This is a genomic window from Kitasatospora sp. NPDC056076 (genome assembly GCF_042266305.1).
In the GTDB taxonomy this organism is placed as follows: Bacteria; Actinomycetota; Actinomycetes; order Streptomycetales; family Streptomycetaceae; genus Kitasatospora.
Genome location: NZ_JBHJWG010000003.1, coordinates 113,240 through 223,483, shown reverse-complemented (window position 1 = coordinate 223,483; position 110,244 = coordinate 113,240). Strand labels below are relative to the sequence as shown.

The window sequence follows — 110,244 nt, the reverse complement described above, 5'->3', positions numbered from 1 at the left end:
GGGTGCGGGCCGAGGCGCCGTGGCGGCACGCGATCGTCGACGAGGCGTACCAGATGCGCTCGGACGCCCTGCTGGCGGTGGCCCGGCTGTTCGAGCGCGCGCTGTTCGTCGGCGACCCGGGCCAGCTGGACCCGTTCACCGTGGTCGGCACCGAGCAGTGGGCGGGCCTGTCCTACGACCCGTCCAGCAGCGCGGTGGTGACGATGCTGGCGCACAACCCGCAGATCGAGCCGCACCGGCTGCCGGTCTCCTGGCGGCTGCCGGCCAGCGCGGCGCCGCTGATCTCCCGGGCGTTCTACCCGTACACGCCGTTCCGCTCCGGCACCGGCCCGGACGACCGCGGGCTGACCCCGGCCGTCCGCCCGGACGGCTCGGCGCTGGACGCGGTGATCGACCGGGCGGCCGAACACGGCTGGGCGCTGCTGGAGCTGCCCGCCCGGCACACCGTGCGGACCGACCCGCAGGCGGTGGCGGCCGTCGCGGCGACCGTGCGGCGACTGCTGGAGCGCGGGCTGACCGCCCGCTCCGAGCAGGGCGAGGCGCCGCTCACCGCGGACCGGATCGCCGTCGGCACGGCGCACCGGGACCAGGCGGCGGCGGTCCGGGCGGCCCTGCTCAAGGTGGGCGTCCCGGTGGACGGCACGGTCGGGCCGGCCGTCACGGTGGACACCGCGAACCGGCTGCAGGGCCGGGAGTACGACGTCACCGTGGTGCTGCACCCGCTCTCCGGGCGCCCCGACGCGACCGCCTTCCACCTGGAGACCGGCCGGCTCTGCGTGCTCGCCTCCCGGCACCGGCACGCGTGCATCGTGGTCGCCCGGGCCAGGATCGCCGAACTGCTGGACGAGCACCCGTCGACCGAGCCGGTCCAGCTCGGGGTCCCGGTGGCCTTCCCGGACGGCTGGGAGGCAAGTTTTACCACACTGGAGCACTGGATGCAGTACCGCGTCAGACTGCACTGACCAGCCCTCAGGCGGAACCTCACACGGCCGTGATGCCGCCCCCTTCATGGAGAGGCCTGTCTTGCCCCGCTGCACCTCCATGCCCCACGCCGCAATGCCCGACCAAGATCCTTAGTCATTGACGTGCATAGTCACGTCTATGCATGGACGGCCCGACCTCGCCGCGTCTAGCGTGACTGTCAGTTCGTCAAACCGGCTTGAAACAAGGAGGCTTGACATGTCTGGACGTGAAGCGCTCACCCGCCTTACCGGCAGCGGCAGCGGCGAGTGCGGAGAGCAGGACTGCCCCAACGTCTACCGCACAGAGAAGGGCTCGTTCGTGGTCCAGGGCGACCTGTCGCACGTCTTCACCCCGCCCGCTGGCGAAGGCCTGGTCGAGATCCCCGAGAGCGTCCTGAGGGAGGCCTTCCGTGCTCTTGGCTGGTGACGCCTGGAATCAGTGCTTCGATTCCATGCAGTCGGAGGCATGGCGTCTCGAAACGCTTCCCACCTATACCATGCCGCAGGAATCCGAGAAGCTTGCCCGATTCCTGGCCGGAGCAAAGTCACCCGACGACTACAACTCCGGATGGATGGATAATCTGGAACAGTGGACGGCCGAGGGAAAGCGAGTCGGCCGCGTCCACATCATCACCCGCCCGCTTTCCGACTACCTCCGGTTCGAGTTCGAATACTACTACCGGCACCACGTGAAGGCCGGTGAGGATATTAGAATCCTCGACGTCACCGACAGGGAGAACCCTCTCCCGGCCGCACAGGACTTCTGGATGTTCGACAAGTCCAAGATCGTCCTTATGAACTACAGGGCGGATGGGACGCAGATCAGCCGCGAGCTTTCCGAGGGTGACCCTGCCCCCTTCATCGAATACCAGCGGGTAGCCACTGCGGAATCGATTCCGTTCCTGGAGTACGTCCGGTCGTGACGCTCCAACCTGAGCAGCTGGGCCAGTCCAAGCAGGAACTAGCTGCAGCACTAAAAGAATTGCGAAAGCGAGCCGGGCTCTCTGGGGCCCGGCTCGCTGCGCGATGCAACATGTCTCAATCCAAGATTTCCCGGATTGAGAATGGGAAAAGCCCAGCCAGCCTCGTTGACGTTGAACAGATCCTTCGGGCCCTGGAGGCTCCGCCGGAGGTGCTGACCAGGGTCACGGAGCTCGCACGCCTGGCGCACACCGAGTGGCAAGGCCTGCGGGCACTCCGACGGAAGGGACTCCACCACAAGCAGCAAGAACTTGCCAGCCTGGAATCCTCATCTACTGAGTTTAGATTCTTCCTACTGTCGATGATTACAGGACTTCTATCGACACCCGAATACATCAGGGCCAGCCTTGCGCACCTGGAAGGCGACCAAAGCAGGCTCATTGCACGAAAGCTCAGCCGCCAAGAAGTCCTCTACGACACCAGCAAGAAATTCACGTTCCTGCTGTCTGAAATGGCAGTCAGATGGCCCTTGATCGCGGCGCCGGCCATGGCAATGCAGCTAGATCGGCTCGCCTCTATTTCGAGACTACCCAACGTCCGAATCGGGGTGATCCCCCTGAAAGGCCTCATGCCGGTAGCGCCCATGGATACTTTTACCATCTACGACACATCCCTCGTCACTATCGAAACTACCAGCGGAGTACTGGCACTCAGGGACTCGAAAGACGTAGCAATACACCTGGAATCCTATTCCACGATGGAAAGCTACGCTCTCTTTGGCCAGGAGATGCGAAACCTGCTCGAACGATGGTCTGATGATTTCAGGAGCCCAGCCTAGGAATTTATGCAGCCACGCGCATAAACGTGGAATTGCCCGACACTTGCGCCTATCTTGGTAACTCAGCCAAGAAAGCGGAGAGCTACGGGAGAACTCCATGTCTGCTGCGGGCTTCACACAGTCGACCGACACGAGCCGTCCGCCGAAGCGGCGCCGTACCCACGCGGAGCTCATGGAGCGGATCGAGAACAACCCGATCCGGAAGGACCTGGCGACCGGACATCTGGTGGAACTGGTGGGGGCTCAGGACGGCAAGGCCTTGGTCCGGCCGCTGTTCGAGCCGGACGCCCCGCCCCGTCAGGTGCCCGTCGACCAGCTCACCACCGCGATCGGCTTGTGGGGTTGACGGTGGCGGAGCAATGGAAGCCGCAAGAGGGCCAGCAGGTCTACGAGCGCCGCAGCGGTGCCGCCGTGGAGATCATGCAGGTCCGCACGTACGGCTTGTACGTCCGGCCGTTGCGGGGCGGTGTCGAGCGGGTTGTTCAGCGCGCGGACCTGATTCCGCCGGACGACGCCCCGGGCGGTTTCTTTGATTGGCAGGCCTCGCGCGGGTGAGCGACTTCGGTGAGGCTCTGGCCGCTGAGCAGCAGGACGAGTACCGCGATGCGGGCCTGTGGCGTGATGGCCGTCCGTGCACGCGGTTTCTGTGGGCGTGGCGCGTCTCGGTGTCGGCTGTGGTCGTGCTCTTGGCCCTTTGGGTTGGTTGGTCCGTCGGGAAACCATGACGCCCCGCTTCATGAGGCGGGGGGCTAATGAAGGAACCGCCTCGGCCATGTAGGCCGGGGCGGTTTGCTTTGCTTCGAGCGTTCAGAGGAGTGCGAGGAACGGGTTCCCCGAGGCGACCGGTTCAGGCCGTGGAACGGGCATGGGAGCAGGGGCGGGAGGCACGGCCTTGGCCGGGCGGTAGGAGTCCATGCGGACGACCGCGGCCGGGCGTTCGTCACGCTGGGTTCGCGGCCGGCTGTGCGGAGAGTGACCGGTCTCGTCCTCGGTCAGGGTGTAGACCGTGGCGGGGCGGCCCAGGCCGGAGCGGTCGAGGGTGACCTTCACCCCGGGCAGAGCCTTGACCTCATCAGCCGAGGCACCGACGTACGGCAGCAGCTCGGAGGACTTCGCCTTGCCCCCGTGCAGCTCGATGCGGGCCCGGACCTTCTCAGCCAGCGTCGGCACCCGGCGGGCAGGCTTGACCGTCCCTGCCGCCGCACCGCCGGTGATGTTCACCGCGCAGCGGACGCTGTAGCGCACCAGGGAGAAGGCGGCGGACAGACAGGCGTGGTCGATCACCTCGGACTGTTCCGAGGCTGCCAGGCAGGCCGCTACCCGGATGGTTTGTTCGGCCGTCCGCTCGACGTACACGGCCTGAGCTTCGGGGAGGTTCTCGGAGATGATCCGGGCGTACCGGCGAATGGTCTTCCACAGAGGCCGGGCGTCCTCTCCGAGGCTGACCGTGCGCCTGTCACCGGCCGCCCAGTAGTAGGCCTGAGTCAGATCCCAGCCCTCCACCTCGGGCAGAGTCGCGCCGTCGTCATCCAGCATCGGAACGGACCCCAGGGCGAAGGGCATGATCCTGTTGTAGGACCCACCGGCCGCTTCCGTCGCCCCGATGTACTTGGACCAGTCGGACGGCGTGATGTGAGCATGGAAGACCACCGCCGGATCATCCACGGACTGAACCTCGGCCTTGGTCGTGTTCCGCAGCGGAGCCCCGTCCCAGGCGCTTCGGAGCTTGGCAGTGAACGAGGCATCCCGCCGCACCCGGCGGAGCACTTCGGACCACTCCTCTTCGAGCACCAGGGCCCGGACGTCACGCCCGGCCTCCGTCTCCTCCGTAGCCTCCACCTGCTCAGCAAGGTAGTTGACCAGGGACGCACCAGACGTGATGCCACTGGTGGTGTGCGTCTCCAGGAAGCGGCCGAGGGCGGGCTTCATGATGTGCTGCGCGGCCCGCAGAGCCGTGCCCTTCCCCTTGCCCGTGCCACCGACCAACGCACTCCAAACGAGGGCAGGACGGGCGTTGCCCCGGCTGGACACCTTCACTGTCTGGCCGATGGCCGCAGACCACATGCTCAGAGCGGCCACGTAGATGCCGACCGGATCGCACTCGACGTACGGGCTGACCTTGTCGACGGCCCGGCCAATGGGCCCGTACAGGGTGATGGTGCTCAACTTCTCTTCTCCTGAGACTGGTTGGGATCGGGTGGCCGGGCCGATCCCGGCCACCCCAGGTTCGTACGGTCGGTCAGGCCGCTTGGCGGGTAGCGCGCTGGTAGGCCTCGACCACGGAGACAGGTATGCGTCCCTTGGAGCGGACGGTCACCCCGTTGGCCGCAGCCCACTCACGGATGGCCTGGGCCGCCTTGGCCTTGTCATCCCGGACGGCCTGAGCGTCCTTCCTCACCGGCTCCGGCAGAGGGTCACCGCCCTTGAACTCGCCAGCGCATACGGCGTCTCGGAACGCTCCGGGCCTCCGAGCGTCGAAGCACGGGATGGAGAACTCGGCTGCGTCGTGCAGCTTCTTCGTCGCCCGCTCCGCGCCCTCACCGCAGATGATCAGCACGGTGTTGGCGTCGGCCCTGCCGACCACCTCATAGCCCATGCGGCGGACGGCCTCCCTGGCGTCCTCCCAGCTGTAGTTGGGGATCTCCCCACTCACCATCACCGTGGGACGGACCTCCGGCTCAGCCTCGGTCACGTCGTCCTCTTCGATGTCGTCCTGGTCGTCGTCCTCGGCCACCGGCACCGGCGGCTCAACAGCAACCGGCACAGCCTCAGGCTGACCAGGCGCACCAAGCGCATCCATCAGGTACCGAGTGAAGACAGCACCGTGCTCCAAGCACAGATCCCATGCGTGACCACCAATGGTCAGAGACTCAGTCGCCTCTGTCTCACTGCCGTCCTTGGCAATGTGGGCATCACAGAACGTCTTCTCTACGGGCACCAAGACAGTCGTACGCATGGGTTCTTTCGATCCTTAGCGGAGTGAGTTCGAGTGATTCAGCCGGAGCCTTGCTTCTTACGGCTGCCATTCCCGCCCACCGGCCCTACCGGCGAACAACTCGATCCTCTCACCCCAAACCCCAGAGAAGCCCCCACCTGCCATCACGGATGCATTTCTTCTAGGTAACTGAACGATAAATACAATGGGGGTAATATCTCATTCGCAAGAGAAAGGACCCGCCGGGGGCACCGTCCTCACCCTCTGTACGGGTTTGAATCTTTCCGCGGGGCTGGAGGCTGCCTAGGCCGTCCTGGCGGCCGGCGGGGCTTCGAGGGCTGCTCAGGGGCCATTTTTGGGCCTCCTGAGGCCCTTCTGGGGCCTCTCGGGGGTGAAGATGCCGCTCCGCGGCCTCGGGGAAGGCCTTGAATGAATGAAATGAGGCCTCTGGACGTGACGCCGGCCACTCTTCCGGCCAAACTGTCCCCTGCCAAGGCCTGCCGACACATACATCTATTTTGTAGGGGGGTTATATACCCCCTGTCCGAGCGAGTTTTCTCTGTCTTCTCTGACTCTCTGCTCTGGAGGCACAGATAGGCCCCCTCCCAAGGAGGGGGCATCAGCCCTTGAGGCCAATTCTGTCAGGCTTGCAAGAGCGAGAGGTGGCCTTGGCTACTCGACCCGCCACTTCCCATACAATCACATTCTCTATTCCCTACTCAAGTGGCCCCGTCGGGGTCAATTATGCTCCCCCACTTCCCCCGTTCGAGTGGACATCGAACTGATCCTCGGGAGCGGGTTGCCAGATCGATTCGGTTCGTATAGATACTTAGCCATCCGCCACCCGAGCCGCGGGTGGGACAAGAAACCGAGGCCGAACATGAACGATTACCTTGGTAAGATGATCGTCGACTACGTCCACGATAAAATGGGGATCGATGAAGCCCTCATCAACGTCGGCGAGTTCCTAAAGTACGCTCACGTCGATATTTTGGGCGATGCAACACTGTCTCCGCCCGTAATCATCCCGAACAAGGGAAGTCAGCAAATCTACTCGCAGGACTACACGAATGGCACCAGCGTAGAGCAGAGCCAGACCCTCAAGTTCTCTAAGAACCTCACCCGAACCGTGACCACGACAAAGACCAAGACCTTCGAGGTCAGCGAGGAGGTCTCAGTCGAGGTCGGGCTTGAAGGTATCGGAAAGATGGGTGGGAAGATTACCGTTAAGGCTGGCCAAACTAACACCGAAAGCGAGACCAACAGTGTCAGCGAAAGTTGGTCTGTAGACAACCCCATCAAGGTCCCGGCGCACAAGACTGTGCAGTGTGTGGTCTTCGTCGAGGAAGGAGAGCTGAGCGTCGACTTCGAGTGCCAGGGGATCATCTCTCTGAAATCTCCCGACGGCAAGCAAACTGCCCTCGGTCCGCTTCTCCAGTATGTTCTCGATAAGCACCCTGACCGGAAGGCCCTGTATGGTGTCGACCTCGGCGACGCCAGCGCACCGGACAGCCCGCGCTACCGCATGAGCGGTGACAAGTTGGTCGGACGCGCCAAGGGGAAGCTCACAGCTAAGGTCGGCGTGAACGTGAAGACCGTTACCAGCGAGCCGAAGAACGGCAAGGTACTCAAGACCTCATACATTGATGTACCGAGCCCTGCAGAAGATGATCTCAAGTACTTCTTGGCCAACGCGAAGCTGACCTCCTGAAATAGCTCGTTCCCTCGGCCTTGTTTGGGGTCAAGGGGAGCAAACATGCTTCATCCTCTTCGAGCTGGACCAGGCCCAGGCAGAGAGCCCGGAGGGCGAGGAGCCGGCCGTGCTCCTGGTGCACGCCGCGGGCCAGGACCCCGAGGCCCCCGAGGACCCGCTTCCGCGGACCCTCTGCGGTAGGGACACCGGGCCCATGGAGCACTCGCATTACCGGCCTGAGAGGCCCGGCGAGCCCTGGTACCCGTTCTACCTGCGGAACCGGCGCTGTCCGGCCTGTGAGGACGTCCTGAGTCGGCTCTGAGGCCTCAAAACAAAGAAGGCGGGCCCTCGCCAGGAAGGCGAGGGCCCGCAACGTGTGATGATCAGGACGTAGGCCAGTCGACAGTGGCCTTGAGGATGCCCTTGGTGGGCTTGCTCTCGTCGAACGTGTGGTCCGGCTTGACGGTATCGAGATTCGGGAGCCGGACGATCTTTCCGCCGTAGAAGTGTGCCGCGTCGATGTAGTCCGCGCGGTACTTCTCGCTCTGGCCGGACCGGAAGCCGCTCAGCTGGGATGCGAACGTGGCGAATCGCGAGTGCCCGGCGACGATGTCAGTTCCGGTGGGCATGGCCGTGGTGGAGAGCACCGTGAAGCCTGCCAGGCGGGCGACGACGCCGTTAGCGGTTACCCCGGCCTCACCGTAGGCCCCGGCGTTGGCGATGGCCGGGTGCTCGATCAGGTACCGCTTCACGCGGGGCGAGACGACCACGTATCGGCCCTCTGGGATGTCGTTGGTGTCCAGGGCCAGCATGAGGTCCAGAATGGCACTGTAGAGCGCCTGAGGGGCGTTTCCGGCCATCACCTTCACATTGGGCATGGGAGTGGCTCCAGCGGCAATTACGCGGGCCATGAAACTGTCTGCCTCACGGGCCAGGGCCCGAACCATCTCCTGGTTGATCGGAGAGTTCATCGCCCCGGCGACCTGCACCCGTTCGATCTGCTCCACGAGAAGTTGGATGTACTTCGCCTCAGTGATGTGAAGAAGCTGATCCACGGTTTCCGGCCGCTGGGCCGTCATGCCCTCAGGAAGCTTGTAATCCCCAACAGTCGGACGAGTAAGGCTGTTGATATGAACCGTGTCGCCACGCTTGCTGATGTTGCCTTCGTAGGACCGGTTGGTCACAAAGCGGGAAGCCCATACCAGCAGCGGGTCAAGCTGCGTGATGAGCGCGTTGTTCCATTCCTCGCTGACAAAGGTGTTGGAAAGCGAGTTCTGGTAGCTGTAGCTCAAATATTTCTCCTAGGTCTTATCGGTATCGCGCATCGAGCGAGCGGACGGAGAATCCCCGGATGGGGCCGCCCTGACGGCCGAGGCCGAGATTCTGCGCATAAGGCGGCTTGGCATCGGGCCGACTTCGGATGTACTCGCCGATCAAATCGCGGTCCACAGTCCCGTCCTCTCCAAGGAACTGGCCAAGAGGCATGAATTTGAGATCCTTGTCGGTGATCTCAATCTCGGCCCGTGCGGCCTGGGCTGTCATCTCGGCCATGACCAGCTGAGGCCCCAGTTCGACTAGAACCGCCTTGCGGGTGTCTGCGCGAATTTGCTCCGCGGCTTCCTCAGCCATGGTCGCGTGCTCGGTGCGGAGAATGTCCAGTTCCGCGCTGGCGGCGTGCCATCGCTTCTCGTTGGTCCGGGAGAGGGACTTCCACTTGTTGACTTCGCCCGTAAGGGCTGAAAGGCCCCCATCCTCTGGGGAATTGTCGCTCACAGCCGGGCTCGAATCGGCGCCGTCCAAAAGAACCTCCAAGGGTCAGCGCTGGCGGGCATCGAGTGAGGGCGTCGAGAAGAACCCGGCCGGGAACGGGTTCCGGTGGTACCCGGCGCCCTGTAGATCGGCGAACTCGGATTCCTTCTTCCGCCAAGGGCTCAGGAGTTCCTGAATAGCTTCCTGTGACGGCTGGCCATCGGTATCGAGCAGCTTGGACAGGTCCAGATAGTCAGCGAATCCGTCGTAGAGGGTGATGCCTTCCTTGACAGCCTGGGCCCTCAGCTCCGCCAGAGCGAGCTTGCCCGCGTACTCGCGGTGAATCTCCGCCCGAATGGCCTCGGCGGGATCGGCCGGCACAGGCTCCGGAGCCTGCTCCACGCCGCCTTCAAAAGAATCAATGTCAGTCATGGTCACTTCTCGTTCTTGGTGATCAGATTGGCTCCGGCAAGCTTGATCGCCTGCCGGGTGTTGATGTCCTTGGCCTGCTCCATGAGGGATTCAAGAGGAATCCGAAGGCAATGGGCAATCGCGACGAACATCGGAAGGCTTGGCGTTCGCTCGCCACGTTCCCACTGGTAAACCGCCTGGGCAGTAACCCCCAGGCGCTTGGCCAGATCTTTGACGGAGAGGCCCAGGCTCATCCGCCGGGCCTTCCCCTTCACGCAGTCATACATAGCTCTCCAACCAACGAGTGAGTACCAGGAGGATCAAATAAAAGAGGCCCCGGCCTCCAATAGGAGAAGGCCGGGGCCTCTGTCTGAACCGGGGTGCCAGACTCACCCCGGACTCAGCTCTAAAGATCTCAGTGAAGAAGACTTCTCTCACTAGAGTTGTAATCTCGGTTAAAACTTCTTCTCCACTAAGGACGTATGTGTCCCCTGGGCCTACTCTCGGACAGCAGCCCAGGAAGAGAGACCCAGATCACATACTCCAGGAAGGCCGCCCCTTGAAGGCGGCCCTACTGAGGTAGCTACTGGCCCTCGTTCACTCAGCCCAGGCAGCAGCGACCTCTATTAGAGAAGAGCCGTGATGCTCACCCTTGCGGTTGAGCGGCCGAGGGGTCCGTTTCGTTAAACCGCGGCTGCTCCCGGAGGCCCCGGGCCCAGTCGGCAAGACTGAACGCCGAACCACCCCGGCTGATGTTGTCCGCCTCGTTCTCGGCCCTCCGGGCGCCCTCTGGCGCCTCATGGAGCCAGTCGTTGGCCTCCCGGTCCCAGGGGATGTTGTGGCCGTGCGTAGCGCACTCCTCCCGCTTCCTGCGGAGGCCCATGCCAGCCACCGCGAGAGGTACCAGCAGGCATCGAGCCGAGGCGGACGGGGCGAGCAGCCCCGCGTCCTTAAGGGCCTTGAGGGCCTGCGAGTACCGACCCTTGCTATACGGCCGGCCGTCCTCCCGGGTCAGGATCAGTTGCAGCTCTCCAGAGCCCAGAGGGGCATGCCCACCCCGCTGCATGCGGTCCATGGCGAGCAAGAACAGCCGGAGGTCAAGGTGAAGACCAGGGGCACCGACCGCCGTGTTTCGACCCTCAGGCCGATAGAACTTGGCGAAGTGGTAACTCATCCATCTCCTAACTAACTCTTCGGGAAATACATCAGCCCCCGAGTCGCCTCGGGGGCTGATGCTATGAAGTTATGGGTGCGCGGTACTCACTGTCAGTTAGTCGCCGGTGATTCCTTTAGTGCCTTGATCTCCAGATCGAGAATCTCGCGGAAGATCTTTAGGGCAGCCAAATCCCAGCTTCGCTGATCACTCGGCTCGACAGTCGGCCCGCCCGCCTCGTTCGCTTTCAATGCGATGTCCTTCGGAGGAATGACATATACGGCGGCGCCGTGATCCCTCTTCCTCGGGTGGCCCCAGACAAAGATCCTGAACCCGCTTTGGTACAGGAAAGGACCACGCTCCTTCCAGCCGTCCATTCGAGCCCACTTGTCAGCATAGGTCTGTCCGGTTCCAAGAACCTCCCATCGACCAGGGACGAAAGGCTCCGCCCTAAGGGATTCGAGAGTAGCCGCGTGGCGCTCCATAGTCTTGGTGACGGTCTCTACGACGACCAGCGATGAAGCCAGGGCGATAGAGTTGGAGAGGTTCTCAATAGCCTCCTCCAGTTCCTTGATCTGCCTCCGGTTGTCCTTCCCTGGCACGTATATCCGCTCGGTTATTTCTTCTGCCCCAACCGTGGTCAGGAAGGCGTGTTCTGCGACGCTGTAGAGGGGACCCTGTGGCCATGAGACCGAGAAGGGGCAAGGCGTCCCGTTGGACCAAGAGGAGCAGCGGAAGTACTCATGTCGCTTCGGCTCACCGCTTGCCAGCGTGGTATTCGAGCTGTTCTCGTACATCTTCTTGCCGCAGGGGCAAAAGAAGACGCCTGCCGCCGGGGAAGCATTCGACTTGATTCCGGCCCGGAACTTGCCCAGCTCGGTGACCGTTGCCTGCAACTGGTCGAACTCCTCATCCGTGAGGATCGGATCGGCCCACCGCACCGGGATGCCGTCCCTAAGCAGAGGCTCGCCCTTGTGCATGGCGACGCCCTTGAGTACCGGCTTCTTGAGGAGTTTGCTCAGGGTTGAGGTAAGCCACTTCGACCCCTTGATCTCATGCTTCACACCGGCCTTGCCTTCGGCGGCGTTCACGCTCCGCTGATAGTCCTGGGAAGTCAGGACTCCACGGCCAGTCCAGTCAGCACACACGCGCCCCATGGTCCAGCCCTGTTCCACGATCCGCTCATATGCCTCCCGTACGAGCGGGCCGGTGACGGGATCGACGATGAGCTTGAAGCGCTGTCGACCGTTGTGCTCGGCAAGCACTGCGCGGTAGCCGAACGGCCACGTCCCTCCGCCCCACAGGGATTCGTCACGGTAGTACTGAGTCTGGTCACGGCGCTTCTGCACGATGGCTTCCCTGTACTCCTGAGCCTGGGTGGCCTTGATGTAAGCAATCATCCGGCCGTTGCCGGGCCTGATGTCCAGCGAGGGGTCATCCAAGCAAATGATGTCCTTCCCGCCCTGGTAGCACTTGTCCGCGAACAGCTCCCAGTGGGTCTGGTTCCGCGTGATGCGGTCAAGTGAGGTCACCATGATCGCGTCCCACTCGTACCAAAGCGGTTCACGCATCCACTTCCCGAGGTTGGGCCGGTCCTCCGGGCTGATGGCGCCGGAGACAAACGAGTCCTCCACCTCTCCGGCGGAGGCGTACTTGCCCGCCGTCATGGCAGCGCTCTGGGCCTCCGCCTGGCGGACCAGGGCAGAGCTGTCCTCGGAGTCCCGGCTGATGCGACGCATCCTCAGGACCCGCGCACCCGGGTTCGGCTGGTGTGGCATGTAGTTCCCTCCCTTGTCCTACAGCCCTCGACGCTACCTCCATGGTCAAGCTGTTTTCCGAGGGCTGGGAGGCCAACCACCAGGTCCTCCAGCACCTCGGCGGCCACCGGGTCCGGCTGAGGTAGCCGGTCGCGGACGGTCGTGGACGGTCAGTCCTCGGTCTCGCAGACCGCGAAGGCCACCACGGACCCGTGCGCGGCCTGGGCGCTCCAGCCGGTGGCGTCGGCGGTCGGCCCGCTGGCGCGCACCGGGCCTTCGGCATCGGGCTGGAGCCGGTAGCCGCCGCCGGTCAGGTGGGTGCCGTTCGGGCAGGTGGCCGTGGAGGTGCCGCCCGGACTGCTGGGCGGCCCGGTGACGACCTTCGCCGTCTCCGCCGCGGCGGCCGGGGCGGCGGGGACGAGGACGGCGGGGACGAGGACGGCGGCGGCCAGCAGGAGGCCGGTGGACAGTGCGCGCATGGGGTACTCCCGGTTCGGTGGACGGTGCTGCTCGACGGACGCCGCTCGGCGGGTGCTTCCCGGCCCGCCGGGCGGCCGCCGTACCCGGTACAACCGGTTCGCATGCGACCTGGAAGCGCGGCGCCCGGGTCACCGCCCCGGCGCGCGCCCGGGAATAGCGCCTGCACGCGCACCGTTCCGCTACCGGCCGCCGCCGCGAGACAATGGACGACGGCCACGACCGGGCGGCGCGGCCCGGAGCAGCCCGCCGCCCTCCCTCACCGAGACCCCGGAGGTGTCCGTCCATGCCCGACTCCCCCGCCGAGACGCCCGAGCCCACCAGGCGCCTGCGCCCCGCGCAGCTCCTGTTCGAGCCGCAGGCTGCCGAACCGGAGCCGGAACGATTCTTCGACCTGGAGTCGATCGACGACCCCGCCGAGCTGCTGCGCCGCTCCACCGAGCTGGCCCTGGCCTTCCGGGCCGCCGCCGAGCGGGCCACCGACTTCCAGGCCGTCGCCGCCGCGCAGCTGGCCGACCCGCGCCGGTTCGACGCGCTGTCGGACACCGAGGTCGCCGAGCGCGCGGACTGGACCCCGGACTACGCGGCCAAGATGATCGAGTACGGCCGAGGCCTGATCCAGCCGCGCCGCCACGAGGACTGACCCAGCCCCTCGAACCCCGCCCCTCGCATCCCACCCCTCGAACCCTGCCCCTCGCGTCCCGCCCCGGCCCCTTCCGCAGACCCTCCCCGGCCGCTGGCATATGCCAGCGGCGAAGGGTACGCGATCGCCCGTCGCCCTGTCCGGCGAACGGGGCTTTCCACCACGCCGGGGGCGCGCACGGCGCAGGCTGCTGGGCGTGGACATCTGGACGCACCAGTCGGTGGAGTACGTCACCGTGGCCGGGGAGGCCTGGCTGGCCTCCGCCAGCGAGTACCCGCGCAGCATGCGCGCCTTGTGGGAGGCCCGCCCGTGGGCACCCTCCGTGCTGCCCTGCGGGCGGGCCTTCGACGTGATCAGCATGCCGTCGCTGTTCGGCCGCCGGGTGCTGGACGAACTGTGGGCCTCCGGCCCCGGCTGCGGCCCGGTCGCGGCCTACCGCGGGCGCACCCTGCTGTTCGTCCGGCCCGGCACCGCGCCCCGGCTGCGCCGGCTGCTGGCCTGGGAGGAGTGGGCCCGGGACGTGCCGCCGCTGCTGTGCCACGGCAAGGGCGACGCGGTGACCGTCCCGCCGTTGCAGCGGATGGTGCACGGCCCGGACTCCCCCGGCCGGGGCACCGGCCGCTGGATCGTCGCCCCGGAGGAGCGGGAGCCCTGGCTGCCCGGGGCCTCGGTGGTGCTGTGGGCCTGTGTGCGGGCGGCGCGCGAGCCCGGTACCGGCGCCGTGGCCGAACCGGTCCTGGTGACCCGGGGGTGAACGGAGGGCGGCCGGTATTCGATTTTGGCTCGACCGCCGGCCGCTGCTACAGTTTTCTCTGTCAGCAGGCGCCGCTAGCTCAGTTGGTTAGAGCAGCTGACTCTTAATCAGCGGGTCCGGGGTTCGAGTCCCTGGCGGCGCACAGACAGCCGGAAGGCCCCTTGCGAGAGCAAGGGGCCTTCCGGCGTTTCCACCCCGTGAGCCTGGACGGGGAGAGCCGGGCCGCCCGCCGGAGCGGACGGCCCGGTCCCGGGCTCAGCGGCCGCGCAGCGCGCGGTAGCGGGCCACCAGCGCGGCGGTGGAGCTGTCCAGCTGCCCGCCGCCCTCGCCGGTGAGCAGCACCGGCTCGATCCGCTTGGCGAGCACCTTGCCCAGCTCGACGCCCCACTGGTCGAAGGAGTCGATGTTCCAGATCGCGCCCTGGACGAACACCTTGTGCTCGTACAGCGCGACCAGCTGGCCGAGCACCGACGGGGTCAGCTCGGCGGCCAGGATGGTGGTGGTCGGGTGGTTGCCCTTGAAGGTCTTGTGCGGGACGAGCTCGGCCGGCACGCCCTCGGCGGCGACCTCCTCCGGGGTCTTGCCGAAGGCCAGCGCCTGGGTCTGGGCGAAGAAGTTGGCCAGCAGCAGGTCGTGCTGGGCGGCCAGGCGGTCGGGCAGGTCGGCGACGGGGCGGGCGAAGCCGATGAAGTCGGCCGGGACCACCTTGGTGCCCTGGTGCAGCAGCTGGTAGTAGGCGTGCTGGCCGTTGGTGCCGGGGGTGCCCCAGACCACCGGGCCGGTCTGCCAGCCGACCGGGGTGCCGTCGCGGGTCACCGACTTGCCGTTGGACTCCATGTCCAGCTGCTGGAGGTAGGCGGTGAACTTGGACAGGTAGTGCGAGTACGGCAGCACCGCGTGCGCCTGGGCGTCGAAGAACGCGCCGTACCAGACGCCCAGCAGGCCGAGCAGCAACGGGACGTTCTGCTCCGGCGGGGCGGTGCGGAAGTGCTCGTCGACCAGGTGGAAGCCGTCCAGCATCTCGCGGAAGGCGTCCGGGCCGATGGCGATCATCAGCGAGAGGCCGATCGCCGAGTCGTAGGAGTAGCGGCCGCCGACCCAGTCCCAGAACTCGAACATGTTGGCCGTGTCGATGCCGAAGTCCTGCACGCCCTGGGCGTTGGTGGACAGCGCGACGAAGTGCTTGGCCACCGCCTCGGTGCCGGCGCCCAGGCCGTCGAGCAGCCAGCCGCGGGCGGAGATCGCGTTGGTGATGGTCTCGATGGTGGTGAAGGTCTTCGAGGCCACGATGAACAGCGTCTCGGCCGGGTCGAGGTCCCGGACCGCCTCGTGCAGGTCGGCGCCGTCCACGTTGGAGACGAAGCGGACCGCCAGGTCGCGCCTGCCGAAGGAGCGCAGCACCTCGTAGGCCATCGCCGGGCCGAGGTCGGAGCCGCCGATGCCGATGTTGACCACGGTGCGGATGGGCTTGCCGGTGTGGCCCTTCCACTCGCCGCTGCGGACCCGGTCGGCGAAGGCGGCCATCTTGTCCAGGACGGCGTGCACCGCGGGGACGACGTTCACGCCGTCCACCTCGACGACGGCGCCGCGCGGGGCGCGCAGCGCGGTGTGCAGGACGGCCCGCTGCTCGGTGATGTTGATCTTCTCGCCGCGGAACATGGCGTCCCGCAGCTCGGCGACGCCGGTGGCGGCGGCGAGCTCGCGCAGCAGCTCCAGCGTCTCGTCGGTGACCAGGTGCTTGGCGTAGTCCACGTGCAGGTCGCCGACCTGGAGCGTGTGGGTGCGGCCGCGCTCGGGGTCGGCGGCGAACAGCTCGCGCAGGTGGGTCTCGCCCAGCTCGGCCCGGTGCTTGGCCAGGGCGGCCCACTGCGGGGTGCGGTCGAGCGGGGTGCGGGCGTCGGCGCGGGTCTCCGACATCGGTGGGTCCTCGATTCATCTGGGTGCAGAAACCGGCAGGGCCAGGCGTGGGGCCGGTCGTCGTCGACCGGCTTCGCGAGGTTGCGGCGGTACGGGTGGTGCGCCGACTCCGTTGACGGCCTGCCCGGGTTCAGCCTATGCAACTCCGGCGGGGGTGGTGCACATTCCGGCCGGTCGGGGGCCGTGCCGCCGGGCGGCCGGACTGCCCGTCACTTCCGTTGCACCCGCCGCTCGCGGTGCGTTCACTTCCGCTCGGAGCGCAGGTCCAGTCCGCGCAGCACGTGGTCCACCAGCTCCGGGTCGGCGCCGAGTTCGCTGCGGGCGACCAGCATCTCGCGGCGGGAGGCGGCGATCATCTCCTGCTCGACCTCGGCGGCGGCCCGCCACTGGGCGATCCGCTGCTTCGCCTCGGCGGCCTCCTCCTCGGCGTAGTTCTCCGGGCAGAGCCGGGCCAGCCGGTCGTGCTGACGGTCCCGCAGCCGGTCGGCGACCTCGGCCGGCAGCCTGTCCTGCTCCTCCAGTTCGCCGAGCCGCTCCAGCCCGGCCTTGGCGGCGCGCCACCACAGCCGGCGCACGGCCTGTTCGTGCGCGTCCTGGTCGATGTCCAGCTGGAGCCGCTTGGCCAGCCAGGGCAGGGTCAGGCCCTGCACCAGCAGGGTGAACAGCACCACGCTGAACGCGATGAACACCAGTCGGCCGCGCTCCGGGAAGTCGGCGCCGGAGTGCAGGGTGAGCGGGATGGCCAGGGCCAGGGCGACGGTGGCCACCCCGCGCATGCCGGACCACCAGAGCACCACGCTCTCCCTCCAGCTGAACGGGGTGTCCTCCTCGTTGTTCTTGCGCAGCTTCTTCGACAGCCAGCCGGCCGGCAGCAGCCAGAGCAGCCGGACCGCCACCACGACCGCGATGACCACCGCGGCGTCGCCGAGGAAGCCGGTCCAGCCGCGGCCGGCCTCCTTGAGCACGGTGGCCAGCTCCAGGCCGATCAGGCCGAAGGCGACGCCGGTGATCAGGATCTCGACCACCTCCCAGAAGGCGTTGCCGACCAGCCGGTAGGCGACGGCGTCCGCGTCGGAGGCCCGCTCGGCGAGGTAGAGCGCGCAGATCACCACGGCGAGCACGCCGGAGCCGTGGATCTCCTCCGCGACGGTGTAGGCGGCGAAGGGCACCAGCAGGTTGAGCGCGACCTGCTGGGTCGGGTCGTCCAGGCGGTCGGCGAGCTTGGCGTTCACCCAGCCCAGCACCACGCCGACGACCACCGCGAGCACGGCGGACAGCACGAAGCGCAGCGCCGCGTGGCCGACCGAGAAGTCGCCGCTGACCACGGCCTCGATGGCGAGCGAGTAGACGACGATCGCGGTGACGTCGTTGAACAGGCCCTCGCTCTCCAGGATCGCCACCAGCCGGCGCGGCAGGCCGATGCTGCCGGCCACCGCGACGGCGGCCACCGGGTCGGGCGGGGAGACCAGCGCGCCGACCGCGATCGCGGCGGCGAGCGGCAGCGCGGGCAGCAGCCAGTGCACGGTGCCGGCCACCGCGACGGTGGTGACCACCACCAGGGCGACGGCCAGCAGCAGGATCGAGCGGGCGTTGGCCTTGAAGTAGCGGACGCTGGAGCGCCGGGCGACGGCGAAGATCAGCGGCGGCAGGACCAGCGGGAGGATCAGCTCGGGCTCGATCTTGACGTCCGGGATCTGCGGGACGATCGCCATGACGATGCCGAGCAGGGTCATCAGGACCGGTTGCGGCACGCCCGTCTTTCGGGCGAGTGGCATGGTCACCACGGAGGCGAGCAGCACCAGGAAGAACAGGGGCAGCTGGCCCACGGGGAGGTTCCTCTCGACGACGGTTCGGCGACGGTTCGGCGACGGACGGCTGAGCGCCGCCCAGGATAAATCTGACAATGCGCCCATTCGCGGGGACACGCCGAACGGACCCTTGACCTCAAGCGCACTTCACGTCCGAGGATCGGGACGTTCGAGCAGCGGATCGGCCAGTGCCGGCGAGAGGAGCACCCCATGAAGGCGGTCACCGTACCGAGGTCCGGCGGTCCCGAGGTCCTGCGGGTCACCGGGGTGGCGGACCCGGAACCCGGCCCGGGAGAGGTCCGGGTGCGGGTGTACGCCGCCGCGGTCCAGCCGGTGGACCTCGCGATCCGGGAGGGCTTCCGCCCGCCGGGGCTGGTGGCCGCGGAGCCGTTCGTCCTGGGCAACGAGTTCGCCGGGGTGGTGGACCGGCTCGGGCCGGGCGCCGGGCCGTGGCGGGTCGGCGACGAGGTGCTGGGCTTCCGGGTGCTGGGCTGCCAGGCCGAGCTGGTCACGGTGGACGCCGGCCAGTTGGTGGCCAAGCCCGCCGGGATGCCCTGGGAGCAGGCCGGCGCGCTCTCCGCCTCCGGGCAGACCGCGCACGTGGCGCTCGACCTGCTCGGGGTCGGCCCCGGGGAGACCGTGCTGGTGCACGGCGCCTCCGGCGGGGTGGGCACCGTCGCCGTCCAGCTCGCCCGCGCGCTGGGCGCCACCGTGGTCGGCACCGCGAGCGAGCGCAACCACGCCTACCTGCGCGGACTGGGCGCGATCCCGGTCGCGTACGGCGAGGGGCTGGTCGAGCGGGTCCGGGCGGTCGCGCCGCAGGGGGTGGACGCGGCCTTCGACGCGGCCGGGCGGGGCGCGCTGGCCGCCTCCGTCGAGCTGGTCGCCGACCGGGACCGGATCGGCACCGTGGTCGACTACCCGGAGGCCGAGCGGCTGGGCGTCCGGGGGCTGCGCGGGCCGCGCACCGCCGAGCGGCTGGCCGAGCTGGTCCGGCTGTGGGAGGCGGGCGGGCTGCGGCTGGAGATCGCCGAGACGCTGCCGCTGGAGAAGGCCGCCGAGGCGCACCGGCTGGTCGCCACCGGGCACGTCCGCGGCAAGGTGGTGCTGACCGCCTGAGGGCCTCCGGGCCGATTGTGTGTTTCGGCCGCTGACCAGGTAATGTTCTCCACGTCAGCAGGCGCCGCTAGCTCAGTTGGTTAGAGCAGCTGACTCTTAATCAGCGGGTCCGGGGTTCGAGTCCCTGGCGGCGCACAGACAGCCGAGAGGCCCCTTGCGAGAGCAAGGGGCCTCTCGGCGTTCCGGCGTACCCGCGCGCCCCGTGGCAGGAAAGGTGGGAAACCGGTCATTGCTGCCGTCGCGGGCCAGTGACAGGCTGGCCGCATGAGAGCGCGCAGCGTGGTCGTCGTCCTCTACGACGACGTGCAGAGCCTGGACGTGACCGGCCCCCTGGAGGTGTTCGCGGGGGCGGGCGCGGCCGCCGGGCAGCCGGGCGCCTACCGGGTGACCACCGCCTCCGCCGGCGGCCGGCCGGTGCGCAGCTCCAGCGGGCTGCGCCTGCTGCCGGACGCCGACCTCGCCGAGGTCGGGCCGGTGCACACGCTGCTGGTCCCCGGCGGGGTGGACTTCGAGCACCCGGACGGCGCGCTGGTGGCGCGGATCCGGGAGCTGGCCGACCGGGCCGAGCGGGTGGTGTCGGTGTGCACCGGGGCCTTCCTGCTCGCCGAGGCGGGACTGCTGTCCGGGCGCCGGGCGACCACCCACTGGGCGTACTGCGGGGAGCTGGCCCGCCGGTTCCCCGACGTGGCGGTCGACCCGGACCCGATCCACGTCCGGGACGGGCGCGTCGCCACCTCGGCCGGGGTCACCGCCGGGATCGACCTGGCGCTGGCCCTGGTCGAGGAGGACCACGGCCGGGACGCCGCGCTGCTGATCGCCCGTCACCTGGTGGTCTTCCTGCGCCGGCCGGGCAACCAGGCCCAGTTCAGCACCCAGCTGGCCGCCCAGGTGGCGGCCCGGCAGCCGCTGCGCGAGGTGCAGCAGTGGATCGCCGAGCACCCCGGGGCGGACCTCTCGGTGGAGGAGCTGGCCCGGCGGTCGGCGCTGTCGCCGCGGCACTTCGCCCGGGCCTTCGCCGCCGAGGTGGGGGTGACCCCGGGCCGGTACGTGGACGGGGTCCGGCTGGAGGCCGCCCGGCGGCTGCTGGAGGACACCGACGACGGCGTCGAGGCGATCGCGCGCTCCTGCGGCTACGGCACCCCGGAGGCGATGCGGCGCGCCTTCGTCCGGACCGTGGCCGCCCCGCCCGCCGAGTACCGCCGCCGCTTCCGTTCCCGGCCCGACGGTCCACCGGCCGGCGGTCCACAGCCCGATGGAGGTCACTGATGCGCATCGCGTTCCTGCTCTACGACGACTTCACCGCCCTGGACGCGGTCGGCCCGTACGAGGTGCTGTCCCGGATCCCCGGGGCCGAGGTGGTGTTCACCGCCGCGAAGCCCGGCCCGGTCCGCTCCGACATGACCCTGGCGCTGACCGCGGACGCCACCCTGGACGAGGTGGACTCCGCCGACGTGCTGCTGGTCCCCGGCGGGCCCGGGACGGAGGCGCAGCTGACGGACCCGGCGGTGCTCGACTGGGTGCGCCGGGTGGACGCGACCACCACCTGGACCACCTCGGTCTGCTCCGGCTCGCTGATCCTCGCCGCCGCCGGCCTGCTGGAGGGCCGCCGGGCCACCAGCCACTGGGGCGTGCTGGACGGCCTGACCCGGTTCGGGGCGGAGCCCACCGGCACCGAGCGGATCGTGGTCGACGGCAAGTACGCGACCGCGGCCGGGGTCTCGGCCGGGATCGACCTCGCGCTGCGGCTGACCGGCCTGATCGCCGGGGACGGGACCGCGCAGGCGATCCAGCTGCTCATCGAGTACGACCCGCAGCCGCCGTACGCCGCGGGCTCCCTCGCGAAGGCCTCCCCGGCGGTGGTGGAGGGGGCGAAGCGGCTGCTGACGGCCTGACGGCGCCGCGCGGGGTCCGCGCCCGACGGGTGCGGACCCCGCCTCCGGTCAGCGGCCGAAGTAGGCGTCGAAGTTCTTGGAGAACTCCCGGCCGCCGAACTGGTCCCAGTTGACCGACCAGGTCATCAGCCCGGCCAGCTTCGGCTGGGCGCCCGAACGCGGCACGTACGTGCCGCAGTTGGCCAGCTTGGTGAGGCAGTCCAGGGCCTTGTCCACCTCGGCCGGGGCGACGTAGCCGTTGCCCGCGTTGGTGGTGGCCGGCATGCCGATGGCGACCTTCGAGGCGGGCAGCGGCGGGAACACGTTGTTGGTGTTGCCCGCCACCGGGAAGCCGCTGAGCAGCAGGTCGGTCATCGCGACGTGGAAGTCGGCGCCGCCCATCGAGTGGTACTGGTTGTCCAGGCCCATGACGGAGCCGGAGTTGTAGTCCTGGACGTGCAGCAGGGTGAGGTCGTCGCGCAGCGCGTAGATCACCGGCAGGTACGCCCCGGCGCGCGGGTCCTGACCGCCCCAGGGGCCGGATCCGTAGTACTGGTAGCCGAGTTGGACGAAGAAGGTCTCCGGCGCCATGGTCAGCACGAAGCCCGGGCCGTACTTGGCCTTGAGGGTCTTGAGCGCCGAGATCAGGTTGACGACGACCGCGCTCTTCGGGTTCTTGAAGTCGGTGTCGCCGGTGTCGAGGGAGAGCGAGTGGCCCTCGAAGTCGATGTCCAGTCCGTCCAGGCCCCACCTGTCGATGATGGCCGAGACCGAGCTGACGAAGGTGTCCCGGGCGGCGGCGGTGGTCAGCTGGACCTGGCCGTTCTGGCCGCCGATCGAGATCAGCACCTTCTTGCCCTGGGCGCGCTTGGCGGCGATGGCGGCCTTGAAGTCGGCGTCGGACTCGACGGTCGGGCAGTCGGTGGCCGAGCAGCGGTTGAAGCGGATGTCGCCGGAGGTCGGGGAGGTGGGCTCGCCGAAGGAGAGGTCGATGATGTCCCAGGAGTTGGGGACGTCGGCCATCCGGGTGTAGCCCGCGCCGTTGGCGAAGCTGGCGTGCAGGTAGCCGACCAGGGTGTGGCTGCCGGCGGGGGTCCCGGTCGGGGTGCCGGTGGGCGTACCCGTCGGGGTCCCGGTCGGCGTGGGCGTGGGCGTGGGCGTCGGGGTCGGGGTCGGAGTCGGAGTGGGTGTCGGCGTCGGCGTCGGGCTGGGGGCGCCCGGGCCGTCCAGCGAGACGTCGTCCGCGTAGTAGGTGCCCTGTCCGTACCAGCCGTGGGTGTACACGGTGGCGGTGGTCTGGTTGGCACCGGTGGTGAAGCCGAGGCTGAGCTTCTGGTAGCCGCCGCCGGTGCCGGGCGTCCAGGTGCTGGGGCCGCCGCCGTCGACGCCCAGGTAGACGTAGGAGCCGTTGACCCAGGCACTGAGCGTGTACGTGGTGTTCGGTGCGACGGCGACGGTCTGGGCGCACTGGGCGGTGTCGCCCGCGGTGGCCGCGGCGGCGAGCGCGTGGCTGCCGCCGTGCACCGGGCTGGTGACGACGCTGCCGGAGTTGCCGGTGCAGCTCCAGGGGCCGAGCGAGCCGGATTCGAAGCCGCCGTTGACCAGGAACTCGCCGGCCGAGGCGGCGGGTGCCAGGCCGAGGGTGACGCCGACCAGGGTGGCCGCGGCGAGGGCGGAGGCGGTGCCGGCGGCGAGGCCGTTTCTCAGGGTTCTGCGCATGCGGGTGCTCCTGCGGTGGCACGGTCGTGGGGGACGTCCGAGGGCACGCCGGAGCACGCGCCAGTGGGGGGAACGGCCCGGCCTGGCACCCAAGTTGGACTAGACCACTGAAATGGATCCGGCAGTGCGCTGTCAATGGTCCAGACCGGTGCGGGAGGGTGGTCTCCGGTTGCCGCGGGTGACACCCCGTCGAAGGATGGAGGAGTGACCCCGCCCGGCTACCTCCGCCACCCCCACCTGCACGGCGGCCTGCTCACCTTCACCGCCGAGGACGACGTCTGGATCGCCCCGCTGGAGCCCGGGGCCGCCGCCACCGGCCGGGCCTGGCGGGTCGGCTGCGACCGCACCCGGGTCAGCCACCCCCGCTTCTCCCCCGACGGCACCACCCTCGCCTGGACCAGCTGGCTCGGCCTGACCCCCGAGGTGTGGACCGCCCCGGTCGAGGGCGGCGAGACCCGCCGGCTCAGCCACTGGGGCAGCCAGGACACCCGGGTGCGCGGCTGGCTGCCGGACGGCGAGGTGCTGGCCGTCACCTCCTTCCACGAGCCCTTCGGCCACTACACCTGGGCGCACGCCCTGCCGCCCGACGGCTCCCCCGGCCGCCGGATGCCCTGGGGCCCGGTCGGCGACGCCCAGCTCAGCCGGGACCGGACCGTCCTGCTCACCGGCGCCGCCCCGCACGAGCCCGCCGCCTGGAAGCGCTACCGCGGCGGCGCGACCGGCCGGCTCTGGGTGGACGGCGAGCCGATCCTCCCCGGGCACACCGGCCACCTCGCCTCCCCCATGCCGGTCGGCGACCGGATCGCCTTCCTCTCCGACCACGAGGGCATCGGCAACCTCTACTCCTGCCGCCCCGACGGCACCGACCTGCGCCGGCACTCCGACCACGCCTCCTACTACGCCCGCGAGGCCGCCACCGACGGCACCCGGATCGTCTACCAGCACGCCGGCGACCTCTGGCTGCTGGACGGCCTGGACGCCCCCGCCCCGCACCGGCTGCGGGTGCCGCTCGGCGGCGCCCGGGCCGGCCGCCGCCCGTACCAGGTCGGTGCGGCCTCCCAGGTCAAGGACCTCGCCTGCGACCGGACCGGCCGGGCCGGGGTGATCACCGTGCGCGGCAGCCAGTACTGGCTCACCCACAAGGACGGCCCGGCCCGGGCGCTCGCCGACACCCCCGGGGTGCGCACCCGACTGCCGGTGGTGCTCGGGCACACCGGCGAGGCGGCCTGGATCACCGACGCCGAGGGCGCCGACGCGATCGAGGTGATGCCGCTGCCGGGCCACCAGGAGACGGCGTCGCACCAGGAGACGACGGCCCACCGCCACCGGGTGCTCGCCGCCGGCCGGCTCGGCCGGGTCCTGGAGCTCACCGCCGCCCCCGACGGCTCCCGGCTCGCCGCCACCACCTCGGACGGCCGGCTGCTGCTGGTCTCCGCCGAGGACGGCGCGGTGCGCGAACTGGCCGCCTCCGAGCACGGGCCGGTCACCGGCGCCCGGTTCTCCCCCGACTCGCACTGGGTCGCCTGGTCCCAGCCGGCCGCCGGGCGCTCGCTGCGCCGGATCCGGCTCACCCGCACCGACGCCCCCGCCCCGACCACCGACGTCACCGACGGCCGGTTCGAGGACGAGCAGCCGGTGTTCACCCGGGACGGCCGCTACCTGGCCTTCCTGTCCTGGCGCGGCTTCGACCCCGTCCACGACGTGCACACCGGCGACCTCTCCTTCCCGGTCGGCTGCCGCCCGTACCTCGTCCCGCTCGCCGCCGACACCCCCTCCCCGTTCGCCGCGCCCGCCGAGGAGGCCGCCCCGCGCGGGGACGGCGACGGCACCGTCCGGGTCGACCCGGCGGGCATCGGCGAGCGGCTGCTCCAGTTCCCGGTGATCGCCTCCAAGTACTCGGCCACCGACGCGGTGCGCGGTGGCCTGGTCTGGCTGCGCTGGCCGATCTCCGGCACCCTCGGGCAGACCTTCGCCAACCCCGACGACACCTCCGGCCGCCCCTCCCTGGAGCACTTCGACCTGGCCCGGGGCACCCGCAGCACCCTGGTCGACAAGCTGGACGGCTACGCCGTCTCCGGGGACGGCGGCTCGATCGCGGTCTACTCGGCCGGGACGCTGCGGGTGATCCCGGTCGCCGCCCCCTCCGCCGGGACCGCCGTCGACCTGCGCCGGATCACCCACACCGTGCACCCGGCCGCCGAGTGGCGCCAGGCGTACCACGAGGCCGCCCGGATCGTCCGGGACCAGTTCTGGGACGAGCGGATGTCCGGCCTGGACTGGCCCGCGCTGGTCGCCCAGTACGAACCGCTGCTGGACCGCGTCTGCTCACCCGACGACTTCGCCGACCTGCTGCGCGAACTCCTCGGCGAGCTCGGCACCTCGCACGCCTACGTCACCCCCTCCCGGCGCGCCGAGGGCCCCGGCCTCGCCCAGCAGCCGCTCGGCCTGCTCGGCGCCAACGCCCACCGCGCCCCCGACGGCCGCTGGCTGGTCGACCGGGTGCTGCCCGGCGAGTCCTCCGACCCGCGCGCCCGCGCCCCGCTCGCCGCCCAGGGCGTCCGGGACGGCGACGAACTGCTGGAGGTCGGCGGCCGCCCGGTGGACCCGGTGCGCGGCCCGCTGCCGCTGCTGGCCGGCACCGGCGGCACCACCGTCGAACTCGCCCTGCGCAGCGGCCCGGACGGCCCGGTGCGGCGGATCACCGTCACCCCGCTGACCGACGAACGGGCCGTCCGCTACCAGGACTGGGTGGCCAAACGCCGTTCCCTGGTACGGGAGTTCAGCGACGGCCGGTGCGGCTACCTGCACATCCCGGACCTCGGCGGCTCCGGCTGGGCGCAGTTCAACCGGGACCTGCGGCGCGAACTGGACAAGCCCGCGCTGGTCCTCGACGTACGCGGCAACGCCGGCGGCAACGTCTCCGAACTCGTCCTGGAGAAGCTCACCCGGCACGTCCTCGCCTGGGACTTCAGCCGCGACCGCCAGCCCGTCCGCTGGCCCCGGCACGCCCTGCGCGGCCCCCTGGTGGCACTCGCGGACGAGGCCACCAGCTCGGACGGGGACGTGATCATCGCGGCGATCAAGCTGCTCGGCCTCGGCCCGGTGATCGGCAACCGGACCTGGGGCGGAGTGGTCGGGATGACCGGGCGGCACACCCTGGGCGACGGCACCCAGATCTCGGTGCCGAAGAACGCCTCCTGGTTCAGCGGCGGGCTCGGCTGGTCGGTGGAGAACCGGGGCGTCGAGCCGGACGTGCACGTGCTGCGCACCCCGCGGGACTGGGCGCGGGGGCGCCACCCGGAGCTGGTCACCGCCGTCCAACTGGCCCTGGACCTGCTGGAGGACGCCCCGGCCGCGGCGCCCCCGCCGGAGTCCACGCCCCGGCCCGACCTGCGGCGCCCGCCGCTGCCGCCGCGGGAGCGCTGACGGCGGCGGGCCCGTCCGGGCTCAGTCCCAGGGGTCGCCCTCGGCCGTCATGTTCTCGGCGGCGCGCCGGTCGGCCTCCTCCTGGGCGGCCGTCCGCTCCTGCGTCTGCCTGCTCCGTTCGACCTCGTCGCTGTACGCGTCGGCGGCCTCGTCGTGGGCGAGCGCGGCACGCTCGGCGGCCTCCGCGCCACCGGCCTCGTGGCCCCTGTGGAAGATCCTGTCGAGGATGCCCATGACTCCTCCTCCGAACGGATTACCGGGCTGTCCCCCACTCTCACACCGGGAGTCGGCGGTCGCACGTTGAGCCTTTGGTCCCGGCCCGACGCGCCCAAGGGCCGTAGCCGGGCCGCGCGGGACGGGCGGAGGGTGGCGGTGTGAGGAACTCGACCGAGGAACTGCACGACGGACCGCGCCGCCGGGTCGGCGCGCTGGCCGCGCTGGACGGACGGCTGCCCGGCCCCCACGACCTGCTGCTGATGCAGTGCCCGAGCTCGCTGCGCCCGCTGGCCGGCGGCGAGCTGCCGGACTGGGCCCGGGCCGTGCTGCGGGCGCACCCGTGGGTCACCGTCGGCCGGGCGCCCTCGCCGGCCGACGCCCCGGTGGACGTCCCGCGCCCGCGGCGCTGCACCCGGGGCCGGCAGGCCGCCCCCGAGCACTGGATCCCGGTCACCGTCCGCGGCCCGCGCCCCGGACAGCGACTGGACGCCCTCGCGCCCTGGGCCGCGGTGGCCCGGACCCTGCGGCCCGAGCAGCTGGTCGGCCGGCAGGGACTGCTGGACCCCGGGCGGGTCACCGGTCTCCCGGCGCTGGCCCTGCTGCCGGAGGTCGGCCGGCTGGTCGCGGACCACCGGCTGGCCTGGGGCCCGATCGGCGCGGTCGGCTACGAGCTGGGCACCGGCGTCCCGGTGGCCGGACCGCTCAGCCCGCTGCGGCTGGTGCTGCGCACCCCGCACCCGGTCAGCCGGCGGGACGCGCTGCAGCTGCGGCGGGCGCTGAGCAAGCTGCCGGTGCCGGTGCAGGCCGAGCTGGAGACCCGCTACGGCGCGGTGCACCTCGCCGAGTACGCGGCCGGGCCGCTCACCGTCACCCTGCTGACGCCGTCCGGGCCCCGGGAGGTCCACGATCCGTGGTTCCCCCGGGGCCCGTACGCGTGAACCGGGACGGTCAGCCGCTGACGCTGGGCGCGCCCGTCTCCAGGTGGCCGGTGAAGCGCTGCGACCAGCTGCTGTCGGCGTCCACCGTGACGGTGAAGTCGTACCAGCCGTTGTTGTAGGCGACCGCGTTGAAGAAGTCGCTGACGCTGCCGCCGGCCGGGACCCGGTACGTCCAGGGCCCGTCCGTGCGGTAGTTGGTGGAGGTGATGGTGAAGGTCATCGGGGCGGTGCCGGAGTTGGCCAGCTTGAAGTAGACGGCGAGCTTGCCGCTGCCCGGCTCGACCGCGTACGAGGCGGTGACGGCCGCGTTCTTGCCCGCCTTGGTGGCGTCGCCCTTGAAGCGGCGCAGGAAGCGGTTGGGGCCGACCACGGTGAGGTCGTACGGGCCGCCGCCGAAGTTGGTGCCGCAGTTGAAGAAGTCGCTGGTGCTGCCGCCCGGGGCGACGGTGTACTGCCAGGGCCCGCCGCTGCGGTAGGCGTTGGCGTAGGCCGCGAAGTGCGCGGAGTTCACGGCCGCGGTGCCCGTGTTCGCCATCGCGATCCAGACCTTCATCACCCCGCCCGAGCCGAACTCCAGGTGGTCCAGGTTGGCGTTGGGCTGGTACGGCAGGGCGCGGGCCGGGCGGGTGCCGGGCTCCTGGGCGGGCAGCGCGTTGTCGGCGGGTGAGGGGTTGGGCAGCGGGCCGCAGGTGGCCAGGCCGATGGTCTGCGAGGTGTCGGGCAGTGCGGGCAGGCCGTACACCGGGTTGGCGAAGTCGAAGACCGAGGTGAGGTCGCCGCAGACCTGGCGGCGCCAGGCGCTGATGTTGGGGCTGGTGGCGGGCGTGCCGAGGGCGGCGGTCCACACCTCCAGGAAGCGCAGCACCGAGGTGTGGTCGAAGGTCTCGGAGTTGACCCAGCCGCCGCGGGTCCACGGGGAGACGGCGATCAGCGGGACGCGGAAGCCGAGGCCGATGTTGGTGGAGTTGTAGAACTCCCCCGCGGTGCCCGCGGGCGCGGCCGGCGGCGGGACGTGGTCGAAGAAGCCGTCGTTCTCGTCGTAGTTGATCAGCAGGACGGTGGAGTTGAACACGTTGGGGTCCGCGTTCAGGGAGTCCATGACCAGGTGGACGAAGTGCGCGCCGTCCTCGGGCGTGGCGTAGGGGTGCTCGGAGGACTGCTGGTCGGCGACGATCCAGGAGACCTGCGGCAGGGTGCCGTTCAGCACGTCGGAGCGGATCGCGGCGGCGATGTCGTCCGGGGTCCGGCCGGTGACCTTGGGCACCGAGCCCATGCCCTTGACAGCCAGCGGGCTGCCGGCCGCGGCGCCGGTGAACTGGCTGAAGTAGGCGAGGGCGTTGTCGCCGAAGTTGTCGGCGGCGTTCTGGTAGACCTTCCAGCTGACGCCGGCGGCCTCCAGCGCCTCGGCGTAGGTCTGCCAGCGCAGGTTGGACTCGGAGCCGCCGTCGTAGGCGGGGCCGCCGGCGGTGCCGGCCGGGTCGATCGTCCCGCTCCAGTGGTAGGTGCGGTTGGGGCCGGTCGCGCTCAGCACCGAGCAGTGGTAGGCGTCGCAGATGGTCCAGTTGTCGGCCAGCGCGTAGTGGAACGGGATGTCGCCGCGCTGGAGGTGGCCGAGGGTGCGGACGGTGCCCTTGGCGGACACCCAGGAGTCCATCTTGCCGCCGTTCCAGGCCTTGTGCTGGTCGGACCAGGCGTGCGAGAGGTCGCCGTTGCACTGCGCCTGGGTCTCCGGGGAGCCGCTCGCGCCGGAGGGGTTGAAGGCCCACGGGTACTGGCGGGCGAACAGCCCGTTCGGCTGGTTGAAGACGCTGTAGCCGCCGGAGATCTGGATGGCGGCCCGGTCGGCGAAGCCTCGGACGCCCTTGAGGGTGCCGAAGTAGTGGTCGAAGCTGCGGTTCTCCTGCATCAGGATCACCACGTGCTGCACGTCGGTGATGGTGCCGGTGGTGCTGAGCGTGGTGCTGGAGGCGGCCGCGGCGTCCTCGGCCCCGGCGCCGGCGCCGGCCACCGCGAGGCCTGCCGCGGCGGCGCCGGACAGCGTGACGAACTTTCTACGACTCAACTCGGCCATCAGTCCGGTCCGTCCCTTCACTGGCGATGTTGTGTACACAACTCGGGGGCCATCGATCGCGGAGCAGTCTCCACCGCCACCGGAGCGGGCCACCAGATGCGCGCAGCAGGTTTGTCGGACTGTTCGCCCGTGGGTCACCGAGCGACGCCGGGCTGAACGCCAGGCTGATCGGTCGAGGAGGTTCCAGGAGTGCCGAGGAGGGCGTTCCCGGAGCGCCGGGGAGGGCGCGGGCGGCTCAGCGGTCCTTCACCTCGATCCCCAGCGCCTGGGCGAACTGCGGCGCCAGCTCCAGCAGTTGGGGCGAGCTGATGACCGCCCCGCGCAGCCCCTGGTGGCCGTCCACCAGTCCGAGCCGGGCGGCCCCGCGCAGGTCCACCTTGCTCAGCACGGCCCCGCGCAGCCGCACCTCCTCCAGCGTCGAGCCGGGGAAGGACACCCCGGTCAGCTTCGCCTCGCCGAAGTCCACGTCGCGCAGCAGGCAGTCCTCGAACACCACGTCCCGCAGCACGGCCGCACGCAGGTTGACCGCCTCCAGCTTGCAGCCGCGGAACACCACCCGGCGCAGCGCCGAGCCGTACCCGGCGATCCCGGCCAGCACGCCGCCGACGAAGGAGCTGTCCTGCCACTCGGTCTCGCTCAGGTCGCAGGCCACCCAGCGGCCGGCCTGCACCCAGACCTCGTTGAACCGGGCCTGGCGCAGCTTGACCCCGCTGAGCGCGACCCCGGTGAAGGCGCACTCCAGGAAGGCCGCCCCGGCACCCGACTCGTCGGTGCGCTGACCGCCGTCGAAGTGCGCGGTGTCGTACCGCTCGTCGCTGCGCAGCGGGCCGGTGTGCGGGCGCAGCAGCTCGGCGTACGGGAGGTCGGCGAGCTGCTCGGGGACGGAACGGGGCATGGCGGTGGCGCCTCTCGGATCGCGGGCGAACGGGTCTCGCCCGCATGCTCGCACGCGGCGCCGACAGTCCGGCCGCACCCGCCGCACCCGCCGCACCCGCCCGCAGCGACGCCCCGGCCCGGCCGCTGCGGACGCGGCCGGGCCGGGGCGCTCACGGGTACGGTCAGCCGCGGGCCCAGAGCGAGTTGACCCGGCTGCGCTCGGCGCTGTTCGGGTACGGGTTGGTGCAGGAGGTGCCGGGGCCGCCGCCCGACATCAGCTCGCTGCACGGGCCGGAGTAGTGGTCCGGCAGGCCGAGCACGTGCCCGGTCTCGTGCGCCGTCACCCGGACCGAGTTGTACTGCCGGTTCTGCTGGTAGTCGAGGAAGACGTAGCCGCGCCCGTGGCCGTCGGTGCTGGCGTAGGAGCCGCGGCTGTCGTTGCCCTCGTAGTAGCGGAAGTCGGCGTTGGAGCCGGCCTGCAGCCGGACGTTGCCGACCGAGCCGTTCCAGATCTGCGCGGCGTTGGCTATCTGGTTGCGGAAGGACGGCGCGGAGCTGGCGTCGTAGGTGACCACGACGGTGGCCAGGCCCGGGCTCGCGGCCTGCTTGGCCTTGGCGGAGGCCATCACGGCCTGGAAGAACGCCTGGTTGTCGGCCGCCTCCTGGGCCGAACCGGCGTACGTCGACGCGGTGTAGCCCTGGACGGCCGGGGCGGCCGGGGCGGCGGCGGCCGCGGTGGTGGGCAGCACGGCGAGGCCCGCCGCGAGGGCGAGGCCGAGGGTCGCGGACAGCACGGATCGCTTCATGTGGGGGCTCCTGAAGGGGTCCTGGAAGTGGGGGGTTCCGGTCCCGGGTGCCGCAGCCGGGTTGGGGGCCGGCTCGGGGGGCACCTGGCGACCGGGTGTCCCCAGAGCTTCGGGCAGCCCGGCGGCCCGGCGGATGATGTCAACCACCGATAGCCCGGTCCAATACCCCTGGCCCCCGCCGGATTCGGGCCGTCTTTTCCTCGTCTTGACCTAGCCATGCCCCTGGCATTCCGTTCCGGGGGCGGCTAGGCTCCGAGGCGGGGAAGTACCCATGCGGCGGGCCGCCCGTTTCCGGCCGGGCGGGCCGCCGCACCCGATTCACCTGCCGGGCAGGTCAGTTGGCCGCCGCCACGCCGTTCGCCCAGAGCGAGTCGACCTGCGCGCTCTCGTTGGCGTCGGGGTGCGCGTTGGTGCAGGACGTACCGGGGCCGTGGCCCGACATCAGTTCGCTGCACGGACCGGAGTAGTCGTCGGGCAGGCCGAGCACGTGCCCCGTCTCGTGGGCGACGATCCGGAGCGAGTAGTACTGCTGGGCCTGCTGGTGGTCGATGAAGATGTAGCCGTGCCCGTGTCCGTCGGTGCTGGCGTACGAGCCGTTCGGGTCGTCGCCCTCGTTGTACGAGAAGTCGCCGGTGCCGCCGCTCGCCTCCTGGAGCTGGACGTTGTGCACCGAGCTGTTCCAGATCTGCGCGGCGTTGGCGATGTCGCCGGCGAAGGAGGGGGCGTTGGAGGCGTCGTAGGTGACGGTGACGGTGGTCAGGCCGGGGTCGGCGGCCCGCTTGGCCTCGACGGAGGCCATCACGGCCCGGAAGAACGCCTGGTTGTTCGCGGCCTCCTCGGCCGAACCGGCGTACCTCGACGTGGTGTGGCCGTGGACGGCCGGGGCGGCGGGCGCGGCGACGGCGGTGGCGGGCAGGACCAGGGCGCCGGCGAGGGCCAGGCCCAGGGTCGCGGACAGCACGGATCGCTTCATGTGGGGGCTCCGGATTCCGGGGCGCGCCGGCCCGCCGGGGCCGGTGGGGGCCGGCCGTACGGTGGCGGCGCGCGGTGGGGGCCGTCCCGGCCGGGGCCGGGGCGGTGCGGTGTCCCCGAGCTTCGACCCGTCCGGGCCCGTCGCGGATGATGTCAACCGGCGATAGTCCGGCCGCATACCGGTGCCGCGTGCCGGGATCCGCCCTGCGGTCGGCCGCGCGGTCGGCCGTGCGGACCGTCGTGCGGTCCGTCGCTGCGCACTTGATTCTCTGTCATGTCCTTGGCGATGTGGCTCGGTGACGTCTATGCTCCCGTCGTGGAGCTCGACGTGAGACACCTCCGGGTGCTGTGCGCGATCGCCGACACCGGCAGCCTCCGCAAGGCCGCGCTCCAACTCGGCATGACCCAGCCCTCCCTCACCACCCAGCTGCACCGCATCGAACGGGCCATCGGCGGAACCCTGTTCACCCGCGAGCAGACCGGCAGCCGGCCCACCGCGCTCGGCCACTCGGTGCTGTCCCGGGCCCGGCCGGTGATCAGCGAGATGGCCGCCCTGGTCGCCGCCGCCCGGCAGGAGGCCCGCGACACCGCGGGGCCCGGCCGGCAGCGCCGGCTGCGGATCGGCAGCGTCGGCAGCCGGGCCGTCGCCGCCTGGCTGCGCCGGGTGCACGAGCGGCTGCCGGACACCGACACCACCATCCACGTCGACATCTCCGCCAGCGCGCTGCTGCGGATGGTCGCCTCCGACCAGCTGGACGTGGCCTTCGTGTACGAGAGCGAGGGCTTCCCGCTGCGGGTCCCGCCGGACGCCGAGCACCGGGTGCTGATGGCCCGCGAGCCGCAGTTCGTCGCGCTCGCCGCCGGGCACCCGGCCGCCGCCCGGCCGGTGGTCCACCTCGCCGACCTCGCCGAGGACACCTGGATGGTCGACCCGACCGCCGACCACGAGTACGCCGCGATGCGCCGGGTGTTCAGCGAGGCCGGGCTCAACCCCCGGGTGGTGCAGGTGCGGGACAACGCCACCGCCGCCGAGCTGGTCGCCTCCGGCGAGGCCGTCCGCCCCTGCCAGCCGACCTCGCTGCCCGGGCCCGGCACGGTGGTCCGCCCGGTGCACGGGGACCCGCTGGCCGTCCGGCTGCTGTTCACCTGGCGCCCCCGGGTGCTCAGCCAGCCCGCCCTGGACGCGCTCTACGGCGAACTGCGCGCCGCCTACCTGGACCTGGCCAAGGTCAACCCGGCCTACCTGGACTGGCTGGCCCGGCACGAGCCCTTCCTGCTGGAACGGGTCTAGACCTGCGCCCGCCGGTCCTCCCGGCCCTCCCGGCTGTGGACCAGCACCCCCACCGCGACCATCAGCGCGCACACCAGGCCCGCGGCCAGCACCCCGGAGCCGCCGAGCGCGGTGCAGGCCAGCACCAGCGCCGCCCCGAGCGGCGCGATCGACTGCGCGACCGGCCCGCGCTTGGTGTGCCGGGAGTGCAGGTACCAGACGGTCACCAGGTAGACCGCGGTCGGCACGGTGACCGTCGCGGTGGCGGCCGTCTCGGAGATCTCCGCCTTGTGCACGGCCGACTCCACCGCCACCTCCAGCCCGGTGCCGATCGCCGCCGCCGAGCCGAACACCAGGTAGTGCCCGTACCCCCACGCGAAAGCCTGCCGGTTGGAGCGCAGGTGGTCGTGGACCGGCCGGGCGAAGTAGATCCACCAGGCCGCGAAGCAGATCAGCAGCCCGCCGACCGCCACCGGCACCAGCCGGCCCAGCCCCTCGTGCTCGTCCACCGCCGACTGCACCGCCACCGTCGCGGCGGCCACCGTCTCGCCGAGCACGATCAGGGTGAACAGCCCGTACCGCTCGGCGATGTGGTGCGGGTGCCAGGTGGTCTGCGCCCGCAGCTCGGCGACCACCGGCACGGCGAGCTCGCACAGCACGCCGATCGGGATGACCACCGGCCGGGCGGCGTCCGGCAGCAGCAGCACCACCACCCAGCCGAGCTGGCACAGCGTGATCCCCGCCGCGTAGCGCAGCGCGACCCGGCGGGCCTCACCCTGTTCGCCGGACGCCGCGCGCAGCCACTGGGTGACCATCGCCAGGCGCATCACCACGTAGCCGGTGATCCCCAGTGTCAGGTCCTGGGTCTCGAACATCCTCGGCACCCCGGCGGCCAGGATCAGCACCCCGGCGATCTGCACCAGGGTGGTGACCCGGTACGGCACGTCGTCGCAGTCGTACGCGGAGGCGAACCAGGTGAAGTTCATCCAGGCCCACCAGATGGCGAAGAAGACCATCGTGTAGCCGCGCAGGCCCTCGCCGTAGTGCCCGGCGGCCAGGGAGTGGGCGAGTTCGCGACCGGCCTGGCCGACCGCGACCACGAAGCAGAGGTCGAAGAAGAGTTCCAGCGGGGTGGCGACCCGGTGCGGCTCGGCGCGGTCGCGCGGGACCATCCGGCGCACCGGGGGCGGGTCGACGTGCTGCGCTCGGGGTGCCTCGGCGGCGTGGTCACTGGCCATCGGTGCTGCTCCGGGGGTCGGGGCGGGGCGGGGGCGGCCCGGCTGGGCCCGCCGTCCCGCGCATCCTGGCAGTGGCCGGGGTCCGACGCACGCACCGGCGCGGGCGCGTGCGCCGGTGCGGCAACTCCGTTCGAACCCGGGCGCGATGCCCTCGTATGCCCCTTTTCTCCTTGCCGTCAGCGAGAGTTGACGCCCCGGTGCGCGAAGTGGGTGACAGCGCGGCGGGTTTCCGGGCGCGCCCCGCGCGCTGCGCCGCGACCGGCCCGGCGGCCCCGCTAGATTCGTCCCCGGTTGGAAGCGAGCACGGGCCCCTCGCGGGGCCCCACGACACGGGCGGCCTGCGGGCAACGCGGAAGGTCAAGGCCGGTGGCAGGACAGCGGGGGCGGCGTAGCCGGCCCACCCGTGTCCGCACCACCGGCCTCGTGATCACCGCGCTGCTCGCCAGCGCCTGCCGTGCGGTCGCCGTCGCCACCGCGACGGCCCGGGTCACTTCTCCCAGCCGACCTTGGTGTAGTCCTCCTGGGCGAGGCCGAAGGCCCCGTAGTTGGCGAGTCCCTTGCGGGTCGCCACCACGGCGGGCCGCTGGTAGAGCTCGACGGTGTGGCCGAGCTCCCAGATCTTCGCGTCAGCCTGGTTGTAGAGCTTCGCGGCCTCCGCCGGGTCGACCGTCCCGGCCGCCTTCTTCAACAGGTCGTCGATCTCCTGGCTGCCCAGGCGGGACGGGTTCTGGAAGGAGTTGTCGCCCACCGGCAGGCGGAAGTTGGCCAGGCTCTTGGAGTTCGGGAAGGAGTCGGTGTTGCGCCAGCTCGCGAGGTCGAACTTGCCCGGGGTCACGTACTTGGAGAAGAAGTCGTTGGCGGCCACCTTGTCCAGGTCGACCTTGACCCCGGCCGCCTGCCACATCGCCGCCGCCGCGGTGGCGAGGTCGAGCTGCGCCTGCACGGTGCCGTCGCTGAGCACCCAGTGCAGCTCCAGCGGCTTGCCGTCCTTGGTGCGCGGCTGACCGCTGCCGGCCTCCTTCCAGCCCGCGTCGTCCAGCTCCTTCTTGGCGGCGGCCAGGTCGAACCTGGCCCACTCGCCGGAGTTGTCCTGGTACCCGACCTGGTTGGGCATGATGATGTGGTTGCCGAGCGGCTTGAACTCGACCGGCACCCCGTTGTTGGCGATCTTGATCAGCGCCGAGCGGTCGAGCGCCTTGCCGAGCGCCTGGCGGACCTTCTGGTCCGCCAGCGCGCCGTTGCCGCCGAAGGAGATGTGCACCTCGTCCCACGGGCTGGCGGCCCGGATCACGGAGTCCTTGGCGTTCTTGAGCTGTCCGTACGCGGCGGCGGTGCTGGCCGCGGCGAGGTCGATCTCGTTGTTCAGGTAGGCCTGGATGCTCGCCGACTTGTCCATCACCCGGAAGGTGATCCGGTCCAGCTTGGGCCTGGTCCCCCACCAGGCCGGGTCCGGGACGAGGGTGAGGGTCTGCGCGGTCTTGTCGGCCGTCCCGATCTTGAACGCGCCCGCGGTGATCGGGATCTTCTCCACCCAGGCCTTGTTGAAGTCGTCCGGGGTCGAGATCGCCGCCGCCGGGATGAGCGGGCGGAACAGGCCCTGCCAGTCCGCGTACGGCTGGGCGAAGGTCACCTTCACCTCGGTCGGGTCGGCGCCCTGCTCGACCGCGGAGATCAGCTCGTAGCCGGACGGGTCGGCGATGTTGTACGCCGGGTCCTTGCCGTTGCTGGTCTGCCAGTCCGCCTTGAAGTCCAGGTAGCTGAGCGGCTTGCCGTCCGACCACTTGGCCTTGGGGTTCAGCTTGTAGGTGACCACCTGCGGCGAGGTCGAGGTGACCTTGGCGTCCACCAGGTAGTTCGCGTTCGGCTGGAAGGTGCCGGAGGCGTCGGTGCTGAACAGCGTCGGCTCCACGGCACGGATCAGGCTCACCGTGTCGGTGTACGAACCGCCGTCCACCTGGAGCGGGTTCCACTGGGCGATCCACTGGTCCAGCTGGAACCGCACCTCGCCGCCGTCCTTGACCTGGTCCAGCGGCTTGGCGTTGATGTCCTGGGAGTCCTGTCTCGGCGGCGCGCTCTTCGCCACGTCCGCGCCCGAACCGCCCCCGCCCGAGGTGCACGCGGTGGCCGCCAGCACGACGGCGACGGCGAGGGCGGTCGCCCGGCCGAGGCGACGGGCGGTGCTGGAAGCGTCCATGAGGGTCCCCCTGGGATCGGTGGCAGGCGTCGGGCGGGCGTCACGGGCCGGGTTCGTCCGGTTCGTGACACGAGTTGGGGCGTACGAGGCATGACCGGGCTTGAGCGTGGGCACTCAATCCGGCACCGAGCCAGAGGAACGTAACAGCGGATCAGATCCGCCACCAGGGGGAGGAGCGGACGCCTGATCAAAAAGTCACACAGGGACATCCCGCCGCAACATCGCAGCCGCACCCCGGTGCCAGACTGCGACCTGCGCGTTCCCCAACTCCCCCGCTCCCCTTGCCACCTGACGCCCTGACCGGGCTCCGACCGAAGGCCACCCCCGATGCCCACCAGACGCGTCGCCCCCGCCCCCGCCCCGGGCCGCCGCTGATGCTCCGCTACCTGTCGAAACGGCTGAGCTACTACGCGGCGCTGCTGCTCGCCGCCGTGTTCCTGGCCTACGCGATATCCGCCGGCGCCCTGCAACCGCGCACCTACTTCGACGCCAAGGTGCCGCGCCCGGCCGCCGAATCGGTCGAACGCCAGCTCACCGCGCTCAACCTGAACGACCACACCCCGGTCGTCGAACGCTTCGGCCACTGGGCCGGCGGCCTGCTCCACGGCGACCTCGGCCGGACCATCCACGACACCCCGGTCAACGACGACTTCGGCCGCCGGGTCTGGGTCTCGCTGCGCCTGCTGCTGATCGGCAGCCTGCTCGGCACCGTCCTCGGCGTCGCCGCCGGGGCCTGGAGCGCCGTGCGCCAGTACCGGATCTCCGACCGGGTGCTCACCGTGCTGTCCTTCGTCCTGCTCTCCACCCCGGTCTTCCTGGTCGCCCTCCTGCTCAAGAACGGCGCGATCGCCGCCAAGGACGCGGCCGGCCACGACGTCGTCCCGTTCACGGGCTACGAGACCCCCGGACTGGCCGGCGGCCTCGGCACCCACCTCGCCGACTGGGCCCTGCACCTGCTGCTGCCCACCGTCTCGCTCGCCCTCGGCGGCCTCGCCACCTACAGCCGCTACCAGCGCGGCACCATGCTCGACGTGCTCGGCTCCGACTACCTGCGCACCGCCGAGGCCAAGGGCCTCACCCGGCGCCGGGCCCTGCTCAAGCACGGACTGCGCACCGCCGTGATCCCCATGTCGACGATGTTCGCCTACAGCTTCCTGGGCATCTTCACCGGCGCGATCTTCACCGAGACCATCTTCGGCTGGCACGGCATGGGCGAGTGGCTGATCCAGTCGATCAACGAACAGGACGTCAACTCCGTAGTGGCGATCAACCTGTTCACCGCCGTCGTCGTGCTCGCCTCCGGCTTCCTCGCCGACACCCTGCACGCCGCCCTCGACCCGCGCGTGCGGTCCTGACCGGAGGAAGCCGAGATGACCGTCGCCGCCACCGCCGCCACCCCGACCCCCGACCCCGCGCACGGACCCGCGAACGCCTCCGCCCCCGCCGGCGCTCCCCGGGCCGGCGGACGGGGCCGGCTCGTCCTGGCCCGCCTGCTCGCCGCCCGCGGCGCCGTGGCCGGGGCCGTGCTGATCCTGCTGCTGTTCGTCCTCGCCTTCGGCGGGCCGTACCTGACGCCCTGGGACTACGCCGCCCCCGACTTCACCGCCCTGCACCAACCCCCTTCCGGCGCCCACTGGTTCGGCACCAACGGGGTCGGCCAGGACGTGTTCGCCCAGACCGTCCGCGGACTGCAGAAGTCACTGATCATCGGCCTGCTGGTGGCGCTCTTCTCCACCGCGCTGGCCTCCCTGGTCGGCGCCTGCGCCGGCTACTTCGGCGGCTGGACCGACCGGGCGCTGATGTTCCTGGTCGACCTCATGCTGGTCTTCCCCAGCTTCCTGATCATCACCGTGGTCTCGCCCCGGCTGCGCAGCAGCGGCTGGATCGCCTTCGTGCTGCTGCTCGCCCTGTTCAACTGGATGATCACCGCCCGGGTGGTCCGCTCGATGACCGTCTCCCTGCGCGAGCGCGAATTCGTCCGCGCCGCGCGGTTCATGGGCGTCCGGCCGCTGCGGATCATCACCCGGCACATCCTGCCGAACGTCGCCTCCTTCCTCATCGTCGACGCCACCATCGCGGTCGGCGGCGCGGTGATGAGCGAGACCGCGCTCTCCTACTTCGGCTTCGGCGTCCGGCCGCCGGACGTCTCGCTCGGCACCCTGCTCGCCGCCGGAACCGGCGAGGCCCCGGTGTTCCCCTGGATGTTCTACTTCGCGGCCGGACTGCTGGTGCTGTTCGTGCTCGCCGTCAACCTGGTCGGGGACGGGCTCCGCGACGCCCTCGACCCCACCGCCGGGGGCGCGCCGCGCCGTACCCGCCGCCTTCGGAGGAAGCAGAAGTGAGCACCGCGGAAGCAGAAGTGACCACCGCCGTCGAGACCCCGCTGCTCGCCGTCCGGGACCTGCGGGTGGACTTCGCCGGCCCGCACGGACCGGTGCCCGCCGTACGCGGGGTGGACCTCACCCTGCGCCGCGGCGAGACCCTCGGCATCGTCGGCGAGTCCGGCTCCGGGAAGTCCGTCACCGCGCTGTCCGTGCTCGGGCTGCTGCCGGGCACCGCCCGGATCGCGGGCTCGGTGCGGCTGGACGGCCGGGAACTGGTCGGCCTGCCCGGCAGGGAACTCGCCGCGATCCGCGGCCGCCGGGTCGCCATGGTGTTCCAGGACCCGCTGTCCGCCTTCACCCCGGTCTACCGGATCGGCGACCAGATCGCCGAGGCCGTCCGGATCCACCAGCCGGTCGACCGGGCCACCGCCCGCCGCCGGGCCGCCGAACTCCTCGACCTGGTCGGCATCCCGGCACCCGACCGGGCCCTGGACAGCTTCCCCCACGAGTTCTCCGGCGGCATGCGCCAGCGCGCCATGATCGCCATGGCCATCGCCAACCAGCCCGACATCCTGCTCGCCGACGAGCCCACCACCGCGCTGGACGTCACCATCCAGGCCCAGGTGCTCGACGTGCTGCGCACCGCCCGGCAGGAGACCGGCGCGGCGCTCGTCCTGGTCAGCCACGACCTCGGGGTGATCGCCGGGGCGGCCGACCGGGTCGCCGTGATGTACGCGGGCCGGGTGGTCGAGACCGCCGGGGTGGACGAGCTGTTCGCGGCGCCGCGCCACCCGTACACCCTCGGACTGATCGGCGCGCTGCCCCGGCTGGACGGGCGCGGCGGCCCGCTGGTGCCGATCCCCGGCGCCCCGGCGCCGATGGCCGAACTGCCGCCCGGCTGCCCGTTCGCCGCGCGCTGCCCGCTCGCGGAGGAGCGCTGCTCGACGGCCGAGCCCGAGCTGGTGGGCACCGAGGCCGGACCGGCGGGCCCGGACGGCCACCTGGCCGCGTGCGTGCGGTCGGCGGAGCTGGCCGAGCGGCGGCCCGCGCCGAGCGAGGTGTACCCCGTGCCGGAGCTGCCCCCGGGGCCCGCCGCCGGGGACCGCTCGGCCCGGCCGCAGGTGCTCTCGGTGACCGGGCTGGGCAAGACCTTCCCGCTGCTCAAGGGCACGGTGTTCAAGCGGAGGGTCGGCGAGGTCTACGCGGTGGACGGCGTCGACCTGGACCTGCGCCAGGGCGAGACCCTCGGCCTGGTCGGGGAATCCGGCTCGGGCAAGTCCACCACGCTGTTCGAGCTGCTGAGCCTGGGCGCCCCGGAGACCGGCCGGATCGAGCTGCTCGGCCACGACACCGCCCGGCTCACCCGGGCCGAGGCCCAGCGGCTGCGCTCCGAACTGCAGATCGTCTTCCAGGACCCGATGGCCAGCCTCGACCCCCGGATGCCGGTCGGCGACATCGTCGCCGAGCCGCTGCGCGCCCAGCACGCCCCGCGCGAGGAGACCGCCCGCCGGGTGCCCGAGCTGCTCCGCCAGGTCGGGCTCGACCCGGACCACGCGGTCCGCTACCCGCACCAGTTCTCCGGCGGGCAGCGCCAGCGGATCTCCATCGCCCGAGCCCTCGCCGTCCGGCCCAAACTGCTGGTGCTGGACGAACCGGTCTCCGCCCTGGACGTCTCGATCCAGGCCGGGGTGCTCAACCTGCTCCAGTCGCTCAAGGCCGAACTCGGGCTGTCCTACCTGTTCGTCTCGCACGACCTCTCGGTGATCCGGCACCTCGCCGACCGGGTCAGCGTGATGTACCTCGGCCGGACGGTCGAGCAGGGCCCGGTCACCAGCGTCTTCGAACGGCCCCGCCACCCGTACACCCGGGCGCTGCTCTCCGCCGTACCGCTGCCCGACCCCGCCGCCGAACGGGCCCGCGACCGCATCCTGCTGGCCGGCGACCCGCCCTCCCCCACCGAGCGCCGCACCGGCTGCCCGTTCCGCACCCGCTGCCCGCTCTACGCCGGGCTCGCGGACGCCACGGCCCGGGCGCGCTGCGAGCAGGAGCGGCCGGGCCTCGACGGCGACCGGGCGGGGGCCGGAGCGGGAGCCGGGGCGGAGAGCGACCACCGGGCCGCCTGTCATCACCCGGGGTGACGACGGAATCCTCACCTCCGGTGACCGGCCGCATACGATTCGGCAGAACGGCTTGCCGACGTGTACTGTCTTCCACGTCAGCAAGCGCCGCTAGCTCAGTTGGTTAGAGCAGCTGACTCTTAATCAGCGGGTCCGGGGTTCGAGTCCCTGGCGGCGCACAGACAGCCGGAAGGCCTTTCGCGAGAGCGAAGGGCCTTCCGGCGTTTCCAGGCGTTTCCGTGCTTCCGGCGCCGTCAGCGGGTGTCGAGGACGGCGGAGGCCACCGCGTCCGGACGGTCGAACATCACCAGGTGCCCGGCCGGCGCCGTGGTCCGGAAGTCCGCCCCGAGCAGCGTCGCGAGCCCCCGCTGGTCGGCCAGCCAGGACTCGGCCCGGCTGGTCCGGCAGCCGTCGTCGGCGGCCAGCACGGTGATCGGCAGGTCCTCGGGCAGCGGCCGGGCCCGGCGCAGCGCGTCCAGCTCGGCGGCCATGTCGAGGTAGCGCCCGTTCTCCCGGAGCAGCGCGCGCAGTGCCCGTCCGGTGCGGTAGCAGTGCCGGACCAGCGGCGGCGGGGCCAGGTCCTCCCGGCGGACGGTGGACAGCCGGGCGGTCACCCGGCGGGCGGTCGGGCCGAGCAGGTACGGGACGGCGAGGGCGGTCGCGGCACCCGCCACCGCCCGGGCCGCCAGGTCCCGTACGGCCGGTGCCGGGTACGGGCGGGCCGCCGCTTCGACGCTGCCGTCGACCAGGACCAGCCCGGCGGTCCGCTCGGGGTGCAGCCGGGCGAAGGCCTCCGCGTGGAAGCCCGCGAGCGAGTGGCCGACCACCGTGCAGGGCCCGCCCAGCCCGAGGCCGTCCAGCACCGCGCGGATCCGGTCGGCCTCGCCGGCCACCGTCGGGGCGGGCCGCCGCCCGGTGGCCGGTTCGGCGGCGCTGAGCCCGTAACCGGGCCGGTCGAAGCGGACCACGGTGCGGTACGGGGTGAGGAACGGGACGACGAGGTCCCAGTCGAACCAGCTGCTGCCGAGGCCGCCGGTGAGCAGGCAGAGCGGGCCGCTGCCCTCGGTACGGACGTGCAGCGGGACGCCGTCGACGCGCAGGAAGCGGGCGCGGACCGCGGGCGCGCTCACGTCGGTCTCCGGTCGGCGGCCTCCGGGGTGCCCGGCGTGTCCTGGGTGTCCTGGGCGCCCTGGTTGCCCTGGGCCTCCGGGGCGGGCAGCGCCTGCGGGTCGGACGAGCGGGCGACGGCCACGGCCAGGACGGCCAGCCAGAGCGCGACCAGCAGCACCTGCAACCGCTGCCCGGCACCGAGCGCCCAGGTGCCGCGACCGGCCTGGAAGGCGGCGATCGCGCCGAGGCTCCAGCCGGTGGCCAGCAGTTCGGCGCCGAGCAGCCAGGGCCCGAGCCGGCGCACCGCCGGCCAGCGGTGCCGTCGGCGGGCGAGGACGGTGAGCGCGACCAGTGCGGTGAGCGCGCCCAGCATGGCGAGGCTGCTGGTGACGGCGTGGGCGGTGTGGGTGGCGGGGACCAGTCCGGCGGTCTCCCGGGCCGCGCACATCTCGTCGCTGGTGGGGGCGCAGCTGAGCGGCAGCCGGGAGTCGGCGGCGGTGGCGGCGCCGAACAGGGCCAGGGCGGACCAGCCGACCAGCGCCCAGCGGTCCCGGCCGGGGGCCGAACGGTCCTGGCCGGGGGCCGCGGCGCGTCGACCGGGTGGCGCGGCGTTCCGGGCCTGCCCGGTGGCGAGGGCGGTGAGGGCGGCGGCGAGCACGCTGAGCCCGGCCGCGAGGTCGGTGGCCCGGAAGAGACCGCCGAGCGGCTGGTCCTCGGCGGCGAGTTCGCTGATGTACGCCTGCACCGGGTCGAGCCCGGTGCTGAGCACGACCTCCAGCACCCACGCGGTGTACGCCACCGCGCTGAGCAGCAGCAGGGCGGCGACCGCGGTCCGCGCGCGCCGGTCCGACGGCCGACGGCGCCGGGAGGGCGGCCGCGGGTGGGTTCGGGGGCGGGGGTGTCCGGGCGGAGGGCTGGGCACGTTTCCACCCTAACCGGGCAGGAACTCCGCCCCAACCGGGAGGAAACGGTCACCCCGGAGCCTGGCGGAACCGCCGCGGTGCGAGGCACCCCCGGGAACCGTGTATTGTTTTCCAGGTCAGCAGGCGCCGCTAGCTCAGTTGGTTAGAGCAGCTGACTCTTAATCAGCGGGTCCGGGGTTCGAGTCCCTGGCGGCGCACAGACAGTTGGGGAGCCTCTCGCAGCAGCGAGGGGCTCCCCGATTTTTTGGCCCTCGATGTCCGTTTTATGTGTGATGTCGGTCTCGATTGCCGTTCCGGTGGAGCCATGGGGCCCGCCCGGCTCGTCCAGGGCAGTAAACCGGAATCGGGACAAAGGTCCCTAACCGCCGATGTCCCCGTCCGTGCAGGCTGGCCCGGTCCGCCCGCAGGAAAGGCCGCGCCTTGTTCCGAAACGCCCAGAGCGGCCGGCCGCCGATCGGCCTCCCGCCGGTCAAGCGACTCAAGCGCTCCACCCCCACCCCCGGCGGCAAGAAGCCGCGCCGCCCCAAGCGCACCGGCTGGCGCCGGCTGATACCCACCTGGCGGATGACGCTGCTCGGCCTCGCTTCGGCGCTGCTGCTCGGCGTCGGCCTGTTCGCCCTGGGGGTCGCGCTGGTGAAGGTGCCCGACGCGCACGCCGCGGCGACCGCGCAGAGCAACACCTGGCTCTACTCCGACGGCTCGGTGATCACCCGCACCGGCCAGACCAACCGGCAGAACGTCGGCCTGGACAAGGTCTCCCCCGCCGCCCAGCACGCGGCGCTGGCCGCCGAGGACCGCAACTTCTACAACGAGGGCGCCGTCAACGTGCAGGGCCTGGTCCGGGCCGCCCTCAACACCGCCAAGGGCGAGGGCACCCAGGGCGGCTCCACCATCACCCAGCAGTACGTGAAGAACACGTACCTGGACCAGAAGCAGTCCGTCACCCGCAAGGTGAAGGAGCTCTTCATCGCCATCAAGGTGGACGCCACCGAGAGCAAGGACGACGTCCTCTCCGGCTACCTGAACACCTCGTACTACGGCCGCGGCGCCTACGGCATCCAGGCCGCCGCCCAGGCGTACTTCGGCATCGACGCCTCCGCACTCAGCCCGGCCCAGGGCGCCTACCTGGCCACCCTGCTGAACGCCCCGAGCGCCTACGACGTGGCCACCGCGACCCCGGCGGGCAAGCAGAACGCCGTCAACCGCTGGAACTACGTCATGGACGGCATGGTCAAGGAGGGCTGGCTCGGCGCCGACGAGCGGGCCAAGGACACCTTCCCGGACGTCAAGGACCCGCAGCCCAACCCGGGCCTGTCCGGCCAGTCCGGCTACCTGGTGAACGCGGCCACCCAGTACCTGACCTCGAACAACATCATCAGCGAGACCGAGCTGGCCAAGGGCGGCTACACGATCAAGCTGAGCATCGACCCGACCCGCCAGCAGGCCCTCCAGGACTCCGTCCAGGCGCAGCTGCACGACACCCTGAACCCGGACAAGCGGAAGAAGGACGCGGCCGCCCAGGCCGGCGCCGTCTCCGTCGACCCGAAGACCGGTGCGGTGGTCGCCCTGTACGGCGGCGTCGACTACGTGAAGCACTACGTGGACAACGCGACCCGGCGCGACTACCAGGCCGGTTCGACCTTCAAGGCGATCGCGCTGGCCGCCGCCTTCGAGAACAACGCCAAGACCCAGGACGGCCGGACCGTCACCCCGCGCACCGTCTACGACGGCACCAGCGGCCGTAAGGTCCGCGGCGGCAAGGGCACCCCGTACGCGCCGCCGAACGAGGGCGACGTCAGCTACGGCCAGATCACCCTGCAGCAGGCCATCGACAAGTCGGTGAACTCGGTGTTCGCCCAGCTCGCGCAGGACACCGGGCTGCAGAAGGTCAAGGACACCGGCATCGCGCTGGGCCTGCCCGCCGGCACCCCGGGCCTGGACCCGGTGCCCTCCATCCCGCTGGGTGCGGCCACCCCGAGCGTGCTCGACATGGCCGGCGTGTACGCCACCCTGGACAACGGCGGCAAGCAGATCACCCCGTGGCTGGTGCAGTCGGTGGACCGCGCCGGCGAGGCCGTGCAGCTGCCCGCGCACAAGACCACCCAGGCGATCAGCGCGGACACCGCCAACCAGGTCACCTCGATGCTCCAGGGCGTCGTGAGCGACCCGGGCGGCACCGGCTTCCGGGCCCAGGCGCTGGGCCGCCCGGTCGCGGGCAAGACCGGCACCACCGACGACCAGAAGTCCGTCTGGTTCGTCGGCTACACCCCCGAGCTGGTCACCTCGGTCGCGCTGTTCGGCCAGGACCCGGGCACCGGCGCCCAGGTCAGCCTGAGCGGCGTCGGCGGGATCAACGGCGCCGCGGGCGGCCAGTTCCCGGCCCAGATCTGGACCGCCTACATGAAGGCCGCGCTCAAGGGCCAGCCGGTCAGCGACTTCCCGACCCCGGCGGACGGCGGCGACTCCGGCGCCTCCGACCTGCCGACGTCCCCGAGCACGCCGAGCAGCACCCCCTCGACCGGCAGCGCCACGCCGACCACCGGCGCGGGCAGCCAGCAGGGCGACGGCTCGGGCACCGGCTCCACCGGCACCGGCTCGGGCGGCGACTCCGGTTCCGGCGGGACGGGCACCGGTCCGACCACCGCCCCCACCACCGCCCCGACCACCCAGCCCACCTCACGGCCCACCGGCCGACCGACGACCAAGCCGACGCCGACCACCAAGCCGACCACCGACCCCACCGGTCAGCCCACCACCCAGCCCACCGGCGAGGCGGGCGGGGGCACCGGTACGGGGACGGGATCCGGGGGCTGATCGCCGCCCCGCTCCGCCCGCGCCGCGCGCGCATCTCGGCCGGACCACCGACCTCGGGTCGGCGGTCCGGCCGAGGTGCGTCACCGCGCCTCTACGGACAGTTCAGACCAGGACCAAATGCCGAAATGGCGCCTTACCGCGACATCGGTACGACTGTCACAATGCGCCAGTGCACAGATCAACGGCCTCGCCCACCCTCCCTTCGGGCAGAACCCTCGGCCTCGGCCTCGCGCTGGTCTCCGCCTTCGCCTTCGGCGGCTCCGGCACCGCGGCCAAGCCACTGATCGAGGCCGGACTCTCCCCCCTGCACGTGGTGTGGCTCCGGGTCACCGGGGCGGCCGTAGCCCTCCTCCCGATCGCCTACCGGCACCGCGACGCCGTCCTGCGCCGCCCCGGCCTGCTGATCGGCTTCGGCCTGCTCGCCGTGGCCGGCGTCCAGGCCTGCTACTTCGCCGCGATCTCCCGCATCCCGGTCGGCGTCGCCCTGCTCATCGAGTACCTCGGGCCGCCGCTGCTGATCGGCTACGTCAAGTTCGTGCAGCGCAAGCCGATCAGCCGGGGCGCGGCCGTCGGCGCCGGCGTCGCGGTGGCCGGGCTGGCCTGCGTGGTGGAGGTCTGGAACGGCCTGGGCTTCGACGCGCTGGGCGTGCTGTTCGCCCTCGGCGCGGCCTGCTGCCAGGTCGGCTACTTCCTGCTCGCCGACGCCGGCCGCCGGGGCGACCGCCCGGTCGACCCGCTGGCCGTCAGCGCGTACGGGCTGCTGGTCGGCGCCGTCCTGCTCACCGTCCTCACCCGGCCCTGGCAGGCCGACTGGGGCCTGCTGGGCGGGTCCGTGGTGATGAACGGGCACAGCCTGCCCGCCCTGATCCCCGCCGCCTGGATGGTCCTGATCGCGACCGTGCTCGCCTACCTGACCGGCGTGGTCTCCGTCGGGTACCTCTCGCCGCCGATCGCGGGGGTGGTGGCCAACCTGGAGGCGGTGGTCGCCACCGTGCTGGCCTGGGTCCTGCTCGGCGAGCACCTGGGGCTGCCGCAGGTCGCGGGCGGTCTGCTGGTCCTGGCGGGCGCCTTCGTCGCGCAGACGAGCCGACCGGCGGTGGCGGAGACGGAGGAGCCGGTCGAGGCGGTGGAGCCGGTCGAGGCGGTCGAGGCGGTCGAGGCGGCGGCCGGGGTCAGCGGCCGGTCCAGCCGAACCAGTCGAGGTGACTGACCGGCCACACCACGGCCGACACCGGGCCCACCACGTTGCCCACCGGCACGGCGCCGCCGCCCGGCCCCTGCCGGTGCCAGCGCGAGTCCGCCGAGTCGCTGCGGTGGTCGCCCTCGACCCAGATGTAGCCCGAGGGCACCTTCACCGGGCCGAAGTCCAGCCCCGCACAGGAGTCGTCGCCGGGGTGGAGGTACGGCTCGTCGACCTTCCTGCCGTCCACGGTCAGCGTGGTGCCCGTGCACTGCACGGTCTGGCCGCCGGTCGCGATGACCCGCTTGACCAGGTAGTTGTCGTCCTTCGGCGGCACCAGCCCGACGAAGCTCAGCACCGAGCTCACGGTGTTGGTCAACGGGTTGGTGTCGACCGGCTGCGGCGGCAGCCAGTTCCCCGGGTCCTTGAACACCACCGGCTGCCCCGGCTCCGGCGTCCAACCGGTCAGCGGCGCGAGCTTGTTCACGCCGACCCGGTCACCGACCCGCAGGGTGTTCTCCATCGAACCGGACGGGATGGTGAAGACCTGGAACAGGCAGGTCTTGATCAGCAGGGCGACCAGCAGGCCGACCGCCGCCATCGCCGGTATCTCGATCCACCACGGCCGGGGACGGCGCCCCGCCCGGCGGGCCTTGCGGCCGCGCGACCCCCCGGCCCGGCGGCGGGCCTCGGCGCGCCCACCGGACGCGCCCGGAGCGGGCGGTCCGTCCTGGACGTCCCGGGCGGCTGGTACGGCGGATCCGCTGGGAGCTCCGCTCGGCGTTTCGGGCAGGTTCACCGCCATCGTCGCTGCTCCACCTCTCCGGCTGGGGAAACCTGCACGCTACGCCAACCGGGGAGCCGCACGAAATCCGGGACTTAGCCGCCTCCGACATCGCGGCGGCACCTCGGAACACGTCCGGAGCAGGTCCGGAGGAGACGTGCAGGAGGTCCGCAGCGACCGCTCGGCCGGGTTCAGGCGCGGGCGATGGCCTCGTGGTGCCTGATGACCTCGGCGATGATGAAGTTCAGGAACTTCTCCGCGAAGACCGGGTCGAGCTTGGCCCCGGCGGCCAGCTCCCGCAGCCGCTTGATCTGGTCCCGCTCCCGGGCCGGATCGGCCGGCGGCAGCTTGTGCTCGGCCTTGAGGCGGCCGACCCGCTGGGTCGCCTTGAAGCGCTCGGCCAGCATGTGGACCACCGCGGCATCGATGTTGTCGATGCTCTCGCGCAGGCTGGTCAGTTCGGCCCGCACCGCGTCGTCGATCCCCTCGGGCGCGCCGGCGGCGGGGGTCGTGGGCTGGTCCGTCATCGGGGCGGCTCCCGGTGTCTGGGGTGGTCACCCGACCGTACGGCGGCCGGGCTCGGACCCCGGCAAATCTAACAGGGCTCCCGCACCGGACCGGCACCGTCCGGGGAACCGTCCAGCATCCGGACGGCGGGAGGAGGCGCCGGCGGCCACCCGGCTCCACGGCGGGGCTTCCCCTAGTCTGGTGCGTGCATGACCGGACGTGACGACTCAGCAGTCCCTCAGCACTGGAGGAACCGATCGTGGCAACCACCCGCACCGCCCGCACGGCCTGGGAGGGCGACCTCCTGCACGGCAAGGGGCAGGTGACCTTCGCCTCCTCCGGGATCGGCGAGTACCCCGTCTCCTGGCCGGCCCGCGCCGAGGAGCCCAACGGCAAGACCAGCCCCGAGGAACTCATCGCGGCCGCCCACTCCGCCTGCTTCTCGATGGCCCTCTCCAACGGCCTCGCCAAGGCCGGCAACCCGCCCACCACGCTGGACACCCAGGCCGACGTCACCTTCCAGCCCGGCACCGGCATCACCGGGATCCACCTGACCGTCACCGGTGCGGTGCCCGGACTGGACGAGGCCGGCTTCGTGAAGGCCGCCGAGGACGCGAAGGCCAACTGCCCGGTCAGCCAGGCCCTGACCGGCACCACCATCACCCTCACCGCCAAGCTGGCCTGACCGCCGCCCCGGCCCGTCCGGGGCGCACTCCGACCCCGCACCCGGCGCGCAACCGGCGTCCGGGGGCGCGCCAGCGGCGCACGCGCTCCCGGTGCACCTCATGTGAGGTGTACCGGGGGCGTCCGAACGTTCCACCACGCATGATCACAAACGGGGCGAATCACCCTGCCGGCGGTCACGGCGCGTTGCCGTCGCGGCCTATGATCGGCCGCAGCGCCCTGTTCTCCACCCGGGTCCCCGCGCGACAGCGCCCCACGGCGGACGCCCCGCAGCGGACCGGCCCCGAGGCCCCGACAGAGTGCGGAGCCGGCCGCCGGGATCCCGACCGGCCAGGCAGACCATCGTCAAGCGTCAGCAGCGGACGGGAGCATGCCGTGCCGGGCCAGAACGAGGGGGCCGACGCACACCACCCAGGCGTGCGACACGAGGAATCGTCACACCACCGCTCGTCCCACCACCGCCTCCTCACCGCGCCGGTCCTCCAACCGGTGGGCCTCGATCAGGTGGGCCTCGAACCGGTGGGCCTCGCCGCACCGGTCGGCGCCTACCCGGAGGTGCGGCTCTGCCCCACCTGCTCGGCCCCGTTGGCCGACGGTGCGCACCCGGGCGGACCGGCCGGCACCGACCGGACGGGCGGCGGGACCGACCGACTGCTGGCGGCCCTCCGGGCCAGCGAGTCCCGCTTCCGGGCCGCCTTCTGCGATGCCGTCATCGGCATGGCCCTGATCGACCCCGAGGACCGGATCATCGAGGTCAACCCCGCCTTCGCCGCCCTGATCGGCCGTGGCGTCGGCGAGCTGGCCCGCATCCACCTGCACGAGATCATCGACCCGGAAGGCCTGCCGCACCGGCTCTTCGACGGGCTCGTCCACGGCGAGCGGGAACGGTTCCGCGTGGAGAAGCAGCTCCGGCACCGCGAGGGCCGCACGGTCTGGAGCAAGGTGACGGTCTCGCTGATCCGGGACCCCGCCGGGCAGCCGCTCTACACCCTGGCGCTGGTCGAGGACCTCACCGAGCAGCGCCGGCTCGGGGACCGCCTGGAGTACCAGGCCCTGCACGATCCACTGACCCGGCTGCCCAACCGGACCTCCTTCTTCGAGCGGCTCGACGCCGCCTGCCTGCCGGCCGCCGAGAGGTCCGGCCGAGCCGCGGAAACCGCGGTGGAAGTGCGCCGGGTGGGCGTCTGCTACCTGGACCTCGACGGCTTCGCGGCGATCAACGAGACCCTCGGCCACCACATCGGCGACCAGTTGCTGATCGCCGTCGCCACCCGGCTCCAGCGCGGACTCACCGGCCCCGCCCACGCCGCCCACGCCGCCGAGGCTGCCGACACCGCCGGGCAGGACGCCCACCTGGTGGCCCGGATGGGCGGCGACGAGTTCGCCGTCCTGGTCCCCGACAGCGACGGCAGCGAGCAGCTGACCGCCTTGGCCGGGCGGATCCTGGAGCTGCTGGAACGTCCCTTCGACGTCGCCGGGCACCGGCTGGTGATCACCGCCAGCGTCGGCGTCGTCGAACGGTCGGTGCACGAGACCACCCCGACCGACCTGGTCAAGGACGCCGACGCCACCCTCTACTGGTCCAAGGCCGACGGCCGCGCCCGCTGGACCCTCTACGACCCGGACCGCGGAGCCCACCAGCTGACCCGCCAGCTCCTCGCCACCGCGCTGCGGCCGGCCCTGGAGCGTGGCGAGTTCACCATCGAGTACCAGCCGCTGGTCGGCCTGGCCGACGGCACGGTGCGAGGCGCCGAGGCGCTCGTCCGCTGGCGCCACCCCCGCTACGGGACCCTCTCCCCCGACCGCTTCATCCCGCTCGCCGAGGAGTCCGGCGCCATCGTGCCGCTCGGCAAGTGGGTGCTGGAGGAGTCCTGCCGCCAGGCCCGGCAGTGGCTCACCGAGTTCCCGGACACCGAGACCTTCGTGAGCGTCAACCTGGCGGCCCGCCAGATCTGGGACTCCGACGTCGTCGCCGACGTCGCCCGCGCCCTCGAAAGCACCGGCCTGCCCGCCCGGCTGCTGCAACTGGAGATCACCGAGAGCGCCCTGCTCGGCCCCGGCGGCCGCCCGCTGCAGGCCCTGCAGGCGCTCGCCGACATGGGCGTGCGGATCGCGATCGACGACTTCGGCACCGGCTACTCCAACCTGGCCTACCTGTCCCGGCTGCCGGTGCACGTCCTGAAACTCGACGGAACGTTCATCGAGGGCTTCCGGGACCCGGCCCCGGCCGCGGTCCTGAGCGCAGCGGCGACGACGGCGGGCACGGCGGCGTCGACGGCCGACCGGTCGGCCGTCCCGGAGCTCCGGTCCCGGCGCAGCGACGCGGACGAGCAGATCGTCGGCGCCATGGTGCAGTTGGCCCACACCCTGGGGCTGACCGTCACCGCCGAGGGCATCGAGAGCGCCGCCCAGGCCGAGCGGCTCCGGCTCACCGGCTGCGACACCGCCCAGGGCTGGTACTTCGCCCGGCCGGGCGAGGCCGAACTCGTCGCGGCGATACTCCGTGAGGGCCGCCCCGCCCCGAGCGGCCGCTAGGCGGCGGGGCGGGGCGGGGCCGGAGCGGGGGTCCGCCGTCAGGCCGGTCCCGTCAGGCCGTAGGCCTCGGCGATCAGCCCGTAGGAGCGGAGCCGGGTCTCGTGGCCGTGGATGTGCGAGGTGACCATCAGCTCGTCCACGCCAGTCCGCTTGCGCAGGGCCTCCAGGCCGTCCGCGACCTGGCCCGGGTCGCCCAGCACCACGTTGTCCAGCCAGTTGTCGACGAAGTCCGCCTCGACCGGGCTGTACGGGTACTCCTCGGCCTCCTCCGGGGTGGGGATCGGGCCGGGGTTGCCGCGCCGCAGCCGGAGCATGCCGAGCGCCGCGGAACGGGCGAGGCGGCGGGCGGCGCTCTCGTCCTCGGCGGCGACGGCGCTCACGCCGATCAGCGCGTACGGCTCGTCGAGGACGGCGGACGGGCGGAAGGACGTCCGGTACAGGTCCAGGGCCGGAACGGTGTTGGCGCTGCTGAAGTGGTGGGCGAAGGCGAAGGGGAGGCCGAGGCGGCCCGCCAGCTGGGCGCTGAAACCGGAGGAACCGAGCAGCCACACCGGCGGGCGGCCCTCGCCCTTGGGCACGGCGGTCAGCCGCTCGTAGGGGTGACCGGAGGGGAAGTCCCCGTCGAGGAAGTGGGTCAGCTCGGAGAGCTGGAGCGGGAAGTCGTCCGCGCCCTCGGAGACGCCGCGGCGCAGCGCCCGGGCGGTGGCCTGGTCGGTGCCGGGGGCGCGGCCGAGGCCGAGGTCGATCCGGCCGGGGTGCAGGGCCTCCAGCAGGCCGAACTGTTCGGCGATGGCCAGCGGGGCGTGGTTGGGCAGCATGACACCGCCCGAACCGAGCCGCAGCGTGGTGGTGTTGGCCCCGAGGTGGGCGAGCAGGACGGCCGGGGTGGAGCTGGCCACTCCGGGCATGCCGTGGTGCTCGGCGACCCAGAAGCGGTGGTAGCCCCACTGCTCGGCGCGGCGGGCCAGTTCGGTGGTGGCGGCCAGGGCCTCGCTGGGTGTGTGGCCGACGCCGACGGTGGCCAGGTCGAGGATCGAGAGCGGAGCGGGAGCCGTGCCGCGGGCGGTGCCCCGGATCGCCTCGTCGGCCGCGGGCCCGGTTCCGTGCTCGTGCTGGTCCTCGGTGGTCATGCCGTCCGCCTCCTGGCTGTCGTGGTCCGGCTCTGCTCCGAGCCGGGCGTCATCGGCGACCGCGGGTCCCGGACGGCCCGGCGGTCGCTGCCGACCGGCGTCAACCACGGCCGGGGGCTCGCTGTTCCCGTACCGACCGTCGGATGTCGGCGTGGTCCGAGGGCGGTGCAGGGACGGCCCGGATGAGATTCGAATGAGATTCGAGCACGTCGGGGACCGTTCTCCGGGACGGGATCCGCAGGCCGTGGCCGTCCACTGTGACCTCCGGCGCACCGGGGTGCTTCATGGCATGAAAAGTCGAGGCGCTAGCGTTGGCCCCAGAGCCACCTGCTCCACCAGGGCGGCGTGGAGGGAGTAGGGCCTTGAACTTCGTGGCGGCGATCGGATCCTCGTGGATCTGCGCCCTTGCGCTCTTCGCCGTACTCGGCGACGCGCTGCTCCCCTTCATCCCGAGCGGCACGCTGGTCATCCTGGCCGTGCTCAAGACGGCTCAGATCAACGGCGCCCCGGTGCTGCTCGGCCTGGGCGTGGCGGTCGCCTCCTTCCTGGGGGACGTCCTCCTGCTCCACCTGGCCCGGCGCGGGGCCCCGCTGCTGCAGCGCCGGCTCGCCCGGCGCCCGAAACTGGCGGCCAGCGTGACCAGGGTCCAGCAGTCGCTGCTCGAACGCCCGCATGCCGGGGCGGCCGCGATGGTGGTGGTCGCACGGTTCGTGCCGGCCGGGCGGACCGTCCTGGACCTGGCCATCGGCCACTCCCCCGCCCACCCGCACCGCTTCCTGCACTGGTCGGCGCTGGCGGCACTGGTCTGGGCCGCGTACATCGTGACGCTGGGCTGGCTGAACAGCCACTGGTTCAACACCGCCTGGCTGAGCCTGGCGGTCTCCTGCGCGGCGGCCACCGCCGTCAGCACCGCGATCGCGCGGGTAGTGCGCCGCCACCGGCGGCTGGCCGTGCTCTGAGCCGTCCCCGGAACGACCGGTGGCGTCCGACGAGGTGCGGACGCGCCCGGGCCGGACCTAGCCGGGCCACGGCCGGGCCGCGGGGGCTGCCAGGAGCACAATTGTCCCGTACGGGCGAAGCCCCCGACGAGCGCTGACGAACTCTGACCGGTGTCGGCCGAGCGGCGGTACCGTACTCCCCTGACGGCACGCGATGCGAAGCGTCACAGGACCGCAACAGACGACGAATTCCTGCAGCCCGGCCGGGCGCCCCCGGCGTGTTCACTGTCGTCGGAGCCCGGCGACCTTGGAAGCCGCTGCGGCGACATGACATGCTAACGGCGGAATATTCATCAATTGCCCGATTTGACCGGTGCGGCCCGGACCGCCCTCACCACCGGCCGATCGGCACCCAGGGGAGACCATGACCAGCATCTCGCGCAGGACGGTGCTCAGTGCGACCGCCGCGACCGCGGCCCTCGGCGCGGTCTCGGCCTGTTCCAGCGGCGGATCCGGTTCGGGGCAGAACTCCAGCTCACCCTCCTCCGGCGGCAACGCCGACGCCGGCCAGAGCGGCACCACCGACCCGACCCAGGCGGTGGTGCCCAAGGGCGCCCCGATCGGCGACGGGTCCAACGCGGACACCGGTCCGCAGCCGAACCAGCCCAAGCCCGAGAAGCTCAAGCCGGGCGAGCGCCCGCCGCAGTTCGTGGTCTTCTCCTGGGACGGCGCGGGCGGCACCGACGACGGCCAGTTCCCCCGCTTCCTCAAGCTGGCGGAGCAGTACAAGGCCACCATGACCTTCTTCCTCTCCGGCATCTACGCCCTGCCCAAGGGCAAGTCGCAGCTGTACCACCCGCCGAAGCACGCGGTCGGCGCCTCCGACATCCCGTACCTGTCGGACGGCGCGGTCAAGAGCACCCTCAAGCTGATCAGCCAGGCCTGGCTCGCCGGCCACGAGATAGGCACCCACTTCAACGGGCACTTCTGCTCCAGCCGCCCGGACAAGAACGGGGTCAACATGTGGACCCCGGACGACTGGCAGAGCGAGATCGACCAGGCGGTCTCCTTCGTCACCCAGTGGCGGACCAACACCGGCTTCACCGACGTCGACCCGCTGCCCTTCGACTACAAGAAGGAGCTCATCGGCGGCCGCACCCCGTGCCTGGAGGGCCAGAAGGCGCTGCTGCCGACCATCGCGAAGCTGGGCTGGAAGTACGACGCGAGCTCCTCCGGCGGGCTGCAGATATGGCCGCAGAAGGTGCAGGACGGCAAGATCTGGGACTTCCCGCTCCAGTCCATACCCTTCCCCGGACACACCTTCCAGGTCCTGTCGATGGACTACAACATCCTGGCCAACCAGTCCAGCGGCAGCACCAAGGGCGACCCGTCCAAGTACAACGACTGGCGCACCCAGGCGACCAACTCCTACCTGGCCGGGTTCGACCGCGCCTACAACAGCAACCGCGCGCCGTTCTTCGTCGGCAACCACTTCGAGCAGTGGAACGGCGGCATCTACATGGACGCCGTCGAGGAGGCCCTCAAGTCGATCGCGGGCAAGCCCGACGTCCGCCTGGTCTCCTTCAAGCAGCTGGTCGAATGGCTGGAGGTGCAGGACCAGTCGACCCTGCGCAAGCTGCGCACCCTCAACGTCGGCCAGGCGCCGTCCGGCGGCTGGGAGAGCTTCCTCGGCGCAGCGGGCTGACGGGCCGGGCTTGGGGCGGGCCGGACCCGGGCGGCAGGACGTCCCTCCGGGCCTAGCCGGCCGCGGGGACGTCCGCGAGCAGCTTGCGGGCGATGAGCCCGGCCCCGGCCCCGCCCCAGAGGATCGAGTAGTGGTTGGTGTCCGGCACGGGCGAGGCCGGCACCCGTTCCCGGTCCAGCCCGGACAGTCCGATCCGCTGCCGGTCGTAGAGGCCCTGCGGCTCGTCGAGCAGGCCGCGTTCCGCCCAGAGCAGTTCGGCCGGGCAGGGCAGCCGGTGCACGGCCCCGGCCGCCTCACCGTCCAGCAGGACCTGGGCGCCGTCGGTCTGTACGGCCTCCAGGACGCAGGAGGAGCGCAGTTCGGGCTCGGCGCCGACCAGGTCGCGCTGGGTGTAGGCGTCGACGCCGTCGGACCAGCCGCCGCCGAAGGCCGGGTGGCGCTGCCAGAACTCCCGGTAGGCGGCGCGGTCCGGGAAGGTCATCGACAGCCGGGCCAACGCGGGGCCGAGCACCCCAGCCAGGGCGTCCTCCTCGCGGACGCCCTCGGGGAGCGGGAAGCTCAGCGCACCGTCCACCAGCAGGACCCGGCGGACGAGTCCGGGGTGCCGGACGGCGGCCAGGGCGGTGACCCAGGCGCCCATCGAGTGGCCGACCACCGTGACGGGTCCGGCACCGAGGCCGGTGATCAGCGCGGCCACGTCGTCGGCGTGCCGGGCCAGCCCGTACGGTCCGGCGACCGACCGGCTGGCGCCGCGCCCCCGCAGGTCGGGCGCGAGCAGGGTGACCCGCCCGGCGAGCCGGCGGGCGACCTCGTACCAGGCGAGGCCGTTGGCGGTGATCCCGTGCACCGCCACGACCGTCGGGGCCCCCGGCCGGTCGGCGGGCCACCGCAGGACGGCCAGGTCCCCGCCGGGTACGGGGACGGTCGACTCCTCGGGCTGCAAGGGGAACTGGCTCACGCGGGAGTACCTCCGGTGGGGCGGGCCGGGCGCCCGCAGGGTGGATGTCGGAACCGTAGGTGTGCGGTGGGACCGGCGACATGTGGCCGGGCGACGCAGCGACGCACCCCGCTGTGGCTCCGGTCGACATACCGCGGGCCCGCCGCCGTCCCCCGGTGGCCCGGCCCGGCCTCCGCACCCGGGCGGACCGCACCTGGGGCGACAACTCCCCTCGGCGGTCCGGCCGTTCGCATACCCGCTGTGGCACCGTCCACTCACCGTCGTGCCGAATTCCCCCGCATTAGCACCATCGCGAGCCACCGTGGCCGGGAATCGTGGCATCTTGACGCCTGAGCAGCGATCGTCGTGTGGAACTGTTGCGATCGGCGTTACGCTCCAGGAGAGTTGAGCAAGCCAAGGATCCCGTAACGCCCGGTGGGGAAGCTGGACGGTGCGCCGGGATCCCGCATTCGAAGCCGTCGTGCCGGCCCGCAACCGATCCGGTCGCACACACTCCACGTATCGGGTTCCCGGTACGGGATTCCCGGTATCGCGTTCTGCCCGGGCGGCTCCGGGGCGAGGCGAGCGCCGCCGAGCACAGCAAGCCGCAGAACTCCGGGGGGAGCACGTCATGACCGACCCGTCCACGCGACGGAGGGGCGCCGGAACGGCCCGCGAGGACCGATCGGGCCGAAGCCGCCGCCGGGGCGCGGGGCAGCTCGACGAGGCCGCGCTGCGCACCGAGCCGGTGCCCGAAGCGCCGTACGACTACGGCCATTTCAGCCGTCTGGCGGGCCCGGCCGTCGATCCGGACGAGGACCGGGAGCTCGGTGGCGGCGTGTACCGGCCGGAGCCGGACGGTGCGCGGGCGTCCGCAGCCGCGCAGCCGGGTACGGACGAGGGCGCGCGGCCGAACACCCCGTACCGGGTCCAGTACCGGAGCCTGCTGCGGCACGATCCGCACCGGTTACGGGCCGCCCTGCTGCTGGTGGCGGCCCCGCTGGTGGAGGTGGTCCTGCTGGTCTGGCTGCTGCTGCCGGAGCACTGGCCGGAACGCCCGGACGAGACCGATGTCCTGGTGCTGCTCGGGGACAAGGTGATGATCGGCATCATCGCGGTGGTCGAGCTGTTCCGGCTGGTCAACGTGGTGTCCAACACCCACGCCACCCTGGTGGCCCGGGACCCCATACCGGTGACGCCGGAGTCCGGCACCCGGGTCGCGTTCCTCACCACCTGCGTGCCCGGCAAGGAGCCGCCGGAGATGGTGCGGGCCACGCTGGTGGCGGCGCGCGACGTCCGGCACGAAGGACCGTACGACGTCTGGCTGTTGGACGAGGGAAACGATCCTGCAATGCGCGCCCTCTGCGCCGAGCTGGGCGTCCACCACTTCACCCGTTCCGGCCGGCCGCACTGGAACCGGCCGAAGGGGCGGTTCCGCGCCCGGTCGAAGCACGGCAACTACAACGCCTGGCTCCAGGCCCACGGCGACGACTACGACTTCTGGGTGTCCGTCGACACCGACCACGTGCCGCTGCCCGACTTCTGCGAGCGCATGCTCGGCTACTTCCGCGATCCGGACGTGGCATTCGTGGTCGGACCTCAGGTGTACGGGAACTACCGCAGCTCGGGTTCGGCCGTCACCAAATTCTCCGAGAGCCAGCAGTTCCTCTTCCACGCACTCATCCAGCGCGCCGGAAACCGTTACGGCGCACCGATGTTCGTCGGCACCAACAACGCCGTCCGAATCCACGCGCTCCGGTCGATCGGCGGGTTGTACGACTCCGTCACGGAGGACATGGCGACCGGTCTGGAGTTCCACCGCAACCGGAACCCGGAGACCGGGGAGAACTGGAAGTCCGTGTACACCCCGGACGTCCTCGCCGTCGGCGAGGGCCCGTCCTCCTGGACCGACTTCTTCTCCCAGCAACTGCGCTGGAGCCGCGGCACCTACGAGACCCTGCTCACCCAGTACTGGCGGGTGCTCTGGCGGCTGTCGCCCGGCCGACTGCTCAACTACACGCTGATGGTGGGCTTCTACCCGATGGCGGCGCTCACCTGGCTGCTCGGCGGGGTGTCCAGCGTGCTCTACCTGGGCTTCGGCGCCTCCGGCGTGCACGTCTCCTCGGAGCTCTGGATGATGCTCTACAGCGACGCCGCCGCGCTCCAGCTCCTGCTCTACACCTGGAACCGCAAGCACAACGTGAGCCCGCACGAGCCGGCCGGCTCCTCCGGGGTCGCGGGCATGGTGATGTCGGCGCTCTGCGGCCCGGTGTACGCGGCCTCGCTGCTCCAGACGCTGGTGCGCCGCCGCAGCGGCTTCGTGGTGACGCCCAAGGGCCGGGAGGCCAGCGCCGACCGGCTCGGCACCTTCCGCTACCACCTGTTCTGGGCGGTGGTGTTCGGCGGCGCCGTCGCCGCGTCCTTCCACACCGGCTACGACCACGTGGCGATGCGCACCTGGGCCTGCATCGCCCTGGGGCTGACCGTACTGCCGCTGCTGATCTCGGCGGGCGACGCCGTCCGCCGGCTGCGCACCCGTCCCACCGCCACCCTGACCGTGACCGGCGACCCGACGGCGGCCCCCAAGGTCCTGCTGGAGAAGCGCCGCCCGCGCCACGCCCTCGGCCGCACCGGACCGGCGGCAGCAGCAGCAGGGGCAGGGGCAGCGGCACCGGCGCCACCCCGGCCCGACGCGCTCGACAGCCCGACCCTCACCCTCCGAGCGCCCGCGCCCGACGCCCCGACGGTCACGCTCCGCCTCGTCCGGCCCGACGACCCGGCGCCCGACCACGTCGAGAACGCCGACCACGTCGAGAGCCCCGAGAGCGCCGAGAGCACACCCACCCGCTGAGCCGCCCCGCCCCCGTCCCGCCCGCCTCCTGAGGGGACCACCCACCGTGAAGATCCACAAGACCGGCCGCACCAAGCGCTTCGCCCTCGGCAGCACCGTCGCGCTGACCGTCGCCGGGATGAACGCCCCGGCCGTCCTCGGCTTCGCCGGCGACCAGTACCACCAGTACGTGATCAACCGCCCCGAGTACAAGGCGCAGTACGGCCACTGGCAGACCCTGTCGCTGCCCGCCGCGTTCCGGGTCAACGCCGTCCACGCCACCCTGCTGCGCACCGGCAAGGTGCTGATCGTGGCCGGTTCCGGCAACGACGAGAAGCAGTTCAACGCGGGCACCTTCAAGAGCCTGCTCTGGGATCCGGCGAAGAACAGCTACAAGCTGATACCCACCCCCGCCGACATGTTCTGCGGCGGCCACGCCTCCCTCCCGGACGGCCGGGTGCTGGTGGCCGGCGGCACCCAGCGGTACGAGAAGCTGGACGGCGCGGTGAAGAAGGCGGCCGGCGTGATGCGGGTGCGCAACGAGAGCCCGGAGCGCGACCGCACCTTCCCCAAGGGCACCGTGTTCGTCGCCCCGAACGGCCGGGAGTACGCCAGCACCGTCCAGGTGACCGTCCCCGCCGCGACCAAGACCGGCGCCGGGAAGCAGACCGTCGTCACGGCCGGCGAGCAGCACGTGTTCGTCGAGGCGGTCGGCGAGGGCCGGGACTACGTGAGCGACTCCCCCGCCCAGTACCGGATCAAGGGGCTGACCGGCGTCGACGCCCACAACCTGTACGGGCAGAGCGAGAAGCTGACCCTGGACAAGCAGGACTACCAGGGCATCCGCTCCGCCTTCGAGTTCAACCCGGACACCGAGCTCTACGAGCAGGTCACCGACATGGCGCACGCCCGCTGGTACCCGACCCTGACCGGGCTGGGCGACGGCCGGGTGGTCACCGTCTCCGGCCTGGACGACACCGGGCTGATCCTCAACGGCAACGACAACGAGGTCTACGACCCCAAGTCCAGGACCTGGGCCAAGGCCCCCGACCGCTACTTCCCGACCTACCCGTCGATCTTCCTGACCGCGAGCGGCAAGCTCTTCTACTCCGGTTCCAACGCGGGCTACGGCCCCGCCGACAAGGGCCGCGAGCCGGGCCTCTGGGACCTCTCGACCAACGGCTTCCGGCCCGTCCCCGGCCTGCGCGACCCGAACCTGACCGAGACCTCCGCCTCGGTGCTGCTGCCGCCCGCGCAGGCCCAGAAGGTCATGGTGCTGGGCGGCGGCGGGGTGGGAGAGTCCCCGCTGTCCACGGCCCGCACGGACATCGTCGACCTGTCCGCGCCCGAGCCCGCCTTCGTCCCGGGCCCGGACCTGCCGGCCGGCGGGACCCGCTACCTCAACAGCGTGGTCCTCCCGGACGACACCGTGTTCACCACCGGCGGCTCCAGCGGCTACCGCGGCCGGGGCGACAGCGACCTGCTCAAGGCCCAGGTGTACCACCCGGACTCCCGGACGTTCAGCACCGCCGCCGAGCCCACCGTCGGCCGCGACTACCACTCCGAGGCGCTGCTGCTGCCGGACGGCCGGGTCGCCGTCCTGGGCTCCAACCCGCTGTTCGCCGACAAGGCCGAGACCCAGCCCGGCGGCTTCGAGCAGCGCATCGAGATCTACACCCCGCCGTACCTGTACCACGGCGACCGCCCCGAGGTGACGGCCGCGCCCGCGGCGGCGAAGCTCGGCGGCACCGTCCGGATCGGCACCGCCCGGCCGGACGCGGTGACCACCGCCAAGCTGATCCGGCCCAGTTCGGTGACCCACGTGACCGACGTCGAGCAGCGCTCGGTCGCGCTGGACATCACCGGGCGCACCGCCGACGGGCTCTCGCTCACCCTCCCGGGCAACCCGAACCTGCTGCCGCCCGGCTGGTACATGCTGTTCCTGACGGACGCGGCCGGCACCCCGTCGGTCGCCCGCTGGGTCCAGGTCGGCGGCTGAGCGGACAGCCCGCGCCGGGCACCGCCGGACCGGGCCGGGCGCGCGGCTCCGCTCAGCGCGCCGCCTGCGCCAGCCCGAGCGCGTACGGCAGCCAGAACTCGCCCGCCCGGGGCTCGCCGCGGCCGCACTCGCCGTCCGACTCCCCCGGGTTCTTGATCCACAGGTAGGCGTCGACCCCGGGCCGCCCGGTCTCGGTGGTCGGCGCCTCGCCGAGGGCCCGGCCGGGCGGGTTGCACCAGGACTCGGCGCCCGCCGAGCCGTTGCCGCTGCGGCTGGTGTCGATGACGAAGTGCTTGCCGCCGAGGGCGGCGGAGAGCCGGTTGCCGTAGTCCGCGTTCCGGTCGGTCGGGTAGAAGTTGGCGACGTTGACGGCGAAGCCGTCCGCTGCCGCGATGCCGGACTTGCGCAGCGCCGCGGCCATCTCGTCCGGGTCCTGGGCCCAGCCCGGGTTGCCCGCGTCCAGGTAGACCCGGACGTTCGGACGCTTCTTCAACTCCTGCACGGCGAAGGCCAGCAGGCCGTACCGCTCGGCGGCCAGGTCGCCCTTGATCCCGCAGGTGTCCAGGGTGTGGGCGACGGCGTCCGGCTCCAGCACCACCCAGGCCTTGCGGTCGCCGAGGGCCCCGGCGACGCCGGTGATCCAGGAACGGTACGCGGCCGCGTCGGCGGCGCCGCCGGCCGAGTACTGGCCGCAGTCCCGATGCGGGATGTCGTACGCGACGAAGACGGCCGTCCGGCCCGCCTCGGTGGCCCGGCGGCTCACCTGGTCGGCGATCTCCCGGGCGCTCTGTTCACCGAGCCACTGGGAGGAGGGCTGGGCCGCGATCCGCAGCAGGGTGTCGGCCTCGGCCGCACGGCCCTGGCCGCGCAGCGCCGCGACCTGCTGGGCGGCGTTGGTGCGGTCGGAGACGTAGAAGGCCTGCCCGGGAAGCTGGTTGAGGCCCGTGGCGCCGGCCGCCGGAGTCCCGGCGGAGCCTCCGGGGGCCCCGGGCGCTCCGGATGCCCCGGACACCGCGGAGGCTCCGGGTCCGTTCACCCCGCCCCCGCTACCGCACCCGGCGACCGTCAGCAGCGCCAGACCCGCCGTCAGCCCGACCCACCGCATCGTTCCTGCCCGTCCCACCCCGCGCACGTACCGCCCCTCCGAGCCGACTCCCACCCCCGTCGAACCGGTCCGGCGACCGGTCGCCACCAGCTAAGCACACCCGGCCCCGGCCGACGGCCGCCACCGGTGAACGACAAGTGGCCGTGGGCGGACGGGAATCCGAACCCCGCCCGGCCACGGCCACCTACGGCACGATCGTGCGTCAGCCCTGCTTGAGGTCCGGCACCCGCCAGTCGATCGGCTCGCCGCCGAAGCCGTCCAGCGCCGAGTCGATCTGCGAGAACGGGCGGCTGCCGAAGAACAGCTTGGCGGACAGCGGCGACGGGTGCGCGCCCTGGACCACCACGTGCTTCTCGGTGTCGATCAGCGGCAGCTTCTTCTTGGCGTAGTTGCCCCACAGCACGAAGACCACCGGCTCCTCGCGCTCGCTCACCGCCTTGATCACCGCGTCGGTGAACTTCTCCCAGCCCTTCGCCTTGTGCGAGTTGGCCTCGTGGGCGCGGACCGTGAGCACCGCGTTGAGCAGCAGCACGCCCTGCTCGGCCCAGTGCATCAGGTAGCCGTTGTCGGGGGCCGGGATGCCGAGGTCGGCGTCCAGCTCCTTGAAGATGTTGCGCAGCGAGGGCGGCGTCTTCGTCCCGGGCAGCACCGAGAAGCTCATGCCGTGGGCCTGGCCGTTGTCGTGGTACGGGTCCTGGCCGAGGACCAGCACCCGGACCTTCTCGTACGGAGTGGCCTGCAGCGCGGCGAACTCCTGGCCGCTCGGCGGGAACACCTCGTGCTCCGCGCGCTGGGCCGCCACGAAGGCCGCCAGCTCCGCGAAGTACGGCTTCTCCGTCTCGGCACCGAGCACCGCGCGCCAGGACTCGGGCAGCTCCAGCCCGCCGCCCTCGCCGGCCTCGACCACGCCCGCCTCGACCGTGTCCGTCACGACATCTACCTCCCACACCGCGGCTGCTGCGCCGCCCGCCCTCTTACACCCCGAACGCTACACAGCCCCACCGACAACTCACTCCACGGGCGCCGGGGCGGACACCGTCGCAGCGGCCGAATCCGACGGAGAGGCCGAGGCCGCCCGCCCCACCCGCACGTGCTCCACCCCGTTGAGCGCCACCAGCAGCACGGCCAGCACCACCAGCACCACCAGGGCCGGCAGCCGCACCATCGCGGGCAGCAGCCCCAGCACCACCACCGCCGCGACGATCCGGGTGGTCGAGACCAGCCGGAACATCATCCAGCGGGTGTACCCGAAGGTCAGCAGGTACAGCCCGCAGCCGCCGTAGAGCAGCCCCACCGGTCCGGCGCCGAGCGCCCGCCACGGGTCCGCGACCGTCTCCGCGAAGCCGACCGCGACCCCGATCACCCCGGCCGCCAGGGCCAGGTGCCCGTACTGGAAGACCCGCCGGATCACGTCCCGCCGGGAGTCGGCGACCTCCACGGCGTGCCGCATCGCGTCCGCCGCGAACACGAAGTACTGCCACCACAGCCCGGCCGAGATGGTGAACGCGGCTGCCACGGCGGCCAGTTCGGCAGCGTCCAGCCGGGCTGCGGCGGCCGAGCCGCCGATCCCGACCACCGATTCGCCGAGCGCCACCAGCAGGAACAGCGCGAACCGCTCCGGCATGTGCGACGGGTGGTAGGCCACCTTGGCGAGCCGCCGCCGGAACACCAGCGGTGCGGCCAGGTCGCAGAGCGCGGCCGCCGCCCACAGCACCAGCCGCGGCCCGTCCGGCAGCAGCCCGCCGGCCAGCAGCAGCGGTCCGCTGACCAGCACGCCCGCCCCGTACGGACCGCGCCACACCCCCGGGACGCGCACCAGCAGGAGCAGCAGCACCACCCGGGCCAGCCAGTACGCGGCGCCCAGCAGCACGCCCCGGCCGCCGTACGCGCCCGGGACGGCGAGCGCCATGAACAGGCCGGCCAGTCCGACCAGCAGGATGCCCAGGCGGTCGCGCGGGTTGTCCACGTCGCGGATGTTGGCCTGCACGGTGGTGCCGACCCAGCACCAGTACACCGGCACGAACACCACCAGGGCCCGGACCAGACCGGTCAGGTCGTGCTGGTGGTGCAGTAGTCCGGAGACCTGGGTGATCGCGAAGACGAAGACCAGGTCGAAGTACAGCTCCGCCCAGGTGACCCGCTTCTCCGGCTCCTCCCCGGCCTCGAACTCCCCGGCCGTGCCCCCGGCCGTCGTTTCCCCCGCCGTGCTCATCCGCCCGGTCCTCCCCACGCGTACGGAACGAGCCCCGCCCCGGCGCTCGGCCGGGGCGGGGCTCGCGACTGCACCGCAGAGGTTAGACCAGCTCGACCAGGTCCGCGATCGACGTGACCACCCGGGTCGGCCGGTACGGGAAGCGCTCCACGTCGCTGGCGGAGGTCAGGCCGGTGAGCACCAGGATGGTCTCCATGCCGGCCTCCATGCCCGCGACGATGTCGGTGTCCATCCGGTCGCCGATCATCACGGCGGTCTCCGAGTGGGCGCCGGCGGTGTTGAGCGCCTCGCGCATCATCAGCGGGTTGGGCTTGCCGACGAAGTACGGGTCCACGCCGGTGGCCTTGGTGATCAGGGCCGCGACCGAGCCGGTGGCCGGCAGCACGCCCTCGGTGGAGGGGCCGGTCTCGTCCGGGTTGGTGCAGATGAACCGGGCGCCCGCGTTGATCAGGCGGATCGCCTTGGTCAGCGCCTCGAAGGAGTAGGTCCGGGTCTCGCCGAGCACGACGTAGTCCGGGTTGTTGTCGGTCAGCACGTACCCGGCCTGGTAGAGCGCCGTGGTGAGGCCGGCCTCGCCGATCACGTACGCGGTGCCGTTCGGGCGCTGGCTCTTGAGGAACTTGGCGGTGGCCAGGGCCGAGGTCCAGATGCACTCCTCCGGCACCTCCAGGCCCATCCCGGCCAGCCGGGCGCTCAGGTCGCGCGGGGTGTAGATGGAGTTGTTGGTGAGGACGAGGAAGGGCTTGCCGGACTCCCGCAGCCGGCGGAGGAACTCCTCCGCCCCGGGGATCGGCGTGCCCTCGTGGATGAGGACACCGTCCATGTCGGTCAGCCAGGACTCGATGGGCTTGCGGTCTGCCACGTGCGTGTCTCCCGGAATGTTGCAAGTCTTGCGGTGGGGCCCTGACGCGCCACAGCCTAATCCGCACGGATGGCCGGGGACAGAACGTCCCGTCCAACGGGACGCGACGGCCGACGGACGGGCAGCGGGAGCAGCAGGGAGCAGCGGGGAACCGGGAAACCGGGAAACCGGGAGCAAAGGGGCACCCCGTGATTGAGTGGGCCGTATGAACCCGCTGACCGCCCCCCGCCCCCTCCGCGTCGGCCTGATCGGCTACGGCCTGGCCGGCTCCGCCTTCCACGCCCCGCTCATCGCCACCACGCCCGGGCTGCGGCTGGACGCCGTGGTCACCGCCAACCCGGAGCGCCGGGAGCAGCTGCGCCGCGAGCACCCGGACGCCCGCGCCGTCGACACCCCCGAGCAGCTGCTCGCCGACCCGGACGCGCTGGACCTGGTGGTCGTCGCCTCGCCCAACCGCACCCACGCCCCGCTGGCCCGCGCCGCCCTGCGGGCCGGCCTGGCCACCGTGGTGGACAAGCCGCTGGCCGGCACCGCCGCGGAGGCGCTGGAGCTGTGCCGGCTGGCCGAGGAGCGGGGCGTCCTGCTGTCGGTGTTCCAGAACCGGCGCTGGGACGGCGACTTCCTCACCGCGAGCCGACTGGTGCGCGGCGGCGCGCTCGGCCGGGTGCACCGCTTCGAGTCCCGGTTCGAGCGGTTCCGCCCGAAGCCCAAGCCGGGCTGGCGCGAGCTCGCCGACCCGGCCGAGGTCGGCGGCACCCTGTACGACCTGGGCAGTCACCTGGTCGACCAGGCGCTCACCCTGTTCGGGCCGGTCGAGACGGTGTACGCGGAGATCGACGTGCGGCGGGACGGCGCGGTGGTGGACGACGACGCCTTCGTCGCCCTGACCCACGCCTGCGGCACCCGCTCGCACCTGTGGACCAGCGCCATCACCCCGCTGATCGGCCCCCGGCTGCGGGTGCTCGGCGACACCGCCGGGTACGTCAAGCACGGCATGGACCCGCAGGAGGCCGACCTGCGGTCGGGCCGCCGCCCGGACGGCACCCACCCGTGGGGCGCCGACCTGCCCGAGCACCACGGCACCCTGGGCAGCGACGGGTCCGAGATCTCCCTGCCCACCGACCCGGGCGACTACCCCGCCTTCTACGCCGGCATCGCCGCCGCCCTGGCCACCCCCGGCACCCCGCCCCCGGTCGACCCGCGCGACGCGGTGGCCACCCTCACCGTCCTGGAGGCCGCCCGCACCTCCGCGGCCACCGGCCGCACGATCCGGCTGGGTTGACCACCTCCCGGCGGCGGCGGGCGCAGCGGATGCGGCAGGCCGAGGCCGTGGCGGCCTCGGCCGCCCTCACACCCCGATGACCTCCACCGCCGAGCCCAGCCCCCGGAAGTCCGCCACGTTGCGGGTGTACAGCGGCAGCCCGTGGGCGGAGGCGACGGCGGCGATCATCAGGTCGATCCGGCGCGGGCGCGGCTGCCGTCCGGCGGCGATGGTCAGGGTGACGAGGGTCCCGTAGCGGGCGGCGGCGGCCGCGTCGAAGGGCAGCGGGTCGAAGTCGGCCATCGCCGCGCCGAGCACCTCCAGCCGGGCCGCCCGGCTGATCGGGTCGCGGGCCATCGAGACGCCCTGCTGGAGTTCGGCGAAGGTGATCGCGGTCAGCTCCGGCACGGCGGGCAGGTCCCCGGGGCTGAGCAGCGCCAGGTCGATGTACACACAGGTGTCGAGCACCCCGGCGGGCCGCCGCCGGGACGCCCTCCGGCGCTCAGCCACGCCGCCGCTCGAACGGGTCGTCGCCCTCGTCCCCGACGAGCTCCTCGGGCCCGAAGTACTCCTCGGCCTCCTTGCGCATCTCCTGGTAGTCCACCCGCGGCAACTTCACGTGCCGCGCCACCAGCTCCTCCGCCGTGAGCCGCCGCCGCCCGGACACCGGCCGCAGCTCCGCGACCTCGACCCCGTTCCTGGTGATGTGGAAGGTCTCACCGGCCTCCACCGCGTCCATCACCGCGGCGGAGTTGTTCCGGAACTCCCGCTGGGTAATCGTCCTCATGTCATCCACGGTAGCCCCGCGTAGCACCGACGGCTACACCCCGCGCGTCGAAGGCCCCACTCGTCGAAGACCCCGCGCAGCGAGAACTCCGGCAGGAACGGGCTAGGCCGGGAACCCCCGGGGGCCGTACGATCGTCGTGCTGAACGTCCTGAGCCGGGAAGACATCGAGAGGGGGCCCGCCGTGGAGTTCGTCGCGATGGTGCTGGGCCTGCTCCGGGTGTTGACCGGGCAGTTGGTGACCGAGGGCGGCGGGCTCGCGTCCGTCGCCGCCGTGGCGGCGATGGTCCTGGTGGCCGGGGCGGTCGCGGGGGCCCTCGCCGGGGCGCGGTTGTTGGGGGCACGGGCCCCGGCCGCGGTGCGCAGCGGGGTGCTGCGACGCCGGGCGTTCCGTACGGCGTTCCTTCCGCAGCGTGATCCGGACGCCCGGGGCAGGCGACGCCCCAGGGCGCCGGGAGCGGCCCCGGCGGCCGCGTAGTCCCGCAGTTCTCCCGTACGGTGCCCGCGTTTCCGCGGCTGCCCGTACCTTCTTCGCGGCCGTCCTCCGCCGATCACTCATGTTCTGAGACCCCGGAGGGCTCGCTTCACCATGTCCGTCCTGTCTGTTCTCGACCCGGCCGTCACCGTCGCCCACGCCGCGGTCGCCACGCTCGCCCACGCCCTGCCGACGGCACTGGCGATCGTCCTGTTCGTGCTCGCCGTGCGGCTCTGCCTGCACCCGCTGGCGCGGGCGGCGGCGCGCGGGGAGAAGGCCCGCTCCAAGCTGGCGCCGAAGGTCGCCGCGCTGAACGCGAAGCACAAGAAGAACCCGGAGAAGGCACGCGAGGCGCTCGCGGAGCTGTACCGGGAGGAGCAGGTCTCGCCGTTCGCGGGCTGCCTGCCGATGCTGGTGCAGATCCCGTTCTTCTCGGTGATGTACCGGCTCTTCACCACCCCGAACGACCTGCTGGACCACACCCTGTTCGGGGTGCCGCTGGGCCTGCACGTCGGGAACGCCCAGGGCGCCGGGCAGTTCGCGGTGTTCGGCCTGCTGTACGCCGGGCTGGCGGCGGTCGGGTACGTCAACTACCGCCGGGCCCGGCGCGCGGCGGCCGCGCAGACCACCCCGCAGCCGGGGGCGGCGCTGCTGCCGTACCTGTCCTTCGCGTCGGTGGTCTTCGCGATGCTGGTGCCGGTGGCCGCCGCGCTCTACCTGCTCACCACCAGCGTGTGGTCGGCCTCCGAGCGGGCCTGGCTGTACCGCGGCACGGGGCAGGTCCCGGCGACGGCGCTCGCGGCCTAGGGTCCGTCTTCAAACTCCCGTCGTCCGCCCGGAGGGCGGGCGGGGCGGCGTTGGGGTGCGTGCATCGCAAGGCGGAGGAGGGAGCCCAATGCAGCGCATTGGCGACCGACGACAACGCGGCGAGGCGCGTGCCCCGGCGGCGGCCCGCAGATGGGAGTTTGAAGACGGACCCTAGGTCTGGAGCCGGCGCGTTCGCTCAGAAGTGGCGCAGCAGCTCCGGGAAGGTCGCGAGCTGCAGCGTCGCCTCGTCCGGGCCGAGGTCCTCGTGCTCCAGCACCCAGGTGTGCTCGTGCGGGATGAAGACGGTGCGCAGGCCGGCCCGGCGGGCGGGGGCGATGTCGGACTTGGGCGAGTTGCCGATCATCCAGGTGCGGTCCGGGTCGAGGCCGAGCTCGGCGGTGAGCTGCCGGTAGGTGTCGACGGACTTCTCGGCCACGATGTGGATCCCGCCGAAGTGGTGGTCGATCGTGGAGGCCGTCACCTTGGCCTGCTGCTCCTCCTGGTCGCCCTTGGTGAGCAGGAGGAGCCGGTGGCGGCCGGCCAGGGTGGCGAGGGTGTCGGCGACGCCGGCGATCAGTTCGACCTCGCCGCGCCGGGTGAGCGGGGTGAGCAGCTCGTCGATCCGGGCGAGCTCGGCCGCGGTGGGGGTGCGGTCGCCGTTCAGCTGCCGCAGGCAGTCGGCGAGGCTCTGCCGGAAGACGGTGGCGCCGTAGCCGAGGGCGGCCACGTTGGCGGCCTCGATCCGGTCGAACAGGGCCCGGGCGCCGTCGCGGCCCTCCGGGGCGGCGGCCCAGTCCAGGAAGCCGTCGATGACGCGCTCGAAGAGGACGTTGTTCTCCCAGAGGGTGTCGTCGGCGTCGAAGATGAGGATCTGGTCGGTGTGCATCAGGGGTGGGGTCCTTGGGTGAGGGCGGCGTGGTTCAGCCGAGCAGGCGGGCGGCGCGGTCGAGGGTCTCGCGGAAGTTCTCCTCGGTGGTCCGCTGCCGGGCCTCCTCGATGCTCAGCCACTCCAGCGGGGAGGCCGGGTTCTCCGGGCGGGCGTCGTCCGGGCGGTCGGTGGCGAGCAGGAAGCGCAGGTCGGCGTGCTCGTGGGCGGGTTCGACGGGCGAGGCCGGGACGGGCACCACGGCGAGGTGGACGAGGGTGGCGTCGGGCCAGGGGGTGAGGTCGGTGAGGCCGGTCTCCTCCAGGCCCTCGCGCAGGGCGATGTCCAGCGGGAGGGTCTCCCCCGGGTCGCCGTGGCCGCCGACCTGGAGCCAGGCCTGCTGGCGGACGTGCCAGCGCAGCAGCACCCGGCGGGTGGGCGGGTGGACGATCAGCGCGGAGGCGGTGAAGTGCAGCGGGGTGCCGCGGTCCCAGACGTCGGCGGCATCGGCTGCGTCGGTGTCGGCGGCATCGGCAGCGTCGGTGTCGGCGGCGTCGGCAGCGGCGGCGGAGGCGGCGACCAGGGCGGTCGCCCTGGCGTGGTCGGCGGTCTCGACCGGGCCCTGCGGCCGGTGTCCGGCCAGGAGCCGGGCCAGGTCGGGGCTCTGCGGGGCAGGACCCTGCGGCTCGGGGCTCTGCGGGGCGGTGTCCGTGGTCACCATGGTGCTGGACTCTCCTCGTTCCGCCCGCGGGGCGCGTCCGCTCCGCCCCGCGCCGGAGCGCCGCTCACCGGACCGCGTCACGCCGGGCGGCGTCGCGCGGAACGGCGTCAACGGGCTTGCGGGGACGGGCGATCGGGCCCGGGGGCTCCGGTTCCGGTGAACCCGCGAAGCCTAGCCCGGGGGTGTTCGGGCGGCCCACCGGTTTTCCCGGACGCCGGGGGCGTACCGGCTGGTCAGGCGCCCCCTCCGGAGGCCGTAGCCTGTGGTGATCGTTTCGGGACAGGTGGAGGGATGTCGTCATGGTGGCTGCTCCGGCGCTCGCCGAGCTGCGCGAGGTGTGCCAGCCGCAGGCCAAGTTGCAGAGCCGCAACGGTGAGCACTGGGCGGGCCGGCTCTACATGCGGGCGCTCTCGCTGCGGACCACCCGTCAGCTGGTGCGCACCTCGGTCTCGCCGAACACCCTGACCTGGGTGATGGTGGTGTGCGGGGTCGGCGGCGGCGCGGCCCTGCTGATCCCGGGCCTGACCGGCGCGGTGCTCGCGGCGGTGCTGTTCCAGCTGTTCCTGCTGTTCGACTGCGTGGACGGCGAAGTGGCCCGCTGGAAGCGCCAGTTCAGCATGGCCGGGGTCTACGTGGACCGGCTGGGCGCCTACCTGGCGGACGCCGCGCTGATGATCGGCGCGGGTGTACGGGCGGCGCGCGGCGGCTCGGAGCTGTGGGTGTCGGCGGGCCTGGCGGCCGCGCTGGGCGTCGTCCTGCTCAAGGCCTCCACGGACCTGGTGGACGTGGCCCGGGCGCGCAGCGGGCAGGCGCCGGCGGACGAGGAGTCCACCCAGCCGCGTTCCCAGGGCATCGCGACGGCCCGCCGGCTCGCCTCGATCTTCAAGATCCACCGGGTGACGAACGGCATCGAGGCCTCACTGGTGCTGCTGGCAGCCGCCGCCGTGGACGCCGGACTGCACAACCTGGACGCCACCCGGTGGACGCTCGCCGGGATCACGGTGATCACCTGGGGGATGGTGGTGGCGCACCTGGCGTCGATCCTGTCGTCGTCGCGGCTGCGCTGAGACCACCCACCGGCGACCGCGGCGGGGCTGCGGCAGGGCTGAGACGCCCCTCCCCCAGCTGGGGGAGGGGTCCGGCGCAAGCCCGCCGCCGGGCGGACGCGGCACCACCGGCCCGCACCGGAGGGTGGGGCCATGACGACGCCGCAGCCGACCACCGCCCCCCGCACCACTGCCGCTCCCGACTCCACCGCTCCCGCCGCCGCGGCCGTTCCCGCCCCGCCGCGCTGGGCGGTCCGGGCCGCCCACGCGGCCGCGGTGACCGCGTTGCCGGCCGGGCTGTGGCGGCTCGGGCTGACCCTCGGATGGCAGGGCGGGTACACCGACGCGGGCTACCACGCGGTGGGTTTCACCGGTCGGGACGCGGTCTGGCCGCTCACCCTGAGCGTGCTCACCGAGGCGCTGGCGCTGCTCACCCTGGGCCTGGTCCGGCCGTGGGGCACGGTGCCGCCGCGCTGGGTCCCGCTCCTCGGCGGGCGGCCGGTGAACCCGCGCCGGGTCGTCCTGGCGGCCTCGCTGGGTGCGGCCGGGCTGACGGTGCTCTGGACGCCGTTCCTCGCCTGGTGGACGGTGTCGCACCCGGACATGACGCCGCGGGGGCACCTGCTGGTCGGCTTCCTCTACCTGCCCGCGGTCGCCTGGGGCCCGCTGCTGGCGGCGGTCACCGTCTCGTACCACCGCCGGCACCGCGCGGCCGCCGCCTGACTTCTAACCGTGCCAGGCCGGTTCGGCACCGGGCTCATCTCCGAGCCCATCTCCGAGCTCTTCTCCTGGCTGCTCTCCGGGCTGCTCTCCGAGCTCTTCTCCGGGCTCATTGCGGGCGAGCGCGGCCAGGACGGTGTCCAGCAGCCCGGGGAAGCGCCGTTCGAGGTCGACCGTCCGCAGCGCGGAGAACCGGCGGTTGGCCTCCTCGCGCTGGCTGATCACACCGGATTCGCGCAGCACCTTGAAGTGGTGGCTGAGCGTGGAGGGCACGACGTCCACCGGGAAGGTGCCGCAGGCCCGTTCGGGTTCGGCGCGCAGAACCCGGACGATGGTCATCCGGGTGGGGTCGGAGAGCGCGTGGAGGACGTCGTACAGGTCGATCTCCTCGACCGCGGGGTGGACGAGCGCCGGCCGGCGGCGGGTGCTGCGGGGCATCTTCCTACCTCCTCTGATCTGCGATGTTCGACAAACGCCGAAACGCGGTGGTACCACTGTGCCACGGCAATTTCGTCGTTCGTCGAACATCGTAGTCGAGGGGGACCGACATGCGCGCACTGGTGATGACCGCACCCGGTGGAGCCGAGAACTCCGAGATCCAGCAGATCGAGGCACCGCGACCCGGCCCCGGCCAGGTCGCGATCGACGTCGCCTGGGCCGGACTGAACTTCGTGGACGTGATGGCCCGCCGCGGCGACGGCGGCTACACCGCCGAGTGGCCGTACCTGCCGGGCAAGGAGGTCGCCGGTACGGTCCGGGCGCTCGGCGAAGGCGTCACCGGGCTCGCCGTCGGCGACCGGGTCGCGGCCGCACCCGTCGGCGGCGGACTCGCCGAGGTGGTGCTCGCCGACGCCGCCCTGACCCTCCCCGTCCCGGACGGGCTGGCGCTCAGCGCGGCCGCCGCCGCCCCGCTCGGCCTCGCCACCGCCGTCCTGCTGCTCACCGACGCGGGCCGGCTCACCGACGGGGACAACGTCCTGGTCCACTCGGCCGGCGGCGGGATCGGCAGCGCCGTCGCCCAGCTCGTCCCGCTGCTCGGCGGCGGGGGCGCCCTGATCGGCACGGTCGGCCGCCCGGAGAAGGCCGCAGCCGCCGTCGAACTCGGCTACCACCACGCCTTCGCCCGCGACGAGAAGCTCGCCGACGCCGTCCGCACCGCCACCGACGGCCGGGGCGTCGACCTCGTGCTCGACCCGCTCGGCACCGCCGCCCTGGACCTCGACCTCGCCGTCACCGCGCCGGGCGGCCGGATCGTCCTGTTCGGCAACGCGGGCGGCGGCGAGCTCGGCGACCTGCCGCCGCTCGGCCGGCTGATGGGCGGCAACCTCTCCGTCACCGGGTTCAGCCACCGCAGCTACGCCGCCACCGCACCCGAACGCCTCGCCCGGGCCATCCGCACCACCCTCGACCTCCAGGCGCACCGCGGCCTCACCGTGCCGCTCACGGAGCTCGCGGACCTGGAGGCCGTACCGGCCGCCCACGACGCGATGCAGGAGCGGCGGGCCACCGGCAAGTACGTGGTGCGGGTGGGTGGTTGACCGTTCGCACCGACCAGGCAGGTCGATCCGGCCGGGCCCGTCAGACCGTGAGCACCGCTCCCGGATCGGCGTGCCCGACCGGGCCGGCGAACCGGGACGCGGCGCGGGCCACCGCCTCCGCCTCGCACAGCAACAGGTCGCCGTCGGCGGCCAGTCCGGTGAGCGCGGCGCAGGGCGCGGGGTCGCCGGAGTGGACCAGCGAACGGCCGCCGGCCTCCGCCCGGAGCGCGAAGGCCGGCATGCCGGGCGGACCGTGGAGCGGGATCGGCGCGGCGAGCCGCACGTCCGCGGACAACGCGCCTTAGTAGGCGGTGAGTAGGTGTGTGTCGAGGCCGAGGAGCGGTGTTGGAGATGTTCACCGGGGGAGCAGCGCGGCTGCTGGTCAGGAACGACGACGAGACGCCGCTGGAGCTGACCGTGGAGCCGTGGGCCGACGCCTACCGGCTCGCGCCGGGACAGACCCGGGTCGTCATCACCCACTCCCCCACAGCGGACGGTTCGTGGTCCGGGACCCGGCGCGGTGACGAGCCCTTCCAGGTCGACCACCGCCGGGATTCCGTCACGGTGTGGGCCCACGGCCACTGCTTCCACCTCACCGACACGGCGGGCCAGGAGATCGACGCTGCCGACCGGGACTGCCCCGCCCGGGCCGCACGAGGGGAATAGGCCGGTCCGGTCGGGCAGTTGGGCCCGGCATGACCAAGGTTCTGGTGATCGGCGCGAACGGCAGTGTGGGCAGGCACGTGGTGGCCTCACTGGTCGAAGGCGGGCACGGGGTACGGGCGTTGGTGCGGAACCGGGCCACGGCCGCGCTGCCCGCCGGGGTGAAGGTCGTCGAGGGCGACCTGGCGGAGCCGGAGAGCCTGACGGCCGCGCTGGACGGCGGGGTGCACGGCGGGGTGGACGCCGTCTACCTGATGTGGCCCAGGATCCCGGTACAGCCGCGGGTGGTCGAGCTGATCGCCGAGCACGCCGAGCGCGTCGTCTACCTCTCGACGGACGTACCGGACCTCGCGGACGACGAACCGGCCGTGATCTTCCACCAGGAGATCGAGCGGCTGATCCGCCACTCCGGCACGGCCTGGACCTTCGTCCGCGCGATCGACTTCGCGGGCAACGCGCTCGGCTGGGCCGACCAGGTCCGCACCGGCGTGGTCCGCTGGCCGTACGGGCGGGCGCGCCGCTCGCTGGTCCACGAACGCGACATCGCGGACGTGGCCGTCCGGGCGCTCACCGAGGACGGGCACGACGGCAGGAAGTACCTGGTCACCGGCCCCGAGTCGCTCACCCACGCCGCGCTGGTGGGGATCATCGGCGAGGAGCTCGGCACCGAGGTCCGCTGGGAGGAGCTGGCGCCGGAGGTGGCCCGCGAGCAGCTGACGGCGGCCTGGGGCAACGCGGCCTTCGTGGAGTCCCGGCTGCGGGCCTGGGAGTCGTTCACCCGCGAACCGGAACGGGTGACGGACACGGTCGAGCAGGTGCTCGGCCGCCCGGCCCGCAGCTTCCGCTCCTGGGTCCGGGACCACGCGGACGACTTCCGCTGACGGCGGACGACAGGCGACAGGCAGACGGACAGGCGGACAGGCGGACAGGCGGACAGGCGGACAGGCGGACAGCGAACCTCAGCCCCGCTCGACCGCCAGCTCGATCTCCCGGTGCGTCGCGTCCCCCGGCACCGGCACGGAGACCCCGGAGCGGCGGAAGCCGGCCCGCAGGTACATCGCCTCGGCACGGGCGTTGTCCTCGTGGACGAACAGCCGGACCCGCTGGACCCGGGGCTCGGTGAGCGCCCAGGAGCAGTCCTGGGCGGCCCGGATCAACTCGTGTGCCAGGCCGGTGCCGCGCGCCTCGGGGCGGACGTAGACCCCGACGACGTGGGTCTGCGGGACGCTGACGACGTCGCCGCCGAGGGCGCCGTCCCCGCCGGGCCGCTCGACCAGGACGGTCATGCTGCCGAGCCAGCGGCCGTCCGCGGCCTCGGCGACGAGCTGGTGCACCGCGTCGCCCTCGGCGGCTCCGGCGGTGCGCTCCTGCCAGAACTCGTCCGGCTTGGCGGCGGCGTTCTCGTAGGTGTCCAGGAAGGCGATGCCCGCGACCGGGTCCTGCAGCGCGGCGAGGCGGAGCTCCTTGACCCGCTCCCACTCCTCGGCCCGTACCCGTCTGATCACTGTGCTCATCGCATGATCGTCAGCGGTGCGGCGCCTCCGCGCAACCCCCTTTCCACCTCCGTCCCGAGGAGCGCCCGGCTACCGTCGACCGGTCGTCCACCGGCCGCCGCTCCCTCCGCACCGCAGACCGCGGCCGGCGGCGGGATGACCGGGACGAGGATCACCCTGCTGGTGGCGTTCACCGAGCCGACCATGCCGGTGAGCACGATCTGGTACTTCATCGGGTTGTTGCGCGCGTTCCACAGCTGGGTGGCGTTGAACCAGGCGACCTCGCGGGCGGTGGACATGCTGAACGCGCTGACCGCGTGCTTGAGCTGCTCGGCGGGCGCGGTGGCGACCTTGACGAGCTGCAACTCGAACTCGGCCCGGATCTCGGCCTCCACGCTCGCGAGCAGGTCGTTGACCTTCTCGAAGTCCTCGTGCACCGGCGGGTTCTCAGGCGCGGTGCCGCGCTCCTGGCAGGTCTCGACGACGGCGAGGGCGAGGTCGTGGTTGATGTGGGCGTTCATCCCGGCCAGCGCGAACTGGATCGGCCAGATGACCCGGTTGCCGCGCACGTCGAACAGCGGCTGCCAGGAACCCTCGACCTGGCGTCCGGCCTTGGCGGCCTCGACGTTCTGGAGGTAGTGCCCGGCGAAGATGACGTCCATCCGCTCCAGGAAGGCGCCGTCCTTGAAGGTGCCCTCGGTGACGTGCTGCTTCACCAGCTTGGTGACTTTCAGGTACACCCGGTTGAAGCAGGCGACGCCGTCGTGCGGGTCGAGTTCGCGGTCGATCTGCTCCATGCGGGAGATCACTTCGTCGATGGTGGCCGGGAGTTGGGTGGTCATGGCGAGCCTTCCGTGCGACGGGTCGGTGCGGATGCCGAGCAGCTCCGAACGCCGAATGGTCACGGAGCGTGGCAGTGCAGCACGAAAGGTAGTGCACGGACGAAGGGAATCCCCGGAAGCCGCACCCACCTCGCCCCACGTCACACGACAGCAGGCAGCAGGCAGCGGGCGGCAGGCAACGACCCGGTCAGCCGGCCGTGCGCTCGGCGAGGGTGTGGGCGACGAGCGCGTTGGCGTGGCCGTGGCCGAGGCCGTGCTCACCCTTGAGCCAGGCGACGAGCTCCATGTGCTTGGTGAGCGGCGAGCTGCGGATCAGGCCCTGCCACTCCTCGACCGGGCGGCCGTACTTCTTCTCGATCGCGGGGAAGTAGCTGGCGGGGCCTTTGACGGGGGTGGTCATCGCGTGGGTGTCCTGTTCTCTACTCGGGTTGAACGTAGCTGTTCTGAGGTGACGTCACTGCTCCGACGCTAGCGGTCGGCACCGACAAGGGCGCCGGCCCGCAGGATCGCCGCAGTGAGGGCGAGGAGGCCGAGGCCTGCGCCGAGGGTGAAGGCGATGACGGTGGCGCCGGAGCCCGCGAAACCGGCCAGGACGCCGACCGGGACGATGCGGAGGGCGAGGGCCCAGCCGCGCTCGCCGCGCGCGGCGAAGTGCCGGGCCAGGGCGAGGAAGGCGAGGCAGAGCGCCAGGTAGCCGAGGGTGCCGCTGAGCAGGTGGACGGTGCCGTGGCCGCTCAGCCCACCGGGGCCGTCCGGCCTTCCGGCCGGGAAGCCCGCGCCGGGGTCGGCCTTGAAGACCCCGGCGAGGAGGAAGGAGGCCCCGAAGGCGGCGATCAGCCTCGGGGCCCAAGTACCGCCGGGGGTACCGCCGATGGTGCGGTGGAGGCCGACGGCGCCGGCGGCCAGGAGCAGGCCGGTGAGCAGGAAGCTCGCGACCTGGATCCAGCCGAGGTCGCCGAGGCCGAGCTGGCTGATGGCGTTGCGGGAGAAGTCGAAGCCCTGGCGGGTGAGGCCCTGGGCCACTCCGAGGCCGAGGAACAACGGGCCGGCCAGGGCGCCGCCGACCAGCAGGGCGCGTCGGCCGGTGAACGTGGTGGCAGAGGTGGAAGCGGTGTCGATCGCCTGCTGAGCCATGGAAGTCCCCCCAAGGACGTGAGGCCGCCAGAACTGGACTGTCCAGTACTGCGGAACTGGACGGTACGGTACCGGGAGAGGAACTGGACTGTCCAGTACTGTTCCGTCCAGAACGAGAAGCCGAGAAGGGGAGGGAGACGAGATTGGAAGCGAACGAGCCCGGCAACCGGTCGGCCCGCAAACACCAGGCGATCATGGAAGCCGCGACCACGGTCTTCATGGCCAAGGGCTACGCGGGCACGAGCATGGACGACATCGCCAAGCTCGCGGCCGTGTCGAAGCAGACGGTGTACAAGCACTTCGCCGACAAGGAGAAGCTGTTCGCCGAGATCGTGCTCGCCACGACCGACCGGATCGAGGCCATGATCGACCTGGTGTCCGACATCCCGGCCGACCCGGCCGCCCTGGAGGAGAACCTGGGCACCCTCGCCCGGCAGTTCCTCACCACCCTGACCCGGCCGCAGGTGCTCCAGCTGCGCCGGCTGATCATCGCCAACGCCGACAACTTCCCGGAGCTGGGCGCCACCTGGTACGAGCAGGGCTTCGAGCGGGTGCTCGCCACCCTCGCCGACACCTTCCGACGACTCGCCGACCAAGGCGTGCTCACGGTGGACGATGCGCTGCTCGCGGCGAACCACTTCTCGGGGCTGCTGCTCTGGATCCCGGTGAACAAGGCGATGTTCCATGGCAGCCCGCAGCACACGGACGCCGAGCTCGAGCGCTACGCCGAAGCCGGCGTCCGGGCGTTCCTCGCCGCCTACCGCTGAACCGCGCCGGACCGGGCTGAACCGCGCCGAACCGGGCTGAACCGCGCTGAGCCGCGCCGGACCGCGCCGGACCGGGCGCGCGAGTGATCCAGTTCACAGGGAGGGGGTGCATAGCGGACCGGGGGCCAGTGCCTTTCCACAGGTACAGGCGTTCGGAGATCGGAAAGGCGGTGCTGGATGAGGCATGCGCGAGCGGATGGTTTCGATGAGTTCGTCGCGGCCCGCTGGTCCGCGCTGTTCCACCTCGCGCGCCTGCTCACCGGCGGAGACCGGCACCGGGCCGAGGACCTGCTCCAGGAGGGGCTGCTCAAGTTGTGGTCCGCCTGGCCGAAGGTCGCCGCCCAGGCCCCCGAGGCGTACCTGCACCAGGTCCTGGTGCGCGCGGCGGCCCGCTCGGCCCGTCGGCGCTGGTGGGGCGAACGCCCCACCGAGGAGCTGCCCGAGACGGCCGGCAGCCAGGACCTGGCCGCCATCGTGGAGGAACGCACCCGGCTGGAGGCCGCGTTGGCCCTCCTGTCGGCCCGCCAGCGGGCCGCGGTCGTCCTGCGCTACTACCAGGACCTGCCCGAGGGGCAGGTCGCCGAGGTGATGGGCTGCCCGGTGGGCACCGCCCGCTCCCTGGCATCGCGCGGGGTGGCGAAACTGCGGGAGGCTCTGACCGAGGTCGGCGAGCCGGTGAGGTGACGGAGGAACCCATGGATGATTTCGAACAGGAGCTGGCACGCATGATGCGCGACACCCAGGAGAACACCCCCTTCGAGACCCGGCACCGCGAGCGCCTCCAGGCCGGCGTGCGGTCCCGCCGCCGCACCCGGGGGGCCCTCATGGCCGGTGGCTCCCTGCTGCTGATCGCGGGGGTCGGCGTGGGACTGCCCGCCGCCTTCGCCCAGGACCACGCCACCACGGCCCCGTCGTCCACCCCGACCGCCACCCCCACGCCCGCCCCGACGGGGACGCCGACGTCCACCCCGACGGCGACCCCCACGCCGCTCGGCAAGCCCGGGACTTCGACGGGAACCCCGACCGGGACCCCGGTCGCTCCGGGCGGCTCCTCGATTCCGACGGGGACACCCACGGCGCCGGGCGGCTCCCCCGTGACCCCGACGGCCACCCCGACCTACCTCCAGGGCCACTAGGGAAAGGTCGGCCCGGAACCACGGGTGCCCCGCCCTCCGCGGTGGAGGGCGGGACACCCGTAGCCCAGGCCCTAGAAGTTCGGCTTGAGGAAGCTGCCGAAGGTGTAGGAACCGACGTTCAGCCAGCGCGTCGCGTCCAGCACGGCGGGGGCCGCGGAGCTGTTCTTGAGCTGGATCTTCGAGTCCAGGAAGTAGTAGTCCATGCCCTGGGTCAGGCAGTCGGTCCAGACGTAGGTGCCGGCGGCGAGCTTGACGGTACTGCTCACCATCGGGGCCATGTCGACGAAGCCCCAACCGTAGGAGCCGGCCGCCAGGTTGAGGGTCCGGGACGTACAGATCGAACCCAGGTTGCCGGTGTCGTTGATGACCACGGTCTTCGTGTCGTACAGCGTGGCGCCGGTCGCGGAAGCGGACGTCGCGGTGCCGAGAACGCCCGCGGCGGCCACGGCCACGGCCGCGACGGCAATCTTCTTGGTGAACATGAGAAGTCTCCCCGTGTCGATGAAGGTGCTTTCGAACTCGCGTTGATCGCACTGGAGTTCGCGCGGTCGCAGACTCTTTCAACGGCATGATGGGACGTCAAGTCCCTTGTGCAGCAGGGGCGTCGATGCGCCACTTCGGTCGCAGGAGTGTTTACGGATCTTGCGCACGAGGGCGGAACGGGTGGGGGTGTGCGTAGGAAGTCGACCGGGCCGACTTCCTACGTACGGGCCGGAATCGGCTACTGAGAGCGGGCGCCACCGGACGGGGGTCGGACGTCGGTCGGTTTGCGCCAAAAGCGGGTGGAGCGGGTTTCGCAGAGCGCGCCGACGAGGGCGGCCAGGAGGTTGATGATCAGGAGCCCGAGCATCGGTGGGGGCCGCCGTCACGGCTGCGCTTGTACTCGCGGAGGAGCGCGAGGAGGTTGATCAGGGTGCTCGCCGGAACGTTGCCGAAGTTCACGAGCCGGCGACCGGCCAGGTTGCTCTCGCCCGGGCGGACGGAGGGCCAGAGGAGGCCGAACTCGCGTCCCTCCGTGCGGAGTTCGACGAGGAGTTCGGTGAGCTGGCGGCCGGTGAGGTGGAGCAGGGCCGGGTCGGCGGGGTGGATCGGGTGGTGGGCGCTCACGCGACACCGTCCAACTCGAACCAGGTGGTCTTGCCCAGCTTCCGGGGGTCGACACCCCAGCGGTGGGTGAGGCCCTCGACGATCCGGAGGCCCCGGCCGGACTCGGAGCAGGGGTCGAAGGGGCGCTGCTCGGGGAGGGCGGAGGAGCGGTCGGAGACCCCGACCCGGAGGGTGTTTCCGCGGAGGAGGATGACGACCGCCGGGGCGGGGGTGTTCGCGTGGCGCCAGGAGTTGACGATCAGTTCGACCATGGCGACCTGGGCGTCGGAGATGAGGTCCGGGGGCCAGTCCAGGCCGGTCAGGGCCTCGTGGAGGGCGTCGCGGGAGACCGCGAGGGAGGGGAAGGGGGAGTTGAGGAGGTTGCGCACAGGGATCTCCCAGAGGGGAACGGGTGAGATCGACGGATGCGTCGCCGTGAACGAGCCCACTGGACATGGGTGTTCTTCGGAGCCCGAGCGGCGTTACTGACGATCCGTTCGGTGATCGGTGCATCACAGACTGTAGGGCATCAGACGGTACATGTGCGACCACTTCCAGTACATGTACCCCTAAATGCGGCTGGACTCGCTGTAGCGCCCCGGTAGATGCTTGAGCACATGCCACCTATCCCCAGTGCACGCAAACAGCGGGTTGGCATCGAGCTGAGGAAGATGCGCGATGCCGCCGGTTCGACCACCACAGAGGCGGCCAAGGTCTTCGGCGTGGACCGCACGAAGATCACGCTCATCGAGCAGGGGGCCTACTCGATCACTCCCGAACGAGTGGTCGCCCTTGCGCACAAGTACGGAGAGCTCGACACCGAGTACATCGAGGCCCTCGCCACCATGGCCGGCGACAAGGGCAAGGGTTGGTGGGAGGAGTATCGCGGATCCGTTCCGCAAGGCTTTCTCGACATCTGCGAATTTGAGTACCACGCGAAGGGCATGTACTCGTACCAAATCTGCCACCCGCCGGGCCCGATGCAAACGGAGCGATACAGCCGTGCGATCTTCCAGGACGCACAAGTCCGCCTGACACCACGCATCGTCGAGACGCGGGTCGAGCAACGAATGCTGCGATCCGAGATGTTGATGGCGAAAGGCACGCATCCCTACACGGCGATCGTCCATGAGGCCGCGCTGCGCATGCAGTTCGGCGGCCGCGATGTGGCGCGGGAACAGCTGGACTGGATGTTGGAGTTGTCCCAGCTACCGCACATCACGCTACGAGTGGTCGGCTTTGCTGCCGGAGGCTTCAAGGGGCCCGGTCAAGCCATCTACTACGCGAACGGGGCCGTACCTCGGCTCGACACCGTCAGCTACGACTCGATGGAGGGTCCGGTCTTCCTCCACATGCCCGACCATCTGGAGGAATACCGCTCGATGGTTGAGCAGATGGCTGACAGGTCGCTTTCGGTCGAGGGCTCTCGCGATCTGATCGCGAAGATCAAGAAGGAGATATAACCGATGGAGAAGCACTCCTGGATCCGCCCCAGTGCATGCGCCAATGCGGGCAACTGCCCAGAGGTGGCCGTCACCCCCGACGCCGTCTACGTCCGCAGCAGCCTGCTCCCCGACGCCATAGCCCAGCTCACCCCAGCCGAGTGGCGCGACCTCGTCGCCGCCATCCGCAACGGAGAGTTCGACGCCTGACCCCCGACCCGACCGGCCGGCCCCGCCGACCAACTCCCGGACCACTCAACTCGATCCGTCCGTCTCCCGCGATGCGATCTCCAGCATCATGAACAGCCTGTGGGGCCCCGGTGGAAGAACTCGTTTGGCAGAAGCCCAGCGCATGCGGCGATGGCAACAACTGCCCGGAGGTGGCCGTCGCCTCCGACGCCGTCTACGTCCGCAGCAGTCTGCTCCCCGACGCCATCGCGCAACTCACTCCCACCGAGTGGCGCGACCTCGTCGCCGCCATCCGCAACGGGGAATTCGACACCTGATTCCGCGCAAAGGAGACACAGCCCATGGAGAACCGCCCCTGGACTCGCCCCGGTGGTTGCCCCGACGGCTCAAGCTGCCCGGAGGTGGCCGTCACCCCCGACGCCGTCTACGTCCGCAGCAGCCTCCTGCCGGACGCCGTCGCGCAACTCACCCCGACCGAGTGGCGCGACCTCGTCGCCGCCATCCGCGACGGGGAGTTCGACGCCTGATCCCGCACAGAGGAGACACAGCCCATGGAGAACCGCTCCTGGATTCGGCCCGCCGCATGCTCCAACGCGAGCAACTGCCCAGAGGTGACCGTCACTCCCGACGCCGTCTACGTCCGCAGCAGCCTGCTCCCCGACGCCATCGCCCAGCTCACCCCCGCTGAGTGGCGCGACCTCGTCGCCGCCATCCGCGACGGGGAGTTCGACGTCTGACCCCCGACCCGACCGGCCGGCCAGCCCCGTTTTGGATCATGCACTCTGAGCTGCTAACGTTCTTCTCGTCGCAAGGAACACAGTTCCTCGCCAGGCGTCAGTGGTACTACCAGAGTACGTCCTACTTTCAGTAGGAAGAGTCCGTGCAATCCGGGCCTGGCGCTCCACAGTCGGACGGCCCGGCACCTCTCACAGGTGCCGGGCCGTCCGCGTTCCCGGGCAACGACTGCCGCCCACTCCTCGATTCGGACCATGGGCGTTGAGCTGCTAATGTTCATCTCGTCGCGAGGGACATGAAACCTCGTCAGGCGTCAGTGGTACTACCAGAGTACGTCCTACTTTCAGTAGGAAGAGTCCGTGCAATCCGGGCCTGGCGCTCCACGGTCGAACGGCCCGGCACCTCTCACAGGTGCCGGGCCGTTCGCATTTCCGTCGGCGACTCAGGCCGCGCTGATGTCCCACAGCTGACGCGGGTTGCCGTCGTAGAACCCCTGGAACACGGGGTTGCCGGTCGGGGTGGACTCGATGACCTTCTGCGGGTCCTGCTGCAGGGCGATCACGTGCTTGTCACCCACCATGGGAAGCACCCACCACTGGGTCGGAATGTACTTGTTGCACGTCACCACGGCGATCGGGTCGCCGAGGTTCTCAGGCGCCTGGAGGCACTGGCCGACCCGCGCCTTGCTCTCGATCTGGAGACCACCCTGGCTGCCGAAGCGCAGGATCCAGGCCTGGTAGTCCGTGCCGTTGGGCGCCCATGAGAGGGCGACGTTGCCCCCGACGGCGTTGGCGTCCAGCGCGCCGCCCGTGTCCTCGTTGAAGAAGCGGACGTTCTCCGAGCCCTGACGGGCGGAGCTGGCCGAGGCGGGCGCGGCGACGGCCAGCGCCCCCATAGCGACCAGGGCGGCGGCAGCAACGGCGGTGGCCTTCTTGACGGTGAACAAGGAACTCTCCCTCTGCGGTGTATCCACGGAATCCCACGACCGGATGCCCGGTCACGACGGCGAGGCAATCAGCCGCCCCGAGGGCCCGCAAGGGCGGTTGATCCAAGTGGAGTCCGCATGCGCATCGAATTGCCCCGGACCGCCGCAGGCACACGGACCCGTTCGAGTCACCGGAGCTCACCCACGGCCGACCGGCCCGCGATCACCTGGGCACTTACTGCACGTTCCTCCGGTTTCTCATCATCCGGACGATCCACCCTCGACCGCCCGCCGCCCGTCGAGCAGACTGCTTGTCATGGACTTACACCGATTCGTGTTCCTCGACCCGGACGGCACAGCAGGCCGCTGGCTGTACGTGGTCGTCGCCGCCCCCACCGGAGTCCACTACCAGCAGCAGTACGGCGGCACCTCCTGCCATCAAGGCGAACTACAGGGCTTCCTGGTCCCGGTGACCGGCCCCGACGGCCTCACCGCACTCCGAACACTCTTCGAGCGGGACTTCCGCGGTGCCGGAACCCAGCACCGCCCCTGGTCCGGCAGCGAACTCGACCGGCTCCGGGACGCCCTGCGCGGCATCACCTACTGGGCCTGCGACGGGGACGCCGAGGAACCGCACGAACTGCGGCTCGACGAGGACCGGTTGACCGAGACCGACGAAGCCTGGGTGCCCGTGCTCACCCCGGACGGCCCCGGCGTCCTGGTCTGGCCCAACTCGGACTGAGGACGGGCCGGACCTGGGCCCGCCGGACTAGGACCGGCGCCCGATGGCACCCGCCCCCGGGATCCCTAGGCTCGCTGCTGCCCCCGTCCCTTCCCCCCGCCCGCCCAGGAGCCAGAACCGTGCCGGCCGACGCCACCGCCCACGTCCGCATCGCCCGCCCCTCCCGCGACCTCGCCGCCGCCGAGCACTTCTGGGCCGCCGGCCTCGGCCTGGACGTCCTGTACCGGCACACCACCGACGGCACCCCCGGCGAGCACTCGCTCCTCATGGTCGGCTGGCCCGGCGCCGCCTGGCACCTGGAACTCGTCCACGACCCCGCGGCCCCCGTCGAACCGCGGCCGACCGCCGACGACCTGCTGGTCGTCTACCTCGGCCGGCCGGTCGACGAGGAACTGATCGAGCGGCTCGAACAGCACGGCGGCAAGCGCGTCCCCGCGCACAACCCGTACTGGGACGCCTGGGGCGTCACCGTCCAGGACCCGGACGGCTACCTCCTGGTGCTCTCCACCCGCTCCTGGTCCAACGCGTAGCCACCGCACCGGCCCCGAAGTCGGGTCCTGACAGGCCGCCTCCGGGCTCGGCGCCCGACCGGGATTCGGGAGTGTCGTACCGGAGCGGCACAATCGGCGCATGCCCGAAACCTTCACCGACCTGGGAACTTTCACCGACCTGGGAACCGTCACCGCACCGTCCGGCCTGCTGGTGCTCGGCATGGCCGGCTGGATCGACTTCTGGCCGGAGACCGGCGCGCCCCTCGGCGAACGTGCCCGCGCGGCGACCGCCACCGCGAGCGGCGCCCACCTCCGGGACGGGGACTGCGAGGCCTTCGCCGTCCGGGCCGCCGCCGACCGGCCGCTGCGGGTCCGGGCCACCACCTCGCCGTCACCGTTCGACGAGGAACCGAGCATCGCCACCCTGGAGATCGAACTCGGCCTCCCCTGGCCCGCCGACGCCGACCCGGCCGTCCCGATCCCGCTCGGCGACCTGCCCGTCGACCGCTGCGGCACGGTGATCGGCGACGCCACCGCCCTGGAGGCGTGGACCGGACTGCACGGCGAATCCGTCGACGGCCTCGCCGACGTCACCTACTGGGGCCGCCACGAGGACGACGCCCACGCCCACTTCGGCGGTGAACGGATCTTCTGGCACGGCGTCGACGGCCCGCACGGCTGGCTCGACCTCCCGCTCGCCGAGGCCGCCGCCCGCACCGACGAACTCACCGCCTGGCGCGGCGGCCTCCCCGGCACCGGCGTCGCCGTCGGTCTCGACCCGCACACCGACCACTACCTGGCCGAGCGGGCCGGCTGGGACCACCCGCTGCGCGTCGGTGCGGTCGAGGTCGGCGGCTGCGCCGTACTCGGCATCGGCTGGGACCAGGGCGACCACGCGGTCCGGCACCACGGCGAACGCGGCTGGGGCCAGGTCTACCCGGTCACCCTCGAAGCCGCCCCGGACGGCGGCACGGTGCTGCGCTGGTCCATCCCGCCCTACGAGGAAGAAGACTGACGAGCGGCGGCCGTCAGGCGTCCTCGTCGCTGCCGAGCACGGCCGGCCCGAGGTCGGCCGGCAGGTGGGCGACGGCCAGGGCGACGGCCTCCGCCGCCGTCCCGGCCTCGGCGACCACGCCGCCGTGCGGGAACCGCCGTACCCGGTACGAGCGGCCGTCGTCCGCGGGAACGATCGCGATCACCGGTTCGGACGGGAAGCCGGTCCGGCCCGCGAGGAGCAGCCTCCCGTGGCTGACGGCCGGGGACAACTGCCGGAGCCTCGGCTCCGCACCGGCCGCTGCGACCAGCAGGCCGAACTCCGTGGACTCCGCTTCCCCCAGGGCCCGTTCCCTGACCCAGCGCCACTGCAGCCCGACCACGGCGGCAGCCCCGTGCTCATGGGCCTCGGCGAGCTCCGAGGAGGAGAGGAACGGGAACCGCCCGCGCAGCTCCGCGAGGCTCCGGCCGCTCCCCCAGGCCACGGCGGCCCGGACGACGTCCCGGAGTTCGGCCGTCCACCCCGTGATCAGCTCGGCGCCCAGGCTCCGGCCGGAGACGCCGAAGCTACGCCCCGCGGCGGACAGGTGGACCTGCAGCGGCCGGCGCACGGGCCCCGAGGGCACCGCGCCCGCCGGGGGCGCGATGCCCGCCGAGGCCGCGTCGCCCCAGGTCCCCGGCACCAGGGTGATGTCCACGGCCAGTTCGGCGGCGGCCGATTCCAGTGCGGCGGCGAGGCTCCCGGCTGCGGCCACGTCCGGGTAGAGATCAGGATTCACCCACCCAGTCTGACGATACGAGTTCCCTGGAGCCAGAAAACGTCCTGATCCGATCACTTCCGAACGAACCGTACGGAATCGGGTTTTCCGCTCTCGGACGCCGGGGTAGTGCGGAGACGTTCGCACTCCGACGATCCCCCGGGACCGGAACGGAGGCGAATCCTCGGAGTTCTCGGAATTCTCCCGGAAGGAATCCACATGAACAGGCTCGTCCGCAACGCCCTCGTCACCGTCGTCGCCGCCGGCGCTCTCACCGCCGCCGTCGCACCCGTCGCCATGGCCGCCGACCAGACCCGGACGGCCGGCACCGCCCAGGCCCGGCTCGCCAACCCGAAGACGGTCAAGGCCGCCGCCTACAACCAGGCCCGCAGCACCCTCGCCCAGGCGGGCAGCCAGACGGCCGCCAAGTCCCACCCGGCCCACGGCACCAAGGACGTCCCGGTCTCCTACGGCACCAGCCTGCTCGCCGCCGCCCGCGACGAGTTCCGCGCCGCCGACAAGAACCTCCCGGCCGGCCAGAAGAAGTCCGACATGTCGATCCCGCACTACAACGCCATCCACAGCGCGGCCGACACCATGGGCATCACCGTCTGGTGACGGACCCGGCCAGACCCCCGGCCAGACCCCCGGCAACTCCTCGGCACGGGCCCGGCTCTCCTACGGACGACGGAGACCCGGGCCCGCGCCGAGGAACGCCCGGCGCAGCGGCGCAGCGGTGACGAACACGAACAGCCCGAACAGCGTCATCGCCGGCAGCCCGACCACGCCCTGGAGGTAGGCGAGCGGACGGCGCAGGACGTCGTCCCAGTTCGCCCACCAGTTGGCCGTCAGGTCGGCCGCCATGACCCCCGCCCCGAGCCACACCCCCGCCGACCGCGCCCGGGCCACCAGCACGGCGGCCAAGGGGTCGAGCACCAGCAGCGCGTGGAACAGCACCTGGCTCGGCACCGGCCACCACGCGTAGGCGTGCAGCCCCCCGCTCCCGACCTGGTACGCGTGCACCGCCGCCCCCTCGGCGAACCCCGCCACCCACACCGCCGCCACCCACCACACCCAGCGCGGCCGTACTCCCCGTCCCCCACGGATCCCCTGCGTCACCACGCCAGCCTAGGCGGGCGGTTGATCGGCCTCGGGTTCAGGATCCGGCTCCGACCGGCCCCGGCTTGGGGAGCACCCGGGGCTCGCCCAGGCTGCCGTCGGGCAGGACCTCGAAGACGGTGAGGGAGGTGCGGCCGGTGACCGTGATCCGGTCCGGCCCGGACCAGTCGACGCGGATGAACTCGCCGTCCCGGGTGTCCCAGGTACCGATGCTCCAGTGGCGGGTGGACCAGCCCGTGCCGGCCTCCAACTCCACCTGGTAGACCGGGTCGATGGAGAAGCCGGAGACGTTGGTGACGCTCAGGATCCGGTCCGGGCGGCTCGGGCTGACGAAACGGTCCTCCCGGCCTCCGTCACCACTGAACACGTAGGACAGGAACAGCACCGGCACCCCGGCGACGACGAGCGGGGCCAGCAGGGCAGCGCAGCCGATCTGCGAGAACCAGGTGCGGAACTCCAGCTCGACCACCAGCGAGACCACGATCAGCACCACCGCCGACCCGATCAGCAGGACCGGCCGGTTGAGCCAGTGCTCGACCACCACCAACCCGCCCGAACGGGAGGCGTGCCAGCCCGGCAGGTACACCAGCAACGCCGCGAGTGCCAGAGCTCTGAGCACCCACGCGACCTGCTTGCGGCGCCTCGCCGTCATCCGTCCCCCCGGGCGGTCTTTTGCCGAGCTTTGCGCGGACTTTACTACAAGGGGCCGTTGTTGATCAGGGGTCGCCGTCAGCAGGGCGCCGCCGGCAGGTCACCGCTGGCAGGTCACCGTCAGCGGGGCGTCGCCGCCGGGCGGCCCGGGTCGCCGTCGGGGCCGAGGGTGAAGACCAGGACCTCGCGGGCCGTGGTCACCGTGATCCGGTCGGCGGTGGAGCACTCGACGGCCCGGAGGCGGTCGCGCCCGCCGTCCCAGCTGCCGATGGTCCAGTGGCGGGCGGACCAGCCGGTGCCGGTGAGCAGCTCGGCCCGGTAGGAGGTCGAGTCGATCGAGGAGGAGTCGCCGGTGACGGTCAACACCCGTTCCGGGTGGTCGGGGTGGACCTTGCGCTCGACGGACCGCGCACCGCCGTCGAGCAGCCGGGAGCTCACCGCGCCGACCGCCGACGCGGCGACGAGCGGTGCCAGGACGACCGCGACGGCGATCTGGACGAACCCGGCGCGGGCCCCGCTGCCGGAGCCGGTACGGGCCCCGATGCCGAGCACCGCGGAGACCACGAGCAGCACCACGGCCGCACCGAGCAGCAGCACCGGACGGTCGAGCAGGCGCTCGACCTCCACCAGGCCCCCCGAGCGGGAGGCGTACCGGCCCGCCGCGTAGGCCAGGAGCGCGGCCAGGGCGCCGGCCCGGAGCCCCCGGACGGCCCACCTGCGACGTACGGTCATCTCCCGCCCCCCTGCGCCGGTTTGCCGAACTTTGGCGCGGACTTTACTACAGGGGCCCGGCGGTGGAGCGGGGCCCGGAACGCCACGGCGGCCCGGGTGGCGGGTGTCCCCGCCTCCCGGACCGTCCGACGGCTACCGGCCGTACCCCCGTCACCGCCGGTAGAAGACGCTCCGCGACCAGAAGTAGCCGAGCAGCGTCAGCCCGGTGCACCAGGCGAGGGCGATCCAGCCGCTGTTGCCGATGCCGGTGCCCATCAGCAGACCGCGCAGGGTCTCGATGATCGGCGTGAAGGGCTGGTACTCGGCGAACCACCGCAGCACGGTCGGCATCGAGTCCGGCGGCACGATCGCGCTGCCGATGAAGGGCAGGAAGGTCAGCGGCAGCGGCGTGTTGCTCGCGCTCTCCGGCGTCTTGGAGACCAGCCCGATCCCCGCCGATATCCAGGTCAGCGTCAGGGTCACGAACAGCAGCAGGCCCGCGGCCGCCAGCCACTCCAGCGGCCCCGCGCTCGACCGGAACCCCATGGCGAAGGCCGCGCCGGTCACCACCACGAGCGCGACCACCGTCTGGATCACGCTCCCGACCACGTGCCCGGTCAGGAACGCCGAGCGCGAGATCGCCATCGTCCGGAACCGGTTGACGATCCCCTCGGTCATGTCGACGCAGACGCCGACCGCCGTGGCGACCGCCCCCGACGTCGCCGTCATCAGGACGATCCCCGGCGTCACGTAGTCGATGTAGCTCCCGCCCCCGATGCCGGCCCCCAACGCGCCCCCGAAGGCGTAGTTGAAGAGCAGCAGCATCATCACCGGCATCACCACGACGGAGAAGGTCATCGCCGGGTACCGCTGCGCGCGCTTGAGGTTGCGCCTCAGCATGGTCAGCGAGTCGCTGACCACGTACGTCGCCGTGCTCATCGTGCACCCTCTCCGGTGAGTTGCAGGAAGACGTCGTCCAGGTCGGCCGTCTCCACGACCAGCGACTCGGCCGGCACGGAGGCGTTGTCGAGCGCGTCCAGCACCGCCCGCACGGTGAGCACGGAGTTGTCCCCCGGGATGTCCAGCCGCAGGGCCTCCGCGTCGGCGGTGGCGTAGTCGAACAGCGCCGCGGCGGCGGCGAGTCGGTCGGCGTCCGAGAACTGGAGCCGGATCCGCCCGCCGGGGACGATCCGCTTCAACTCCTCGGCCGTGCCCTCGGCGACGATCCGGCCGTCGTCCAGGACGGCGATCCGGTCGGCGAGTTGGTCGGCCTCGTCCAGGTACTGGGTGGTGAGGAAGATCGTCACCCCGTGGTCGGCGACCAGGCCCCGGATGATCTCCCACATGGTGCGCCGACTGCGCGGGTCCAGCCCGGTGGTGGGCTCGTCCAGGAAGATCACCTCGGGGTCGCCGACCAGGGTCATCGCCAGGTCGAGCTTGCGCCGCATGCCGCCGGAGAAGGTGGCGACCGGCCGGCGCGCGGCTTCGTCGAGCTCGAAGCGCCGCAGCAGTCCCTCGGCCCGCCTCCGCCCCTCCCGACGGCGGAGGTGGTTGAGGTCGGCCATCAGCATCAGGTTCTCCTCGGCGGTGAGGAGGTTGTCCACCGCCGAGAACTGGCCGGTGACCCCGATCGCCTTCCGCACCCCGTCGGCCTGGCGGGCCACGTCGTGCCCGGCCACCCGGACCGTGCCGCCGTCGGCGGGGATCAGGGTGGAGAGGATCTCCACCGTGGTGGTCTTGCCCGCGCCGTTCGGCCCGAGCAGGGCGAAGACGCTGCCCGCCGGGATGGACAGGTCGACGCCCCTGAGCACCGCCTTGTCCCCGTAGTTCTTGGTCAGCCCGGTCACCGAGATCGCCGCGGTGCTCGCGACCGGGGCCGTCGCCGCGTTCGCCGTCGTCGCCGCCATCAGGCCCTCCGGATGAGGATGCTGCCGATCTGGGTGGTGCCGCGGACCTCGACCGTCTCCCGGGCCTCGCCCGGACCGGTGGCCGTGTCGAGGGCGTTGCGGACGGCACCGAACTTGCTGTGCACGTCGAGCCAGGCCGCCGTGCCCTCCGCGATGCCGACCTCGATGTCCCCGACGCCGACCTGGAGGCCGACCTTGCCCCGGACGACCTGGCCGACCCGGATGTGGCCGTTCGCGGTCTTGGCCTCGACGTCCCCCTCGGCGAGGCCGATGTGGATCCGGCCGTTGGAGGCGTTCGCCGCCAGCTCGCCGCGCACCTCGTCGATCTCGGTGTCGCCGTGGCTGTTCTTGACCGTCAGCCGGCCCCCGACGGAGCCGACCTCGATCCGGCCCGAGCCCGTCACCTCGGCGTCCCCGGTGACGGTGCCGACCCGGATGTCGCCGATGTCGGTCTTGAGCCGCGCGCCGGCGGCCCGGTCGAGCTGGATCCGGCCCATGGAGGTCTTGATCCGGCAGTCGCCGAGCGGGCCCTCGGTGACGAAGTCCGCCATCGGGGAGTCGGCGTGCACCTCGGAGCCGGCGGGCAGCTCGACGGTGAGGTCGATCGAGCCCTTCTTGCTGGAGAACACGGTGCGCTGCTTGGGGCCCTTGACGGTGAGCCGGCCGCCGGAGAAGTCGACCTGGGTCAGCTCGGCGGCCTTGACGTCCGCGTCCCTGGCGGCGCTGGTGGGCCGGACCTCGACGACGGTGTCGGTGCGCTTGCTGGCCCGGATCCACACCGAGCCGATCTCGAACTCAAGGGAGACGGAGATCTGTCCGTCGGTCTCGTACGTGGGCATGGCTGTGCCGTCCTCTTGACTCGTGTGAGTGTTCCCGCTGGTCGGAGCGGGGGTGACGTTGCAGGGGCGGTGGGTCTGGCGGGGCCGGCAGGACCGGCGGTGCTGCGGGGGCGCTAGTGGACCCAGCCGGTGAAGCCCTGGCCTCCGACGCCGCGGACGGCGCGGGACCCGAGCTCGGCGGCCGGGCGGGCGGCCCGGGCGCCGCCGTCGACCGCTCCGGCGACGGCCCGGACCAGCCAGGCGTTGAGCGAGAGGCCCTCTTGCCCGGCGGCCTCCTCCGCCCTGGCCTTGAGGTGGGCGGGCAGGCGCAGGTTGATCCGGGCGGTGCCGCTGTCGTCCGACTCCGGCATCACGGACGGGGGCACCGGCAGCGCGGGTGGCACTATCGGTGGCACCACGGGCGGCGCCACCGGTGGCACCACGGGCGGCAGCGCGCCCGACGCCGCGGGCGACAGCCCGCTCGGCATCGCGGGCGGCGCGTCGCCGTGGAAGCCGGCGGAACCGGGCGGCGCCGTCACCACGAACTCGGGGTCGAGGCCGCGCAGTCGCACGTCCACCGAGCCCGGGGCGAGGTCACGGGTGACTTCGCCCATGGCGGCGGAGAGGGCGTTGAGCAGGGTGAGCCGCACGGCCGACTCCAGCGGGAGCGTCAGCCGGTCGGCCAGCGCCCGCGCTTCGTCCCCACCGGTGGCGGCGGCCACCGCGAGCTCGTTCCGGAGGTTTTCGACGTACGGCGTGAGGTCCATGGCTAGAGCATGGCACAGCCGTGGTGCCATGTCGAGGCGTTTTTGGCACCACTTTGGCGCCACATCCGGTGCCACCTCCGGCCGCGCCCGGCGCCACCCTCGGCACCATGCCCGTCGCCACCTCCGGCGCCGCACCGGCGGCACCACGCGAACCGCCCCGCCGACGACGTCGACGGGGCGGTTGACCTGCGGGAACGTCAGCGCTGCTGCTGCCAGCCCGCCAGGTAGGAGTCGATCTCGCCGGCCAGCCGCGCCTTGCCCGCCTGCTCCAGGAAGGAGGCCTCGACCGCGTTGCGGGCCAGCGCCGCCACCCCGGTCTCGTCCAGCCCCAGCAGCCGCGCCGCCACCGCGTACTCGGTGTTGAGGTCGGTGCCGAACATCGGCGGGTCGTCGCTGTTGACGGTGACCAGCAGCCCGGCGTCCACCATCCGCTTGATCGGGTGGTCCTCGATCCGCTCCACCGCCCGGGTGGCGATGTTGGAGGTCGGGCAGACCTCCAGCGGGATGCGGTGCTCGCCCAGGTGGTCGACCAGCGCCGGGTCCTTCACCGCCTGGGTGCCGTGCCCGATGCGCTCGGCGCCGAGCTCGCGGAGGGCGTCCCAGACCGTCTCCGGCCCGGTGGTCTCACCGGCGTGCGGGACGGAGCGCAGCCCGGCCGCCCGGGCCCGGTCGAAGTACGGCTTGAACTGGGGCCGCGGCACGCCGATCTCCGGGCCGCCCAGGCCGAAGCTGACCAGGCCCTCGGGGGCCAGGTCGGTGGCCAGCCGGGCGGTGATCTCGGCGGCCTCCAGGCCGGCCTCGCCCGGGATGTCGAAGCACCAGCGCAGCACCACGCCGAGGTCCTTCTCGGCGCGCAGCCGGGCGTCCTCGATCGCCTCCATGAAGGCCACGTCGGGGATGCCGCGCTTGACCGAGGAGTACGGCGTGAGGGTCAGCTCGGCGTAGCGGATGTTCTGCCGGGCCATGTCCTCGGCCACGCCGTAGGTGAGCGCCCGGACGTCCTCGGCGTCGCGGACGAGGTCCACCACGCTCAGGTAGACGTCGATGAAGTGCGCGAAGTCGGTGAAGGTGAAGTACTCGGCGAGCGCCGCCGGGTCCGTCGGCACCTTGGACTGCCCGGCGTAGCGGGAGGCCAGGTCCGCGACGATCCGCGGCGAGGCCGAGCCGACGTGGTGGACGTGCAGTTCCGCCTTGGGCATCCCGGCGATGAACGCCTCGATGCTCCGGTCGCCCGGCCCGGTCCTGCTGGGGTTGGGGCCGATCCGACTTCCGTCCGGCTGGACCACGGTGGTTCCCTCTTCTCTGCTTCTACGCGCGTACCGACTGGTGCTGGCAAGGATAGGCCCGGTCCCGGGGTCACCCGCCGAGGGCCACCGCCACGGTGTGGATCAGCAGCCCGGCCAGGGCGCCCACCACCGTGCCGTTGATCCGGATGAACTGGAGGTCCCGCCCGACGTTGGCCTCGATCTTGCGCGAGGCCTCGTCGGCGTCCCAGCCCGCCACCGTCTCGGAGATCAGCGAGGTGATCTCGGTCCGGTAGGTGTCGACCAGGTACTGGGCGGCGTCCTGCAGCCAACCGTCGACCTTGGCCTGGAGCTTGGCGTCGGTGGCCAGGCGCTCGCCGAAGCGGCGCACGCCGTCGCGGATGCGCCGGCGCAGTTCGCTGTCCTCGTCCTCGGCCGCACCCATCACCAGGGTGCGCACGGCCGCCCAGGTGGAGTTGATCAGGTCCTGCACCTCGGGGCGGGCGAGCAGCTCGCCCTTGGCGCGCTCGACCCGGGCGATGGTCTCCGGGTCGTTCTGCAGCTCGGTGGCGAAGTCGGCGAGGAAGTTGTCGATCGCGCCGCGGGCCGGGTGCTCGGGGTCGTCCCGGATGTCGGTGACGAAGCGCAGCAGCTCCTTGTAGACCCGCTCGCCGACCTGGTGGTCGAGGAACTTCGGGGTCCAGCCCGGGGTCTTCTGGGTGACCTTGCGGACCACGTCCTCGTGGTTGTCGGTCAGCCAGCCGTGCGCCCGGACGGCGACCAGGTCCACCACCCCGTGGTGGCCGCCGTCCGCGACCACCTTGCCCAGCATCCGGCCCATCGGCTCGGCCACCGAGGTCGCGGCGGCCCGCCTGGTCACCGCCTCGGCGACCACCGCCCGCACGTCGTCGTCGCGCAGCACCGCGAGCAGCCCGCGCAGCGCCGCCGAGGCCTCCTTGGTGACCCGCTCGGCGCTCCCCGGTGCGGCCAGCCACTCCCCCAGCCGGCGGCCGACGCCGAGCGCGGCCAGCCGGCCGCGCACCACGTGGCCGGCCAGGAAGTTGTCGCCGACGAAGTCGCCGAGCGAGCGCCCGAAGGCGTCCTTCTTGGTCGGGATGATCGCGGTGTGCGGGATCGGCAGGCCGAAGGGGCGGCGGAACAGCGCCGTCACGGCGAACCAGTCGGCCAGCGCGCCGACCATGCCGGCCTCGGCGGCGGCCGCCACGTACCCGGCCCAGGGGCCGGCACCGGCCGCCTTCGCCCAGGTCGCCAGGGCGAAGACCAGGGTCGCGAAGGCCAGCAGGCCGGTCGCGATGGTCTTCATCCGGCGGACGCCGTGTCTCTTCTGCTCGTCGGCCGCGGTGAACCGGACCCCGGGGCCGGTCCCGCTGAAGGCTTCGTCACTCACCCCGCCAGTCTGCCCGCTGACCGGCGCGGACGGGGGCGTGCCCCGCGATCACACGCCCCCGGAACCGAAGCGCACCCGGACCGGGCCGCCTCCGACCCGCCGCACGCCCCGCCCAGCACGCCCCCGAACCGCTCACGCCCCGCCCCGTACGATCCGCCGCACCCGCACCCCCGGCAGCTTCCCCGGCCCCAGCTCCCGGCACTCCGGGTGGTCCGCCTGCAACACCGCCGCCACCACCGGCGCGTCGGTGCTCATCCCCGTCCCCCGTTCACCGAGTTGGCGAGCCGACGCCACACCGGGTGGCGCCGCAGCCCGCGCCGCAGCTGCTCCGGGACGACGCCGCGCCACAGCTGCTGGGCGAGGTTGAGCGGCGGGACGTCCACCGGCAGCGGCTCCTCGCCCAGCAGGAACAGCCCGTCGGGCAGGCCGAGCCGGGCGTCCCGGAACGCCGGGTACCCCGCGTAGCGCCGCCGGCCGACCGCCACCACCGGCGGGTCGCCGTGCGCGGCCTCGTAGCGGATCTGGTCGCGCAGCGCCCCCGGCCGTACGGCGGCGGCGAGTTCGAGCCGCAGCCGGGCGGTGACCGGCAGCCGGTCGTACACCGCGCGGGCGCCGAAGCACTCGATCATCCGGCCGACCTCGGCGCACACCCGCCGTTGCAGCCCGTCGTCCAGCAACAGGAAGCCGTCCTGGAGCAGCCGGGGCACGTCCCAGGCGAAGCTGCGCACCCGAATGGCATCCAACTCCTCCCCGGGATCCGCGAGTTCGGCGGCCACCTGCTGGAGGGCGGTGATCCCGCGCAGCCGGTCGAGCACCGAGGCCCGCTCGGTGGCGTTGCCCCGGTCCTCGCGCAGCACCAGGACGTAGTGGTCGTAGTCGGCGGGGACGGAGACCCGGACGGCCCGCAGGCAGGCCTCCAGGGTGAACGGCCGGTCCGAGAGGACCACGTCCGAGCCCCAGGCGTCGGCGGCCGCGACCAGCCGCTCCAGCGCCTCCTCGCCGAGCCGGTCGTCGGCGCCGAGGAAGAGCACGTACCGCCCCCGGGCCAGGTCCGCGCCGCGGTCGGTGGGGTCCGCCGGACCACCCGGGTCGGGCTGGTGGACCACCCGGAACACCCCGGGGTGCCGGGCCGCGTACTCGTCCAACAGCACCTCGCCGCCGTCCGTGGAGCCGTCGTCGACGACCACCACCTCCAGCCGCCCCGGCTCCAGGGACTGCCCGACCAGCGAGTCCAGGCACGCGGCGAGGTACGGCACGGTGTCGTGGACCGCGACCACCACGGTCACGTCGGGTACGGTCATCGGGCGGCGGGCCTCCGGGGCAGCGGCGGTTCGCCGGCGCGCTGACCGGCGGCGATGCACGGTCCAACTCGGCCGCCCGCCGGGGAGTCACCTGCCCTCCCCGGACGGGTGACGCGCACCGAACGCCCGCCCGAACCGTCAATCCCCGAACGGCCGCCGCCCCGGCCCGGGCCGCCCCGCCCTCAGCCGATCGCCACCTCCGCGTACATCCGCGCGATCACGTCCTCGATGGCCGGCTCCCGCACCGAGAGGTCCACCAGCGGGTACCGCGCCGCGACCGCCGCCACGATCGGCGCCGCGCTCTCCTGCGCCGGGAAGGCCAGCCACTGGCGCGGCCCCTCGACCTTCACCACCCGCGCCCCGGCCACCTCGATCGGCGGCCGGGCCTCGGCCAGGTCGACCACCAGGGTCCGCTCGCTGCGCCCGGCGGCGTGCAGCCCGTCCAGCCCGCCGTCGTGGACGACCCGGCCGTGGTCGATCACCATCACCCGGCCGCAGAGTTGCTCGATGTCGGTGAGGTCGTGGGTGGTGAGCAGCACGGTGGTGCCGCGGTCCCGGTTGACCTCGCGCAGGAACTCCCGCACCCGGCCCTTGCTGACCACGTCCAGGCCGATGGTCGGCTCGTCCAGGTAGAGCACCCGGGGGTCGTGCAGCAGGGCCGCCGCGAGGTCGCCGCGCATCCGCTGGCCGAGCGAGAGCTGCCGTACGGGGGTGTCCAACAGGCCGCCCAGGTCGAGGAGTTCGACGCAGCGGCCGAGGTTCTCGCGGTACCGCGGGTCGGGGATCCGGTAGATCCGGCGGGCGAGTTCGAAGGAGTCGCGCAGCGGGAGGTCCCACCACAGGGTGGTGCGCTGCCCGAAGACGACGCCGATCCGGCGGGCCAGCGTGACCCGTTCGCGGGCCGGGTCGACCCCGGCGACGCGCAGCCGGCCGGAGCTGGGGACGAGGATGCCGGTGAGCATCTTGATGGTGGTCGACTTCCCGGCGCCGTTGGGCCCGATGTAGCCGACGCACTCGCCGGCCTCGACGGTGAAGCTGAGGCCGTCGACCGCGCGCACCTCGCGCTTGACCCGGCTGAACCGGCCGGTGCGGGCCCGCACGGTGAAGGTGCGGTGGACGTCCTGGAGTTCGATCAGTGCCACGGGGGGTCCTTTCGGTACGGGGGTCAGCTGCCGGTGCCGCGGTAGGCGCGCAGTCCGGCCCGCCAGGCCAGCCCGGCGGCGGCGACGCAGAGCGCGGCGGCGACCGGGGAGGCGTACTGGAAGGCGGTGGGCAGCCCGAGCGGGTCGGGCCGGTCGAGGATGCGCAGGGTGGGCAGCCAGTTGACGAAGGCCAGCGGGACGCCGAAGACCACCCCGGCCACCAGTTCCTTGGCGAAGACCGTCGGCGGGTAGTGCAGCAGGGTCGCGCCGCCGTAGGTGAAGGAGTTCTGGATCTCCTTGGACTCGCCCCACCAGAACTGGACGGTGGCGCCGCCGACGTAGATCGCGCCGAAGATGACGCTGCCGCACACCAGCAGGACGGGCACCAGCAGCACCCGGTCCCAGGTCCAGTGCACGTCCAGGGCGGTCAGGGACCAGCCGAGCACGATCACGGCCTGGAGCGGGCGGCCGAGCCGGCGCAGGGTGAACCGCTCGGCGCACAGCTGGGAGAGCGCGGGCGCGGGGCGGACCAGCATGGTGTCCAGCGAACCGTTCATGATCCGTACGCCGAGGCCGTCGGCCGAGCCGACCAGCAGGTTGGCGATGCCGAGCGAGAAGGTCGCGGTGGCGTAGAGGAAGGCGATCTCCGGCAGGTGCCAGCCGCCGAGCTGGTCGGTGTGCCGGAACATGATCACCAGCACGACGAAGTCGAGCGAGTGGGTGACCAGGCTGGCCAGCAGGTTGAGCAGGAAGGAGGCCCGGTAGGCCATCATCGAGCGCATCCACATCCGGGCGCAGATCCACCAGGAGCGGACCGCCCAGGACGTCCGGGCGAGGAACGGCTCAGCCACCCTGCACCACCACCCGGCGGGTCGCCAGCCACTGCGCGCCCCGGCCCGCGGCCAGCAGCGCGGCCGCCCAGCCGAGCTGGAAGCCGAGCGCCCGGAGCAGCCCGGTGCCGCCCGCCCGCTCCAGGAAGACGTCGGTCGGCACCTTGACCAGGGCCGCCCAGGGCAGCACCCGGGCCAGGTCGCCGAGCCAGCCGGGGAAGAGCACGATCGGCAGCAGCATCCCGGAGAAGAACATCGAGACCACCAGGCTCACCGCGCGCACCCCCTCCGAGTCGTGCAGCCAGAAGCCGGTGATCGAGACCAGGAACCGCACGCCGAAGCTGACCAGCAGCGCGAGCAGCACCGAGAGCAGGAAGAACACCCAGGTCAGCGGCCGCTCGGGCATCCGGGTGTGGAACACCAGGGCGCCGAACAGCATCGGCACGGTGCCGCGGACCAGCGCCTGGAAGCCGGCCCGGCCGAGGTCGGTGGCCAGCCACCAGCCCTGGAAGTCGACCGGACGGTAGAGGTCGACGGCGATGTCCCCGCTGCGGAAGCGGTCCTGGATCTCGTCCTGGAAGCCCCCGCCCCAGACCGCGACGGTGACCAGCAGGCCCTGGCTGACCCAGATGTAGGTGACGGCCTGGCCCTGGTCGTAGCCGCCGAGGTTGGGGCGGGCCTGCCAGAGGGCGAGGAAGGAGGAGGCCAGGATGACCCCGAAGACGGTGTTGGTGAAGGTCCCGGCCAGGGTGGCGGCCCGGTAGGTGGAGTAGCGGCGGAAGGCGCCGCGGGCGACGGCGGCGTACAGCCCGAGGGCGGTGCCGGTATCGGGAGGCCTCGCCTCCGCGGTGGAAGCTCCGTGCATATTGTCTCCTTATCGACATTTGCAGGCGCAGACGGGCGCCGCGCGACGTCGGCGCACACCCCAGCGGCCCCGACCGACCGCCCCCGGGGGTACCGGGCCGGACGTGCGGAGCTGACGAAGTGGACGCGCTATGCGATTTGCACCTTTCACCGTACCGCCGGCCCCCACGGCCCGCACCCGGATTTCCGACGCACCCCGGGGCGCGCGCACCGCCACGCGCAACCACGCAGTTCAGACCCCCGCCGCCGCTGAACCCACGTCAAATAGCAGATAATCCCGCCATGACGTTGAGCACCCGCCGCCAGGCCAAACGGGCCGCCCGCCGCGAAGCCCGCCGCGCCCTCCCCCTCTGGCGCCGGCTCCTGCCCACCTGGCGGATCACCCTCGGCACCCTCACCGCGCTGCTGCTGCTCGCCGTCGGCGCCTTCGCCGTGCTCTACGTCATCGTCCCGGTGCCCGACCCCAACGCCCACGCCACCGCCCAGAACAACATCTACCTCTACGCCGACGGCACCACCGAGATCGCCCGCACCGGAGCCGTCAACCGCACCGACGTCACCATCGAGCAGATCCCCCTGCCGACCCAGCAGGCCGTCGTCTCCGCCGAGGACCGCACCTTCTACCAGAACCGCGGCATCGACCTGAGGGGCATGGCCCGGGCCGGCTGGAACACCCTGCTCGGCAAGGGCATGCAGGGCGGCTCCACCATCACCCAGCAGTACGTCAAGAACTACTACCTGACCCAGGACCAGACCTTCGAACGCAAGGGCCGCGAGCTCTTCATCGCCCTCAAGGTCGACCAGCAGCGCAGCAAGAACGAGATCCTCGCCGGCTACCTCAACAGCAGCTACTTCGGCCGCGGCGCCTACGGCATCCAGAGCGCCGCCCACGCCTACTACGGCGTCGACGTCTCCCAACTCACTCTCGGCCAGGGCGCCTACCTCGCCTCCCTGCTCCAGGCCCCCAGCCTCTACGACGTCCGGACCGCCACCCCCGCCAACCGCGAGAAGGCCCTCGCCCGCTGGAACTACGCCCTCGACGGCATGGTCCAACTCGGCTTCCTCACCAGCGCCGACCGCACCGCCACCACCTTCCCCGAACCCATCGACCCCCAGCCCGCCACCGGACTCGCCGGCCAGGCCGGCTACCTGGTCGGCGTCGCCGACGACTACCTCATCTCCTCCGGCACCATCGACGCCGCCACCCTCAAGGCCGGCGGCTGGCGGATCACCACCACCTTCGACAAGCCCCGCCAGGACGCCTTCGTCAAGGCCGTCCAGTCCGAACTCACCAGCGAACTCGACCCCAAGGCCCGCCCCGCCACCGACACCGACGTCCGGGTCGCCGGCGCCTCCGTCGAACCCGCCACCGGCCGCGTCATCGCCGTCTACGGCGGCCCCGACTACGCCAAGCAGCCCTTCAACGACGCCCTGCGCCAGGACAACCAGATCGGCTCCACCTTCAAACCGGTCGACCTCGCCGCCGGCCTGATCGCCCAGCACTCCGTCGACGGCCGCCCGATCACCACCGAGACCCGCTACGACGGCACCAGCGAACGCCCCGTCACCGGCGGCCCCACCCCGTACGCCCCGCCCAACGAGGACGACGTCGACTACGGCAACATCACCCTGCGCTACGCCATGGTCAAGTCCGTCAACTCCGTCTACGCCCAGGAGGGCGTCGACGCCGGACTCGGCCGCGTCCGGGACACCGCCGTCAAACTCGGCATCCCCGACAGCGTCCGCGGCATGGACCCGGCCAACACCTCGATGACCCTCGGCACCGCCACCCCCAGCGCCCTCGACCTGGCCGGCGCCTACGCCACCCTCGCCAACCACGGCCAGGCGCACACCCCCTGGTCCGTCCAGAAACTCGAACGGGTCAACCCCGGCGGCGCCATCGACGTCCCCAAGATGCCCGACCACAAGGCCACCGACGCCGTCGGCCGCACCGTCGCCGACTCCGTCACCGACGTCCTGCGCGACGTCGTCAGCCCCCGCGGCACCGGAGCCGCCGCCCTCGACCTGGGCCGCCCCGCCGCCGGCAAGACCGGCACCACCGACGCCAACCTCTCCGCCTGGTTCGCCGGCTACACCCCCGAACTCACCACCACCGTCGGCCTGTTCCGCGAGAACCCGAAGACCCACGCCAAGGAGCCGCTGGCCGGCACCGCGGGCCTCACCCGGGTCAACGGCGGCGCCTTCCCCACCCGGATCTGGACCGACTACATGACCGCCGCCCTGAACGGCACCCCCACCCAGCAGTTCGACCTGCAGACCGGCCGCGGCGACCAGGGGCCCGACACCTGGACCCCCACCGCCGTGCCCAGCACCAGCACCTCCCCCACCAGCACCCCCAGCACCGCCCCCACCGGCGCGCCCGCACCCACCGCCCCCAGCCACGCCCCCAGCGCCCCCGCCGCCACCGAGCAGCCCGGCCCCGACGCCCCCAGCCCGCAGAACCCCCAGCCCACCCCCAGCCAGGAACAGCCCACCCCCAGCACCCGGCCCACCCCGACCCGGCCCGCCCGCCCCAGCAACCCGCCCACCGCCACCACCGGGCCCACCGGAACGGCCACCGCCCCGGCCCAGTGAGCGACCGGGTGACGCCGCGCCCCGCCCCCCGCCAGGGCCCGTCCTCAACCTCCCGCTACGCCACCAACTCCCGCTCCAGCGGCGTACGGAAGCGCGGCGTCACCCGCACCTCCCCCAGCCACCCCGCCAACCGCCCCGCCTCCGCCGCGACCGCCCGCTCCGCCTCCGCCCCCACGTCCCGGAACAGCCGCCACACCACCTCACCGTCCGCCCGCTGCGCCCAGCCGCCGACCACCTCGCCGCACCACCACACCGTCGGCCCCGCGTTCCCCGCCCGGTCGAACAGCGCCGGCACGTCCTCCGGCCGCAGGTACCAGTCCCGCCCGCGCCACCCCATCACCGCCGGATCCAGCGCCGGCAACAGCGCCGCCCACGGCTCCGGGGCCGCCACCGGCCCCTCGTCCCCCGGCAGCACCACGGCCGCCGCACCGCCCGCCAGCGCAACCGCCCGCGCGTCCACGTCCGCCAGCGCCCGCCGGACGTCCCCCAGCGTCCAGCCCGTCCACCACTTCACGTCCTCGACCGCGGCCGGCCCGTACGCCGCCAGCCAGCGCCGCACCACCTCCGCCTTCGCCTCCCGCACCGGCACGTCCGGCCACTGCGGCACCAGCGCCCACGGATAGCTGCTGCTCAACCAGGACCCGCGCGGACGGCACCGGCGCACGTGCCCGTCCGAGGCCAGCAGCCGCAGCAGCCGACTGCCCACGCTCTGCTTCGCCTCGTACGCCTTGCCCGCCGACATCAGCATCGTCTCCCGCAACTGCGGGACGTCGTCGCCGAGTTCCTTGGTCGTCGCCTCGCCGCGCACGGCCAGCGCAGCCAGCACCGCACGCTCCGCCTCCGCCAGCCGGGCCTCGTCCCAGCCCTCGGCGTGGTCGCGCAGGTGCTTGAGCAGCCCCGCCCGCTCCTTCGCGGCGATCGCCCGCGCCGCACCCGAACTCACGTACGGGGCCAGGCCCTCCGTCACCGCGAAGATCGTCCGCCGCATCGACAGCAGCTTCACCAGCGAGACGTCCTCGTACAGCGCCCGGTCCACCTCCGCCACCGAGGGCTCCGCCAGTCGCGCGCACGCGGACAGGTACACCGTCGCCGCATCCGTGGCGTGCAGCCCGACCACCGCGTCCGCCACGTCCTCCACCCGCGCCGCCCGCACCGACGGCGCCAACAACTGCCGCCGCCCCAACCGGGCCCGCCGCTCCACCTCACCGATCACCGGGACGCTCATGCCCGGACCCTAGCGGCTGCCACCGACAGAACCGAGGTGCTCCGCCGCGGACCCGGCCAACTCCGCGAACTCCGCGAGCAACGGCGACGTCCGCCCCACCGCCCAGGCCACGCACACCCGGTGCGGCGCGAGGTCCGACACCGGCACGTGCACCACGTCCGCACGGGTGTAGAAGGCGGCCATCGACAACGGCAGCACCACCATCCCCTCCCCCGCCGCCACGTACTCCAGCTTCTCCTCCACCGTGTCCACCCGCGGCCGCGACCGCTCCGGCCGCCGCCCGGACACCCCCGGCAGGTCCCGCCACTCCGGCACGAAGTCCGGATCCTGCAGCAGCAGCTCGCCACCCAACTCGGCCATCACGACCGACACTTCACCCGCCAACCGATGACCCGCCGGCAACACCGCCACCCGCGGCTCGGCGAACAGCGGACGCAGCACCAGACCCTGCCGGTCCACCGGCAACCGCACGCAGGAGACGTCCACCCGGCCGTCCAGCACCATCCGCGCCTGATCGGCCCAGGAGCTCCGCACCACCTCCACCGCCAGCCCCGGATGCCGCCCGCGCAGCCCCCGCACCGCCGCCGTCACCGCCACCCCCGGCATGAACCCCACCACGAACCGCGCCGGCCCCTCCCCCGCCCCCTCCCCCGACCGCCCCACCCGGCGCCGCAACGCCTCCGCCGCCGCCAGCAACGGCGGCGCGTCCTCCAACAACTGCCGCCCCGCGTCCGTCAGTTCGGTCGACCGCCGGTCACGCCGGAACAACTGCGCACCGAACTCCGCCTCCAACGACCGGATCTGCCGCGACAGCACCGGCTGCGCGATGTGCAACTCCACCGCCGCCCGACCGAAGTGCAACTCCCTTGCCACCGCGACGAAATACCGCAGCTTCCGCAGATCGACGTCCACCGCCACCGCCACCCCGCTCACCACTCCCCGCTGATACCCCGAGGGTATGACAGCCGACCGAACAGGTCTTGGACGCCACCACCCCGCCCGGAGCACCATCGACCCAAGCCCCCCGCCCCACCACGAAAGGCACCACCATGCCCCTCAAGGAACAGCACGTCGTCGTCCTCGGCGGCACCTCCGGCATCGGCCTCGCCACCGCCGCCCTCGCCGCCGAACGCGGCGCCCGCGTCACCGTCGTCTCCAGCCGGCCCGACAGCGCCCACCGCGCCCTCGCCACCCTGCCCACCGGCACCGCCGCCGAGACCGCCGACCTCACCGACACCCACCAGGTCAGCGCCCTCTTCGACCGTCTCGGCCCGCTCGACCACCTGGTCTACACCGCAGGCGACCCGCTCGCCCTGATGACCGTCGACGCCATGGACCTCGACGCCGCCCGCGCCCTCTTCACCCTGCGCTACTTCGGCGCCCTCGACGCCGTCCACGCCGCCACCCCGCAGCTGCGCCCCGGCGGCTCGATCACCCTCACCTCCGGCACCGCCGGCCTGCGCCCGGTAGCCGGCTGGAGCGTCCCCGCGAGCATCTGCGGCGCGGTCGAAGCCCTCGTCCGGGCGCTGGCCGTGGAACTCGCCCCGATCCGGGTCAACGCCGTCCGGGCCGGGATGATCCGCACCCCGCTCTGGTCCGGCCTCCCCGAGACCGACCGCGAGCAGCTGTACGCGCAGACCGCCGCCGCCCTCCCCCTCCGCCGGATCGGCGACCCCGAGGACACCGCCGAGGCCTACGCGTACCTGATGGAACAGCGCTTCGCCACCGGCACCGTCCTCACCGTCGACGGCGGCGGCCTGCTCGCGTAGGGCAGGCCGTCAACCATTCGTGTGCAATCCAACGAGACTCATCCCGGAGTCCGCATGCGGCCTTCTCGTGGTCAATAGATTTGGCCACGAACGGTCTTGAGGTCGGCTTCAAGATCGCACAGAAAGGGAGCAAAATTGGACACCTATGGCGTTCAGCTCAAGATGAGCGGAAACAAGCAGGAGGAGCTGGCGACGGCCGGCTACACCCTGGCGATCTTCAAAGCGGTCGGAACGACCTCGGCGGTGACCGAGAAGGACTCCGGGGCTGCCCTGTGGATCAGCAAGCCGGACTTCGGGCCCGACAACCCGATTCTGTGGACCGTGAACTACCGGGGCTACTACAGCACCCAGTCCTTCGGAGAGGGAATCGAGGTGACCGGCAAGGACAACGGTCCACTCGGCGTCGGGAAGAAGCTCACCATCGAGGCGGTCGGGCAAAGCCAGAAGTTGGTGCCCGGCGACTGCAAGGACAAGACGAAGATGGAGATCCACAACGACATCGGCCGGCGCTTCACGATCGGCCTGTCGCAGGCCAACGGCACCAGCAGCGGTGCGGACATCGTGCCGATCTGCGGCTTCGACGCCATCGAGCGCTCCTACCGCTACTTCAAGCCGATCGAGCAGATCGTGCTCCTCTTCCTCACCGGCGAGCAGAAGGTCGGAACGATCTTCACCGAGGCGTCGACGGACGGGTGTCTCGCCGTGGGAGCACCGGGAGACAAGCCCACCGTGGTCACCTACAACGACGACGGAACGTGGTCGGGTGGCGACACCGTCGGCCCGGATGACTTCCTGACCGCCTGCATCCAGAAGGTGTGACCGCGGGCCGCCGAACCAGTAGTCGATCCGGAGAGGCCCATGAGTTCCGAACGGGAATCCTCCCGCGAGGCAATCCCTCCCGCGACGGAGCGCTCCTGTCCCGTGGATGTCAGGAATGACACGGGCAAAATGGTGGACGTCTTTGTCGGGTACAGATTCGACGAGGATTCCTACAAGCAGTTCTGGAAAATCGAAGGCATGGCCAAGGAGGAGATTCGCAGGAGTGTATTCACGGCACGATACGTCACGGGTTTAGGGACCGGACACTGCTACTGGTTCATCTCGCTCGTCGCGGACGGCATCTGGTATGCCTCCAGAAGCGACAAGCAATGTGATTTGAAGGCAGTGGACCAGGACAAACCCGTCCTCTTGAGCTTCACCTTGGACAACCTCCGCATCGGATGCCCCGAGAGCAGCGGATGTGACACCCCCATCCACTGAGGTCCGATGACGGCCGGTGAGCGAAGCTCGCACAGAAGAGCGGTCACCCAGCCCCGTGGCCGCTCTTCTGCGTTCCCATCGCCACTCCGCCTCAAGTGGGCGGTGGGAGCTGCTTGGCTGACGGCTGCTCCTCGAAGAGACCAGGCTCGGCGCCGGGACCACCGCGGTGAGTGCTGCTCAGTCGAGCGGCCGGAACCGGTCCACGACCGTCCAGCCCGGGCCGAGTTCCGCCCGCAGCGCCTCCAGCGCGGCCCGGGCCCGGACGTTGAAACGCTCCTTCTCGTCCCGCCCCCACGGCGACGGGCCGGGCGGGTAGTCCCAGTCGACCGAGGACTGGAACCACTCCGACAGCCCGTCCAGCTCCGCAGCCAGCGCGGCACCGATCGGCAGCCGGTCCAGCTCGGCCGGGTAGCCGTACGGGCTGTCCACGTCGTCCGGCCACAGCGCCGTGCCGACCACACCCGCCTCGAAGAAGTACCGCAGACGCTCCACGATCAGAGGTACAGCCCGGTCGAGCCCTCGGTGTCCCCGAAGCGGGTCGCCGCCACCGCGTGCAGGTCCCGCTCGCGCAGCAGCACGTACGTCGCGCCGCGGACCTCCACCTCCAGCTTGTCCTCCGGGTCGTACAGCACGCGGTCACCGGGCTCCACCGCGCGCACGCTCTGACCCACCGCCACCGCCTCCGCCCAGGTGCAGCGCTTGGACAGCTCCGCGGTCGCCGGGATCAGGATGCCGCCGGTCGAGCGGCGCTCGCCCTCGCTGCCCTCGATGCGCACCAGCACGCGGTCGTGCAGCATCCGGATCGGCAGCTTCTCGCCCAGCCGGTCGTGCCGCACCTCGTCGTGCCCGTGGTCGGAAGGGGTCGGTTCGTCGTTCGTACTCACGGTCCCGAAGGTACCGCCCCCGGGCGCGGCGCGTGACGCTGGCCCGGCATGCGGAAGGGCCGGGCCGCCCATCGGCGTCCCGGCCCCTCCGGACGTCCTGCCCGATCCGGTGCCCGGCCCCCTGCTCAGTCCTCGCGGCGCTTGCGCGAGGAGGACAGCAGCACCACCAGGCCGAGGCCGACCAGCGCGACCGGGACGATCCGCTCCTTGCGCGGCTGCCCCTTCTCGTCCACGAACTGCGCCTTGACCTTCTCCACCAGGCCGTTCGCGGCCACGTACGCCCGGGCCGTCTTCTCCTCGACGGTGGCCATCGCCTTCGCCTTGACCTGCGCGGAGATGGTGCTCGGGTGGATCCGCACGGCCAGCTCGTCCAGGTTCGACGCCAGCCGGTCACGGGTGCGCTCGATGTCCGCCTCGATCTGCGCAGCCGTCCGCGCCGGCTTGTCCTGCGTGCTCGCGTCGCCCACTCGGGCCACCCCATTCACTTGCCGATGTAGTCCTGTCGTCCTCTGCGACCAACCCAGTTTGTCAGCTGCCACGCACGGGCGCGCGGCCCCACCCACCAACGGAGGTAAGTTTGCCGTGGTACGACCGTCCGTCCCAGCCTCCAGGAGAGTACGACCGTGACTGAGCGTCTCCAGCCCGGCGACACCGCACCCGCATTCAGCCTGTCCGACGCCGACGGCAACCAGGTCTCGCTCGCCGACCACCTGGGCCGCAAGGTCATCGTCTACTTCTACCCGAAGGCGCTCACCCCCGGCTGCACCAAGCAGGCCTGCGACTTCACCGACAACCTGGCGGTCCTCTCGGGCGCCGGCTACGACGTCATCGGCATCTCCCCGGACCAGCCGGAGAAGCTCGGACAGTTCCGCGAGAAGGAGGACCTCAAGGTCACCCTGCTCTCCGACCCGGACAACAAGGTCCTGGAGGCCTACGCCGCCTACGGCGAGAAGCAGAACTACGGCCGTACCTACCAGGGCGTGATCCGCTCCACGATCGTCGTGGACGAGCAGGGCAAGGTCGAGCGCGCCCTCTACAACGTCAAGGCCACCGGCCACGTCGCCAAGCTGCTGCGCGACCTCAAGGTCGAGGCCTGAGCCTCCCGCACGAGAACGAAGCGGTGGCGGCCCACCCCCCGACCGGGTGTGCCGCCACCGCCGTTCCTCACCTCGGGTGACTGCCGTCAACCGTCAGCCGTGAGCCGTCGGGCTCAGCAGGCCCCGAGGTCGTTCCAGACGCCCCAGGCGCCACTGGCGGAGGGGTCGTCGCCCTTGGTCCACCACTTGTTCTGGTAGTAGTGGCCCTTCCAGGACACCTTGGTCGGCGTCGCGTAGGTGGTGCCCACGTCCCAGCCCGGGGCGGCCGTGCAGGCGCCGGAGGTCGGGGTCGCGGTCGGGGTCGGCGTACCGGTGGGCGTGCCCGTCGGGGTCCCGGTCGGGGTCGGCGTCGGAGTCGGCGTGGCCGTCCCGGTCGGCGTCGGGGTCGGGGTCGGCGTGCCGCCGTCCACCGCGCCCCGGGTCAGGTCGCCCTTGATCCCGTACAGCGTGCCGCCCACGTTGACCGTCCAGTTCGACGGCGTGGACACCGGCAGGTAGTAGACGAAGTCGATGTCCACCGAGGCGCCCGGCGCCAGCGACTGCCAGCCCGGCAGCTTGACCGACACCCGGTTGTAGGTGCCCTTCAACCCGCCGACGTTGCCCGGGCCCGGGTTGTCCTGCCTGATCACCTGGAGCCCGAAGCCGGACTGGTCCTTGGCGTTGCCCGGCGCCGAGTTGCTGTAGTCGAACTGGAACTCGGTGCCGCCCGGCAGGGTCACCGTCGAGTTGTTGACGATGTGCAGCTTCGGGTTGATCGGGTAGTTGGAGTCGCCCAGCGCGAAGTTGGTGAACGACACGTCGATCGGCAGGGTCTGCTGCGGCAGCGCCACCGTCGAGCGGAGCGCACCGTACGGGCTCGCCGCCTTGAACTTGTCGTACATCAGCGAGGTCAGCGTCGAACCGGGCACGTACTCGCCCTTGCCGCCGTTGGCGGTGGCGTCCCAGCGGTAGTCGCCCGCGAGCTCCCAGATCATCGTGCCGCCGGCGCCCTGGTTGACGATGTAGTCCGCCTTGGCGCCCACCGACTGCTCGTCCTCGGTGGACAGGAACACCTTCTTGGTGTCGTTCCACAGCCACGGCGCCACCAGCGAGGAGCTGTAGTTGCGGGTGTAGCTGCCCTGGAGGGCGGTGTCGGTCACGCCGTACTTGGCCAGGTAGTCGGGCAGGATGCCCTTCTCCAGGTTCTTCGCGTGCCACATCGGGTTCGACCCGGCCGGGGACTCCTTGCCCGCGTCGTCCTTGTCGTTCCAGATGTTGTCGATGCCGACCGCGCCGTCACCGCAGGAGGTCAGGCCCGAACCGGCCGGGCAACTGGTCGCGGAGGCGGTGCCCCAGAGGCCGTTGGTGCCGCCCTGGACGTTCTTGAAGCCGCGGGTGTAGTACGGCAGGCCGACGTTGATCCGGCCGGCCGGCATCGCGCCGCGGAAGTAGTGGTACGACCAGTCGGCGTTCAGGTAGCCGATGCCGCCGTACTGGCCGGTGCCGTACACGTTGGCGGCGGCCAACTCGCCGTCCTTGCCGTCGTCGTAGAGCGAGGCGTTCGGGCCGACGTACTTGTTCCAGGCGCCGTGCAGGTCGTACGACATGATGTTGACGTAGTCCAGGTAC

At 71.9% G+C, this 110,244-nt stretch carries 115 protein-coding genes and 4 tRNA genes (2 of these 119 only partly in view); 55 read left to right on the top strand and 64 right to left on the bottom strand.

Translation table 11 applies throughout. The features are described 5' to 3' along the window. From ACFC1T_RS04435 to ACFC1T_RS04410, 6 genes are all read left to right on the top strand, one after another. Positions 1–962: the 3' portion of an AAA family ATPase gene (locus ACFC1T_RS04435; protein ID WP_375883383.1), read on the top strand. 400 nt of this gene lie to the left of the window's left edge; the window shows 962 of its 1,362 coding nt (coding positions 401–1,362); the start codon falls outside the window, past its left edge; its stop codon occupies positions 960–962. A 217-nt stretch (positions 963–1,179) separates the two neighbouring features. Beyond that, positions 1,180–1,389 (top strand): hypothetical protein, encoded by a 210-nt coding sequence (locus tag ACFC1T_RS04430; RefSeq protein ID WP_375883380.1) that lies wholly within the window; start codon positions 1,180–1,182, stop codon positions 1,387–1,389. Next, the gene (locus tag ACFC1T_RS04425; RefSeq protein ID WP_375883377.1) at positions 1,373–1,885 is read left to right on the top strand and encodes a DUF6879 family protein; all 513 of its coding nucleotides are present in this window, start codon (positions 1,373–1,375) and stop codon (positions 1,883–1,885) included. The genes ACFC1T_RS04430 and ACFC1T_RS04425 overlap by 17 nt, the downstream gene beginning before the upstream one ends. Continuing rightward, positions 1,882–2,721, top strand: coding sequence for a helix-turn-helix domain-containing protein (locus tag ACFC1T_RS04420; RefSeq protein WP_375883375.1), 840 nt, complete (start codon positions 1,882–1,884; stop codon positions 2,719–2,721). The genes ACFC1T_RS04425 and ACFC1T_RS04420 overlap by 4 nt, the downstream gene beginning before the upstream one ends. Before the next feature lie 172 nt (positions 2,722–2,893). Beyond that, positions 2,894–3,067 carry a hypothetical protein gene (locus tag ACFC1T_RS04415; protein WP_375883373.1) on the top strand — a complete coding sequence of 58 codons (174 nt, stop codon included), beginning with the start codon at positions 2,894–2,896 and terminating at the stop codon, positions 3,065–3,067. Next, positions 3,064–3,276, top strand: a complete 213-nt coding sequence (locus ACFC1T_RS04410; protein WP_375883370.1) for a hypothetical protein — start codon at positions 3,064–3,066, stop codon at positions 3,274–3,276. The genes ACFC1T_RS04415 and ACFC1T_RS04410 overlap by 4 nt, the downstream gene beginning before the upstream one ends. A gap of 252 nt (positions 3,277–3,528) precedes the next feature. Here ACFC1T_RS04410 and ACFC1T_RS04405 read toward each other — a convergent pair whose 3' ends face one another. Together ACFC1T_RS04405 and ACFC1T_RS04400 are read right to left on the bottom strand one after the other, a co-directional pair. After that, the gene (locus tag ACFC1T_RS04405; protein ID WP_375883368.1) at positions 3,529–4,887 is read right to left on the bottom strand and encodes a DUF3987 domain-containing protein; all 1,359 of its coding nucleotides are present in this window, start codon (positions 4,885–4,887) and stop codon (positions 3,529–3,531) included. A 73-nt stretch (positions 4,888–4,960) separates the two neighbouring features. Next, entirely contained in the window at positions 4,961–5,677 is a 717-nt protein-coding gene (locus tag ACFC1T_RS04400; RefSeq protein ID WP_375883365.1) for a histone-like nucleoid-structuring protein Lsr2, read from the bottom strand. A gap of 748 nt (positions 5,678–6,425) precedes the next feature. On the opposite strand from ACFC1T_RS04400, the gene ACFC1T_RS04395 reads away from it, so the two are divergent. Further along, positions 6,426–7,367: an ETX/MTX2 family pore-forming toxin gene (locus tag ACFC1T_RS04395; protein WP_375883362.1), complete on the top strand. Its 942-nt coding sequence runs from the start codon at positions 6,426–6,428 to the stop codon at positions 7,365–7,367. Between the two features lie 365 nt (positions 7,368–7,732). Here ACFC1T_RS04395 and ACFC1T_RS04390 read toward each other — a convergent pair whose 3' ends face one another. From ACFC1T_RS04390 to ACFC1T_RS04360, 7 genes are all read right to left on the bottom strand, one after another. After that, a complete protein-coding gene (locus ACFC1T_RS04390) occupies positions 7,733–8,641 on the bottom strand; it encodes a hypothetical protein (protein WP_375883359.1) in 909 nt (302 codons plus the stop codon). Between the two features lie 16 nt (positions 8,642–8,657). Beyond that, the gene (locus ACFC1T_RS04385; RefSeq protein ID WP_375883356.1) at positions 8,658–9,149 is read right to left on the bottom strand and encodes a hypothetical protein; all 492 of its coding nucleotides are present in this window, start codon (positions 9,147–9,149) and stop codon (positions 8,658–8,660) included. A gap of 15 nt (positions 9,150–9,164) precedes the next feature. Next, a complete protein-coding gene (locus ACFC1T_RS04380) occupies positions 9,165–9,530 on the bottom strand; it encodes a hypothetical protein (RefSeq protein ID WP_375883353.1) in 366 nt (121 codons plus the stop codon). Positions 9,531–9,532: 2 nt separating this feature from the next. After that, positions 9,533–9,763, bottom strand: coding sequence for a helix-turn-helix domain-containing protein (locus ACFC1T_RS04375; RefSeq protein WP_375883350.1), 231 nt, complete (start codon positions 9,761–9,763; stop codon positions 9,533–9,535). A gap of 392 nt (positions 9,764–10,155) precedes the next feature. Beyond that, positions 10,156–10,683 (bottom strand): hypothetical protein, encoded by a 528-nt coding sequence (locus ACFC1T_RS04370; protein WP_375883347.1) that lies wholly within the window; start codon positions 10,681–10,683, stop codon positions 10,156–10,158. A gap of 92 nt (positions 10,684–10,775) precedes the next feature. After that, positions 10,776–12,440: a recombinase family protein gene (locus tag ACFC1T_RS04365; protein ID WP_375883345.1), complete on the bottom strand. Its 1,665-nt coding sequence runs from the start codon at positions 12,438–12,440 to the stop codon at positions 10,776–10,778. A 149-nt stretch (positions 12,441–12,589) separates the two neighbouring features. Further along, a complete protein-coding gene (locus tag ACFC1T_RS04360; RefSeq protein WP_375883342.1) occupies positions 12,590–12,898 on the bottom strand; it encodes a hypothetical protein in 309 nt (102 codons plus the stop codon). 284 nt (positions 12,899–13,182) lie between these two features. Here ACFC1T_RS04360 and ACFC1T_RS04355 point away from each other — a divergent pair, with 284 nt between their 5' ends. The 3 genes from ACFC1T_RS04355 to ACFC1T_RS04345 all read left to right on the top strand — a co-directional run bounded on the left by ACFC1T_RS04355 (position 13,183) and on the right by ACFC1T_RS04345 (position 14,435). Further along, positions 13,183–13,539: a hypothetical protein gene (locus ACFC1T_RS04355; protein WP_375883340.1), complete on the top strand. Its 357-nt coding sequence runs from the start codon at positions 13,183–13,185 to the stop codon at positions 13,537–13,539. Between the two features lie 196 nt (positions 13,540–13,735). Continuing rightward, on the top strand, positions 13,736–14,293 hold the full coding sequence (locus ACFC1T_RS04350) for a bifunctional DNA primase/polymerase (RefSeq protein ID WP_375883338.1): 558 nt from the start codon (positions 13,736–13,738) through the stop codon (positions 14,291–14,293). A gap of 68 nt (positions 14,294–14,361) precedes the next feature. Further along, positions 14,362–14,435 (top strand) — tRNA-Lys (locus ACFC1T_RS04345). Positions 14,436–14,548: 113 nt separating this feature from the next. Here the strand turns inward: ACFC1T_RS04345 and pgi are convergent. Continuing rightward, positions 14,549–16,210, bottom strand: a complete 1,662-nt coding sequence (gene pgi / locus ACFC1T_RS04340; RefSeq protein WP_375883336.1) for a glucose-6-phosphate isomerase — start codon at positions 16,208–16,210, stop codon at positions 14,549–14,551. A gap of 242 nt (positions 16,211–16,452) precedes the next feature. Further along, positions 16,453–18,036, bottom strand: coding sequence for a Na+/H+ antiporter (locus ACFC1T_RS04335; RefSeq protein ID WP_375883333.1), 1,584 nt, complete (start codon positions 18,034–18,036; stop codon positions 16,453–16,455). 192 nt (positions 18,037–18,228) lie between these two features. On the opposite strand from ACFC1T_RS04335, the gene ACFC1T_RS04330 reads away from it, so the two are divergent. The 4 genes from ACFC1T_RS04330 (at position 18,229) to ACFC1T_RS04315 (ending at position 21,029) form a co-directional block, all read left to right on the top strand. Next, entirely contained in the window at positions 18,229–19,137 is a 909-nt protein-coding gene (locus ACFC1T_RS04330) for an NADP-dependent oxidoreductase (protein ID WP_375883332.1), read from the top strand. Positions 19,138–19,198: 61 nt separating this feature from the next. After that, positions 19,199–19,272, top strand: a tRNA-Lys gene (locus tag ACFC1T_RS04325). 129 nt (positions 19,273–19,401) lie between these two features. Then, positions 19,402–20,403 (top strand): GlxA family transcriptional regulator, encoded by a 1,002-nt coding sequence (locus tag ACFC1T_RS04320; protein ID WP_375883331.1) that lies wholly within the window; start codon positions 19,402–19,404, stop codon positions 20,401–20,403. Beyond that, a complete protein-coding gene (locus ACFC1T_RS04315; protein ID WP_375883329.1) occupies positions 20,403–21,029 on the top strand; it encodes a DJ-1/PfpI family protein in 627 nt (208 codons plus the stop codon). The genes ACFC1T_RS04320 and ACFC1T_RS04315 overlap by 1 nt, the downstream gene beginning before the upstream one ends. Positions 21,030–21,077: 48 nt before the next feature. Here ACFC1T_RS04315 and ACFC1T_RS04310 read toward each other — a convergent pair whose 3' ends face one another. After that, positions 21,078–22,727: a chitinase gene (locus tag ACFC1T_RS04310; RefSeq protein ID WP_375883326.1), complete on the bottom strand. Its 1,650-nt coding sequence runs from the start codon at positions 22,725–22,727 to the stop codon at positions 21,078–21,080. Positions 22,728–22,931: 204 nt separating this feature from the next. Between ACFC1T_RS04310 and ACFC1T_RS04305 the strand changes: the two genes are divergently transcribed. Then, entirely contained in the window at positions 22,932–26,153 is a 3,222-nt protein-coding gene (locus ACFC1T_RS04305; protein ID WP_375883323.1) for a S41 family peptidase, read from the top strand. Positions 26,154–26,174: 21 nt separating this feature from the next. Here ACFC1T_RS04305 and ACFC1T_RS04300 read toward each other — a convergent pair whose 3' ends face one another. Then, on the bottom strand, positions 26,175–26,387 hold the full coding sequence (locus tag ACFC1T_RS04300) for a hypothetical protein (protein ID WP_375883320.1): 213 nt from the start codon (positions 26,385–26,387) through the stop codon (positions 26,175–26,177). Positions 26,388–26,527: 140 nt separating this feature from the next. Between ACFC1T_RS04300 and ACFC1T_RS04295 the strand changes: the two genes are divergently transcribed. After that, the gene (locus tag ACFC1T_RS04295) at positions 26,528–27,307 is read left to right on the top strand and encodes a phosphoribosyl-dephospho-CoA transferase MdcG domain-containing protein (RefSeq protein ID WP_375883318.1); all 780 of its coding nucleotides are present in this window, start codon (positions 26,528–26,530) and stop codon (positions 27,305–27,307) included. Between the two features lie 10 nt (positions 27,308–27,317). On the opposite strand, the gene ACFC1T_RS04290 is transcribed toward ACFC1T_RS04295, so the two are convergent. The 4 genes from ACFC1T_RS04290 to snpA (ACFC1T_RS04275) all read right to left on the bottom strand — a co-directional run bounded on the left by ACFC1T_RS04290 (position 27,318) and on the right by snpA (ACFC1T_RS04275) (position 32,033). Continuing rightward, positions 27,318–29,378, bottom strand: coding sequence for a phosphocholine-specific phospholipase C (locus tag ACFC1T_RS04290; protein ID WP_375883315.1), 2,061 nt, complete (start codon positions 29,376–29,378; stop codon positions 27,318–27,320). A gap of 235 nt (positions 29,379–29,613) precedes the next feature. Next, positions 29,614–30,273 (bottom strand): pentapeptide repeat-containing protein, encoded by a 660-nt coding sequence (locus ACFC1T_RS04285; protein WP_375883313.1) that lies wholly within the window; start codon positions 30,271–30,273, stop codon positions 29,614–29,616. 163 nt (positions 30,274–30,436) lie between these two features. Next, positions 30,437–31,060, bottom strand: a complete 624-nt coding sequence (gene snpA, locus ACFC1T_RS04280; RefSeq protein WP_375883311.1) for a snapalysin — start codon at positions 31,058–31,060, stop codon at positions 30,437–30,439. Positions 31,061–31,394: 334 nt separating this feature from the next. Next, positions 31,395–32,033 carry a snapalysin gene (snpA, locus tag ACFC1T_RS04275; RefSeq protein WP_375883310.1) on the bottom strand — a complete coding sequence of 213 codons (639 nt, stop codon included), beginning with the start codon at positions 32,031–32,033 and terminating at the stop codon, positions 31,395–31,397. A gap of 285 nt (positions 32,034–32,318) precedes the next feature. On the opposite strand from snpA (ACFC1T_RS04275), the gene ACFC1T_RS04270 reads away from it, so the two are divergent. After that, on the top strand, positions 32,319–33,323 hold the full coding sequence (locus ACFC1T_RS04270; RefSeq protein WP_375883472.1) for a LysR family transcriptional regulator: 1,005 nt from the start codon (positions 32,319–32,321) through the stop codon (positions 33,321–33,323). On the opposite strand, the gene ACFC1T_RS04265 is transcribed toward ACFC1T_RS04270, so the two are convergent. Both ACFC1T_RS04265 and ACFC1T_RS04260 read right to left on the bottom strand, forming a co-directional pair. Continuing rightward, a complete protein-coding gene (locus ACFC1T_RS04265) occupies positions 33,320–34,540 on the bottom strand; it encodes a low temperature requirement protein A (RefSeq protein WP_375883308.1) in 1,221 nt (406 codons plus the stop codon). The two genes, ACFC1T_RS04270 and ACFC1T_RS04265, sit on opposite strands and share 4 nt — an antisense overlap. Before the next feature lie 487 nt (positions 34,541–35,027). Further along, positions 35,028–36,734, bottom strand: coding sequence for an ABC transporter family substrate-binding protein (locus ACFC1T_RS04260; RefSeq protein ID WP_375883305.1), 1,707 nt, complete (start codon positions 36,732–36,734; stop codon positions 35,028–35,030). 374 nt (positions 36,735–37,108) lie between these two features. On the opposite strand from ACFC1T_RS04260, the gene ACFC1T_RS04255 reads away from it, so the two are divergent. The 4 genes from ACFC1T_RS04255 to ACFC1T_RS04240 all read left to right on the top strand — a co-directional run bounded on the left by ACFC1T_RS04255 (position 37,109) and on the right by ACFC1T_RS04240 (position 41,354). Beyond that, on the top strand, positions 37,109–38,089 hold the full coding sequence (locus ACFC1T_RS04255; protein ID WP_375883303.1) for an ABC transporter permease: 981 nt from the start codon (positions 37,109–37,111) through the stop codon (positions 38,087–38,089). Between the two features lie 15 nt (positions 38,090–38,104). Continuing rightward, a complete protein-coding gene (locus ACFC1T_RS04250; protein WP_375883301.1) occupies positions 38,105–39,076 on the top strand; it encodes an ABC transporter permease in 972 nt (323 codons plus the stop codon). Next, positions 39,073–41,196, top strand: a complete 2,124-nt coding sequence (locus tag ACFC1T_RS04245) for a dipeptide ABC transporter ATP-binding protein (RefSeq protein WP_375883299.1) — start codon at positions 39,073–39,075, stop codon at positions 41,194–41,196. The genes ACFC1T_RS04250 and ACFC1T_RS04245 overlap by 4 nt, the downstream gene beginning before the upstream one ends. An 84-nt stretch (positions 41,197–41,280) precedes the next feature. Then, positions 41,281–41,354, top strand: a tRNA-Lys gene (locus ACFC1T_RS04240). A 75-nt stretch (positions 41,355–41,429) separates the two neighbouring features. On the opposite strand, the gene ACFC1T_RS04235 is transcribed toward ACFC1T_RS04240, so the two are convergent. Both ACFC1T_RS04235 and ACFC1T_RS04230 read right to left on the bottom strand, forming a co-directional pair. Beyond that, positions 41,430–42,305: an alpha/beta fold hydrolase gene (locus ACFC1T_RS04235; protein WP_375883296.1), complete on the bottom strand. Its 876-nt coding sequence runs from the start codon at positions 42,303–42,305 to the stop codon at positions 41,430–41,432. After that, the gene (locus ACFC1T_RS04230; protein WP_375883294.1) at positions 42,302–43,207 is read right to left on the bottom strand and encodes a DUF998 domain-containing protein; all 906 of its coding nucleotides are present in this window, start codon (positions 43,205–43,207) and stop codon (positions 42,302–42,304) included. Before ACFC1T_RS04230 ends, ACFC1T_RS04235 begins: the two co-directional genes overlap by 4 nt. Positions 43,208–43,331: 124 nt before the next feature. Between ACFC1T_RS04230 and ACFC1T_RS04225 the strand changes: the two genes are divergently transcribed. From ACFC1T_RS04225 to ACFC1T_RS04215, 3 genes are all read left to right on the top strand, one after another. Continuing rightward, positions 43,332–43,405: transfer RNA gene (locus ACFC1T_RS04225), tRNA-Lys, on the top strand. 223 nt (positions 43,406–43,628) lie between these two features. Next, on the top strand, positions 43,629–46,022 hold the full coding sequence (locus tag ACFC1T_RS04220; RefSeq protein ID WP_375883292.1) for a transglycosylase domain-containing protein: 2,394 nt from the start codon (positions 43,629–43,631) through the stop codon (positions 46,020–46,022). 169 nt (positions 46,023–46,191) lie between these two features. After that, a complete protein-coding gene (locus ACFC1T_RS04215; protein ID WP_375883290.1) occupies positions 46,192–47,232 on the top strand; it encodes a DMT family transporter in 1,041 nt (346 codons plus the stop codon). On the opposite strand, the gene lepB is transcribed toward ACFC1T_RS04215, so the two are convergent. Together lepB and ACFC1T_RS04205 are read right to left on the bottom strand one after the other, a co-directional pair. Further along, positions 47,195–48,007, bottom strand: coding sequence for a signal peptidase I (lepB, locus tag ACFC1T_RS04210; protein ID WP_375883287.1), 813 nt, complete (start codon positions 48,005–48,007; stop codon positions 47,195–47,197). The genes ACFC1T_RS04215 and lepB overlap by 38 nt on opposite strands. Positions 48,008–48,177: 170 nt before the next feature. Next, positions 48,178–48,513 carry a chorismate mutase gene (locus ACFC1T_RS04205; protein ID WP_375883284.1) on the bottom strand — a complete coding sequence of 112 codons (336 nt, stop codon included), beginning with the start codon at positions 48,511–48,513 and terminating at the stop codon, positions 48,178–48,180. A 239-nt stretch (positions 48,514–48,752) separates the two neighbouring features. Between ACFC1T_RS04205 and ACFC1T_RS04200 the strand changes: the two genes are divergently transcribed. Next, complete coding sequence (locus ACFC1T_RS04200; RefSeq protein ID WP_375883282.1) at positions 48,753–49,178, top strand: OsmC family protein; 426 nt, start codon at positions 48,753–48,755, stop codon at positions 49,176–49,178. A 554-nt stretch (positions 49,179–49,732) separates the two neighbouring features. Then, complete coding sequence (locus tag ACFC1T_RS04195; protein WP_375883470.1) at positions 49,733–51,712, top strand: putative bifunctional diguanylate cyclase/phosphodiesterase; 1,980 nt, start codon at positions 49,733–49,735, stop codon at positions 51,710–51,712. Between the two features lie 38 nt (positions 51,713–51,750). On the opposite strand, the gene ACFC1T_RS04190 is transcribed toward ACFC1T_RS04195, so the two are convergent. Beyond that, positions 51,751–52,842 carry an LLM class flavin-dependent oxidoreductase gene (locus ACFC1T_RS04190; protein ID WP_375883281.1) on the bottom strand — a complete coding sequence of 364 codons (1,092 nt, stop codon included), beginning with the start codon at positions 52,840–52,842 and terminating at the stop codon, positions 51,751–51,753. Positions 52,843–53,213: 371 nt separating this feature from the next. Between ACFC1T_RS04190 and ACFC1T_RS04185 the strand changes: the two genes are divergently transcribed. Together ACFC1T_RS04185 and ACFC1T_RS04180 are read left to right on the top strand one after the other, a co-directional pair. Then, positions 53,214–53,801, top strand: coding sequence for a DedA family protein (locus tag ACFC1T_RS04185; RefSeq protein ID WP_375883467.1), 588 nt, complete (start codon positions 53,214–53,216; stop codon positions 53,799–53,801). Positions 53,802–54,204: 403 nt separating this feature from the next. Next, positions 54,205–55,485 (top strand): hypothetical protein, encoded by a 1,281-nt coding sequence (locus ACFC1T_RS04180; protein WP_375883278.1) that lies wholly within the window; start codon positions 54,205–54,207, stop codon positions 55,483–55,485. Positions 55,486–55,537: 52 nt separating this feature from the next. Here ACFC1T_RS04180 and ACFC1T_RS04175 read toward each other — a convergent pair whose 3' ends face one another. Then, positions 55,538–56,443 carry an alpha/beta fold hydrolase gene (locus ACFC1T_RS04175; RefSeq protein ID WP_375883276.1) on the bottom strand — a complete coding sequence of 302 codons (906 nt, stop codon included), beginning with the start codon at positions 56,441–56,443 and terminating at the stop codon, positions 55,538–55,540. Between the two features lie 610 nt (positions 56,444–57,053). Here ACFC1T_RS04175 and ACFC1T_RS04170 point away from each other — a divergent pair. Together ACFC1T_RS04170 and ACFC1T_RS04165 are read left to right on the top strand one after the other, a co-directional pair. Then, positions 57,054–59,273 carry a glycosyltransferase family 2 protein gene (locus ACFC1T_RS04170; RefSeq protein ID WP_375883274.1) on the top strand — a complete coding sequence of 740 codons (2,220 nt, stop codon included), beginning with the start codon at positions 57,054–57,056 and terminating at the stop codon, positions 59,271–59,273. A 46-nt stretch (positions 59,274–59,319) separates the two neighbouring features. Further along, on the top strand, positions 59,320–61,251 hold the full coding sequence (locus ACFC1T_RS04165) for a galactose oxidase-like domain-containing protein (protein WP_375883272.1): 1,932 nt from the start codon (positions 59,320–59,322) through the stop codon (positions 61,249–61,251). Between the two features lie 52 nt (positions 61,252–61,303). On the opposite strand, the gene ACFC1T_RS04160 is transcribed toward ACFC1T_RS04165, so the two are convergent. From ACFC1T_RS04160 to ACFC1T_RS04145, 4 genes are all read right to left on the bottom strand, one after another. Next, positions 61,304–62,263, bottom strand: a complete 960-nt coding sequence (locus ACFC1T_RS04160; protein ID WP_375883269.1) for a glycoside hydrolase family 6 protein — start codon at positions 62,261–62,263, stop codon at positions 61,304–61,306. Between the two features lie 295 nt (positions 62,264–62,558). Continuing rightward, entirely contained in the window at positions 62,559–63,287 is a 729-nt protein-coding gene (locus ACFC1T_RS04155; protein WP_375883267.1) for a uracil-DNA glycosylase, read from the bottom strand. Positions 63,288–63,365: 78 nt separating this feature from the next. Then, entirely contained in the window at positions 63,366–64,568 is a 1,203-nt protein-coding gene (locus ACFC1T_RS04150; protein ID WP_375883264.1) for a low temperature requirement protein A, read from the bottom strand. Between the two features lie 82 nt (positions 64,569–64,650). Then, complete coding sequence (locus tag ACFC1T_RS04145) at positions 64,651–65,430, bottom strand: HAD-IIA family hydrolase (RefSeq protein ID WP_375883261.1); 780 nt, start codon at positions 65,428–65,430, stop codon at positions 64,651–64,653. A 205-nt stretch (positions 65,431–65,635) separates the two neighbouring features. Between ACFC1T_RS04145 and ACFC1T_RS04140 the strand changes: the two genes are divergently transcribed. Next, positions 65,636–66,712: a Gfo/Idh/MocA family oxidoreductase gene (locus tag ACFC1T_RS04140; protein WP_375883258.1), complete on the top strand. Its 1,077-nt coding sequence runs from the start codon at positions 65,636–65,638 to the stop codon at positions 66,710–66,712. 66 nt (positions 66,713–66,778) lie between these two features. On the opposite strand, the gene ACFC1T_RS04135 is transcribed toward ACFC1T_RS04140, so the two are convergent. Together ACFC1T_RS04135 and ACFC1T_RS04130 are read right to left on the bottom strand one after the other, a co-directional pair. Next, positions 66,779–67,201: a type II toxin-antitoxin system VapC family toxin gene (locus tag ACFC1T_RS04135; RefSeq protein WP_375883256.1), complete on the bottom strand. Its 423-nt coding sequence runs from the start codon at positions 67,199–67,201 to the stop codon at positions 66,779–66,781. Continuing rightward, the gene (locus ACFC1T_RS04130; RefSeq protein ID WP_360240707.1) at positions 67,194–67,478 is read right to left on the bottom strand and encodes a type II toxin-antitoxin system prevent-host-death family antitoxin; all 285 of its coding nucleotides are present in this window, start codon (positions 67,476–67,478) and stop codon (positions 67,194–67,196) included. The genes ACFC1T_RS04135 and ACFC1T_RS04130 overlap by 8 nt, the downstream gene beginning before the upstream one ends. Before the next feature lie 137 nt (positions 67,479–67,615). Between ACFC1T_RS04130 and ACFC1T_RS04125 the strand changes: the two genes are divergently transcribed. After that, on the top strand, positions 67,616–67,954 hold the full coding sequence (locus ACFC1T_RS04125) for a DUF6412 domain-containing protein (protein WP_375883253.1): 339 nt from the start codon (positions 67,616–67,618) through the stop codon (positions 67,952–67,954). 111 nt (positions 67,955–68,065) lie between these two features. Beyond that, positions 68,066–68,758, top strand: a complete 693-nt coding sequence (locus ACFC1T_RS04120; RefSeq protein ID WP_375883251.1) for a YidC/Oxa1 family membrane protein insertase — start codon at positions 68,066–68,068, stop codon at positions 68,756–68,758. A 196-nt stretch (positions 68,759–68,954) separates the two neighbouring features. Here ACFC1T_RS04120 and ACFC1T_RS04115 read toward each other — a convergent pair whose 3' ends face one another. Beyond that, the gene (locus ACFC1T_RS04115; protein ID WP_375883249.1) at positions 68,955–69,644 is read right to left on the bottom strand and encodes an HAD family hydrolase; all 690 of its coding nucleotides are present in this window, start codon (positions 69,642–69,644) and stop codon (positions 68,955–68,957) included. 34 nt (positions 69,645–69,678) lie between these two features. Beyond that, a complete protein-coding gene (locus ACFC1T_RS04110) occupies positions 69,679–70,344 on the bottom strand; it encodes an NUDIX hydrolase (RefSeq protein ID WP_375883246.1) in 666 nt (221 codons plus the stop codon). 299 nt (positions 70,345–70,643) lie between these two features. On the opposite strand from ACFC1T_RS04110, the gene ACFC1T_RS04105 reads away from it, so the two are divergent. Both ACFC1T_RS04105 and ACFC1T_RS04100 read left to right on the top strand, forming a co-directional pair. Further along, complete coding sequence (locus ACFC1T_RS04105) at positions 70,644–71,411, top strand: CDP-alcohol phosphatidyltransferase family protein (RefSeq protein WP_375883244.1); 768 nt, start codon at positions 70,644–70,646, stop codon at positions 71,409–71,411. A gap of 132 nt (positions 71,412–71,543) precedes the next feature. Further along, positions 71,544–72,113: a hypothetical protein gene (locus ACFC1T_RS04100; RefSeq protein WP_375883243.1), complete on the top strand. Its 570-nt coding sequence runs from the start codon at positions 71,544–71,546 to the stop codon at positions 72,111–72,113. 3 nt (positions 72,114–72,116) lie between these two features. On the opposite strand, the gene ACFC1T_RS04095 is transcribed toward ACFC1T_RS04100, so the two are convergent. After that, positions 72,117–72,548: an ArsR/SmtB family transcription factor gene (locus ACFC1T_RS04095; RefSeq protein WP_375883240.1), complete on the bottom strand. Its 432-nt coding sequence runs from the start codon at positions 72,546–72,548 to the stop codon at positions 72,117–72,119. 110 nt (positions 72,549–72,658) lie between these two features. On the opposite strand from ACFC1T_RS04095, the gene ACFC1T_RS04090 reads away from it, so the two are divergent. Then, positions 72,659–73,648 (top strand): zinc-binding alcohol dehydrogenase family protein, encoded by a 990-nt coding sequence (locus ACFC1T_RS04090; protein WP_375883238.1) that lies wholly within the window; start codon positions 72,659–72,661, stop codon positions 73,646–73,648. A gap of 40 nt (positions 73,649–73,688) precedes the next feature. Here the strand turns inward: ACFC1T_RS04090 and ACFC1T_RS04085 are convergent, their stop codons facing one another. Continuing rightward, on the bottom strand, positions 73,689–73,943 hold the full coding sequence (locus ACFC1T_RS04085; RefSeq protein WP_375883235.1) for a hypothetical protein: 255 nt from the start codon (positions 73,941–73,943) through the stop codon (positions 73,689–73,691). A 56-nt stretch (positions 73,944–73,999) separates the two neighbouring features. Between ACFC1T_RS04085 and ACFC1T_RS04080 the strand changes: the two genes are divergently transcribed. Together ACFC1T_RS04080 and ACFC1T_RS04075 are read left to right on the top strand one after the other, a co-directional pair. Then, the gene (locus tag ACFC1T_RS04080) at positions 74,000–74,314 is read left to right on the top strand and encodes a hypothetical protein (RefSeq protein ID WP_375883465.1); all 315 of its coding nucleotides are present in this window, start codon (positions 74,000–74,002) and stop codon (positions 74,312–74,314) included. A gap of 29 nt (positions 74,315–74,343) precedes the next feature. Continuing rightward, entirely contained in the window at positions 74,344–75,192 is an 849-nt protein-coding gene (locus tag ACFC1T_RS04075) for an NmrA family NAD(P)-binding protein (RefSeq protein ID WP_375883234.1), read from the top strand. A 78-nt stretch (positions 75,193–75,270) separates the two neighbouring features. On the opposite strand, the gene ACFC1T_RS04070 is transcribed toward ACFC1T_RS04075, so the two are convergent. The 4 genes from ACFC1T_RS04070 to ACFC1T_RS04055 all read right to left on the bottom strand — a co-directional run bounded on the left by ACFC1T_RS04070 (position 75,271) and on the right by ACFC1T_RS04055 (position 77,780). After that, entirely contained in the window at positions 75,271–75,825 is a 555-nt protein-coding gene (locus ACFC1T_RS04070) for a GNAT family N-acetyltransferase (protein WP_375883231.1), read from the bottom strand. Beyond that, positions 75,822–76,709 (bottom strand): DUF5995 family protein, encoded by an 888-nt coding sequence (locus ACFC1T_RS04065; protein ID WP_375883228.1) that lies wholly within the window; start codon positions 76,707–76,709, stop codon positions 75,822–75,824. The genes ACFC1T_RS04070 and ACFC1T_RS04065 overlap by 4 nt, the downstream gene beginning before the upstream one ends. Before the next feature lie 124 nt (positions 76,710–76,833). Beyond that, positions 76,834–77,046: a DUF4287 domain-containing protein gene (locus ACFC1T_RS04060; protein WP_375883225.1), complete on the bottom strand. Its 213-nt coding sequence runs from the start codon at positions 77,044–77,046 to the stop codon at positions 76,834–76,836. 68 nt (positions 77,047–77,114) lie between these two features. Next, positions 77,115–77,780, bottom strand: a complete 666-nt coding sequence (locus ACFC1T_RS04055) for a DUF998 domain-containing protein (protein ID WP_375883222.1) — start codon at positions 77,778–77,780, stop codon at positions 77,115–77,117. Between the two features lie 143 nt (positions 77,781–77,923). Between ACFC1T_RS04055 and ACFC1T_RS04050 the strand changes: the two genes are divergently transcribed. The 3 genes from ACFC1T_RS04050 to ACFC1T_RS04040 all read left to right on the top strand — a co-directional run bounded on the left by ACFC1T_RS04050 (position 77,924) and on the right by ACFC1T_RS04040 (position 79,683). Further along, on the top strand, positions 77,924–78,547 hold the full coding sequence (locus ACFC1T_RS04050) for a TetR/AcrR family transcriptional regulator (protein WP_375883219.1): 624 nt from the start codon (positions 77,924–77,926) through the stop codon (positions 78,545–78,547). Between the two features lie 177 nt (positions 78,548–78,724). Further along, positions 78,725–79,231: a SigE family RNA polymerase sigma factor gene (locus ACFC1T_RS04045; RefSeq protein WP_375883216.1), complete on the top strand. Its 507-nt coding sequence runs from the start codon at positions 78,725–78,727 to the stop codon at positions 79,229–79,231. An 11-nt stretch (positions 79,232–79,242) separates the two neighbouring features. Next, positions 79,243–79,683, top strand: a complete 441-nt coding sequence (locus tag ACFC1T_RS04040) for a cellulase (protein ID WP_375883213.1) — start codon at positions 79,243–79,245, stop codon at positions 79,681–79,683. A 71-nt stretch (positions 79,684–79,754) separates the two neighbouring features. Here ACFC1T_RS04040 and ACFC1T_RS04035 read toward each other — a convergent pair whose 3' ends face one another. The 3 genes from ACFC1T_RS04035 to ACFC1T_RS04025 all read right to left on the bottom strand — a co-directional run bounded on the left by ACFC1T_RS04035 (position 79,755) and on the right by ACFC1T_RS04025 (position 81,158). Beyond that, positions 79,755–80,165: a hypothetical protein gene (locus tag ACFC1T_RS04035; protein WP_375883211.1), complete on the bottom strand. Its 411-nt coding sequence runs from the start codon at positions 80,163–80,165 to the stop codon at positions 79,755–79,757. Positions 80,166–80,517: 352 nt separating this feature from the next. Then, the gene (locus tag ACFC1T_RS04030) at positions 80,518–80,790 is read right to left on the bottom strand and encodes a hypothetical protein (RefSeq protein WP_375883208.1); all 273 of its coding nucleotides are present in this window, start codon (positions 80,788–80,790) and stop codon (positions 80,518–80,520) included. Beyond that, the gene (locus tag ACFC1T_RS04025) at positions 80,787–81,158 is read right to left on the bottom strand and encodes an ATP-binding protein (protein WP_375883205.1); all 372 of its coding nucleotides are present in this window, start codon (positions 81,156–81,158) and stop codon (positions 80,787–80,789) included. The genes ACFC1T_RS04030 and ACFC1T_RS04025 overlap by 4 nt, the downstream gene beginning before the upstream one ends. A gap of 216 nt (positions 81,159–81,374) precedes the next feature. Between ACFC1T_RS04025 and ACFC1T_RS04020 the strand changes: the two genes are divergently transcribed. The 5 genes from ACFC1T_RS04020 (at position 81,375) to ACFC1T_RS04000 (ending at position 83,137) form a co-directional block, all read left to right on the top strand. After that, a complete protein-coding gene (locus ACFC1T_RS04020) occupies positions 81,375–82,232 on the top strand; it encodes a Scr1 family TA system antitoxin-like transcriptional regulator (protein ID WP_375883203.1) in 858 nt (285 codons plus the stop codon). Positions 82,233–82,235: 3 nt separating this feature from the next. Beyond that, the gene (locus ACFC1T_RS04015; RefSeq protein ID WP_375883200.1) at positions 82,236–82,421 is read left to right on the top strand and encodes a DUF397 domain-containing protein; all 186 of its coding nucleotides are present in this window, start codon (positions 82,236–82,238) and stop codon (positions 82,419–82,421) included. 110 nt (positions 82,422–82,531) lie between these two features. Then, positions 82,532–82,717 (top strand): DUF397 domain-containing protein, encoded by a 186-nt coding sequence (locus tag ACFC1T_RS04010; protein WP_375883198.1) that lies wholly within the window; start codon positions 82,532–82,534, stop codon positions 82,715–82,717. A gap of 24 nt (positions 82,718–82,741) precedes the next feature. Next, positions 82,742–82,927 (top strand): DUF397 domain-containing protein, encoded by a 186-nt coding sequence (locus ACFC1T_RS04005; RefSeq protein WP_375883195.1) that lies wholly within the window; start codon positions 82,742–82,744, stop codon positions 82,925–82,927. A gap of 24 nt (positions 82,928–82,951) precedes the next feature. After that, on the top strand, positions 82,952–83,137 hold the full coding sequence (locus ACFC1T_RS04000; protein WP_375883192.1) for a DUF397 domain-containing protein: 186 nt from the start codon (positions 82,952–82,954) through the stop codon (positions 83,135–83,137). A 440-nt stretch (positions 83,138–83,577) separates the two neighbouring features. On the opposite strand, the gene ACFC1T_RS03995 is transcribed toward ACFC1T_RS04000, so the two are convergent. Next, on the bottom strand, positions 83,578–84,081 hold the full coding sequence (locus ACFC1T_RS03995; RefSeq protein ID WP_375883189.1) for a hypothetical protein: 504 nt from the start codon (positions 84,079–84,081) through the stop codon (positions 83,578–83,580). A 295-nt stretch (positions 84,082–84,376) separates the two neighbouring features. Between ACFC1T_RS03995 and ACFC1T_RS03990 the strand changes: the two genes are divergently transcribed. The 3 genes from ACFC1T_RS03990 to ACFC1T_RS03980 all read left to right on the top strand — a co-directional run bounded on the left by ACFC1T_RS03990 (position 84,377) and on the right by ACFC1T_RS03980 (position 86,308). Continuing rightward, on the top strand, positions 84,377–84,802 hold the full coding sequence (locus tag ACFC1T_RS03990; protein ID WP_375883186.1) for a DUF6210 family protein: 426 nt from the start codon (positions 84,377–84,379) through the stop codon (positions 84,800–84,802). Positions 84,803–84,921: 119 nt separating this feature from the next. Beyond that, positions 84,922–85,332 carry a VOC family protein gene (locus ACFC1T_RS03985; protein WP_375883183.1) on the top strand — a complete coding sequence of 137 codons (411 nt, stop codon included), beginning with the start codon at positions 84,922–84,924 and terminating at the stop codon, positions 85,330–85,332. A gap of 100 nt (positions 85,333–85,432) precedes the next feature. Then, positions 85,433–86,308 (top strand): hypothetical protein, encoded by an 876-nt coding sequence (locus ACFC1T_RS03980; protein WP_375883180.1) that lies wholly within the window; start codon positions 85,433–85,435, stop codon positions 86,306–86,308. Positions 86,309–86,321: 13 nt separating this feature from the next. On the opposite strand, the gene ACFC1T_RS03975 is transcribed toward ACFC1T_RS03980, so the two are convergent. Then, complete coding sequence (locus ACFC1T_RS03975; RefSeq protein WP_375883177.1) at positions 86,322–87,065, bottom strand: DUF6193 family natural product biosynthesis protein; 744 nt, start codon at positions 87,063–87,065, stop codon at positions 86,322–86,324. 198 nt (positions 87,066–87,263) lie between these two features. Between ACFC1T_RS03975 and ACFC1T_RS03970 the strand changes: the two genes are divergently transcribed. Beyond that, positions 87,264–87,662 carry a hypothetical protein gene (locus ACFC1T_RS03970; RefSeq protein ID WP_375883174.1) on the top strand — a complete coding sequence of 133 codons (399 nt, stop codon included), beginning with the start codon at positions 87,264–87,266 and terminating at the stop codon, positions 87,660–87,662. 60 nt (positions 87,663–87,722) lie between these two features. On the opposite strand, the gene ACFC1T_RS03965 is transcribed toward ACFC1T_RS03970, so the two are convergent. The 14 genes from ACFC1T_RS03965 to ACFC1T_RS03900 form a co-directional block, all read right to left on the bottom strand. Beyond that, on the bottom strand, positions 87,723–88,163 hold the full coding sequence (locus ACFC1T_RS03965) for a hypothetical protein (protein ID WP_375883171.1): 441 nt from the start codon (positions 88,161–88,163) through the stop codon (positions 87,723–87,725). Between the two features lie 37 nt (positions 88,164–88,200). Then, positions 88,201–88,815, bottom strand: coding sequence for a hypothetical protein (locus ACFC1T_RS03960; RefSeq protein WP_375883168.1), 615 nt, complete (start codon positions 88,813–88,815; stop codon positions 88,201–88,203). A 119-nt stretch (positions 88,816–88,934) separates the two neighbouring features. Next, positions 88,935–89,546: a hypothetical protein gene (locus ACFC1T_RS03955; protein WP_375883166.1), complete on the bottom strand. Its 612-nt coding sequence runs from the start codon at positions 89,544–89,546 to the stop codon at positions 88,935–88,937. A 150-nt stretch (positions 89,547–89,696) separates the two neighbouring features. After that, the gene (locus ACFC1T_RS03950) at positions 89,697–90,464 is read right to left on the bottom strand and encodes an ABC transporter permease (RefSeq protein WP_375883164.1); all 768 of its coding nucleotides are present in this window, start codon (positions 90,462–90,464) and stop codon (positions 89,697–89,699) included. Then, positions 90,461–91,432 (bottom strand): ABC transporter ATP-binding protein, encoded by a 972-nt coding sequence (locus ACFC1T_RS03945; RefSeq protein WP_375883161.1) that lies wholly within the window; start codon positions 91,430–91,432, stop codon positions 90,461–90,463. Before ACFC1T_RS03945 ends, ACFC1T_RS03950 begins: the two co-directional genes overlap by 4 nt. Beyond that, positions 91,432–92,271 carry a DUF4097 domain-containing protein gene (locus tag ACFC1T_RS03940; protein ID WP_375883159.1) on the bottom strand — a complete coding sequence of 280 codons (840 nt, stop codon included), beginning with the start codon at positions 92,269–92,271 and terminating at the stop codon, positions 91,432–91,434. The genes ACFC1T_RS03945 and ACFC1T_RS03940 overlap by 1 nt, the downstream gene beginning before the upstream one ends. A gap of 113 nt (positions 92,272–92,384) precedes the next feature. Beyond that, the gene (locus tag ACFC1T_RS03935; protein ID WP_375883156.1) at positions 92,385–93,017 is read right to left on the bottom strand and encodes a toxin-antitoxin system HicB family antitoxin; all 633 of its coding nucleotides are present in this window, start codon (positions 93,015–93,017) and stop codon (positions 92,385–92,387) included. A 197-nt stretch (positions 93,018–93,214) separates the two neighbouring features. Next, positions 93,215–94,279 carry an adenosine deaminase gene (locus tag ACFC1T_RS03930; protein ID WP_375883462.1) on the bottom strand — a complete coding sequence of 355 codons (1,065 nt, stop codon included), beginning with the start codon at positions 94,277–94,279 and terminating at the stop codon, positions 93,215–93,217. Between the two features lie 94 nt (positions 94,280–94,373). Continuing rightward, a complete protein-coding gene (locus ACFC1T_RS03925; protein WP_375883153.1) occupies positions 94,374–95,669 on the bottom strand; it encodes a DUF445 domain-containing protein in 1,296 nt (431 codons plus the stop codon). Between the two features lie 132 nt (positions 95,670–95,801). Then, positions 95,802–95,924 carry a hypothetical protein gene (locus ACFC1T_RS03920; protein WP_375883150.1) on the bottom strand — a complete coding sequence of 41 codons (123 nt, stop codon included), beginning with the start codon at positions 95,922–95,924 and terminating at the stop codon, positions 95,802–95,804. Then, on the bottom strand, positions 95,921–96,970 hold the full coding sequence (locus tag ACFC1T_RS03915; RefSeq protein ID WP_375883147.1) for a glycosyltransferase family 2 protein: 1,050 nt from the start codon (positions 96,968–96,970) through the stop codon (positions 95,921–95,923). The genes ACFC1T_RS03920 and ACFC1T_RS03915 overlap by 4 nt, the downstream gene beginning before the upstream one ends. A gap of 182 nt (positions 96,971–97,152) precedes the next feature. Next, positions 97,153–98,112 (bottom strand): ATP-binding cassette domain-containing protein, encoded by a 960-nt coding sequence (locus ACFC1T_RS03910; RefSeq protein WP_375883145.1) that lies wholly within the window; start codon positions 98,110–98,112, stop codon positions 97,153–97,155. A 23-nt stretch (positions 98,113–98,135) separates the two neighbouring features. After that, positions 98,136–98,963, bottom strand: a complete 828-nt coding sequence (locus ACFC1T_RS03905; RefSeq protein ID WP_375883143.1) for an ABC transporter permease — start codon at positions 98,961–98,963, stop codon at positions 98,136–98,138. Next, positions 98,956–99,807, bottom strand: a complete 852-nt coding sequence (locus ACFC1T_RS03900) for an ABC transporter permease (protein ID WP_375883141.1) — start codon at positions 99,805–99,807, stop codon at positions 98,956–98,958. The genes ACFC1T_RS03905 and ACFC1T_RS03900 overlap by 8 nt, the downstream gene beginning before the upstream one ends. A 281-nt stretch (positions 99,808–100,088) precedes the next feature. On the opposite strand from ACFC1T_RS03900, the gene ACFC1T_RS03895 reads away from it, so the two are divergent. After that, entirely contained in the window at positions 100,089–102,401 is a 2,313-nt protein-coding gene (locus ACFC1T_RS03895; protein ID WP_375883139.1) for a transglycosylase domain-containing protein, read from the top strand. Positions 102,402–102,456: 55 nt separating this feature from the next. Here ACFC1T_RS03895 and ACFC1T_RS03890 read toward each other — a convergent pair whose 3' ends face one another. Beyond that, on the bottom strand, positions 102,457–103,626 hold the full coding sequence (locus ACFC1T_RS03890) for a winged helix DNA-binding domain-containing protein (RefSeq protein ID WP_375883136.1): 1,170 nt from the start codon (positions 103,624–103,626) through the stop codon (positions 102,457–102,459). A 9-nt stretch (positions 103,627–103,635) separates the two neighbouring features. Next, positions 103,636–104,538, bottom strand: a complete 903-nt coding sequence (locus ACFC1T_RS03885) for a LysR family transcriptional regulator (protein ID WP_375883133.1) — start codon at positions 104,536–104,538, stop codon at positions 103,636–103,638. A 137-nt stretch (positions 104,539–104,675) separates the two neighbouring features. Between ACFC1T_RS03885 and ACFC1T_RS03880 the strand changes: the two genes are divergently transcribed. From ACFC1T_RS03880 to ACFC1T_RS03870, 3 genes are all read left to right on the top strand, one after another. After that, positions 104,676–105,395: an SDR family oxidoreductase gene (locus ACFC1T_RS03880; RefSeq protein ID WP_375883130.1), complete on the top strand. Its 720-nt coding sequence runs from the start codon at positions 104,676–104,678 to the stop codon at positions 105,393–105,395. Between the two features lie 135 nt (positions 105,396–105,530). Next, a complete protein-coding gene (locus ACFC1T_RS03875; protein ID WP_375883128.1) occupies positions 105,531–106,214 on the top strand; it encodes a hypothetical protein in 684 nt (227 codons plus the stop codon). A 39-nt stretch (positions 106,215–106,253) separates the two neighbouring features. Beyond that, positions 106,254–106,655: a hypothetical protein gene (locus tag ACFC1T_RS03870; protein WP_375883125.1), complete on the top strand. Its 402-nt coding sequence runs from the start codon at positions 106,254–106,256 to the stop codon at positions 106,653–106,655. 177 nt (positions 106,656–106,832) lie between these two features. Here ACFC1T_RS03870 and ACFC1T_RS03865 read toward each other — a convergent pair whose 3' ends face one another. The 3 genes from ACFC1T_RS03865 to ACFC1T_RS03855 form a co-directional block, all read right to left on the bottom strand. After that, positions 106,833–107,147: a hypothetical protein gene (locus ACFC1T_RS03865; RefSeq protein WP_375883123.1), complete on the bottom strand. Its 315-nt coding sequence runs from the start codon at positions 107,145–107,147 to the stop codon at positions 106,833–106,835. A gap of 2 nt (positions 107,148–107,149) precedes the next feature. Continuing rightward, entirely contained in the window at positions 107,150–107,452 is a 303-nt protein-coding gene (locus ACFC1T_RS03860; RefSeq protein WP_375883460.1) for a GroES family chaperonin, read from the bottom strand. 212 nt (positions 107,453–107,664) lie between these two features. Beyond that, complete coding sequence (locus ACFC1T_RS03855) at positions 107,665–108,006, bottom strand: DUF3618 domain-containing protein (RefSeq protein WP_375883121.1); 342 nt, start codon at positions 108,004–108,006, stop codon at positions 107,665–107,667. 156 nt (positions 108,007–108,162) lie between these two features. On the opposite strand from ACFC1T_RS03855, the gene bcp reads away from it, so the two are divergent. Continuing rightward, entirely contained in the window at positions 108,163–108,636 is a 474-nt protein-coding gene (gene bcp / locus ACFC1T_RS03850; RefSeq protein ID WP_375883119.1) for a thioredoxin-dependent thiol peroxidase, read from the top strand. Between the two features lie 113 nt (positions 108,637–108,749). On the opposite strand, the gene ACFC1T_RS03845 is transcribed toward bcp, so the two are convergent. Next, positions 108,750–110,244: the 3' portion of a chitinase C-terminal domain-containing protein gene (locus ACFC1T_RS03845; RefSeq protein ID WP_375883459.1), read on the bottom strand. Its footprint extends 857 nt past the window's final position; the window shows 1,495 of its 2,352 coding nt (coding positions 858–2,352); the start codon falls outside the window, past its right edge; it ends in the stop codon at positions 108,750–108,752.

What these genes read in the sequence shown, in the direction of transcription:
- ACFC1T_RS04430 (WP_375883380.1), top strand. Translation starts at nt 1,180, where the DNA reads ATGTCTGGACGTGAAGCGCTCACCCGCCTTACCGGCAGCGGCAGCGGC.
- ACFC1T_RS04415 (WP_375883373.1), top strand. Translation starts at nt 2,894, where the DNA reads ATGGAGCGGATCGAGAACAACCCGATCCGGAAGGACCTGGCGACCGGA.
- ACFC1T_RS04400 (WP_375883365.1), bottom strand. Translation starts at nt 5,677, where the DNA reads ATGCGTACGACTGTCTTGGTGCCCGTAGAGAAGACGTTCTGTGATGCC.
- ACFC1T_RS04380 (WP_375883353.1), bottom strand. Translation starts at nt 9,530, where the DNA reads ATGACTGACATTGATTCTTTTGAAGGCGGCGTGGAGCAGGCTCCGGAG.
- ACFC1T_RS04375 (WP_375883350.1), bottom strand. Translation starts at nt 9,763, where the DNA reads ATGAGCCTGGGCCTCTCCGTCAAAGATCTGGCCAAGCGCCTGGGGGTT.
- ACFC1T_RS04370 (WP_375883347.1), bottom strand. Translation starts at nt 10,683, where the DNA reads ATGAGTTACCACTTCGCCAAGTTCTATCGGCCTGAGGGTCGAAACACG.
- ACFC1T_RS04365 (WP_375883345.1), bottom strand. Translation starts at nt 12,440, where the DNA reads ATGCCACACCAGCCGAACCCGGGTGCGCGGGTCCTGAGGATGCGTCGC.
- ACFC1T_RS04360 (WP_375883342.1), bottom strand. Translation starts at nt 12,898, where the DNA reads ATGCGCGCACTGTCCACCGGCCTCCTGCTGGCCGCCGCCGTCCTCGTC.
- ACFC1T_RS04355 (WP_375883340.1), top strand. Translation starts at nt 13,183, where the DNA reads ATGCCCGACTCCCCCGCCGAGACGCCCGAGCCCACCAGGCGCCTGCGC.
- pgi (WP_375883336.1), bottom strand. Translation starts at nt 16,210, where the DNA reads ATGTCGGAGACCCGCGCCGACGCCCGCACCCCGCTCGACCGCACCCCG.
- ACFC1T_RS04330 (WP_375883332.1), top strand. Translation starts at nt 18,229, where the DNA reads ATGAAGGCGGTCACCGTACCGAGGTCCGGCGGTCCCGAGGTCCTGCGG.
- ACFC1T_RS04320 (WP_375883331.1), top strand. Translation starts at nt 19,402, where the DNA reads ATGAGAGCGCGCAGCGTGGTCGTCGTCCTCTACGACGACGTGCAGAGC.
- ACFC1T_RS04315 (WP_375883329.1), top strand. Translation starts at nt 20,403, where the DNA reads ATGCGCATCGCGTTCCTGCTCTACGACGACTTCACCGCCCTGGACGCG.
- ACFC1T_RS04310 (WP_375883326.1), bottom strand. Translation starts at nt 22,727, where the DNA reads ATGCGCAGAACCCTGAGAAACGGCCTCGCCGCCGGCACCGCCTCCGCC.
- ACFC1T_RS04300 (WP_375883320.1), bottom strand. Translation starts at nt 26,387, where the DNA reads ATGGGCATCCTCGACAGGATCTTCCACAGGGGCCACGAGGCCGGTGGC.
- ACFC1T_RS04290 (WP_375883315.1), bottom strand. Translation starts at nt 29,378, where the DNA reads ATGGCCGAGTTGAGTCGTAGAAAGTTCGTCACGCTGTCCGGCGCCGCC.
- ACFC1T_RS04285 (WP_375883313.1), bottom strand. Translation starts at nt 30,273, where the DNA reads ATGCCCCGTTCCGTCCCCGAGCAGCTCGCCGACCTCCCGTACGCCGAG.
- snpA (WP_375883311.1), bottom strand. Translation starts at nt 31,060, where the DNA reads ATGAAGCGATCCGTGCTGTCCGCGACCCTCGGCCTCGCCCTCGCGGCG.
- snpA (WP_375883310.1), bottom strand. Translation starts at nt 32,033, where the DNA reads ATGAAGCGATCCGTGCTGTCCGCGACCCTGGGCCTGGCCCTCGCCGGC.
- ACFC1T_RS04270 (WP_375883472.1), top strand. Translation starts at nt 32,319, where the DNA reads ATGTGGCTCGGTGACGTCTATGCTCCCGTCGTGGAGCTCGACGTGAGA.
- ACFC1T_RS04265 (WP_375883308.1), bottom strand. Translation starts at nt 34,540, where the DNA reads ATGGCCAGTGACCACGCCGCCGAGGCACCCCGAGCGCAGCACGTCGAC.
- ACFC1T_RS04260 (WP_375883305.1), bottom strand. Translation starts at nt 36,734, where the DNA reads ATGGACGCTTCCAGCACCGCCCGTCGCCTCGGCCGGGCGACCGCCCTC.
- ACFC1T_RS04255 (WP_375883303.1), top strand. Translation starts at nt 37,109, where the DNA reads ATGCTCCGCTACCTGTCGAAACGGCTGAGCTACTACGCGGCGCTGCTG.
- ACFC1T_RS04250 (WP_375883301.1), top strand. Translation starts at nt 38,105, where the DNA reads ATGACCGTCGCCGCCACCGCCGCCACCCCGACCCCCGACCCCGCGCAC.
- lepB (WP_375883287.1), bottom strand. Translation starts at nt 48,007, where the DNA reads ATGGCGGTGAACCTGCCCGAAACGCCGAGCGGAGCTCCCAGCGGATCC.
- ACFC1T_RS04205 (WP_375883284.1), bottom strand. Translation starts at nt 48,513, where the DNA reads ATGACGGACCAGCCCACGACCCCCGCCGCCGGCGCGCCCGAGGGGATC.
- ACFC1T_RS04190 (WP_375883281.1), bottom strand. Translation starts at nt 52,842, where the DNA reads ATGACCACCGAGGACCAGCACGAGCACGGAACCGGGCCCGCGGCCGAC.
- ACFC1T_RS04180 (WP_375883278.1), top strand. Translation starts at nt 54,205, where the DNA reads ATGACCAGCATCTCGCGCAGGACGGTGCTCAGTGCGACCGCCGCGACC.
- ACFC1T_RS04170 (WP_375883274.1), top strand. Translation starts at nt 57,054, where the DNA reads ATGACCGACCCGTCCACGCGACGGAGGGGCGCCGGAACGGCCCGCGAG.
- ACFC1T_RS04150 (WP_375883264.1), bottom strand. Translation starts at nt 64,568, where the DNA reads ATGAGCACGGCGGGGGAAACGACGGCCGGGGGCACGGCCGGGGAGTTC.
- ACFC1T_RS04140 (WP_375883258.1), top strand. Translation starts at nt 65,636, where the DNA reads ATGAACCCGCTGACCGCCCCCCGCCCCCTCCGCGTCGGCCTGATCGGC.
- ACFC1T_RS04130 (WP_360240707.1), bottom strand. Translation starts at nt 67,478, where the DNA reads ATGAGGACGATTACCCAGCGGGAGTTCCGGAACAACTCCGCCGCGGTG.
- ACFC1T_RS04120 (WP_375883251.1), top strand. Translation starts at nt 68,066, where the DNA reads ATGTCCGTCCTGTCTGTTCTCGACCCGGCCGTCACCGTCGCCCACGCC.
- ACFC1T_RS04115 (WP_375883249.1), bottom strand. Translation starts at nt 69,644, where the DNA reads ATGCACACCGACCAGATCCTCATCTTCGACGCCGACGACACCCTCTGG.
- ACFC1T_RS04110 (WP_375883246.1), bottom strand. Translation starts at nt 70,344, where the DNA reads ATGGTGACCACGGACACCGCCCCGCAGAGCCCCGAGCCGCAGGGTCCT.
- ACFC1T_RS04105 (WP_375883244.1), top strand. Translation starts at nt 70,644, where the DNA reads ATGGTGGCTGCTCCGGCGCTCGCCGAGCTGCGCGAGGTGTGCCAGCCG.
- ACFC1T_RS04100 (WP_375883243.1), top strand. Translation starts at nt 71,544, where the DNA reads ATGACGACGCCGCAGCCGACCACCGCCCCCCGCACCACTGCCGCTCCC.
- ACFC1T_RS04095 (WP_375883240.1), bottom strand. Translation starts at nt 72,548, where the DNA reads ATGCCCCGCAGCACCCGCCGCCGGCCGGCGCTCGTCCACCCCGCGGTC.
- ACFC1T_RS04090 (WP_375883238.1), top strand. Translation starts at nt 72,659, where the DNA reads ATGCGCGCACTGGTGATGACCGCACCCGGTGGAGCCGAGAACTCCGAG.
- ACFC1T_RS04080 (WP_375883465.1), top strand. Translation starts at nt 74,000, where the DNA reads ATGTTCACCGGGGGAGCAGCGCGGCTGCTGGTCAGGAACGACGACGAG.
- ACFC1T_RS04075 (WP_375883234.1), top strand. Translation starts at nt 74,344, where the DNA reads ATGACCAAGGTTCTGGTGATCGGCGCGAACGGCAGTGTGGGCAGGCAC.
- ACFC1T_RS04070 (WP_375883231.1), bottom strand. Translation starts at nt 75,825, where the DNA reads ATGAGCACAGTGATCAGACGGGTACGGGCCGAGGAGTGGGAGCGGGTC.
- ACFC1T_RS04060 (WP_375883225.1), bottom strand. Translation starts at nt 77,046, where the DNA reads ATGACCACCCCCGTCAAAGGCCCCGCCAGCTACTTCCCCGCGATCGAG.
- ACFC1T_RS04055 (WP_375883222.1), bottom strand. Translation starts at nt 77,780, where the DNA reads ATGGCTCAGCAGGCGATCGACACCGCTTCCACCTCTGCCACCACGTTC.
- ACFC1T_RS04045 (WP_375883216.1), top strand. Translation starts at nt 78,725, where the DNA reads ATGAGGCATGCGCGAGCGGATGGTTTCGATGAGTTCGTCGCGGCCCGC.
- ACFC1T_RS04040 (WP_375883213.1), top strand. Translation starts at nt 79,243, where the DNA reads ATGGATGATTTCGAACAGGAGCTGGCACGCATGATGCGCGACACCCAG.
- ACFC1T_RS04035 (WP_375883211.1), bottom strand. Translation starts at nt 80,165, where the DNA reads ATGTTCACCAAGAAGATTGCCGTCGCGGCCGTGGCCGTGGCCGCCGCG.
- ACFC1T_RS04020 (WP_375883203.1), top strand. Translation starts at nt 81,375, where the DNA reads ATGCTTGAGCACATGCCACCTATCCCCAGTGCACGCAAACAGCGGGTT.
- ACFC1T_RS04015 (WP_375883200.1), top strand. Translation starts at nt 82,236, where the DNA reads ATGGAGAAGCACTCCTGGATCCGCCCCAGTGCATGCGCCAATGCGGGC.
- ACFC1T_RS04005 (WP_375883195.1), top strand. Translation starts at nt 82,742, where the DNA reads ATGGAGAACCGCCCCTGGACTCGCCCCGGTGGTTGCCCCGACGGCTCA.
- ACFC1T_RS04000 (WP_375883192.1), top strand. Translation starts at nt 82,952, where the DNA reads ATGGAGAACCGCTCCTGGATTCGGCCCGCCGCATGCTCCAACGCGAGC.
- ACFC1T_RS03990 (WP_375883186.1), top strand. Translation starts at nt 84,377, where the DNA reads ATGGACTTACACCGATTCGTGTTCCTCGACCCGGACGGCACAGCAGGC.
- ACFC1T_RS03980 (WP_375883180.1), top strand. Translation starts at nt 85,433, where the DNA reads ATGCCCGAAACCTTCACCGACCTGGGAACTTTCACCGACCTGGGAACC.
- ACFC1T_RS03970 (WP_375883174.1), top strand. Translation starts at nt 87,264, where the DNA reads ATGAACAGGCTCGTCCGCAACGCCCTCGTCACCGTCGTCGCCGCCGGC.
- ACFC1T_RS03960 (WP_375883168.1), bottom strand. Translation starts at nt 88,815, where the DNA reads ATGACGGCGAGGCGCCGCAAGCAGGTCGCGTGGGTGCTCAGAGCTCTG.
- ACFC1T_RS03955 (WP_375883166.1), bottom strand. Translation starts at nt 89,546, where the DNA reads ATGACCGTACGTCGCAGGTGGGCCGTCCGGGGGCTCCGGGCCGGCGCC.
- ACFC1T_RS03950 (WP_375883164.1), bottom strand. Translation starts at nt 90,464, where the DNA reads ATGAGCACGGCGACGTACGTGGTCAGCGACTCGCTGACCATGCTGAGG.
- ACFC1T_RS03945 (WP_375883161.1), bottom strand. Translation starts at nt 91,432, where the DNA reads ATGGCGGCGACGACGGCGAACGCGGCGACGGCCCCGGTCGCGAGCACC.
- ACFC1T_RS03940 (WP_375883159.1), bottom strand. Translation starts at nt 92,271, where the DNA reads ATGCCCACGTACGAGACCGACGGACAGATCTCCGTCTCCCTTGAGTTC.
- ACFC1T_RS03935 (WP_375883156.1), bottom strand. Translation starts at nt 93,017, where the DNA reads ATGGACCTCACGCCGTACGTCGAAAACCTCCGGAACGAGCTCGCGGTG.
- ACFC1T_RS03920 (WP_375883150.1), bottom strand. Translation starts at nt 95,924, where the DNA reads ATGAGCACCGACGCGCCGGTGGTGGCGGCGGTGTTGCAGGCGGACCAC.
- ACFC1T_RS03915 (WP_375883147.1), bottom strand. Translation starts at nt 96,970, where the DNA reads ATGACCGTACCCGACGTGACCGTGGTGGTCGCGGTCCACGACACCGTG.
- ACFC1T_RS03900 (WP_375883141.1), bottom strand. Translation starts at nt 99,807, where the DNA reads ATGCACGGAGCTTCCACCGCGGAGGCGAGGCCTCCCGATACCGGCACC.
- ACFC1T_RS03895 (WP_375883139.1), top strand. Translation starts at nt 100,089, where the DNA reads ATGACGTTGAGCACCCGCCGCCAGGCCAAACGGGCCGCCCGCCGCGAA.
- ACFC1T_RS03890 (WP_375883136.1), bottom strand. Translation starts at nt 103,626, where the DNA reads ATGAGCGTCCCGGTGATCGGTGAGGTGGAGCGGCGGGCCCGGTTGGGG.
- ACFC1T_RS03880 (WP_375883130.1), top strand. Translation starts at nt 104,676, where the DNA reads ATGCCCCTCAAGGAACAGCACGTCGTCGTCCTCGGCGGCACCTCCGGC.
- ACFC1T_RS03870 (WP_375883125.1), top strand. Translation starts at nt 106,254, where the DNA reads ATGAGTTCCGAACGGGAATCCTCCCGCGAGGCAATCCCTCCCGCGACG.
- ACFC1T_RS03860 (WP_375883460.1), bottom strand. Translation starts at nt 107,452, where the DNA reads ATGCTGCACGACCGCGTGCTGGTGCGCATCGAGGGCAGCGAGGGCGAG.